The sequence below is a fragment of the Rubrivirga sp. S365 genome, from assembly GCF_032248475.1.
Classification (GTDB): domain Bacteria; phylum Bacteroidota; class Rhodothermia; order Rhodothermales; family Rubricoccaceae; genus Rubrivirga; species Rubrivirga litoralis.
The window spans coordinates 2725971-2838660 of the sequence record NZ_JAVTTN010000001.1 but is presented as its reverse complement, the minus strand read 5'-3'; the positions used below and the strand labels follow the sequence as shown (position 1 = coordinate 2838660).

Genomic DNA, 112690 nt, shown 5'->3' with positions numbered 1-112690 from the left:
GGGGCCGGGCGGGGCGGCCGGGCTTCGGGGTCCGGCGACCACGCGACGATGTCGGCAAAGGGGATCGTGACGCGGCCGTTCTGGATCGACCACCACACGCCCTGGGGCCAGTCCGCCGTGAAGGCCACGACGAACTGGGCCTGGTGGTCGGCCCCGTACCGGGTCAGGACGCGGACCGTCTGGTCTCGTCGGGGGACGGCGGCGGCCGTGTCGTGCCAGCCGGGCGGGACGGTCGGGCGGGGCGGTAGGCCAGTGGGGCGGGGCGGGGCGGCGGTCATGGGGAGTGGTGGCGGGGAGGCGCTCGGGCGAGTCTGTCCCGACCTTTCGGCCACCCCGCCCCCCACGTTAAATGAGCCCCCGCCCGCCCGCGCTTCCCTCCCACCTCGGCTACGTCGCCGTCGAGGGCGTCATCGGCGCGGGCAAGACGACGCTCGCGCGGATGCTCGCCGAGCGGGCCGGCGGGCGCCTCGTCCTAGAGGAGTTCGAGGACAACCCGTTCCTCGGCACGTTCTACGAGGACCGCGACCGCTGGGCGTTCCAGACGCAGCTCGCGTTCCTGGCCAGCCGGTTCCGCCAGCAGAAGGCGCTCGCCGCCCGCGACCTGTTCGCCCCGCACGTCGTCGCGGACTACACGTTCGACAAGGACCGGATCTTCGCCCACGTCACGCTCTCCGGCGACGAGCTCCGGCTCTACGAGTCGCTCTATGGGCTCATGGAGCCGGCCGCGCCGGTCCCCGACCTCGTCGTCTACCTCCGCTCGTCGGTCGACCGGCTCCTCCACAACGTAGCCCTCCGGGGCCGGGTGTACGAGGCGGGCATGGACCGCGACTACCTCGCCGAGCTGTCCGAGGCCTACGACCGCTACTTTTTCCACTACACGAAGAGCCCGCTCCTCATCGTCGACGCGAGCCGGATCGACTTCGTCGGGGAGCCGGCCACGTTCGAGGAGCTCGTCCGCCAGGTGGCGTCGGTGCGCGGGGGCACGTCGTACTTCAACCCGCCCCGCACGATGCAGCTGGCGTTCTAGGCTCGGGGAAAGGGGAAAGGGGAAAGGGGAAAGGGGAAAGGGGAAAGGGGAAAGGGGAAAGGGGAAAGGGGAAAGGGGAGCGCGTGGGCGGGGTGGCGCCGGTTTTGTTCCGCCCCGCCTGTTCACACCTGGGCGGGGCGGTGACAGGCGAGGCCGACGTCAATTGGAGGCAGCGGCAGTCCCCCTCCTGGCCAGGAGGGGCTAGGGGTGGTGGACGACGCGAGCAGCGCCGCACGACCAGGCGCCGCCCCGCCCGCGGCCGTGCCGCCGTCGCGTTCTGCGGGCGGCGTGCCGTCCTCCAATGCGGACACCACGCGTGGTGTCCCTACGAATCCGCCGTGCCCACCCCGCCCACGGGCGAACGGCCGTCGCCCTACGGTACCCGCCGCCCGCGGCATGGGCGGGGCGGTCGTCTTCCCCCCACTGCCCGCCCCTCCCGGAACGCGGCGTGAATCCGGGCGGGGCGGGGTGGCACGGTGTGTGTTGCCCGTAGCTTTGCCCGAGACGCTGGCCCCATGCCCTCCCCCTGGACGCACCCGCTCTCCGCCTTCGCGGACCTGCCGCCCCGGCCCGCCGGCCGCTGAGCCTCTCGTTTCCGGGAGGCTTTTTTTGTGTCTCCCCGTTCTACCGACCGCCCCCGCCTTTACCGCCTGCCCATGCCTGAGACCCCCGACCGCCCCGCCGGCGCGCCGCCCGCGCCGGCCAAGCTGGCCCTCGAAGACGGCACCGTCGTCACCGGCACCGCCGTCGGCGCGCGCGGCGAGACGACCGGCGAGCTGTGCTTCAACACGTCGATGAGCGGGTACCAGGAGATCCTGACCGACCCGAGCTACGCTGGGCAGCTCATGATGATGACCTACCCGCACATCGGCAACTACGGCGCCTTCGAGGCGGCGACCGAGGCCGACCGCCCGCACGTGGCGGGCCTCGTCGTGCGGGAGTTCTCGCGCCACCCGTCGAACAGCCGGATGGAGGAGACGCTCGACGCCTACATGGCGCGCCACGGGCTCGTCGGGATCTCGGGCGTCGACACGCGGCGGCTCGTCCGCCACATCCGCGAGCGCGGCGTGATGAACGCGGTCGTCTCGTCGGTCGACCTCGACGACGACTCGCTCGTCGCCAAGGCCAAGGCGGCGCCGAGCATGGAGGGGCTGGAGCTGGCCAGCGGCGTCTCGACGGACGCGCCCTACGACGTGCCCGCCGAGAGTGGACCGCACGCCGGCCAGACGCACGCCGGCGCGGCGTCGAACGGGCGGGGCGGGGCGGGGCGGCCGCACCGCGTGGCCGTCTACGACTACGGCGTCAAGCGCCACATCCTGCGGTCGTTCGCCGGGCTGGGCTGCGACGTCCGCGTGTTCCCGGCCGGCACGCCGCTCGCCGACGTGATGGCGTGGGAGCCCGACGGCGTGTTCCTCTCGAACGGGCCGGGCGACCCCCGCGCCATGCCCGAGGCCGTCGAGACGGCCCGCGGCGTGATCGCGACGGGCACGCCGACCTTCGGGATCTGCCTCGGCCACCAGCTCCTGGCCCTCGCCGAAGGGCTGGAGGTGTTCAAGATGAAGGTGGGCCACCGCGGCGCCAACCACCCGGTCCTCAACCTGGAAACGGGCCGCGTCGAGATCTCGACGCAGAACCACGGGTTCGCCGTGCGCGACGCGGGCCTGGACGGCGTGGCTGAGGTCGACCACCGGAACCTCAACGACGACACGGTCGAGGGGCTGCGCTTTCTCCGCTTCCCCGGCTTCTCGGTCCAGTACCACCCCGAGGCGTGCCCCGGCCCGCACGACAGCCGCTACCTGTTCGAGCAGTTCGTGCGGCTCATGGACGGGAAGCCGCTCGACGAGCCGGCCGTGCCCGCGCCGTCCGCCGCGCCGACCGAGGCGCCCTCTAGTGTCGGATAGCCGCCCCGCCCCGCCCGACCCGCGCGGGCGCATCCGCAAGACGGTCGGCCGCCGCCCCGCCCAGGACCCGCTCGCCGTTGTGTGGCGGCTCCGGCAGGACGTCCGCGCGCTCGGCCTCGCCACCCCGAACCCCGATGCTCACGTTCGAAAGCGCGTTGGCCGCCCTCGCCCGTGCTGAGGTCCGGTTCCTCGTCGTGGGCGGGTTGGACGTCGCCCGCGCCGGCTACGTCCGCGTCACGGACGACGTGGATCTGCTCGTCGAGGGCGGGGCGGCCAACCTCCGCCGTCTTATCGACACGCTCGCCACGTTCGGGAGCGGGGCGGCGGCCGAGCTCGACATGAGCGACTTCCCCCTCGAAGAAGGCGCCGTCCGCGTCGCTGAAGACTTCGACATCGACCTGTTCACTGTCATGTCCGGCCACACCTACGCCGACCTCCTCCCGTTCTCCGCCCCGCACGACGTGGGCGGGGCGGCCGTCCGCTTCCTCGGCGCCGAGGGCCTGATCCGCCTCAAGGCCGACTCGCTCCGCCCGCGTGACCAGACCGACGTGGCCGCCCTCCGCGCCCTCCTCGCCGGCCGCGACCTGGACGCGTAGCTCGGGCGGCCCGCCGACCGCCCCGCCCGCTCACCGCCCGCCCACCACCCCGCCCCTAGAACCATGGCCAAAGAGAGAAAAGCCCTCGTCGTCCACTACGCGCCCGGCGAGGAGAGCGAGACCGTCGCCGCGCTCACCGACCACCTCAACGACGACTGGCGCCTCCTGTCCACGTCGGCGATGGGCGGGGCGGGCGGCGCCGACGGCGCGGCCCAGTTCGCCGCCCTCGTCGTCATCGAGCGCGAGGAGACCAAGACCGTCGGCGGCTTCTCCGCCGGCTAACGCCGGCCGGTACTGGGTACAGGGTACCCGGTACACCGCCACCCCGCCCGTACCCCGTACCTGGTACCCCGTACCGCCGTATGCCCAAACGCACCGACATCTCCTCGATCCTCCTCATCGGCTCCGGCCCCATCGTGATCGGGCAGGCGTGCGAGTTCGACTACTCCGGCACGCAGGCCGCCAAGGCGCTCCGCGCCGAGGGCTACCGCGTGGTCCTCGTCAACTCGAACCCGGCGACCATCATGACCGACCCCATGATGGCGGACGCGGTCTACCTCCAGGAGCTCACGCCGGCGTCCATCAAAGAGATCGTGACCAAGGAGCGGCCCGACGCCGTGCTCCCGACGATGGGCGGCCAGACGGCCCTCAACCTCGCCGACACGCTCCACCAGCAGGGCTACTGGGAGCGCGAGGGGATCGACGTGATCGGCGTCGACATCGACGCCATCCACATCACCGAGGACCGCCAGGCGTTCCGCGACCTCATGGAGACCGTCGGGATCGACCAGGCCCGCAGCCGCGTGGCCAAGTCGCTGCTCGAAGCCAAGGAGATCGCCCAGGAGCTGGCCGGGAGCCAACTCGGGTTCCAGCCCGTCGTCATCCGCCCGTCGTTCACGATGGGCGGGGCGGGGGGCGGCATCGTGTGGACGGCCGACCAGTTCGACGCCAAGGTCACGCGCGGGCTCGAGCTCTCGCCCGTCCACGAGGTCCTCATCGAGGAGTGCCTCGTCGGGTGGAAAGAGTACGAGCTGGAGCTGCTGCGCGACCGGAACGACAACGTCGTCATCGTGTGCTCGATCGAGAACGTGGACCCGATGGGCGTCCACACCGGCGACTCGGTGACCGTCGCCCCGCAGCAGACGCTGACCGACCCGCAGTACCAGGCCATGCGCGACGCGGCCATCCGCGCCATGCGCTCGATCGGGACGTTCGCCGGCGGCTGCAACATCCAGTTCGCGGTCGACCCCGAGACCGGGCGCATGATCGTGATCGAGATCAACCCGCGCGTGTCGCGGTCGTCGGCGCTCGCGTCCAAGGCGACGGGCTACCCGATCGCCAAAGTCGCCGCGCGGCTCGCCGTCGGCTACACGCTGGACGAGCTGCCCAACGAGATCACCGGGACGAGCGCGTGCTTCGAGCCCGCCCTCGACTACGTGGTGACGAAGGTGCCGCGCTGGAATTTCGACAAGTTCGAGGGCGTCGACGAGGAGCTCACGACCCAGATGAAGGCGGTCGGCGAGGCGATGGCGATCGGCCGCACGTTCACCGAGTCGCTCCAGAAGGCGTTCCAGAGCCTGGAGCAAGGGTTCGCCGGGCTGGGTGCCGACCGCGACGACGCCGACCGCCAGGTCGTCCGCGACCGGCTCGCCAAGTCGTACTGGGACCGGCTCCTGCACGTCCGCCACGCTTTCCGGCTGGGGGCGTCCGTCGCCGAGGTCCACGACGTGACGCGCGTCGACCCGTGGTTCCTCCACCAGATCCGCGACCTCGTGGCGCTGGAGCGGAGCATCGAGGGCCGTGCCCTGGAGAGCATCGACCGCCCCGCCCTCCTGGAGCTCAAGCAGAACGGGTTCGCCGACGTCCAGATCGCGTACCTCACCGAGACGACCGAGGCCGAGGTGCGGGCGCGGCGCGAGGCGCTCGACCTGCGGCCGACGTACCGCGTGGTCGACACGTGCGCCGGCGAGTTCGAGGCGCAGACGCCGTACTTCTACTCGACGTACGACCAGGGCGAGACCGAATCCGTGCGGTCAGACCGCGAGAAGGTGCTGATCCTGGGCTCCGGTCCGAACCGGATCGGGCAGGGCATCGAGTTCGACTACTCGTGCGTCCACGGCGTGCTCGCGGCGCGCGAGATGGGTTATGAGGCCATCATGATCAACTGCAACCCGGAGACGGTCTCGACCGACTTCGACGTGGCGGACAAGCTGTACTTCGAGCCCGTCTTCTGGGAGCGCGTCAAGGACGTGATCGACCTGGAGCAGCCGGCGGGCGTCATGGTCCAGCTCGGCGGGCAGACGGCGCTGAAGCTGGCCGAGAACCTGCTGGAGGCCGGCATCCCCTTGTTCGGGACGCCGTTCGAGAAGATGGACCTGGCCGAGGACCGCGGGAAGTTCTCGGCGGTGCTGGAGGAGCTCGACATCCCGTTCCCGCCCTACGGCATCGCGCGGACGGTCGAGGAGGCCGTCGAGGTGTCGGAGCAGATCGGCTACCCCACGCTCGTCCGCCCGAGCTACGTGCTGGGCGGGCAGGGCATGCGGATCGCGATCAACAAGGACGAGGTGGCCGAGTACGTGGCCCGCGTGCTCGAGATGTTCCCCGGCAACGAGGTGCTCCTCGACCGCTTCCTCGAGAACGCCATCGAAGTCGACGTCGACTGCCTCGCCGACGGCGACGAGGTGTGGATCGCCGGGATCATGCAGCACATCGAGCCGGCCGGCGTCCACTCGGGCGACTCGACGGCGGTCATCCCGCCGTACTCGCTCTCCGACGAGACGCAGGACGTGATCCGCGAGACAGTCACGCGGATCGCGAAGCGGCTGGGCGTGGTCGGCCTGATGAACACGCAACTCGCTGTGCAGACGGAGGGCGGGGTGGACCACGTCTACGTCATCGAGGCCAACCCGCGCGCCAGCCGCACGGTCCCGTTCGTGGCCAAGGCGACGGGCGTGCCCATCGCGGCCATCGGGGCCAAGCTCATGCTGGGCGCTAAGCTCAAGGAGTTCCGCGAGAGCGGGGCGCTGGAGAGCCAGCTCACAGGCTTCGCTGTCAAGGAGCCGGTGTTCTCGTGGGACAAGTTCCCCGAGGTGGCCAAGGAGCTCGGGCCGGAGATGAAGTCGACCGGCGAGGCCATCGCCTTCGTGGACGACATCACGGACGCCCACATTTCGAAGCCGTTCGAGATGCGGAACCTGTACCTCAGCCGCTGACGCCACCCCGCCCTTTGGGTCCGCCCTTTGGGTCCGCCCTTTGGGTCCGCCCTTTGGGTCCGCGCCTGGACGGTGCGGGACCTATCGCGGTAGCCGCCCCGCCCGCGCGCCGAGGCAGGGCGGTCGGCAACGGCCCGTCACCGCGCGACGCAGACCGCTCGCCACCCCGCCCTGTCTGTTCGCGCGGTGGCGAGGGCGGGGCGGTCGAGGAACGGGCGACCTTCACGGCCCGCTCGCCGCCGCCCCGCCCGATCCGATGGAAGAGCCTGTTCGCACCGAATGCCCGGCCGTCCGCCTGACGGTCGAGCCGCACGGCAACGCCGACGCCCTCGAACTGGCCGCCGTCGGCGGCTACCGCGCCGTCGTAGTAAAGGGGCGGTACCGGACGGGCGACCTCGCAGTCTACGTGCCCGAGGGGTCCATCGTCCCCGAGTACCTGCAAGAGCGGCTGGGACTCGTGGGGCGCCTCGCGGGCAGCCAGAAGAACCGGGTCAAGGCGATCCGGCTGCGCGGCGTGCTCTCGCAAGGGCTCGTCGTGCCGCTGGGGGCGGATGGCACGCTCACGAATGGGGCGGGCGGGGCGGTAGAGGTCCGAGAGGGCGAGGACTACGCGGCGTTCCTCGGCGTCGAGAAGTACGTGCCGCCCGTGCCGGCGTCGATGGCCGGCGCCGTGTGGGCGGCGGGCCAGGAGCGGACGCTGGCCTACGACGTCGAGAACGTGAAGCGGTGGCCGGACGTCCTCGTCGACGGCGAGGAGGTGGTGATGACCGAGAAGGTTCACGGCACGCTCCTCGGCGTCGGCGTGCTGCCGGAGGCGCTCGCCCACCCCGCCCACGGCCGCGTCGTCGTGTTCTCGAAGGGGCTCGGCGCCAAGGGCCTCGCATTCGACACCAGCGAGGGCGACGCCACCCTCTACACGCGCACGGCCACCGACTACGGCGTCGCCGACGCCGTCCTCCGCGCGTTCGGGGACGACGCGGGCGCGCTCGACGAGCCCGTGTTCGTCGTCGGCGAGGTGTTCGGGGCCGGCGTCCAGGACCTCCACTACGGCGCGGACGCCGGGGCGGGGCGGCTCGGGTTCCGCGTGTTCGACGTCTACGTCGGCCGGCGCGGACACGGCGCCTACCTCGACGACGCGGCGCTCGACCGCGCGTGCGCGGCGATGGGGCTCGACCGGGTGCCCGCCCTCTACCGCGGGCCGTACTCGGACGCCGCGCTGGCCCGCTTCACGGGCGGGGCGGAGGCCGTGAGCGGGGCGGGCGCGCACCTCCGCGAGGGCGTCGTCGTGCGCCCGACGACGGAGCGCGACGACCCCCACGTCGGCCGCGTCCAGCTCAAGTCCGTCAGCGACGACTACCTCACGCGGAAGGGGGGGACGGAGTACACCTGACCGCCCCGCCCGCGCGCCCGCTCCCACGATGCGGCTACTGGACCGTCGTGGCTTGGCCGTAGGACCACCACAGCCACATGGCGTCCTCGCTCGCGCCGAGCGGCCGGCCGGCCTCGGCGTAGGCGTCCCACATCATCGTGCGGAGGGCGTCGGCGTAGACCTCATCGCCGTCGGCGACCTGGAGGACGCGGAGACGGACGTCGGGGAGCGGCGAGGTCTGGGACATAGCGGCCAGGCGAGCGATTTCGGACAAGGAGGGAGGGTCGGAGGAAGAGAGAGGGACGCCGATGGGGGCAGCAGAGTATGGGGAGGGTACGGTTTGATCCTACAAGAGGAAGAAAAGAAGCTGGTTGGGCGTCACCAGTTGCTCGATTCCCCTAGTCTCCGCTAGGGCATAGGACTTGCCGAAGCCCACCCTCCCCGTTGCTCCCCACCACTCCTATGAGCATTCCCCACTCCCCCTCCAACGCCGAGTTTCCCGACGACATGGACCTCCGGGCCATCTTGCTCCAGAGCCGCCGCCTCGGCGTCCGCGACCGGACGCGGGCCTACTCCCAGTGGATCCGCCGCGTCCAGGGGCGCGGCGAGTCGCTGTACCACCGCGTCGTGACGTCGGCCGTCGACCGCACCGTCAACGTCCTCGACACGCGGACGGGCGAGGAGAAGGAGATGCTCATGTTCGGGTCCAACAGCTACCTCGGGCTCACGAACCACCCCTACGTGGAGGAGAAGATGACCGCGGCGATCCGCGAGTGGGGGGCCGGCGTGGGTGGGCCGCCGATCCTCAGCGGGTACTCGGGGCTCCACCGCGAGCTCGAGGAGCGGCTCGCGGCCTTTAAGGGGACCGAGGAGGCCGTGATTTACCAGAGCGGGTACGGCGCCAACGTCGGCCTGCTGTCGGCGCTCGTCGGCAAGCGCGACGTGGTCTACTACGACGACCGGAGCCACGCCTCGACGCTGGACGGGCTGGGGCTGGCGGGCGGGGCGTCGGTCAAGTTCCGCCACAACGACGTGGCCGACCTCGGCCGCCACCTCGACGCGCACGGCGACGGCGACGCCTTCGTGTGCGTCGAGGGCGTGTACTCGATGGACGGCGACATCGCCCCGCTCGATGAGATCGTCCCGCTCGCGAAGCGCCACAACGCCGTCGTGGTCGTCGACGACGCCCACGGCGTCGGCGTCGTGGGCCGGCAGGGGCGCGGCGCGGCCGACCACTTCGGCGTGGCCGACGACTGCGACGTGCTCATGGGCACGTTCAGCAAGGTGTTCGGGGTCACGGGCGGGGTGGTCTGCACGAGCCGAGACATCGCCGACTACCTCCGCCACTTTTCGCGGGCCAACGTGTTCTCGTCAGCGCTCCCGCCGTCGACGGTCGCGGCCGTCCTGGCCGGGCTCGACCTCCTGGAGCGCGGCGACGACCTCGTGGCCCGGCTCCACGACAACGTGGCGTACTTCGCCGCCGGACTCCGGAGCCTGGGCTTCGACGTCGACCCCGAGACCGCGATCGTGCCGCTCCCGGTGCCCGAGGGGATGGCGCTCCGCCAGGCCGCCCGGTTTATCCACGACCAGGGCGTGTTCGCGAACGCCGTCGAGTACCCGGCCGTAGCCGTCCACCGTCAGCGGCTCCGGTTTAGCGTCATGGCCTCGCACACGCGCGCCGACATCGACCGCGTTGTCGAGGTGGTGGGCGAGGCGTGGGCGCGGTTCGCCCCTGAAGGCGCCTCCTGCCAAGAGGCCTAGCCTGTCCGCCCCGCCCGGCGCTCGGGCGGGGCGGCGAACGCCGCGAGGGGAGGGGCGTACGACCCGGCGCCACCCCGCCCCGACCCATGAGCGACAAGCCCGATCAGCGCCCCGACGGCCCCAACGTGTCCGAGGACGAAGACCCCCAAGCGATGGGGCTCTTTACCGAGCCGACCGAGCCGGACGTCCACCTCGACCCCGACCACCCCGCCTTCGACCGCGTCCAGGACGGGCGCAAGGCGGACGAGGAGTAGGGCGGGCACAGCGGCCGCGGCGTCGAGAGGCGCGGCGACTACGACGAGGGCGAGTGGATGACGACTGGAGCCGCCCCGCTCCGTCGCTCGCGTAACCAAACCTTCCCGCTCAGGCAGCGACCTGCTGGGCGGGGTGGTCTGGATAGCTGGGTAAGGCGCCACGCTCTCCGAGCCGGTAGAAGCCCAAGGGCGCAGCGGGCGGGGTGGCGGATCGCCCATGGCTTTGCAGGCACTCGCTCTCCTCAGCCGTTCGCGGAGAGGGCGCCTAGTGCTGCGTCAGAGTTGATCTGATGAGGTGAGATGGTGCTGCGTGTTCCGTATTACGTCCCCGAGGGCACGCAGCACGAGACACGCAACAGCTCTCAGCGGACCCATCGGAAGACGGTTGACGCACCACTAGCGCGCGTCTGTCAATCGTCGTTGCGCTCGTGGAGCTCGAGGTCGATCTCGAACGGGTCGAGGTTGAGCCACAGCGACCGGCTCCGAAGGACACCGTTCCACAGCAAGGCGCCCACGGCGACGGGGAGGGAGGCGATTGTCAAGGCCGCGAGGGTGAACGAGCGGGAGGGCTTCATGGCATCGTATGGTGCGGTGCGGCATAAATGACGCGGTGCGTCATAAGGTTCCGCATCGCGCTCAGGGGTTGCCGGTTCCACTCGTGAGACGACTCCGCGAGGCCTCGCCGGGCCTGCCCTGCTTTCAGCCTCATCAGGCTAGAAAAGGGCTTTCGGACGGATCTGAGAAGGTCAAAGCGCGGTGAGAAACCTGCGCCCGACTTCCGGGCTGGGCGCTCCCTCTCTTCCCTTCATAACTCTATTCCTCATTATGGCACGCTACGACGACGACCGCAACCGCCGGTCCTACAGCGGGCGCTACGACGACGACCGGAGCTTTGGCGACCGGGCCTCTGACGAAGTCCGCTCCTGGTTCGGCGACGACGACGCTGACCGCCGACGCCGGCGCGACGACATGCGCTCCGACCGCGACCGCTTCTACGGCGACAGCGACCGCAACCGCCGGTCCTACGGCAGCTCCTACAGCGACCGCTCGGACAACGACCGGACGTACCGGCGCTCCTACGACGACGACCGCTCCGACCGCAACCGCTACCGCTCGGACCGCGACTCGTACTCGTACGGGCGGGGCAACGACCGCGACTACGGGCGGGACAACGACCGCAACTACGGGCGGGGTGGCGACCGTGACCGCGATTCGTACGGGCGGGGCGACGACCGCGACCGCGAGCGCTACCTCCAGGACCGCTACGACCGGGACTACAACCGGAACTACGTCCGCGATTTCGGCGACGACAACGGCTTCCGCGGCCGGTACGAGCGGGACGACTCCGGCCGGTCCTACTCGCGAGACTCCGACCGCGACTCGTACGACCGCTCCGGCAACCGCTCCGGTTCCTACGGCCGAGGCTCCAGCGACTACGACCGCTCGTCCCGGTACGACAGCGGCCGGATGTACGGGCGACCGTACGACGACGACCGCGGCTACTACTAGACCACCCCGCCCTTTCTCTGGCGGGGACCCACCCCGCCCCCTCTTTACCTCTCCATTCTATCATGGCACGCTATTCAGACCGCGACGACGATCGCAACGACTTCCGCGGGTACGACTGCGACAACGACAACAACGACCGCTACACGTCTTCCCGAGGCCGCTACGGCCAGGGGACGTACAGCGACCGGGACTACAACGACGGCGGCGGCAACCGCGGCGGTGGCTACTCCGGCGGCCGCTACGGCAGCCGCGACTACGGCGACAGTTACTCCGGCGGCCGCAGCGGCCGCGACTACGAAACGTCCGGCCGAGGCTACGACCGCTCTGACTACGACCGCTCCGACATGGGCGGACGCCGGTACGACTCGGACCGCAGCTACGGTAGCGGCCGCGACGGCGACTACGACCGCGACCGTGGAGGCCGGATGTACGGCGACTACGACGACCGCAGCTACGGCAACCGCAGCGGCGGCTCTTACGGAAACCGCGACTACGGTAGCGGCGACTACGGCCGTAGCGACTACGGCGGCCGTGGCGGTGGCTACGGCAACCGCGGCTACGACCGAGACGGCGGCTCGTATGGGTCGGGCATGTACGACCGTGACTCGGGCATGATGAACCGGAGCTACGGCCGGTCAGGTCAGTCCGGCGACTACGGCCGCTCGGGCTACGGCCGCGGGCAGGACCAGGGCTACGACACGTACTACACCTACACGGAGTACGTCCTCGTCCCGGGTCCGATGAGTGGGATGGGGCCGGAGGACTACTCCCGGTCGAGCGAGCGGATCACCGAGCAGGTCAACGAGCGCCTGACCGACGACGGCCGCATCGACGCCTCCAGCGTCAGCGTGTCGGCCGAGGACGGGCACGTCACGCTCTCAGGGACGGTCCAGAGCCGCGACCAGAAGCGCCGGGCCGAAGACCTCGCCGAGTCCGTCCGCGGCGTCGACGACGTCCACAACCGGCTGACGATTGAGGACGACGACTCGGACGACAGCGGCTCGGGCTCCTCGTCGGGGAGCACGTCCAAGACTTCCGGGTCCAAGTCGAGCAGCAAGTCGTCGAAGTCGGGCTCGTCCTCGGACTCGTCGAGCAGCGGGTCGTAGCCGCTCGACCACGTCCACCCCGCTCAGCGGGGGCGGGGCGGGGCCTTCGGGCTCCGCCCCTTTTTTCGTTGTCAGGACCGTCCGCGCGGCTCGTGGAGCGGGGGGAGGCTTTCGTGAAGGGGCCAACCCGCCCGGCGCCTGCGCGTACCCAGTCCACGCAGCCCCACCGACCCATGCCGCCCCGCCCCGCCCCGCCCGGAACGCGCCCCCGCGTCGTCGTCGTCGGCGCCGGCCACGGCGGGATCGAGTGCGTGAAGGCGCTCGGGGACGCCGCCGTCGAGGTCCTCGTCGTCGACCGGAACAACTACAACAAGTTTCAGCCGCTCCTGTACCAGGTGGCGACGGCCGGGCTCGACGTCGACGACATCACGCAGCCCATCCGCCACATCGTCCGCCGGCAGGCCAACACGGACGTCCTCCTGGGCCTCGTCGTGGACGTCGACTTCGAGGCGAAGCGGGTGCTGCTGGACGGGGGCGGGGCGGTCGACTACGACGTGCTCGTGCTCGCGCCGGGGGCGTCGACGACGTACTACGGCGTCGAGGGCGCCGAGGAGCACGCGTTCCCGCTCAAGAACATCGACGACGCCGTGTCCCTGCGGAGCCACATGCTCCGCCAGTTCGAGGCCGCCTCCGCCGACCCGTCGCTCGTCGGCAACGGCGTGCTCACGACGGTCGTCGTCGGCGGCGGGCCGACCGGCGTCGAGATGACCGGGGCCATCCGCGAGCTCACGCACGTGCTGGCGAAGGACTTCCCGCACCTCGACGTGAGCCGGGCGCGCGTCGTGCTCGTCGACGGCGACCGCGCCCCGCTCTCGGGCTACGCCCCCGAGCTCCGCGAGTACACGGTCGAGGCGCTGGAGAAGAAGGGCGCCGAGTTCCGGTTCGGGACGCACGTCGAGCGCGTCGACGTGGACGGCGTGGACCTCCAGGACGGCGGGCGGATCGACGCCACCACGGTGATCTGGGCGGCCGGCGTGCAGGCCAACCCGCTCGTCGACGCGCTCGGCCTGGAGCAGACGAAGGGCGGCCGCGTCGTCGTCGACGCCACGCTCCGCGTGCCGGGCCGGCCGGACGTGTTCGTCATCGGCGACTCGGCGGGCGCGTCGGACGCCGAGGGCAACTTGTACCCCGGCGTGGCGCAGGTGGCGATCCAGCAGGGGAAGCACGTGGCGCGGCTCGTCGAGGCGGCCGCGAGCGGGGCGGCGTCCGACGAGCCGTTCGTGTACCACGACCTGGGGCAGATGGCGACGATCGGGCGGAACGCCGCCGTGCTCCAGATGCCCAGCGGCCTCCGCATGACGGGGTTTCTGGCGTGGGTCGGGTGGCTGCTCGTCCACGTCGTCCACCTCGTCGGCTTCCGCAACCGAACGGCGGTCCTGTTCAACTGGGCCTACAACTACGTGGCGTACGACCGCGGCCCGCGCCTCATCCTCACCGCCGAGCCCGACCCCGCCCGCCCCGCCCGGCCCGTCCTCTCGACGGCCCCGACCGTGGACGTGGCGGCCCCGCCGATCGGCGGCTCGCGCGACCCGCGCCTCGGATGAGCGGCCGGATGCCCCGCCCCACCCTCGTGGCTACGCTCGCCCTCGCGCTCGCCGCCTGCGGCGACCCCGCCGCGCCGGGCGGGGCGGCGCCCTCCTCTAGCGCGGCGGGCGGGGCGGTCGGGGTCGAGGCACCGCCGGTCTTGGACGCGTCCGCGCTCGGCGCGTGGCTCCCGGCGTCCGTCGGCATGCAGCCGCGGCAGGCGGTCCGCGACACGGCCGACGCCGCGCTCGGCGCCGAGATCTCGCGGGCCTCGGCGACGTACGGCCCCGACCTGTCGCTCTCGGTGACGGACCTGGGCACGGCCGATATGGCCGAGATGATGGGCTACGGCTGGGCGCTCGGCGGCCCGCCCCCGCTCGACGTGGACGGCCACCCCGCCCAGGCGTCGGGCGGGGTGGGCCGTCCGCACACGGTCCGCGTACTCGCCGGCCGCCGGTTCCTCGTCGAGGCCGAGAGCCCGGACGCGGCGGCGGCCGAGGCGGCGGCGCGGGCGGTCGACCTGGACGGGCTCGCGCGGGCGGGGCGGTAGGAGAGCAGGTAGAGCAGGTAGAGCAGGTAGAGCAGGTAGAGCAGGTAGAGCAGGTAGAGCAGGTAGAGCAGGTAGAGCAGGTAGAGCAGGTAGAGCAGGTAGAGCAGGTAGAGCAGGTAGAGCAGGTAGAGCAGGTAGAGCAGGTAGAGCAGGTAGAGCAGGTAGAGCAGGTAGAGCAGGTAGAGCAGGTGGCGGGGCGGCCGGCGAAAAGTTCCGCTGCGACGCCGCCCCGCCCCCTTGCGCTGCGCGGGCGGGGCGGGCACCTTGCTCTCTCCGCTCTCTCCGCTCTCTCCGCTCTCTCCGCTCTCTCCGCTCTCTCCGCTCTCTCCGCTCTCTCCGCTCTTCACCCGCCCCGCCCCCCGCCCGGCTAGCTTCCCGGCCCCCACGCCCCCGCCCGATGCCGCTCGTCCACGACTCGCCCGACCTCGCCGCCGTCCGCGAGCGGCTCCTCGCCGCCGACCGGGTCGTCATGACCACGCACACCCGGCCGGACGGCGACGCGCTGGGCACCGAGATCGCGGTCGCGCGGGCGCTCCTCGCGCTCGGCAAGACGGTCACGGTCCTCAACGCGGACCCCGCCCCGCGCACGCTCGACTGGCTCGTCGAGGAGCAGCCTGAGGGCCTCGTACAGACCTACGAGTCCGGCAACCTCGCCCAAGCCACGGCCGTCGCCGAGGCCGACGTGCTCCTCGTCTGCGACACGAACGCGGGGCACCGCATGGGCGACACCGAGGCCCCGTTCCGTCAGGCCGGCAAGCCCGTCCTCCTGCTCGACCACCACCCCGACCCCGAGGGCTGGTTCGACACGGCCTGCGTGCGGACCGACGCGGCGGCGGCGGCCGAGATCGCCTACGACCTCATCGTCGGCATCGACCCGGAGCTCGTGGACCGGGCCGTCGCGACGGCCCTCTACGTCGGCATCATGACCGACACGGGCTCGTTCCGCTACGGGGCGACCACGCCGCGCACGCACGCCATCGTGGCCGACGTGCTGGAGCGGGGCGACCTCCGGCCCGAGCCCATCCACGTCGCCATCTTCGACGGGCGCAGCCGGGGCGGGTTGGCGCTCCTGGGGACGGCGCTCGGCACCATCCAGACGCACTACGGCGGGCGCCTCGCGACCATGTTCGTGACCGGCGACATGATTCGCCAGACGGGCGCGCTCTTCGACGAGACTGAGGGGCTCATCAACTACGCGCTCGGGCTCGACGGCGTGGTCGCCGCGGCCATCTTCCTCGACATCCCGAGCGGGGTCAAGATCTCGTTCCGCTCCAAGGGCGACGTCCCCATCAACGGCTGGGCGAACCAGTTCGGCGGCGGCGGCCACGCCAACGCCTCGGGCGCGTTCGTCAAGAACGGTCAGCTTAGGCGGACCATGAAGGAGGTCGTCGACGCCGCCCCGCCCCACGTGACGGCCCACCCCGAGGCCGCCGAGACGGACGAGATGTCGGCGGACGACCTCGCGCTGCTCGCCCAGTTCAAGGGGTCGTTGGGGTGAAGAGCCCCCGCGCCGTCCTGATCGCCGGGCCGAACGGGGCCGGAAAGACCACGTTTGCCCGGGACTACCTGCCCGGAGAGGCGGAGGACCTGCGGTACCTCAACGCCGACCTTATCGCGGCGGGGCTCTCGCCGTTCGACCCCGACCGCGCCGCGCTCCGGGCGGGGCGGCTCCTGCTCGCGCTCGTCGACGAGGCGGTAGCGCGGCGCGAGAGCTTCGCGGTCGAGACGACGCTGAGCGGGCACGGGTACGCCCAGGCCGTCCCGGCGTGGCAGGACGCCGGCTACCGCGTCACCCTGATCTTCCTCGCCCTCCGCAGCGTAGACACCGCCATCGCCCGCGTCGCCGAGCGCGTCCGCCAGGGCGGCCACGACATCCCGGTCCCAACGATCCGCCGCCGGTTCGACGCGGGGCGGCGGAACTTCGACACGGTGTTCAAACCGCTCGTCGACGACTGGGCGCTGTTCGATACCTCCGGCTCCGCCCCCATTCTCCTCGATCAATCAGCGTAATGACCTCTAACGACGTGCCTCCCGCCAGCTCTCCACCCTCAGAGGACGTCCAGCGGATGCTCGCCGCCCTCCAGCGGTCGGCCGCGCGAGCCCGCCGCGTCGCGGCGCAGACGGGCACGCGGCTCATCGTCGTCCGCGACGGCGAGCTCGTCGCCGAGCCTGTCTCGCCCGCCGACCTTCCCACCCCGCCCGGGCCGCCGCCCGACCACCCCGCCCCCTCACCCAACCGTTCCTCATGACCGACCTCGTCTCCGGCCCGCTCGCCGACCTTTCCTGCGACCTCCTCGTGCTGCCCGTCGACGAGGGCGGGGCGGCGGCGTGGGCCGACGCGTTCGGCGGCGCCTTCGAGACGGCGCTCGCCGACGCCCGCACCGCGAAGGGCGCGGCCGTGCTGATCCCCGGCGGCAGCGGCCCGCGCCGGGTCGCCGTGGTCGACGCGCGCACGCCGGACGGCCTGGAGCGCTGGCGGTGGGCGGCCGCCGAGGGCGCGCGCGCGTCGGCGCGCGTCGAGGCCGAGCGCGTCGTCGTGGCCACCCCGCCCGGCGCGGGCGCCGACGTGTCGGCCGCGCTCGTCGAGGGGTTCCGCCTGGGCGCCTATCGCTTCGACCATTACCGGACGGCGACCGCCCCGCCCGCCGCGTCGCTCGCGCTGTGGTCCGAGGGCGGGGTGGACGACCTGGGCGGGGCGGTCGAGCGCGCCGACGTCCGCGCCGACGTCACGAACCGGGCGCGCGACTACGTCAACCTGGCGCCGGACGAGAAGATGCCGGCCGACCTGGCGGACCTGGTCGCGGCGGACGCCGAGGCCGTCGGGCTCCGCGTCGAGGTGTGGGACAAGGCCCGGATCGAGGAGGAACAGATGGGCGGCCTGCTCGGCGTCAACCGCGGCAGCCTCGACCCGCCCCGGTTCGTGGTCCTGGAGTGGGCGCCGGAGGGGCACGCGGACGACGACCCCGTCGTCTTCGTCGGCAAGACGGTCACGTACGACACGGGCGGCCTCTCGCTGAAGCCGACCAAGAACTCGATGGACAAGATGAAGGCGGACATGGCGGGCGGGGCGGCCGTCGCGGGCGCGCTCCTCGGCGCCGCCCGCCTGAAGCTGCCCCTCCGCGTCATCGGCCTCCTGCCCATGTCGGACAACCGGCCCGGCGGCCGCGCCTACGTCCCGGGCGACGTGCTCACGATGCACTCGGGCGCGACGGTCGAGGTGATGAACACGGACGCCGAGGGCCGCCTGCTCCTGGCCGACGCCCTCAGCTACGCGCGCACGTACGCGCCCCGCTGGGTCCTCGACGCGGCCACGCTGACGGGCGCGCAGGGCGTGGCGCTGGGCGAGCGCGTGGCGGCCGTCGTCACGCGCGTGGGGGAGGAGGCGCTCGCCGAGCGCGTCCGCGCCGCCGGCGACGCGACGGGCGACCTCGCGTGGCCGCTCCCGCTCTACCCGCACTACCGCGACCAGCTCAAGAGCGACGTGGCTGACCTCTCGAACGTGGGCGGGGCGATGGCCGGCACGATCACCGCCGCCGCCTTCCTCGAACACTTTACGCACGCCGACGACGAGGGCGGGGCGGCCAACGAGAACGGCGCGGGCGGGGCGGACGACGCTCCGGCCTTCCCGTGGGTCCACCTCGACCTCGCGCGCCCGGCCTTCCTGGACTCGGCCTACGGCTACCGCCCGAAGGGCGGCACCGGCTTCGGCGTCCGCCTCCTCCTCGACCTCCTGACCGATGACGCCGAGCCGACCGCGTAGCGCGCGCCGCGAGGGGCAGGGGAGACCGCCCCGCCCCGCCTTATTTGGTGCTCTAGCTGAAAGGAGCAATGGGTTGCGCGCCTTGATGATAGTCGCGTTCGGCTTGGGCATCGCTGGATGCGAACAGGCCGAAGAGGCGCCCTCGCCCGGCGGGTTCTCGAACCCTGAGGTGGTGACGCCAGCCGAAGTCCCGCCCTCGGCGGGCGAGGCCGACACGGCGGCCGCCCCGCTCGTCCTTCCACCCGCCGCCCCGCCCGACGAGCAGCCGTGACGCGCCCGCTCCTCGCGCTCACGCTGGGCGATCCCAACGGGATCGGCCCCGAGGTCGTCCTGAAAGCGACTCGTGACGACCGCGTCCGCGAGGCGGCGCGCGTGGTGGCGGTGGGGAGCGCGGCCGTGCTGGCGGATCAGGCCGAGCGGCTGAGGCTGGGGCCGGTCCACGCGGTGCAGGACCCCGCCGACGCCGCCCCGCCCGGCGCCCTCGCCGTCCTCGACACGGGCGGGGCGGACACGGGCGGGGCGGACACGGGCGGACCCGGCGCGGGCGGGGCGGCTTACGCCTGGGGCGAGACGACGGCCGCGGGCGGGGCGCAGGCGATGGCGGCCGTCGCCCGCGCCTGCGACCTCTGCCTGGGCGGACTCGGCGCGGGCGGACCCGAAGCGGGCGGGGTGGTCGACGGCATGGTGACGGCCCCGCTCTCCAAAGAGGCCATCCACCTCGCGGGCTACGACTTCCCGGGCCACACCGAGTTTCTCCAGGCGCGGACCGGCGCCGAGACGGTCGTCATGGTGCTGGCGTCGGAGACCGAGCGGGGGCCGCTGCGCGTGGCGCTCGTCACGATCCACGTCCCGATCTCGGCCGTCCCCAGGCTCGTCACGCGCGGGCGCATCGCGGACGTGTGCCGGACGCTCGCCGCCGCGCTCCGCCGCGACCTGGGCGTCGAGGTCCCGCGCCTCGCCGTCCTTGGCCTGAACCCACACGCGGGCGACGGTGGCGTGATCGGGGGCGAGGAGGCGGCCACGATCCGCCCCGCCCTCGGCGCCCTCCGCGCGGACGGCCTCGACGTGGCTGGCCCGTTCCCGGCCGACGCCTTCTTCGGCCGCGCCGCGTGGTCCCGCTTCGACGCGGTCGTGGCCATGTACCACGACCAGGGCCTCGCCCCGTTCAAGGCGATCGCGCAGGGCGCCGGCGTCAACGTGACGCTCGGGCTCCCCATCGTCCGCACGAGCCCCGACCACGGGACAGCCTTCGATCTGGCGGGGCGGGGCGGACCCCAAGGGGGCGGGGCGGACCCGGGCTCAATGGTGGAGGCCGTGCTGCTGGCAGCGCAGATGGCGCGGCGGAGGATGGGGGGATGAGGGATGAGGCGCGCGGGCGGGGTGGTGCCGGTTTCGTTCCGCCCCGCCCGACCACGGGCACCCGCAGGGACACGGCTTGCCGTGTCCGACGCGGGCAGAGCGGTCCTGAACGGCGCCGCCCCGCCTGCCGACGGCCGCCTGGGCGGGGCGGTGCGTCGTGCCCCGATGCGGACACCACGCGTGGTGTCCCTACGAATCCGCCCCGCCCGCCCCGCCCACGCGCACCGTCGGTCGCCCCTGCAGCCCCGTCCGGCCGCTGCGGCTGACGGCGTTGCATGCAACGCCGCTACGACGACCGACCCGCCCTCGCGCGGTGCGGGCGGGGTGGGGCATCTTCTGCCCGCTGCCCGCTGCCCGCTGCCCGCTGCCCGCTGCCCGCTGCCCGCTGCCCGCTGCAATTCCGGCCGTCTTCCGCCCCGCGCGGTGGCGCCGCCCCGCCCCGCCCCGCATCTTCCCGTACCCCGTACCCCGTACCCCGTACCCCGTACCCCGTACCCCGTGACCGCCCCGCCCTACTCCGACCTCGCCGCCGGCTACGACGCCGTGATGGCCCATGTGGACTACCCGATGTGGGCCGGCTACGTGCGCGGACTGCTCCGGCGACACGCGCCCGAGGCCCGGTCGGTAACCGAGCTGGGGTGCGGGACGGGCGCGCTGGCGCGGGCGCTCCAGCCTATGGGGCCGGCGCCGGACGGGTTCGACTACCGCGCGTTCGACGGATCGGCCGACATGGTCGACGTGGCTCAGGCCGCCACCGAGCGGGCGGACCGCAACCCGGCGGGGCGGCCCGTGACGTTCGGCGTCGCCGACTTCCGGGAGCCGGTGCCCGCCCCGCCCGCCGACGCCGTCGTGCTCGTGTACGACGGGCTGAACTACCTGCTCGACGAGGCCGACGTCGCGGCGCTCCTCGGCCACATCGCGGGCGCGCTCGTGCCGGGCGGGGTGGCGATCGTCGACCAGTCGACGCCGGCCAACTCGCTGGCGCACCCCGACGGGTTCGACGACGCCGGCGAGACCGACGCCTTCCGCTACCTCCGCACGAGCCGCTACGACGCCGAGGCCGGCCTCCACACGACGACGTTCACGCTCACGCGGCCCAACGGCAGCCGGACGACCGAGACGCACGTCCAGCGGGCGTACTCGGTCGAGGCGGTCCGCGCGCTCGTGGCGGCGAGCCCGCTCGACGAGGTGGCCGCCTACGACGGCTTCTCGACCGATCCCGCGACGGCCGAGACGGAGCGCGTGCACTGGGTCCTCCGCCGCCCCGCCCAGGCCCGCCGCGCCTAGAACCGCCCCGCCCGGCGCTCAGCCGTAGCGCCCGCGCGTAGCTTCGGGCCTCGCCGGTTCCCCCCGCCCCGCCCGTATGGACTCCGTCCTCGACCGCGCCGCCGCGCCCGCCGCCGGGCCTCCGCGCGAGCGCCCGCTCGTGGAGATCAAGAACGTGGCCGTGGGCTACACCGACCCCACGGGCCACCGCGTCGAGGTGGCGTCGGACCTCAACCTGACGCTCGCGCGCGGCGAGATGGCCTACCTCATCGGGCCGACCGGGAGCGGGAAGTCGACCATCCTCAAGCTCCTGTACATGGACGTCCGCCCGGCCGGCGGGCTCGTCCGCGTCGGGCCGTACGCGTCGGACACGACGAAGGAGAAGGACGTCCCGCACCTCCGGCGGATGCTGGGCGTCGTGTTCCAGGACTTCCAGCTGCTCCCCGACCGGAGCGCGTACGAGAACGTCGCCTTCGCGCTCTACGCGACGGGCGTCCGCCGGCGCGAGGTGAAGGAGCGGGCGCTGCGGGCGCTCGCGTCGGTCGGCCTGAGCCACCGCGCGAAGGCGCGCCCGAGCGAGATGTCGGGCGGCGAGCAGCAGCGGGCGTGCGTCGCGCGCGCGCTCGTCAACGACCCGCTCCTGATGCTGGCTGACGAGCCGACGGGCAACCTGGACCCGCGCGTGGCCGATGAGGTCCAGCGCCTGCTCGTCCGCCTCCACCGCCAGGGCATGGCGCTCCTGATGGCCACCCACGACTACCGCCTCGTCAAGACCTTCCCCGCGCGGACGCTCGCGCTCGTCCGGGGGCGCCTCGTCGAGGTCGACCCGGAGTCGCTGTAGTGGCCGGCCGGGGCGGCCGGGCGGGGCGGGGGAGGGGGCGGCTGGCCGCCCCGCCCGCGTTCGTCGCCGCGCTGGCATTGGCGCTGGCGGCGTGCGGCGCGGAGCCGGCGGCCGAGGGCGGATCGGGCGGGCCGGTCGCCGCCGCGACCGTGGCCGCCGCGCTCGACACCTGCCGCGCGGGCGCCGCCGACGCCGGGATCGCCGCGCTCGACACGGCGATTGCCCGCGTGCCCGGCTCGGTCGACGCGCTCGCCACGCGCGGGCTGTGCTACTGGACACGCTCGGCGGAGGGCACCGACCCGGACGCCGACGCCGAGCGCGCCTACGCCGACCTCACGGCGGCCATCGACGCCGCCGAGGGCGGGGCGGCCCACGCGACGCCGCTCGACCGGCTCTACGGCCACCGCGCCTTCGTGGCCCAGGCCCGCGACGGGGCGGGGTGGGCCGAGACGCTGGCCGACCTCGACGCGGCGGTCCGCCTGGCGCCCCGCGACCCGCGGCACACGCTCGACCGCGGCGTGGTGCGGCTCTCCGCCGGCGACACGGCGGCGGCGCGCGTCGACCTCGCCCGGTTCCTCGTCCTCGCCGACTCGGCCGACGCGGCGCGACGCGAGTTCGTGGAGGCGATGCTGGACGACCTCACGGAGTAACCCGCCCCGCCCTCGGCGTCTGGCTGGACGCGCCGCGGCGGGGCGGGGCGGGCCGACTTTCCTCGCCGGCCCCGACTCCGTATCGGGCCGTCCCCGAGCCCGTCGCTATCTTCGCCGCCGTCGTTCGCGGCTGCTTCACCCCGCGCCCTGTTCCCCCCGCCCCGCCCGTCCGCATGGAGGTTCTCTCCCAGATCATCGACGCCGTCAACAACGTGCTCCGGTGGCCCCTCGTCATCGGCCTCTTGGGGACGGGCCTGTTCCTGACGGTCCGGCTCGGGTTCATCCAGTTCCGGCGGCTCGGGCACGGGTTCGCCGTCGCGACCGGGCGCTACGACGACCCCGACGAGCCCGGCGACGTGAGCCACTTCCAGGCGCTCACGACCGCGCTCTCGGCCACGGTCGGCGTGGGCAACATCGCCGGCGTCGCGCTCGCGATCCACATCGGGGGGCCCGGCGCGCTGTTCTGGATGTGGATCACGGCCCTGCTCGGGATGGCCACGAAGTACTCCGAGGTCACGCTCGCCCAGCAGTACCGCGACGTCCACCACGACGAGGACGGGAAGGCGTGGGAGGGCTCCGTCTCCGGCGGCCCGATGTACTACATCGAGCGCGGGCTCGGGCGCAAGTGGAAGCCGGTCGCGGTGTTCTTCGCGTTCGCCCTCATGGTCACCTCGTTCATGACCGGCAACGCCGTCCAGGCCAACACGGTCGCGACCCAGGTGTTCGACACGTTCGGCGTCGACCCCTGGATCACCGGGCTCGTGACCGCGACGATCGTCGGCATCGTGATCCTGGGCGGCATCAGCCGGATCGGCAAGGTGACCTCGATCGTGGCCCCGGTGATGGCCGCGATCTACGTCGCCGGCGCCCTCCTCATCTTGGTCCTCAACATCGGCGAGATCCCGGCGGCCTTCGGCCGGATCTTCTCCGAGGCGTTCAACCCCACGTCCGGCGTCGCCGGGACGGGCGCCGGCGTGTTCCTGCTGACGATGCTCTACGGCGTCCAGCGCGGGCTCTTCTCGAACGAGGCCGGTCAAGGCTCGGCGCCGATTGCCCACTCGGCGGCCAAGACCGACGAGCCGGTCTCCGAGGGCGCGGTCGCGCTCCTGGAGCCCTTTATCGACACGATCCTGATCTGCACCATGACCGGCCTCGTCCTGGTCACGACGGGCGCGTTCGAGGCGACGGCGCCCGCTCCGCTCGACCTGGGCGCGAGCAACGTGTCGTTCGTCGAGGGCGACCGCGAGACGGGGTACACGCCCTACCTCGGCCAGGACGCGATCTCGTACGAGGAGGGGATGGCCCAGACGCTCGACGGGCCGCGGCTCGGCCGGTTCAGCGTCGGCGTCGATACGCTCTACGTCGACGAGGCGCAGACGCGGCCGTTCACGGGCACCATCGACCCCGACCTCCGCGTCGCCCGCGACGCCGACGGCACCGTCCGGGAGACGCTCTACGGCAACACCGTCCGGACGTCGGCGCCGCTCACGACGCTGGCCTTCGAGCGCGGCCTGGCCCCGATCGGGCTGGGCGGGCTGGGCGGCTCGATCGTCCTGTTCTCGGTCATCCTGTTCGCGATCTCGACCTCGATCTCGTGGAGCTACTACGGCGACCGGTGCGCGAACTACCTGTTCGGGACCAAGGCCATCCTACCGTTCAAGGCCGTGTTCGTCGTGATGCACTTTATCGGCGCGGTCCTGGCCGTGACGACGATCTGGGACCTCGGCGACGTCGCGCTCTCGCTGGTCACGCTCCCCAACGTGCTCGCGCTGATCCTGCTTTCGGGCACGCTCAAAAAGCTGACCGACAGCTACTTCGAGCGCAAGCCGTGGCGCGAGAACGCCGAGGTCCACAAGCGGGTCGTGGCCGAGAAGCAGGCGAACAAGCGGCGCCCGAAGTAGCCGCCCGCCACCCCGCCCGCCGAGGGCGGGGTGGACCTCCCGCCGCCCCGCCCTCGCTGCCCCGCCCGATGCTCACCGTCGTCGACCACCCGCTCCTGAAGCGCGCGCTGACCACGCTCCGCGACCGGACCACGCCCTACGGCGCGTTCCGCCGCACACTCGCCGACGTGTCGTCGATCCTGGCCTATGAGGCGCTGCGGACGCTGCCCGTCGAGCCGGTCCGCGTAGCCACGCCGCTCGAAGAGACCGAGGGCGACCGGCTGGCCCGCGAGGTCGTCGTGGTGCCGGTCCTGCGGGCCGGGCTCGGGCTCGTCGACGGGTTCGTGCGCTACGTGCCCGAGGCCCGCGTCGGCCACCTCGGCATGTACCGCGACGAGGCCTCGCACGAGCCGGTCGACTACTACTCGAACGTGCCGCCGCAGGTGGCCGACGCCCGCGTGTTCGTCGTCGACCCCATGCTGGCGACGGGCGGGTCGGCGTCGGGCGCGCTCGGCCACCTCAAGCAGCGCGGGGCGACGGACCTCTCGTTCGTCTGCCTCGTGGCCGCCCCCGAGGGCGTCGCCCGCCTCGACGCCGAGCACCCGGACGTCGACGTGGTCACGGCCGCGCTCGACCGCGAGCTCGACGCCGACAAGTTCATCCGGCCCGGCCTCGGCGACGCCGGCGACCGCATCTTTGGAACGGCATGAGGAAGAGGAATACAGGGATGGGGGATGAGGGATGGGGGGAGTACGCTCCCGCGTCCGGCGCCCCGCCCGCGCTTGCCGCCCCGCCCTCGGCGGCGTTCTCCTCTCGTGGGCGGGGCGGGGTGGTCCGGGCCTTGCTGGCCGTGCTTCTCCTCGCGCTGGCCGCCCCGCCCGCGCTCGCCCAGGACGCGGCGGTGCCCGACCCCGCGCCCCCGCCGGAGGCGCCGGTCACGCTCCAGGCGCCGCCGCCGCCCGACGCCGCGCCCGTCGTGCCCGCCCCGCCCGCCGACGCGGTGGTCCACGACCTGGACGCGGCGGATGCGGAGGCGTCCGCCGCGGTCGCCGAGGCCGACGGCCGCAACGTCGGGTGGCTCGCCATCCTCCCCGCCCTCATCGCGATCGCGGCGGCGCTCCTGTTCCGCCAGGTCATCGCGGCCCTGTTCCTCGGCGTCTGGCTGGGCGCCTGGATCGTCACCGGCGACCTCGCGACGGGATGGTTTACGGGCCTCTTCGCGACGGTCCAGGTCTACGTGCTCGCCGCGCTCGCCGACGCCGACCACGCGGCCATCATCATCTTTACGCTGATGATCGGGGGGACGGTCGGGCTCATCCAGAAGAACGGCGGGACGGCCGCCATCGTCGACGTCGCCACCAAGTGGGCGCGGTCGGCGGGGCGGGGGCAGATGGCGACGGCGCTCCTGGGGACGGCCGTCTTCTTCGACGACTACGCCAACACGCTCATCGTCGGCGGGACGATGCGGCCGATCACGGACCGGCTCCGCGTGAGCCGCGAAAAGCTGGCCTACATCGTCGACTCGACGGCGGCGCCGATCGCGTGCCTCGCGCTCACGACGACCTGGATCGGGTACGAGGTGGGCCTCATAGGGACGGCCATCGCCGATCTCCCGGACTACGACGAGGGCGCCTACTCGGTCTTCCTCAACTCGATCCCGTACTCGTTCTACCCCATCCTCGCGCTGTTCTTCGTCTACCTCGTCGCGGGGACGCGCCGCGACTTTGGGCCGATGCTGGCCGCCGAGCGCCGGGCGCGCGAGACGGGACAGCTCTACCGGCCGGGCTCGAACGCCGAGGCGGCCGAGGCCGAGGCCGAGGCCATGACGCCGCCCCCGGACGCCCCGAAGCGGCTCGTCAACGCCGTGCTCCCCATCGCCGTCCTGGTCGTGGGCGTCCTCGCGGGCCTCTTTATCACCGGCCGCGCGGCCGTGATCGAGGGCGGGGCGGAGATGACGATCACCAACGTCGTCGGCGAGGCCAACAGCTACACGGCCATGATGTGGGCGTCGCTCGCCTCGGTCCTGACGGCGGTCGCGCTGACGGTCGGGCAGCGGATCCTGACGCTGGGCGACACCATCGACGCGTGGTACGCCGGGATGCGGACGATGCTGCTCGCCATCGTCATTCTGGTCCTGGCGTGGTCGCTCGCGAACGTGAACGACGCGCTCGGCACGGCCGACGTCCTAGTCGACGCGCTCTCGGGGGCCGTCCTGCCCGGGTTCGTCCCGGCCATCGTGTTCCTGCTGGCGGCCGCGACGGCGTTCTCGACGGGGTCGTCATGGGGGACGATGGGGATCCTCATGCCGCTCGTGATCCCGCTCGCCTGGGGCGTGCTGGCCGCCGACGGGCTCCACACGTCGGGCGAGTACCACCACATCATCTACTCGACGGTGAGCGCGGTCCTGGCCGGCGCCGTCTGGGGCGACCACTGCTCGCCGATCTCGGACACGACGATCCTGTCGTCGCTCGCGTCGAGCTGCGACCACATCGACCACGTCCGCACGCAGCTCCCGTACGCGCTCACGACGGGCGGGGTGGCGCTCCTGCTGGGGACGATCCCGACCGGGTTCAACGTGCCGTGGTGGGTCATGATGCCGATCTGCGCGCTCGTCCTCGTCGGCGTCATCCGGTTCGTCGGCGAGCCGGTGGAGCCGGAGCCGGAGCCGGAGCCGGTGGCGTGAAGGGGTACGGGGTACTCGGTACGGGGTGCGGAGGGGCAGGGCCGGTCGGCCGCGCCCCGTCCGCTGCGCTCCATCCGTCGTGAGCGCCGCCCCGCCCGACGACGGGCCTCCCCGCCCCGCCCCGCCCGACGACGGGCCTCCCCGCCCCGCCCCGCCCGACGACGGGCCTCCCCGCCCCGCCCCGCCCGACGGCCTCGATCCGGGTGAGGCGCCGTTTCCGGTTGTCTATCTGGACAACCACCTGCTCGTCGTCTCGAAGCCGCCCGGCCTCCTCGCGCAAGGCGACGCGACGGGCGATGCGGACCTCGTGACGCTCGCGAAGGCGTATCTCAAAGAGCGGTTCGACAAGCCAGGCAACGTGTTCGTCGGCCTGGTCCACCGCCTCGACCGGCCGACGAGCGGCGTCGTAGCCCTCGCGCGGACGTCGAAGGCGGCGTCGCGCCTGAGCGACCAGTTCCGTCGCCGCGCTGTCCAGAAGCGCTACCTCGCCGTCGTTGACGGACGCCTCAATGGGGCGGGGCGGCGCGAGGACTGGCTCTCGTCCGCGGGCGGGGAGGTCGCCGTCGTCGCTGAGGGCGCGCCGGGTGCCAGGCGGGCGGCGCTCTCCTGGCGCGTCCTCGCATCGCGGGCGGACCGAACGCTCGTGGACGTCGACCTGGAGACGGGCCGCAAGCACCAGATCCGCGTCCAGCTCGCGGCGCTCGGCGCGCCCGTCCTCGGCGACTTCCGGTACGGCAACCAGACCCCGTTCGCCGGCGGCCGCGGCATCGCGCTCCACGCCTACCGCCTGACGCTGGAGCACCCGACGCGCCGCGAGCCCCTGACGTTCACCGCCCCGCCCCCGCTTGCGTGGGGCGGCCTGTTCGACGCTGAGGTGGCGGAGGCCGTCGGGCGGGGCGGGGCGGGGTGACGGGGCGCGCCGGGCTCGTCTCCACCCCGCCCGCGCGCCGTCGGGCGGGGCGGCGGTCTGCCCGAACGGGCTTGCGCCGCGCGGGCGGGGCGGGCACCTTCCCGTACCCCGTACCCCGTACCCCGTACCCCGTACCCCGTACCCCGTACCCCGTACCCCGTACCCCGTACCCCGTACCCCGTACCCACCCCGCCCATGCCCCGCCCCACGCTCGACGCCATCGAAGTCCGCGTCGTCGGCGCCCTCGTCGAGAAGGCGCTCGCGACGCCCGACAGCTACCCGCTCTCGCTCAACGCGCTCGTCGGCGCGTGCAACCAGAAGACGGCGCGCGACCCCGTCGTCGACTACTCGGAGCGCGAGGTGACGGCGGCGCTCGACCGGCTGGGCCGGCGCGGGCTCGTCGGGACCACGAGCGGGGCGGGGCACCGGGTCGCCAAGTTCCGCCAGAACCTCGACCGCGCGCTCGGCCTGTCGCGGCGCGAGCTGGCCGCGCTCGCCGTGCTCCTGCTCCGTGGGCCGCAGACGGCCGGCGAGGTCCGCACGCGGGCGGGGCGGATGGCCGACTTCGAGAGCACCGAGGCGGCCGAGGAGGCGCTGTGGATGCTCGGCGACCGCAACGAGCCGCTCGCCGTCCGCCTGGACCGAGCGCCGGGGCAGTCGGCCGACCGCTACGCCCACGCGCTCTCAGGCGAGCCGCAGGCCGACGAGCCGCAGGCCGACGAGCCCGGCGCCGCCCCGCCTTCAGCGTCCACCACCCCGCCCGCGGGCGGGGCGGGGGATCTGGAGGAGCGAGTCGCCGCGCTGGAGGCCGAGCTCGCCCGGCTGCGCGAGGCGTTCGCCGCGTTCCGGTCGCAGTTCGAGTAGGGCGGGGCGGGGGCACGGTCGCCCCGAGGTGGCCGCCCCGCCCGTGGTCTGTGGGCACGAGAGAGCCCGTCCGCACATGCCCACCGCGCTTCGCCCAAACCGGCCCCGGCAGGGGCGGGCGGGGTGGTTCCGTACGCCGTGCGGGTGTGACGGACACATGTCACCCAAGCTCCCGATCTTGGACCACATTGACTCCGCGACCCATGACGTCCATCGGACCGACGAACGTAGAACTCGCCGAGGCCCTCGAGCAGATGGCCGAGGTCCTCGTCCGGCGCGGCGAAACGAACCCGTACCGTGTCCAGGCCTATCTCCAGGCGTCTGCGATGCTCCGGGAGCTCGACGAGCCCGTGGCCCGGCTCTACGGCGAGGGCGGCCGCGACGCGCTCACGGCGCTCCCCGGCGTCGGCGTGAGCCTGGCGCACCACATCGCGCAGTACGTTGAGACCGGGCGGATCGGGCTGCGCGACCGGCTCCTTCGCGCCGAGGACCCGGTCGCGCTCCTCGCCACGCTCCCCGGCGTGAGCCGCGCGCTCGCGCAGCGGTTCGTGACGGAGCTGGGCATCGAGTCGCTGGCCGAGCTGGAGCGGGCGTCCCACGACGGGCGGCTCCAGGACCTCGACGGCGTCGGCCCGCGCACGACCGAGGCCATCCGGCTCCAGCTCAACTCGGTCCTCAACCGCTCCGCCCGGCGCCGCGCACGCCGCGTCCGCCGGCAGGTCCAGCAGATCGCCGCCGGCCAGCGCCGCGCGGCCGACGCCGTCGCCGAGCGGGCCGAGGAGCCCGCCGCCCCGCCCGTCGCCACGATCTACACGCTGTTCCCCCCGGCCGCGGCCTGACCGCCCCGCCCACGCGGACGGCTCAAAGAGGACGGGGTGGGGGCGGGGCGGTCTCAGGCAACGTGAGCACCCGCTCTCCCGGCGGCGCAGGCCGCCCCGCCCACCGCGGGCGGGGTGGGCACGGTCGCGTCTGCTCATCCCTCCATCCCGCGTCCCGCCGATCCCTCCGTTCTACGCCCCCTTCCGCTCGGCGAAATCTAAAAAGCGGTTCGCGAGCGTCCGCGCGAGGTCCGGCGCGTTGCCCCACGCCCGGTTGTTGCAGACCACGTCCAGCGTCACCCCGGCCTCGACCGCCTGGTACATGAGCGCCGTCGCCTCGTCGACCATGCGGCGCGCGTCGCGCGTGTCGCTCAGGCCCGGCGCCGGCATCTCGAACGGGTAGGCCAGCCGGAACGAGTCGTCGAAGCTCATGTCGCGCGGCTGGATCAGGCGGAGGACCGCCCCGCCCGACGCCGACGTGAACCGCTCGCCCACCAGCCGCCACTGGTCGATGATCGGCGGGAGCCATTGCCAATGGCTAAAGCAGAACCCCAGATCGCGGTTCGCGAGCCACTCGAGGTAGACCGGCGTAAGCTGGTGCGACGAACGAATTTCGAAGTGGAGCGGCGTGTCGTTGGGGACGTCCGCGACGAAGCGGTCCCACTCGGCCACGAACGTGTCCGGGTCGGGGCTGTCGCGGGCGCGCTCGTACGGCTGCTCCAGGATCACGCCGGCCAGCTTCACGCCGAGCGCCTTCTGGGCGGGGTGGAGAAAGCGGTCGGTAAAGAGGGCCGGGTCGAGGTAGTCCGGGTTCTCGACGTAGGCCCATCGGCCGTCGACCTTCCGGCGGAGCCGGCGTGCTACGACCTGCTGCGGCACCTTGAGGAGGAACCGGGCCGTCGCCGGCGCGGCGTCGTTGTAGTGCTGGAGCTGGAACAGCCCGGGCGCGGGCTTCCCCGTCTCCTCGACGAGCGGGCGGTAGTACGTCGAGTCGATCTCGAGCACGCCGAAGTGGAGGAAGTAGTCCTCGACGGACGCCACCGGCAGCAGGCGCTCCTCGACGCTCTCGCCGCCCACGCGCTTTTTCCGCGTCGTCACCTCCCCGCCCCACACGTCGCGCGGGTACACCTGCCCGATCCACGCCGCGTAGCGGTCCGACGCCGACCCGAACCGGAGCGACGGGTGGACGCGCCGGACGTCGTAGGCGTCGGCCTCGGCGCGGCGCGCCTCGACCGGGCGGGGCGCGGACTGCGGCGTGGAATCCGGGGGCGGGGCGGCGCTCACCGGGCGGGGGGGACGCCGGCCGACGGCTCGGTCAGCGGCGTCACGAGCGGGACCGCCTCGGGCTGCCCGTCGCCGCTCGGCGGCTCGGTCGGCGGCCGCTCGCCGGCCAGGAGCGACCGGACGGCGCTCCCGGCCACGAAGAAGCCCAGCACGAGGATGAGGTAGTACGTCAGAAGCCGCCACGTGAGCAGCGCCGGGCCGCCGTACCCGGGCGGGAGGAGCGGGGCGAGGTAGAAGACGTAGAGTGCCTCGATGCCGCCCGACCCGCCCGGCGTGGGCATGGCCAGCCCCGCCAGCCACATGCCGGCCGTCCTGAGCACGAACAGGACGTGGCGGAAGTCGCGCCAGAAGCTGAGGGCGACGAGGAACACGATCCCGTACCGCCCCGCCCAGTAGAACGCGGTGTAGGCGGCGCCCTTCAGGTAGAAGGCGGCCGGCTTGCTGCGGAGCACACGGGCCTGCCGCCGCAGCCGCCGCGCCTCGCGCTGGACCGTCGGCTCGAACCGCCGGAGCCACCGGAAGTGGACGACCCAGTTCGCGAGCCGCTCGATGAGCTCGGGACGGAACAGCGTGGCGTAGGCGAAGAACGCGATGTAGATCAGCATCCCGCCCAGGTACGCCGCGACGGTCCCGATGCCGGCCGCGCCAAGCCCGGTCGGAAACACGGGCACCCAGATCGCCGAGAGGTACAGGACCACGATCAGCAGGGCGAACCAGATCTGGTCCATCAGCATGGCGAACAGCATGACCGCCGTGATCTCGCCGTAGGGGACCTTGTTTTCCCGGGCGATAAAGAAGGCCGCGAACGGCGCCCCGCCCAGCGCCGACGGCGTGACGGCCGACATAAAGTCCCACGTCACCTGCGACCGGAGCCCCCCCGGCACCGAGAGGGCGCCGCCCGAGACGTGGCGGAGCCTCAGCCCGCCCGCCGTGATCTGCACGCCCAGCGCGCCGACGGCGCCGAGGAGGATCCACGGGTTGAACGTGTCGCGGACGTCGCTGAACGTGCCCGGCTCGTACGTCAGCCACAGGACGACGGCGAGGGCGCTGAGGCTCAGCGCGACGGGCAGCACGAGGTCCCGCTTGCGGACGCGGCGTGCGGGGGCGGGTAGGGGGGAGGCGGCGTCCATGCGGTCCGGCAGACGGGGGAAAAGATAGGCCGGTTGCACACGCGGAGCCGACGCGCCGCACCGCGAGCCCGGGCGGGGCGGCGTCCGTCCCCACCCCGCCCCGTCCGCCAAGCGCCGCGCGTCCTGGCGGCGGCGCCGTCCGCATGGGACGGGGTGGTCGGGCGGGGTGGTCGCACCCGCCCGTCGACCGCCCCGCCCCGCCCACGCGCGAGCGGGGCGGGCCTCGTGCGCCGCCCGGTGGGCGGGGCGGCGGCTCTTCACCCATTCATCCCGCTCGCGGGGCACGTTGGTTGTCCGCGCCCCGGGCGGGCCGGTATCTTCGGCCCGCCGGCCGCTCTGTTGCCGCCCGGTGCCCCTCGCCCTCCGGGTCCGCCCCTCATGCTGGAGCTGTTCCTCTTCTTCGTCTTCGCCGTCTTCGCCGTCGCCGGCGCCGTCGGCATGCTGGTCTCGCGGAGCCCAGTCGCGAGCGCGCTCTGGATGGTCCAGACCATGCTGGCGCTCGCGTGCCTGTACCTGACGCTGAACGCGACGTTCATCGGCGTCGTGCAGGTCCTGGTCTACGCCGGGGCCATCATGGTCCTGTTCCTGTTCGTGATCATGCTCCTCAACCTCGAGGAGGCGCCGACGCTCAGCGGGTTCTCGTGGGCGCGCGCGGCCGCGTTCGTGGCCGGCGTCGGCGTGCTGGCCCTGCTCCTAGCCGTCGTCTCGGTCCGCCTCGTCGGCCTCCCCGATGCGCCCGTCGCAGCGGAGCCCGTGGTCGAGACGTCGGTCGTGGCGCTCGGCGTCGCGCTCCTGACCCGGCACGCGTTCTCTCTCGAGATCATCGCTGCCCTGCTCCTGGCGGCCACGATCGGCGCCGTGCTCCTCGCCAAGAAACGCTTCGTGTGACGTCGGTACCGCGGCACAGGGTACAGGGTACCCTCTGCGCCCACCGTCTAGCCGTACCCCGTACCTAGTACCCCGTACCGAACGCATGGACCTCACCTGGTACCTCTCGCTGAGCGCCGTGCTCTTCACGATCGGCGTGCTCGGCGTCCTCCTCCGCCGGAACGTGATCGTCGTGTTCCTCTCGGTCGAGCTCATGCTGAACTCGGTGAACCTCTCGCTGGTCGCCTTCAGCCAGGCCTTCGGCGACGTGGAGGGGCAGATCCTGGTCTTTTTCGTCATCTCCGTCGCCGCCGCCGAGGCCGCGGTCGGGCTCGCCATCGTCATCGCGCTCTTCCGCAACAAGCTGACGATCAACGTCGACGAAATCCGCCTGTTTAGGGGCTGACGCCCCGGGACTGGCGAATGGGGACTAGGGACTCCATTCGCCGCGTGCCCAGTCCCTAGTCCCCCCGTCCCTACGTCCCCTCCCCGATGGAACTCCTCGTCCGGCTCATCCTGCTCCCCCCGCTGCTCATGGCGGCGTTCAACGGGATGATGGGCCTGTTCGCCCCCGGTTACCGGAAGCAGGAGTGGGTCGTGGGCGGGCTGGCGCTCGTCGCCGTGGCCGTCCCGTTCGCCGTCACGTGCGCGCTGTTCTTCGGGTTCGAAGCCCCGTACGTCGTCCGCTACTTCACGTGGCTCACGGCCGGCGACCTCCAGGTGGACTTCGCCTACCGGATCGACCAGCTCTCGCTGCTCATGACCCTCGTCGTCACCGGCGTGGGCTCGCTCATCCACCTGTACTCGATCGGGTACATGAAGGGGGACCCCGGGTTCTGGCGCTTTTTCGCCTACCTGAACCTGTTCATCTTCGCGATGCTCAACCTGGTGCTCGCGGAGAACCTGCCCGTGCTGTTCCTCGGGTGGGAGGGCGTCGGGCTGTGCTCGTACCTCCTCATCGGGTTCTGGTACACCGACCTCAAGAACTCGGCGGCGGCCAACAAGGCGTTCATCGTCAACCGCATCGGCGACTTCGCCTTCCTGCTGGCCATGTTCATCGTCTTCCAGACGGTGACGGCGGCGCGGCCGGGCGCGTTCGGGCTCGACTTTACGACGCTGCTCGCGCCCGAGACGCTCGCGCTCTTCGACGGACCGGTCGGGTTCTGGGTGTGCCTCCTCTTCTTTATCGGGGCGACGGGCAAGAGCGCGCAGATCCCGCTCTTCGTGTGGCTCCCCGACGCCATGGCCGGGCCGACCCCGGTCAGTGCCCTGATCCACGCGGCGACCATGGTGACGTCGGGGCTGTACCTGCTCGCCCGGCTCAGCGCGCTCGTGCTCCTCGCGCCGGGCGCCATGCAGATCATCGCCGTCGTCGGCGCGCTCACGGCGATTATGGCGGCGACGGTCGCCATGACGCAGAACGACATCAAGAAGGTGCTGGCCTACTCGACGGTCAGCCAGCTGGGCTACATGTTCCTGGCGGCCGGCGTCGGCGCCTACTTCGTGGCCATCTTCCACGTCATGACGCACGCTTTCTTTAAAGCGTGCCTGTTCCTGGGCTCGGGGAGCGTCATCCACTCGATGCACCACGTCGAGCACGAGTTGGAGCACAAGGGGCTCATCCCGGGGCCGCACGGCCCGGGCACGCACGACACCCCGCTCGACTCCGAGGCCGCCAACGACCCGTTCAAGGAGGGCGGGGCGGGCGCTTTCGAGGAGGACGCCAAGGCCCGTCAGGCCCGCCCCGCCCGTGGCTACGCGACGCTCCCCTACGACGGCCCGTTCGACGCCCAGGACATGCGCACGATGGGCGGCCTCAAACGCTACATGCCATCGACGCGGTGGACCTTCCTGATCGCGACGCTCGCGATCGCCGGCATCCCCGGGCTCGCCGGGTTCTTCTCGAAGGACGAGATCCTGTTCAAGGCGTTCGAGTACGGCTACGACGGGCACCTCGTGGGCTGGATCGTCTGGATCGTCGGGCTCGTGACGGCGCTCCTGACCGCCATCTACATGACGCGGGCCTACCTGCTGACCTTCGAGGGCGACCCGCGCTGGCCCGACGCGCTCGACACGCACCCGCACGAGAGCCCGTGGACGATGACCGTCCCCCTGTGGGTGCTCGCCGGGCTCTCCGTCGTCGGCGGCTTCCTGGGCCTCCCGCCCGTCATCACCGAGACGTTCGGGCTGCCGGACTCGTGGATCCACCACTGGCTCGGGCAGGCTTACGGCGGACCCGTCGCCGAGTTGATCCACGAGGATCTCCCGACGGCCTTTACCACGTGGATGCTCCTCGGCGTCGGCGCCCTCATCGCGATCGCCGGCGTGGCCTTCGCCTGGGTCGGGCTCCGGTTCGGCCCGCGCGGCCCCGAGGCCGACCGCGGCATCCGCCGGCTCATGGGCTTCCTGTACCGCCCGGCCTCGCGCAAGTGGTACTGGGACGAGGCCTACGACGCGGCCGTCGTCGACCCCATCGTCGAGGGCTCGCGCAAGGGGCTCGCCCCGTTCGACAAGAAGGGCGTCGACGGCGCTGTGATGGGCATGGCCGGCTCCATCCGCGAGTCCGCCTCGCGCCTCCGCCGCCTGCAGACGGGCGTGGTTCAGACGTACGCCTTCGCCGTCGTGCTCGGCGTGCTCGGCGTCGTCGCGCTGCTCCTGTTCACGTGATCGCCGCCCCGCCCTCTCGCTGTGGCGCGACCGCCCCGCCCGCCGAGGGCGGGGTGGGGGAGGGCCGCCCCGCCCACGCCGCGACCGGCCGCGCGCTGCGCCCGGGCGGGGCGGTGAGCCCGCCCCGCCCCACCCCTTTGGTCCCCGGCGGAGACGCCGTACCGCGACGCCTCTACGTCCCCCCGTTTAATGGCTGACTGGCTCCTCTCGCTCATCCTGTTCCTCCCCGCCCTGGGCGCGCTGGCCGTGCTCGTGGTGCCGGGTGTGAGCGCGGTCCGGTGGACGGCCCTGGCCTTTACCACGGCCACGTTCGTGCTGTCGCTCGGGCTGTGGGCGGCGTTTGACCCGGCGGCCTCGACGGCGCTCGCGCCGCAGCTCGCGACGCGCGCGCCGTGGTTCGGCGGCATCGACATCAGCTACTACATCGGGATCGACGGGCTGAACCTGCTGCTGGTCCTGCTCACGACGCTCCTGGGGCCGGTCATCGTGCTCTCGTCGTGGACCTACATCGGCAAGCTGCACAAGGGGTACTACGCGCTCATGCTGCTGCTGGAGACCGGCGTGCTCGGCGTGTTCCTCTCGTTCGACGTCTTCCTGTTCTACGTCTTCTTCGAGCTCACGCTGATCCCGATGGTGTTCATCATCGGCATCTGGGGCGGGGAGGACCGCATCTACGCGGCCGTCAAGTTCGTGCTGTACACGCTCGTCGGGTCGCTCCTGATGCTGGTCGGCGTGATCTGGCTGGGCTTCGAGGCCGGCGACGCCGTCAACGGCGGCGTGTTCACGACCGACTGGTACAAGCTGGTCTCGTTCGGCGTCCCGGTCGGCGCGCAGTACGCGCTCTTCGTCCTGTTCGGGCTGGCGTTCGCGATCAAGGTCCCGCTGTTCCCGCTCCACACGTGGCTCCCCGACGCCCACACGCAGGCGCCGACGGGCGGGTCGGTGGTGCTCGCGGGCGTGCTGCTCAAGATGGGGACGTACGGGCTCTTGAGGTTCGTCATCCCGTTCTTCCCCAACGCGTCCGAGGCGCTGGCCCTCCCGGTCGGCATCCTGGCCGTCATCGGGATCGTCTACGGCGCGCTCGTGGCGTTCGCGCAGACGGACATGAAGAAGCTCGTGGCGTACTCGTCGGTGAGCCACCTCGGGTTCGTGGTCCTCGGCGTGTTCGCGTTCCAGACGATCGCCGTCCAGGGCGCCCTCATCCAGATGGTGAACCACGGGCTCTCGACGGGCGCGCTGTTCCTCATCATCGGGATGCTCTACGAGCGGCGCCACACGCGCGCGATGGCCGACTACGGCGGCATCGCCAAGACCGTCCCCGTCTTGACGTTCTTCATGCTGTTCAGCGTGTTCGCGTCGGCTGGCCTGCCCGGGCTGAACGGGTTCGTGGGCGAGTTCATGATCCTCATCGGGTCGTGGCAGTCGCCGACGCTGGGCCACCCCGCCCTCATCGCCGTCGCCACGACGGGCGTGATCTTCGCCGCCGTCTACCTCTTGTGGATGGTCTACCGGACGTTCTTCGGCGAGGTCACGAGCGAGGCGAACGCGACGATGAAGGACCTGAACGGCCGCGAGCTGGGCATCCTCGTCCCGCTGGCCGCGCTCATGCTGGTGCTCGGGTTCTGGCCCGCCCCGTTCCTCGAGCGCTCCGAGCTCGCCGTCCGGTCCGTCGTCGCCACGTCGATCGCCAAGGCCGAGGCCGTCGAGGCGGCCGAGGCCATCGTCGGGGGCGGGGTGGCCGTCGTGGTCCCCGTCCTGTGGCCCGAGCCCATCGCCGACGAGGCGCCGCGGCCGTCCGGCCCGGTCCCCGTCCCCGGCGCGCCCGTCCCCGCCGTCGCGCACTAGCCCCCGTGGCCCCTCCGCCACCGCCCCGCCCACGCCCGCTCATGGTCCGCCCCGCCGCGCTTCTCGCGCTCCTCCTCCTCCTGTTCGCCCCGCCCGCGCTCGCGCAGACGGACGCGGACGTCGACGCCCCGCCCAGCGTCGAGGCCCTCGACATCGACGACGACGCGGCGGCCATCGAGCGCCGCGGCGAGATCGCCGACGAGCGGCTGGGCGACGGCGAAGGCCTGGGCGCCGACCACGGCGGCGACGACGAGCACGCCGACAACGGCCACGGCGCCGCCCCGCCCGTGTGGCTCGTGATCCCGTTCGTGGTGCTCCTGCTCATGATCGCGACGGGGCCGCTGTTCTACGCCCACTTCTGGCACCACAACTACCCGAAGATCGCGATCGCGCTCGGCCTCATCACGGCGGCGTATTACCTCCTCGTCATGGGCGACGGGATCCCAATTTTGCACGCGGCCGAGGAGTACTTCGCCTTTATCGCGCTCCTGGGCTCGCTCTACGTCGCGAGCGGGTGCATCCTCATCAAGACCGACTTTGCCGGCACCCCGAAGGCCAACACGATCCTGCTCCTGGTCGGCGGGGTCCTGGCCAACTTTATCGGGACGACGGGCGCCTCGATGCTCCTCATCCGCCCCTACATGCGGCTCAACGCGGGGCGGCTGAAGGCGTACCACATCATCTTCTTCATCTTTATCGTCTCGAACGTGGGCGGGGCGCTCACGCCGATCGGCGACCCGCCGCTGTTCCTGGGCTTCCTCCGCGGCGTCCCGTTCTTCTGGACCGTCGCCCACGTCTGGTACATCTGGCTCCCGACGATCCTCGCCATCGCGGCCGTCTTCTACGTCATCGACGGCCGGAACAAGGAGGGGAGCCTCCGCGAGGGCGCCGAGCAGGTCGGGATCGACGTCGACCCCGGCGAGGTCCCGGGCGGGGCGGCGGTCCCCGAGGCCCGCGGCGTCCAGGACGTCGCCGACGTCCGCACGCCGGGCGAGGCGGTCCTGCCCGTCGACCGGAAGCGGCCGTTCTACCACGACATCGCCATCGAGGGCAAGGTCGGGTTCGCGTGGCTCGCGGTCGTCATCGCGGCCGTCTTTATCGACCCCAAGGTGATCCCGGCCATCGAGGGGACGATCATCGACCTCCACCACTTTGGCCTCCCGTTCGGGATCCGCGAGGTGATCATGGGGGCCGTGGCGTTCCTCGCCTACCGGACGGCGAACAAGGACATCCTCAAGGGCAACGACTTCAACTTCGAGCCCATCAAGGAGGTCGGCTTCCTGTTTATCGGCATCTTCCTGACGATGCAGCCGGCGCTCACGCTGATCGGCGCGTTCGCGAGCGAGAACGCGAGCGCGCTCGGCGTCTCGTCGTTCTACTTCGGGACCGGCGTGCTGTCCGGCGTGCTCGACAACGCGCCGACCTACGTGAGCTTCCTCTCGGCGGCGATGGGCAAGTTCGGGATGGACGTGAACATCCCCGAGATGGTCCGCGACTTCGCCGTCCACCCGGGCGACCCGACCGGCTTCTACCTCCAGGCGATCTCGGTCGCGTCCGTGTTCTGGGGCGCGCTGACCTACATCGGCAACGGGCCGAACTTCATGGTCAAGGCGATCGCCGAGTCGAGCGGCGTCGACACGCCCTCGTTCGTGGCTTACATGGTCAAGTACTCGATCCCGATCCTCGTCCCGATCTACATCGTGGTCTGGCTCGTGTTCTTCAGCGGCTGGGTGCTCCCGCACCCCGACGACGTCCAGCACACGGTCGAGGCCGTGTTCCGGTCGTCCGGCCTGCTCCTCCACTTCTAGGACCGGCTCGGGCGGGGCGGGCGACCACCCCGCCCCGGACGCCCCGCCGCCGCCCCTCCCGAACCGCTTCCCGCTCTCCATGCCCGCCCGCCGCACCCCGCTCTCCGACGACCAGATTGCCGACGCGCTCCCCGAGGGGTGGCGTCACGAGACGGACGGTGAGGAGAGCCGGCTCGAGCAGACGTTCTCGTTCGACGACTTCCGCACGGCGTTCGCGTTCCTGACGCGCGTGGCGTTCGAGGCCGAGGCCGTCGACCACCACCCCGAGATCGCCAACGTCTACGACACGGTCCACCTCTCGCTCTCGACGCACGACGCCGGCAACCGGGTGACGGAGAAGGACCTCGACCTCGCCCGCCGCGTGTCGGCCATCTAGCGCCGCGCGCCCTGGGCGGGGCGGGCCTTTCGCGCCCGGCCGCCCCGCCCGTGACACGAAGCGCCCGACGCGCTCCGCCACCGAGCCACTTTCCTACGGATTGAATCGTCGGCGAGGGAATCCTTCGCTACGCTCAGGACGACGAGTGGAGACCGACGCGGGCCGCCCCGCCCCCGCGCCACCCCGCCCCGGCGGACTGACAGCCCCCCATGTACGACTTCTTCCTCGAAGACCTCGCAGCGACCGCCCCGATCCTCCTCGTGGCGGCGCTCGGCGTCCTCGTCGTCCTTCTGGACTCGTTCCGCAACGACAGCCCGGCGATCCCGTGGATCGCGGGCGTAGGGATGACCGCCGCCGCCGTCTGGGAGGCGTTCCTCATCGGCCGCCCCGGCGTCGCCTTTGGCGGCGAGGTGTACGTGGGCGGGGCGGCGGCGCTCGCGTGCATCGTGGTCCTCGTGGGCGCCGTCGGCAGCCTCGCGCTGACCGTGCCGTACCTGTCGCGGCTGGGCCGCAACTACGGCGAGGTCCACGCGCTCATCCTGTTCTCGACGGCCGGCATGCTCACGCTGGCCTCGGCCGGCAGCCTGGTCACGCTGTTCGTCGGGCTGGAGACGATGTCGGTGTGCCTCTACGTGCTCACCGGGCTCGTCCGCGAGGAGTCGACGGCGAACGAGAGCGCGCTCAAGTACTTCCTGCTGGGGGCGTTCTCGACCGGGTTCTTCCTCTACGGCGTCGCCCTCCTCTACGGCGCGACCGGCACGATGCAGCTGTCGCTGCTCGCCGAGGGGGTCCTGCTCACCGGGCGAACCGGGCTGTTCCTGGCCGGCGTGGGCCTGCTGCTCGTCGGGTTCTTTTTCAAGGTCTCCGCCGTCCCATTCCATATGTGGACGCCCGACGTGTACCAGGGGGCGCCGACGTCGCTGACGGCGTTCATGTCGACGGCGTCGAAGGCGGCCACGTTCGCGGCGCTGGCAGTCGTCCTCGCGCGGGCGCTCCCGGCCGGGCTCGTTGAGGGCTCGGTGCAGACGGTCCTCGTCGCGGTCTCGGCGATCACGATGGTGGTCGGCAACGTGATCGCGGTCGTGCAGACGAACGTGAAGCGGATGCTGGCCTACTCGTCGGTCGCCCACGCCGGCTACATCCTCGCCGGTCTCGCGGCCGGGACGGCGGCGGGCTACGGGGCGGCCCTGTTCTACCTCCTCGCGTACACGCTCATGAACGTGGGCGCCTTCGGGGCGATCGGCGCGCTCGAGTGGGACGACGAGCAGGGGGCGGACCAGGACCTCGACAGCCTGGCCGGGGCCGGCTACCGGCGGCCGTTCCTGGGCGTGGCGCTCGGCGTGTTCATGTTCGCGCTGACGGGCTTCCCGCCGCTCGCCGGCTTCATGGGCAAGTTCCTCGTGTTCTCGGCCGTCGTCGACGCCGGGCTCGTGTGGCTGGCCGTGCTCGGCGTGCTGGCGAGCGTGGTCTCGGGGGCGTACTACCTCCGCGTGCTCGTCGTGCTCTGGATGCGGTCGCCCGACGAGGCGCCGGCGAACGCGCAGCGGCCGTTCCCGGTCGCCACGGCGACGGCGGTCGTGGTCGGCGCGTGCGCGATCGCGCTCCTCGTGTTCGGGATCGCCCCGGGCGTCCTCTCGGACGCGGCGACGGCGGCGTACACGCCGGACCCGGTCGTGCTGATCGTGCCGGTGCCCTAAGCGAGCGACGGGTCACGGGTGATGAGTGACGGGCGCCGAGTGCCCGCCCCGCCCGGCTTTGCTGGACCTGCCGCCCCGCCCGTGCATGATCGAGAGGGCGGGGCGGGGGAGAGCGTGCGGGTGAGCGGGGCGGGTGATTTGGGGACAACTTGCCGCCCCGCCTCGGGTACGAGCGGGGCGGGTCGGTGATCTTCCCGTACCCCGTACCCCGTACCCCGTACCCCGTACCCCGTACCCCGCCCTGTGGAACGCCTCCTCCGCGAGTACCTCCCGACGGCCCCCGACCTCGGCCTCTACGTCCGCCCCGACATCCCGGACGCGAAGCTCCGCGCGGCGGTCCAGGACTACGCGCCCGACGTAGCGCCGGGCGACGTGGTCGCGCTCTACGACGCGACGCGGCTGGGGTCGGCGAAGGACGGCGCGCTGTTCCTGGCCGACCGGCTCGTGTTCCAGAACAACGACCTCCAAGCGGCCCGCGTGGTTCGCTACGAAGACGTCGTGGGCGTGCGCGTCAAGCGGAAGCTGCTCGGTGGGCGCGAGGTCCAGATCGATCTCAACCGGGGGCGGGCGACGGTGACGGAGACGCTCGACTTTTCGGGCCAGCCCGGGGCGGCCGAGTACGTCGAGCGGGCGCTGACGCAGGTCCTGGCGCAGGGCGTCCGCCCCGCCCCGGCAGCGCCGGGCGGAACGGACCGAGCGGCCGTCGCCGACGCGCTCGACCGGCTCGTCGAGCGGGGCGACCTCACGGACGCCGACCGCGACCGGATGCTCGCGGCGCTGCGGTAGGGCGGGGCGGGACCTTGGGGGCCGCCGGCCGGTTCGCGTCGCCCCTCCTGGACCCTTTGTGCTCCGCCGCCTCTGCGCCCCGCTCGTCGTCGGCCTCGCCGGCTTGATGGCCCTCGCGGGCTGCCAGTCTGGAGGCGCCGCCCCGCCCGTTCTGCCCTCCCCGCCCCCGGTCGAGGACGACTCGGAGGGCGGGGAGGCGGCCTCGCCGAGCGCGGCGGGCGCGTTCGAGGTCGCGCTCGACCTGGGCGGGCTGCGCCTCGTGGACCCGCAGACGGGGTCGACCCGGCCGGTGGCGTTTGGAGACGCCGAGGGTGCCGTCGTGCGGGCGGTGGCGCGGTCTGCGGGCGAGCCGGCCGAGCGGGGCGTGAACGACGAGTGCGGCGCCGGCCCGCTCAGCTACGCCTCCTGGTCCGACGGGCTGACGCTCTGGTTCTCCGACGGTGCGTTCGCCGGGTGGGCCGTCGACGGCCGGTCCAGCGGCTCGGAGCGGCTCACGACTATGACAGGGCTGGGCATCGGCGCCACTCGGGCCGACCTGGACCGGGCGTACGCCGCCGACGTCGGGCCGTCGTCGCTGGGGACGGAGTTCGCGGCCGGCGATCTGGGCGGGGTCCTCGACGGGAGCGGCCCCGGCGCCCGCGTTACCGACCTGTGGGGCGGCACCACCTGCGCCTTTCGGTAGGGCACAGACCGCCCCGCCCGAGGCCGGGGGCGGGGCGGTCGCGGAAACGCTGCGGGGCGGGGCGGGGTAGAACGATCCCTCTTTCCCCACCCCTCTCCCCATCATGGCCTTCGACGCTGCCCCCCTCCCATACGACTACGACGCGCTCCAGCCCTCGATCGACGAGGAGACGATGCGCATCCATCACGACAAGCACTACCAGGGCTACACCGACAAGCTCAACGCGGCCCTCAACGGGACGAAGTGGGCGGATCAGCCCATCGAGGAGACGCTCGCCAACCTCGACGCGCTCCCCGAGGACAAGCAGACGGCCGTCCGCAACAACGGGGGCGGATTCCTCAACCACGGCATCTTCTGGACCATCATGAGCCCCGACGGCGGCGGCCAGCCGACGGGCGAGCTGGCGAGCGCCATCGAACAGTCGTTCGGGTCGTTCGACGCGTTCAAGGAAAAGTTCGAGGCCGCCGCGACGGGCCAGTTCGGGTCCGGCTGGGCGTGGCTCGAGCTGAAGAGCGACGGCGGGCTCCGGGTCCACGGCCACGCCAACCAGGACAACCCGGTCATGCACGGGGCCAAGCCGATCATTGGCCTCGACGTGTGGGAGCACGCCTACTACCTCAAGTACCAGAACAAGCGGCCCGCCTACGTGAGCGCGTGGTGGGACGTCGTGAACTGGGACGAGGCCGACCGCCGCTACCGGAGCTACAAGGCGCAGTAGGCCGCCCCGCCCGGCTCAACCGCGTGCCGCCCCGCCCGGGACTCCTGGGCGGGGCGGCGTGTGTGATAGCGGTCCCGAACGGTTGTGCGTCACCCCGCCCCCGTGTCCGGACGATCCCCTTACACCGTCTCTCTCCTCGAAGGAGAGGGGACTCCGTAAGCATATCTCGGGCGGGGTGGAACGCGGCGCACGGACTCAGCGATCGGGCGCAAAACGGAGCTCGTGGGCGGGGCGGCTAGAGCCGGGCGTGGACCCCGGCGCTCACCGTCCGTGTCCCCAGCGTCGACCCGCTAAAGAGCGGCAGGAAGGAGGGGCCGCCCCCGAACGAGGTGGCCTCGGCACGGACGGCGAGCCAGACCGACGTCCGCGGCACGGCAACTCCAGCCTCGACGTACTGGCCGCCGCTGGAGCGGACCGCGGCCGACGGCACAAACCGGACCGCGTCCTCGGCTGAGACAGACGCCACCGTGCGGTCGAGGACGGTCCCGATCATGAGTCCGGTCCCGACGTGGACGCCGAGGCCGCCGACCCTGCCCGCGAGGCGGGCGCCGAGCACGCCGTGGAGCGTGTTGAGCTGCTGAGCCTTGAAGTCGCTCCGGTACATCCGCGCCACGTCGTGCGCGTACTCGGTTCCGACAACGATCCGAGCAAAGTGGGGGAGAAGCGTCGGGGCGATCTCGGCGCCCGCCCGGACTTGGAACGACGACACGCCAGGATCGACGATCGTCGCCGGCCGCACGCCCCGGCGCCGGAACGAACCGACCGCCACGTCGGCGCCGACCTCGAACGTCACGGTCGTCGCTCGGCGGACGGCCGCCCCACCCGGCTGGGCGGTGTAGCTGGCGTCCTGGCACACGTTGTAGGCGTCGACCACGCGCGCGATAGCGGGTTCGGTATAGCCGAGCCCGGCGTACACCGCCTCCGGCACGCCGCACGTGCCGAGCACGGCCAGGAGCGTCTGACGGTACAGCGGCCGCGAGCGGTGGAGCCTGCCCCCGACCTCTTTCTCAACGAACCAAAGCCCGATAGGGGCGCCGTCGGTCTGGACGTAGAAGGTGGGCCGGCCTTCGGTGGTCTCCAGCGCGAGCAGGTCGGCGTCCCCGTCGCGGACGACGCGGGCGAACGCGAGCCGGTCGTTCGGCCTCGAAGGAGTAACCTCGCGAGCAGCCCGGACCTGGAACAGCCCGCGCCGGTACCGCCGCCCGTCGCCGACCACGAAGGCGACGGCATCGGCCGGTCCGAACCGCATGGCCTCGGCGCCGGGGGCGGGGCGGAACGCGACACCTCGGGCGTACTCAGCCTCGGTGGCCGACAGGACCTCGCCGCGGAGCGTGTCACCAGCGGCGGTGACGACGAACCCGGTGGGGCCGTCGGGAGCGGACTGAGCGAGCGCGGCGGGGGCTGCCAGGAGAAGCGCGAGCGCAGCAAGACGCATGGGCGGGGCGGCAGGGCCGCACGGGTGAATGGGCGCCGACGATACGGTCCACCCCGCCCGCGTCAAGGCGCTGGTCGTGCGAAGTTCGCGAGCGGCCGCTATCGGCTGGGCCGGCGCGCGGCGCGCGGCATACCGCCCCGCCCTCAGACGTTCACCTGCTTCAAGGCCTCCAGCGCCCGCTCGCGGGCCTCCTTGTGATCCACAATGGGGTGGGGGTACGTCTCGCCCAACGTCACACCGGCCTCTTCGAGAACCTCGGGCGGGGCGGTCCACGGCGCGTGGAGGTGCTTCGTGGGGAGGGCGGACAGCTCCGGCACCCAGCGGCGGATGTAGTCGCCTTCGGGGTCGTACCGCGTGCTCTGGCTGAGCGGGTTGAAGATGCGGAAGAACGGCTGCGCGTCGGCGCCCGAGCCGGCCGCCCACTGCCAGCCCATCGCGTTGTTGGCGAGGTCGCCGCCGCAGAGCGTGTCCCAAAACCACCGCTCGCCGTCCTGCCACCGGACGAGGAGGTCCTTGGTCAAGAACGAGGCCGTCACCATCCGCATCCGGTTGTGCATCCACCCGACGTGCCAGAGCTGGCGCATGGCGGCGTCGACGAGCGGGTAGCCGGTCCGCCCGCGCTGCCACGCGCGGAGCGCGTCGTCGTCGTGCGCCCACGGCATCCGCTCGTACTTCTCCTTGAGCGGGGCGTCGGGCATGTGCGGGAAGTGGTGGAGCACGTGGTACGAGAACTCGCGCCACCCGATCTCGAACAGGAAGGCGTCCGCCGCCTCGCGCGTGACGCCGTTCGAGACCCACCCGTTCGCGGCCGCCCACACCTGTCGCGGGCTGACCTCGCCCCAGTGGAGGTGCGGCGAGAGCATGGACGTACCGCGGGCGGCTGGGAAATCCCGCTCCTCGTCGTAGTGGAGGAGCTGCTGGCTCACGAACGTGTCCAGGCGCTCGGCCGCCCCGCCCTCGCCGGGCGTCCACGTCTCGCGCATGCCGCCCGCCCAGTCGACGCCGTCCTGAGCCTCGGGCGTGAGCCCGAGCGCGTCCAGGTCCGCCGACTCCGGCCACGTCGCCGGCGCCGCCCCGCCCAGGTCGGGGGCGGGGAGGGGATCGCCCGGGTCGAGCTGCGCGCGCACCTTCTTCCAGAACGGCGTGAACACGCGGTACGGCCCGCCCGAGCCCGTCCTGATCTGCTCCGGGTCGTGGAGGACGCGCCCGGCGAAGGTGCGGACCTCGACGCCGGCCGCCTCCAGGCCCTCCCGAACGGCCTCGTCGCGGCGCCGGAGCGCCGGCGCGAGGCGCGTCTGCCAGACCACCCGGTCCGCCCCGCTCGCCTCGCACACGGCTTTGAGCTCGTCCAGCGAGGTGCCCTGGCGGAGCACGAGGCGGCTGCCCTCTTCCTGGAGCGAGCGGCCCAGCGCGTCGAGCGACTCGTGGAGCCACCAGCGGTGCGCCCCGCCCGGCGCCCACGGCGCCTCCTCGTCGGGCGCCCACACGAAGACGGGCACCACCCCGCCCCGCTCGGCCGCGTGCGTGAGGGCGGGGTGGTCGTGGAGGCGGAGGCTGTTGCGGAGCCAGACGACGGTCGTGGGCACGGGCGGGCGCAGAGGGCGGGGTGGCCGGGGCTACCAGGCGGGACGGGGGGCGTTCCACGGCCGCCCCGCCCGCTTGTCACCCCGCCCGCCGCGGGGGACGCGGCGCCATCCACCGATGGGCGGGGCGGCGTGTGGACTGTGGGCGGGGCGGCTGCCCACTGTGCTTGCCGCGGGCCGGGTGGTTTCCCATCATGAGCGGTGTCGGCGCCCAGTGGCGCGGGCGGCGTTTTGTTGTGGACAGGTCATGAAGATGCTGATAGCTTGTCAGTCTGACCCGCAGGTGGCGCGCTCTGTCTCGTGCGGGTTTTTCCAGGAAGGACACCGGCACGTTCCGCTCTCACCCACTCGTGTACACCATGAAGAAGGCTCTCATGATTGCGTCGTTGCTCATCGGCGCTGCCGCGCCGGTCGCGGCACAAAGCGGGACGGTCGAGGGGGTCGTGGTCGACGCGCGCACGGGCGACACAATTCCCGGGGCCAACGTTGTCCTCGAAGGCACCACCACGGGGGCGTCCACGGGCGTCGATGGGACGTTCTCGCTCAGCGCTCCCGCGGGCACTTACCGGCTCCTCGCGAGCTTCGTCGGCTACCTTCCGGCCTCGCAGCCGGTCTCCATAGAGGAGGGGCAGACGCGGCGCGTCGAGGTCGAGCTCGACGAAGACCTGCTCGGGCTCGACGAGGTGTTCGTCGTCGGCTTCGGGACGACGAGCGAGTTGGCGCTCACCGGCAGCGTCGCGCGCGTCGGCGAGCGGGAGCTCGAGGACGCCGTCGTGAACTCGTTCGAGCAGGTGCTCCAGGGCCGCGCGGCCGGCGTGACGGTCCAGGCCAACAACGGGAAGCTGGGCCAGGGCCTCCAGATCCGTGTCCGCGGCTCGGCGTCGGTGTCGGCCGGCAACGGCCCGCTCTACGTCGTCGACGGCATCCCGGTGACGACCGAGAACCTCTCGACGAACGACGCGGCGACCAACCCGCTCGCTCAGCTCAGCCCGAGCGACATCTCGTCGATCGAGGTGCTCAAGGACGCTTCGGCGTCGGCCATCTACGGCTCGCGCGGCTCGAACGGCGTCGTCCTCATTACCACCAAGAGCGGGTTCGACGGGCGGACCCAGTTCACCGTCGACGTCCGCGGCAGCGCCAGCCAAGCGACGCGGCAGGTGGAGCTCCTGAACGCCCAGGAGTACACGGCGCTCCTCCTGGAGGCGGCCGAGAACTCGGCCCGCCTCGACCCCAGCTACGACTACGTCGGCGATGTTGAGGGGCAGTTCGACTTCCTCTCCCAAGGGACCGACTGGCGCACCGCCGAGGTCAACTCCGATTGGCAGGACCAGGCGTTCCAGACCGGCGGCGGCTACCAGGTCGACGTCAGCGCGCGCGGCGGCAGCCAGAACACGCAGTTCTTCCTGTCCGGGAGCTACAGCCAGGAGGACGGCATCCTCATCCGCGACGAGTACGACCGAATCACGGGGCGGCTCAACCTCAACCACGAGGTGAGCGACGCGCTCTCGCTCGGGGCCAACCTCGGCCTCTCGCGCGTCCTCAACAACCGGATCTCGACCGACAACAGCTTCGCCACGCCGGTCCAGATTATCGCGCAGCCGCCGATCTCGCCCATCACGATGTCGGAGGGCGACCTGAACGAGAACACGCTCTACTTCAACACGCTCCTCTACAACGACAACACGCGGTTCGCCGTCACGGGCTACCGCAACCTCGGCAACGTGTTCGGCGACCTCCAGATCGTCCCCAGCCTCCGCTTCCGCTCCGAGTTCGGCGTCGACGTCCTCGACCAGAACTCGGACGAGTACTACAACAGCCGCGTGGCCGAGAACACGGGCGCCCCGCAGGGCCTGGCCGTCGATACGTGGGACCGCGTCGTCAACTACACGACGAACAACTACCTCACGTTCGAGCGCGAGGTCGGGGCCGACCACGGCATCGAGGCCACGACCGGGATCACGTACCAGGACGTGAGCCTCCGGAACACGTCGGTCACGGGCGAGCGCTTCCCCAACGACGACTTCCAGCAGGTCGACGGGGCCGCCCAGATCACGGCCGGCACCGCCACCGAGACGGGGTACCGCTTCCTCGGCTACTTCGGCCGGGCCAATTACAACTTCAAGGACCGGTACTTCCTCTCGGCCTCAGGCCGCGTCGACGGCTCGTCGCGGTTCGGGAGCGAGAACCGATACGGGTTCTTCCCGGCCGTCTCCGGCGCGTGGGTGCTCAGCGACGAGCCGTTCTTCTCGGGCGTTCCGGGTGTCTCGTTCCTCAAGCTCCGCGCGAGCTACGGGATCACCGGCAACGCCGACATCGCCAACTTTGCCTCGCTCGGGCTGTGGAGCGAGGCCAGCTACGGCGGCACGCCGGGCATCATCCCGATCCAGGTCGAGAACCCGGACCTCAAGTGGGAGCGGACTTCGCAGATCGACGCCGGGCTCGACTTCGCGTTCTTCAACAACCGCGTGAGTGGCGAGCTCGACGTGTACGCGAAGAACACCGACGACCTCCTCCTCGGCGTCAACGTCCCCGCACTCACCGGCTACTCGGCCGTGCTCCGCAACGTGGGCACGCTCCAGAACCGGGGCGTCGAGCTGGCCTTCAACGCCCGGCTCGTCAACACCCGGCGGTTCTCGTGGACGAGCACGTTCAACATCTCGGCCAACCGGAACGAGATCACCGACCTCGACGGGCAGGTGATCGAGGGCGGGTTCATCAACCGGGCCGTCGAGGGCGAGCCCATCGGGGTCTTTTTTGGGTACGAGTACGCCGGCGTCGACCCCGACAACGGCGACGCCCTCTACTTCGTCAACGAAGGGGCCGACCCGCGGGCGACGACGAACGACCCCAACGAGGCCACGCGCGTCGTGCTCGGGAGCCCGCACCCCGACTTTACCGGCGGCCTGGGCAACACCGTCACGGCGGGCGGGGTGGAGCTCCAGATGTTCTGGCAGTTCGTCTCGGGCAACCAGATCTACGACGGCGGCGGCCGCTTCAAGACGGCCAACGGCGACTACTACGACAACCAGCTCCGCGACCAGCTCGACCGCTGGCAGCAGCCGGGCGACGTGACCGACGTGCCCGAGGCCCGGCTCTACTTCGGGAATGGGACGGCAGAGTCGAGCCGGTACCTCTACGACGGGTCGTACGTCCGCCTGAAGACGCTGTCGGTCGCCTACAACGTCCCGGTGCGGCTCCTCCGCAACTTCAGCGTGCAGGGCGCCCGCGTCTACCTGGTCGGGACGAATCTGCTCACGCTCACCGAGTACCCGTGGTGGGACCCCGAGGTCAACGCCGACTACGTGGCCGGCAACATCGGCCTGGGCAACGAATTCTACTCGGCGCCGCAGGCGCGGAGCGTCTCGCTCGGCCTCCAGTTCACGTTCTAGAGCACCCGCCGGGTGGGTACAAGGCACGACTGCCGGGTACGACTCAGCCCGAAACTGTACCTCGTACCCGGGAGCCCGTACCCCTCCACATTCCGCTCTGGCACCGCCCGTCCCCGGTCTCTCCACCCCGCCCTTATGCTGCCCGCCCGGTTCCGCCCCGCCCTCCTCCTGTCGCTCGCCCTGGCGCTCGGCGCCTGCGACGGCCTGCTCGACCTGGAGCCCCAGCAGTCGATCAGCAACGAGCGCGCGCTCGCTACGCCGCAGAACGTCGAGAGCGCCATCGTCGGCGCTTACGACCGGATGAGCGACGGCGACCTCTACGGGGGCCAGCTCATGATGGGGCCGGACCTCCTCGCGGCGAGCAACGCCGAGGTCGTCTGGACCGGGACGTTCGCGCAGCCGCGCGAGTTCTGGAACAAGAGCCTCCTCGTGAACAACTCGTTCGTCGAGGACACGTGGGAGGACGCCTACGACGTCATCAACGTCGCCAACAACGTCCTGAGCGCGCTCGACGTGTTCGGGGACGAGGGCGCCCGCGACCGGGCCGAGGGCCACGCCCGCTTCCTGCGGGGCCTCATGTACTTCGAGCTCGTCCGCCTTTGGGGGCCGGCCTGGACCGGGGGCGACCCGGGCTCGGACCTGGGCGTCCCGCTCGTGCTCGAGCCCACGCGGACCGTCACCGAGGCGGACGACCGCGCTCGGAGCACGGTTGGCGAGGTATACGCCCAGATCATCACGGACCTTGAGGCCGCCCGCGACCGGCTCCCGCAGAACGACGGCGACCTTGCCGACACTTACGCCGCCAGCGCCGTCCTGTCGCGGGTGTACCTCTCGCAGGGCGCCTACCCCGCGGCGGCGGCCGAGGCGAGCCGGGTGATCGAGGGGAGCGGGCACGCGCTGGCCCCGACGTTCGGCGACGCGTTCAACCAGGCCGCTGGGTCGTCCGAGTACGTGTTCGGCATCCCGATCACCGAGCAAGACGGGGTCAACGAGCTCAACACGTTCTACGGCGCCCGCGAAAACAGCGGGCGGGGCGACATCCAGTTGACCGCCGACTACGCCGGGCTGTTCGCCGACGACGACGCCCGCGCCTTCTTCTACGTCGACGACCGCGGCCGGCGCCGGACGGCCAAGTGGCAGGGGACGATGGCCGAGGGCGTGGACATCCCCGTCATCCGCCTCGCAGAGATGCTCCTGACGCGGGCCGAGGCCAACCTTCGGGCGGGGACGACGGTCGGCGCCGCCCCGCTCGCCGACGTGAACGCGGTCCGCGAGCGGGCCGGGCTCGACGCGCTCGACGCCGTGTCGGTCGACGACGTGCTCCGCGAGCGCCGGCTCGAGCTGGACTTCGAGGGCGAGCTCCTCCACGACCTCAAGCGGACCCAGCGGGCGATCCCGACGATCGACGGGGAGCTTCCGGCAACGGCCCCGCGGTTCCTCTACCCGATCCCGCAGCGCGAGATCGACGCAAACCCGAACCTGGAGCAGAACGCCTACTACTAGTAGGCGCCGCCCGCCCCGCCCCCGCGATGAAACGGACGCTCCCGCTGCTCTCCCTCTGGGTCCTGGTGCTCTCGCCGGGCGTCGCGCGGGCGCAGGTCGCGGGGGGGGAGTCCGGCTACGACGCCGGCATCGAGGCCGTCGAGCCCACGGACGAACAGGTCGCGGTCGGCCTCGCCGGCGCGGACCCCGCCGACATCGGGCGGTACCTGATCGCGGAGAGCGGGGCGGCCCGCGGCGCTCAGCTCTCGCCCGACGGGAGCACGCTGGCGTTCCTGTGGGCCGTGACCGGAGAGCCCCAGCTCTGGATCCAGCCGGCGACGGGTGGGCAGCCCCAGCGGCTCACCTACGGGAGCGGCGTCACGTTTTTCCGGTGGGCGCCCGGCGGCCAGGCCCTCCTGTACGGGGCCGACGACGACGGCGACGAGCAGGAGGCGTACTTCGTCGTCCGGGCGTCGGGGGCCGACGAGCGCCGGGCGCTCCCGGCCGTGTCGGGGGGCTTCCGCGCGTTCGGCGACTTCGTATCGGCCGACCGCGTCGCCTACGCCTCGACCGAGCGGAACGGCCTCGACTTCGACCTCTACGTCGCCGACCTCTCGGACGGTGAGGCGCGGCTCGTCCGGGAGGGCCGGTTCGGGATGTTCGTCCGCAGCGTGTCGCCCGACGGGCAGTACGCGGTCGTGGCCGAGACGGTCGGCGAGGACTCGGACAACCTGTACCTCCTCGACCTCGCGACGGGCGGGCTCGACACGCTCTCGGCCCCGGACCGCCGCGCGAGCCACGCGGGCGGGGGCATCGCCTGGGACCCCGACGGCTCCGGGTTCTACCTGGCGACGAACCGGGACCGTGATGTCGCCGCGCTCACGTTCTACCGGCTGGGCGAGGGGTTCGAGACGGTCGAGGCACCGGCCGGCGACGTCGAGGGCGTCCACCTCTGCGGGCGGGGCGGCCGTTACCTCGCGTGGACCGTCAACGACGGCGGGTACAGCCGGCTCCAGGTCCGCGACCGGGAGGGCGGGGCGGCGCTGGACATGCCAGACCTCCCGGAGGGCGTCTACGGGCTTGACTGTGGGACCGGCTCGCCGCGTCTGGCTGTCACGGTCTCGGGGTGGCGGACGCCGGGGGACGTCGTCGTGTGGGACCTCGGCACCGGCGACGTCCACCGGCCGTTCCGGTCCGACCTCGCAGGCCTCGACCCCAGCCGGCTCGTCCGGCCAGAGAGCGTGACGATGCCGGCCCGCGACGGAGTCCAACTCCAAGGCCTGCTCTACCTACCCGACGCGACCTCGCGGGCCGCCGCCGGGACGGACGATGGCCCGCCGCCGGTCGTCTTCTTCGTCCACGGCGGCCCGACAAGCCAGTCGCGGCCCGGCTTCGACCCGGTCGTCCAGTACCACGTCGACCGCGGGCTGGCCGTGTTCGAGCCGAACGTGCGCGGCTCGAGCGGGTTCGGCCACACCTACGTCACGCTCGACGACCAGGAGCGGCGGCTCGACAGCGTCCGCGACCTGGTCGACATGCTCGAATGGCTCGGCGACGCCGGCCTCGTCGACGCGGACCGCGCGGCCGTCGTCGGGGGCTCCTACGGCGGCTACGCCGTCAACGCCGTGCTCGCGGCGTACCCCGGCCACTTCGTCGCCGGCGCGTCGCTCTACGGCGTGGCCGACTGGGTGACGGCCCTCGACGTCGCGTCGCCCGCGCTCAAGGCCTCGGACCGGATCGAGTACGGGGACATCAGCGAGCCGCGGTGGCGGGCCTTCTACGGCGAGAACTCGCCGGTCCGCCAGGCCGATGGGATCGACGTGCCGGTCCTCTACTCCCACGGCGCCCGGGACCCGCGGATCGACATCGCCGAGACCGAGACGATGGTCCGCTCGCTCCGGTCGCGGGGCGTCGAGGCCCCGTTCGTTCGCTTCCTAGACGAGGGGCACGGGTGGCGGAAGCTGTCCAATCGGCTGTTCTACTACCGTTACCAGGCGGCCTTCCTCGAGGGCGTCCTCGTCGGAGCGGAGTAGCCACACGGCCCACCCCGCCCGCTCGCAGGGCGGGGCGGTTCGGTCTCCACCCCGCTCGCCACGGGCGGGGCGGTTACCGCCGCCGCTTTTTCGACCCCGCCTCCTTCCGCGACCGCCCCGCCCCGCGCGAGCGCTTCTTGCCCTGGCGGGCCTTGGCGCGGCTCGGCGGCCGCCCCTCCCGGCCTGGCGTGCCGCCCGGCATGGTCACAAAGGCGAGGTCCACGCGGCGCGTCTCGGGGTCGGCCGCGTCGATCCGCACGCGGCACGTGTCGCCGACCTGGATGCGGTGGTTCGAGCGGCCGTCGACGAGCGCGTACCGCTTGTCGTCGTACTCCCAGTAGCCGTCCATGTCGCGGACGTGGACGAGCCCCTCGACGAGCAGCTTCGTCATCTGCACGAACACGCCGAACTTGGTCACGCCCACGGCCACGCCGTCGAACTCGTCGCCCACGTGCTGCGCCGCGTACTCGACCTGCTTCAGCTTGACCGACTCGCGCTCGGCCTCCGTCGCCTCGCGCTCGCGCTCCGAGCAGTGCTCGGCCTCCTCCTCCAGCCGGTCGACCGAGTACCGCGGCCCCTCCTGCTGGTCCTGCATCCGCTTGAGGATCCGGTGCGTGATGAGGTCGGGGTAGCGGCGGATGGGGCTCGTAAAGTGGGCGTAGTTCTCGAACCCCAGCCCGTAGTGGCCGATGTTGTGGGGCGAGTAGACGGCCTTCGACATCGACCGGATCGCGGCCTGCTCGATGATCGGGGCGACGGGCTTCCCCTTCACCTCCTTGAGCAGGTCGTTGAGGTCGGAGCGGACGACGGCGCCCTCGGTGTGCGGGAGCGTGTACCCGAACGGGCGCACAAAGTCGGCGAGCGCCTCGATCCGGTCGCGGTCGGGCCGGTCGTGGATGCGGTAGGGGAGGGGCACGTCGCGCATCGACGCCGCCGTCGCGACGGCCCGGTTGGCGAGCAGCATGAGCTCCTCGACCAGCCGGTTCGACGCCTGCCGCTCCTTCTCGACCACGTCGACCGGCCGGCCGTCCTCGTCCAGCCGCACCTTCACCTCGGGCACGTCGAAGTCGATGGCCCCCTCGGCCATCCGCTTGGCCGTCAGCGTCTCGGCCAGCCGCCCCGCCCGCCGGACCTCGCCGGCCAGCTCGTGGTCGGCGCCGTCGAGGATGGCCTGGGCGCCGGCGTAGGTGAACCGCTCGTGGGAGTGGATGACCGTCTCGCGGACCTCCCACGCGTGGACGTTGCCGCCGCCGTCGACGGTCATGATGCACGAGTAGGCCAGCTTGTCCTCGCGCGGGCGGAGCGAGCAGACCCCGTTCGAGAGCGCCTCGGGGAGCATCGGGATCACGCGGTCGACGAGGTAGGTGCTCGTCGCGCGGTCGTAGGCCTCCTCGTCGATGACGCCGCCCTCGGGGACATAGTGGCTCACGTCGGCGATGTGCACGCCGACCTCCATCATGCCGCCGCCGAGGTCGCGGACGTGGACGGCGTCGTCGAAGTCCTTGGCGTCCTCGGGGTCGATCGTGAAGACCAGCTCGTCGCGGAGGTCGAGCCGCCGGGCGACCTCCTTTTTCGTGACCCCGATCGTGATGTCCTCGGCCTCCGCCTCGACCTCGGGCGGGAAGTCCGACGGCGCCCCGTGCGCCAGCGCCAGCGCCAGCACGTCGACGCCCGGCGCCCCGGCCGGCCCGAGCACGCTGACGACCGTGCCCTCGGGCGACGCCTTGGGGTCGTCGTAGCGGTCGATCGTGACCACCACCTTGTCCCCGGGCTCCGCCCCGCCCCAGCCGTCGCGCGCGACGTAGACGTCCTTCGAGATCCGCTTGTCGTCGGGCGAGACCCAGCCCGTCTTGCCCGTCGTCGAGAACGTGCCGACGGTCTGGGCGCGGCCGCGCTCGACGACGGCCTCGACCTCGGCCTCGCGCTTCCGGTCCGGGTCGCGGTCCTTTTTCTCGGCCGCCAGCGCCACGCGGACGCGGTCGCCGTGGAGGGCCGTGCCCATGCGGCGCGGTTGGACGAACACCTCGGTGCCGGCCAGGTCCTCGGGCGTGTCGAGCGCGACGAACCCGAACCCCTGCGGCGAGACCGAGAGCGTGCCCTCGGCCGTCTTCTCCGACGGCGGCTTGTGGCGGATGCGCCCGCCCCGCTCGCCCAGGGCCGCGCCCGTGTCGCGGAGGTCGTCGACGACTTTGAGGAGCGTCTGGTACCGCCCCTGGTTCGTGACGTTCAGCACCTTCGACAGCTCCTTGGCGCGGTAGGACTGGTCCTTGTGGCGGGCGAGGTAGGAGAGGATCTGGGAGCGGAGGGCGTCGGCGTCCTTGTCGGCCATGCGGAGGGGCGGGGTGGGGGAAGGCCCGTCGTACCGCCCCGCCCCGGCGCGGGGTCCGTAAGGGCCGGAGAAGACGGGGCGCGGGGGGCAACGCGCGGGGCGGGGCGGCGTTCGAGGGGCGAGCCGCCGCCGAGCGGCCCGTCCGCAGGCTGCCGCCCCGCCCTCTATGTGCAACCCGTCTCAGAAGCTGCGTGGTACGGGAGGAGTCCCCCTCCTGGACACCCGCCCGGTCGGCGCAGCCAGGAGGGGACAGGGGTGGGGGACGGGCGAGCGCGGCGCTCCGGCCGGGCGGGGCGGGGCGGCCCTGTCGCTGGCGGCGGCGCTCGTCCTCCTCCTCGCCGCCCCGCCCGCCTGGGCGCAGGGCGGAGTGGATCTGGGCGCCGACGACGGCAGCCCGCACTCGGCCGTCACGCTCGTGGCCGAGGTGTCGGCGGCGGCGCCCGGAGCGGCGTTCGACGCCGCGCTCCGCATCGAGCAGGAGCCCGGGTGGCACGTCTACTGGACGAATCCCGGCGACGCCGGGCTGCCGCCGGACGTCACATGGCGGCTGCCGGAGGGCGTCCGCGTGGGGCCGCTGCGCCACCCCGCCCCCCACGTCGTCGAGCTGGCCGGGGTCGCGTCGTACGCCCACGAGGGGACGCCCTTTTTCCTGTCGCGCGTGGCCGTCCCGCCCGATTTCGAGGGCGACTCGCTGCGCCTGGCCGGCACCGTCGACTACCTGATCTGCGCCGACGTGTGCCTGCCCGCGACCGAGGAGGTGTCGCTCGCGGTCCCCATCGCCGGGGCGACCGTGCGGACCGGGGCGCTCGACGCGGCGCGCGCGGCGCTCCCCACGAAGGGGGCGGGGTGGACGGCCGCCGCCGCCGCGACCGACGGCGGCTACGCGCTCACGCTGGCCCCGCCGGACGCGTGGGCGGGTTCGCTCGACGGCGCCTATTTCTTCCCCGCTGAAAAGGCCGTCCTCGACCACGCCGCCGCGCAGGACTTCGTGCGCGAGGGCCGCGCGTGGGCCGTGGCGCTCACGGGCTCGCCCTACGCCGAGGCGCCGGCCGAGCGGCTGCCCGGCGTGCTCGTGGCGCCCCCAGGCGAGACGTTCCCCGACGGCGCCCGCGCCATCGAGGTCGACGCCATCGTGGCGGGCGGGGCGGTTGCCAGCAGCGCCGCGGGCGGGGCGGCGGGCCTGGGGCTGGGCGCGGCGCTCGGGCTCGCGCTGCTGGGCGGGCTGCTCCTCAACCTCATGCCCTGCGTGTTCCCCATCCTGAGCATCAAGGTGCTCGGGTTCGTGCAGGGGCGGGACGCCTCGCCGGCGGCGCTCCGGGCGCACGGGCTCGCGTTCGGGGCTGGCGTCGTCGTCTCGTTCCTCGCCCTCGCCGGGGCGCTCCTCGCGCTCCGCGCGGCCGGGGCCGGCCTGGGGTGGGGGTTCCAGCTCCAGAGCCCGCCCGTCGTCGCGGCGCTCGCCGTGCTCATGACGGGGCTCGCGCTGTCGCTCCTGGGCGTGGTCGAGGTGGGGCAGGGGCTGGCGGCGGCCGGCGGCCGGCTCGACCGGCGCCAGGGGCTGGGCGGGGCGTTCCTCTCGGGCGTCCTCGCGACCGTCGTGGCGACGCCGTGCACGGCGCCGTTTATGGGCGCGGCGCTGGGGTTCGCGCTCGCGCAGCCCGCGCTCGCCGCGCTGGCCGTGTTCGTGACTCTGGGCGTGGGCATGGCGCTCCCGTACGTGGCGCTCTCGTTCCGCCCCGCCCTCGTGCGGCGGCTGCCGCGGCCGGGGCCGTGGATGGAGACGCTGAAGCAGGCGCTGGCCTTCCCGCTGTTCGCGACGGCCGCGTGGCTGGTCTGGGTGTTCGCCCGCCAGGTGGGCGCCGACGGGGCCGGGCTCCTGCTCCTCGCCCTCGTGCTCGTCGGGCTGGGGGCGTGGGCGTGGGGGCGGTGGCCGCGCGTGCAGACGCGGGCGGGGCGGCGCGCGGCGCGCGGGCTGGGCGTCCTGGCCGCGGGCGGGGCGGTCGCGCTCGTGGTCCTGGCCTCGGGCCTCAGCCCGGCCCCGACCGCCCCGCCCGACGACGGCGCGTGGCGGCCGTTCGACGCCGAGGCCGTCGCGGCGCTCGTAGACGAGGGCCGGCCGGTGTTCGTCGACGTGACGGCCGCGTGGTGCCTCACGTGCCAGGTCAACAAAAAGACGGCGCTGGGCACCGACGCCGTCCGCGACGCCTTCGAGCGCGCGGGCGTGACGACGGTCCGGGCGGACTGGACGAACCGGGACGCCGAGATCACGGCCTTCCTGGACCGCTTCGGGCGCTCGGGCGTCCCGCTCTACGTGTACTTCCCGGGCGGGGCGGCCGAGCCCGTCCTGCTCCCCGAGCTGCTCACGCCGGGCCTCGTCGTCGACGCCGTCGAGGCGTCGGAGGTCGCGGCGGCGCTGTAGGCGGCCCGGGTCCGTGCCCGCCGAGCCTAAACCGAGCCGTACCCTGTACCGAGTACCCCGTACCCCTCGTCCCATGCGCGCCCTCCCCGCCCTCGCTGTTCTCCTGCTCCTCGCCGGCTGCGCCGACCCCGAGGCCCCGGCCGAGGTCGCCCCGGCCGACCGCCCCGCCCCGGCCGTCGCCGCCGAGTCCGGGGGCGGGGCGGAGGCCGCCGTGCCGGGCCGCCCCGCCCCGGCGTTCACGCTCGTCGGCACCGACGGCGCCGAGCGCTCGCTGGCCGACTACCGCGGGCAGACGGTCGTGCTGGAGTGGCTGAACTACGACTGCCCGTTCGTCGGCAAGCACTACGGGGGCGGGGCGATGCAGGCGCTCCAGGCGCAGGCGGCGGCCGACGGCGTCGTCTGGCTGTCGGTCGTGTCGTCGGCGCCCGGCGAGCAGGGCCACTTCGAGCCGGCCGCGATGGACGCGCGCACGGAGTCCGAGGGCGGACGGCAGGCGGCCGTGCTCCTCGACGCCGACGGCGCCGTCGGCCGCCGCTACGGGGCCGTCACCACGCCCCACATGTTCGTCGTCGACGCCGACGGCACGCTCGTCTACAACGGGGCCATCGACGACACGCCGACCACGGACCCGGCCGACCTCGCGACGGCGACGGGCTACGTGACGCCGGCGATCGCCGCGGCCCGGGCGGGGCGGCCGGCCGACCCGGCGCGGACGCAGCCCTACGGGTGCTCGGTGAAGTACGGCGACGGCGCGTAGCCGCCCGCCCCGCCTGCCCGAGCGCTCGGGCGGGGTGGGATCAGCGGCGGCCGGGCGCGGGTTGAGCGCCGCATGGCCACGCCCTTCTCGCGCGCCCGCCGCGCGCTCCTCGACCCGCCCGCCCCGCCCGCCGAAGGCCTCGACGCCGACGGCGTGCGCTCGACGCTGGACCGGGCCGAGAGCGGGGCGCCGGCGGCCGGCCACGCCGTCCGCGACCTGTTCTCGACCGACGAGATCTTCCAGCGCGTGCTGGCGACGGCCGACGAGGAGTTCGTCCGCTCGACGCGGCTCCTGTTCTTCTCGGGCCTCGCGGCCGGGCTCTCGATCGGGCTCTCGTTCGTGGCCCGGTCGTCGATGTCGGCCGCCGTCGGCGACGCCGACTCGCTGGTCGGCAGCGTGCTCTACCCGGTCGGGTTCCTGCTCATCGTGCTCGGGCGGTACCAGCTGTTTACCGAGAACACGCTGACGCCGGTCACGCTCGTGCTCACCAAGATCGCGTCGGTCCCCCAGCTGCTCCGCGTGTGGGGCGTTGTCCTCGTAGCCAACGTGCTCGGCGCGGCGCTCGTCGGCCTCGTCCTCGCGCGGTCGGGCGTGCTCGACGCGGACACGATGGTCGTCGCGCGCGAGATCGCGTCGCACGGCCTCCACGTGCCGACGGTCGCCCTGTTCTGGAAGGGGCTCTTCGCCGGGTGGCTTGTGGCCTCGATGGTGTGGCTGAACCACGCGGCGCGCGACTCGATCACGCGGTTCTTCATCGTGTTCGTCATCATGTTCCTGGTCCCGGCGGCCGACCTGTTCCACTGCATCATCGGCGCGTGCGAGGCCTTGTTCCTCGTGTTCCAGGGCGAGGCCGGGCTCCTGGAGGCCGGCCGCTTTTTCGGGGCCGTTGTCGTCGGCAACACGGCGGGCGGGGTGCTCCTGGTGGCCCTCCTCAACTACTCGCAGACGCGCCAGCAGCGGTTCCCGTACCACGACCCCGACGCCCTCGAGCTGACGTGGCGCGAGTGGATGTTCGGGGTCGGGCGGGGCAAGGAGGCGAAGGAGGCGGCGAGCCAGAACGCCCCGCTCACGCGCGACGAATCGGTCGCCGAGACGGGCAGCATGCTCGACCGGCCCGTCTCCGCCGAGGCCGACGACGAGGCGGCCGAAGACGGGCGGGGTTCGGCGTGACCCCCAGGCGCACGGGAGGCGCGGTAGATTGCGGGCGCTGGCCAGCCTCTGTGGGCGGGGCGGCTTCCCCCCGACTCCCAGCATGCCGACCTACGCCCTTCTCTACCGTTCGCGATCCGTCTCGACCCTCTCCGACGCCGACGTGGCCCAGATCGCGTGGACGTCGGTCCACCGCAACGCCCGAGTCGACGTGACGGGCCTGCTCCTCCACGCGGACGTCGCGGGCGGGGCGGAAATCCTGTTCGTGCAGTGGCTGGAGGGTCCGAAAGACGACGTCCTCGCCCTCTACGCGCGCATCCGCCGGGACCCGCGCCACACCGACTGCGAGACGATTGCAGAAGGAGCGGCGGCGGACCTCGTCGGCCGCGACGGCCGCCTGTTTCCCGAGTGGGGGATGCGGTTTGAGCCGGTGGGGGCGCTCCCCATGACGCTGGAGGCGTTCCTGGCCGATTGGCTCGGCCGAGGGGGCGCTATGCCTCCGCCCGCTCCGTTCGCGGGCTACCGGCGCCGCACGACCTGGAAGTAGGACCCGTAGCGGCGGACGTACGCCGCCCGCGGCGAGCGGTACAGCGGAGCCGCTGGCACCACGCGAGCGGCGGGCGGGGTGGCTACCGGAGCCGTCCGGTTGGCGCGGAGCCCCTTGTAGCGCCGCGCAAGCCGCCCCCGCTCAGCCGGGCGCCGCGCGTACGTCGTCACGCGGACGGCTTCGCCCGGCCCCGACGGCACGACGTAGGTCGAGCCCTCGGCGGGCGTTCCGGCGGGCGTTCCGGCGGGCGTCTCCTGGGCCGTCGCGGGTGCGGCGACAAGGGCAGCGAACGCGGCAGCGAGCGGGAGGACGCGCGTCGCGAACCGGCGGGCGGGCAGAGTCGGGACCATGAGCAGGAGGGAGAGGAGAGGGGCCGGCGGTACCCAACCGCCCCGCCCGCGGAACGCGGCCGCGTCACACCCGGCGCCGATGGAACGCCCCCGTTCCCGCGCCGCAGAGTAAAGGCGGCACCTCCGCGCCCCGCCCGAGCCGAGCGGGGCGGCGGAGGGCGAGGGCGGGGCGGTCCCTGGAACAGCGGCCTGTGTGGGGAACCGCCCCACAAAAGAGCCGAGGTGCCGGGTGCGGGCCGTCACCGGACGCCGTCTCTCCCCGCTCGCGGGGCGGGGCATGCCGGAGGACCTTGGCAGGGTTCTCTCCTCCGCGCCATGCTCCCCCCGCGCCCCGTCGTCGTCGCCGTCGACTTTTCTCCTGGGTCCGAGGCCGCGCTCGTGCGGGCGGCGGCGCTCGCTGCGCAGTCCGGCGCCGCGCTCCACCTCCTCCACGCCGACGCGGCACCGCCCTCCCTGGGCGGGGCGGCGCACGCTGGGCGGGGCGGCCCGCTCTGGGACCGCCTCGGGCGGTTCGCAGCCGCGGCGCTCGACCGCCCCGCCCCCGGCGCCACGTTCGCGGTTCTGCGCGGCCCGTCGGTGTCAGCGGCCATCCTGGACTATGCCGGCCGCGTTGAGGCCGGCCTGCTCGTGGTCGGCGCGCGCGGCGGGTCGGGCGCGGACCGCCTCCTCGTCGGCGGCGTCGCGGCGGCGTGCGTGGCCGGCGCCGCGTGCCCCGTGCTCGTCGTTCCCCAGGCGGCACACGTGGGGGAGCCGTCCCCGGTGGTGCCCGTCCTCGTCGCCGTCGACTTTACCGAGCGCAGCCGGGAGGCGGTCCGGCAGGGGCAGAAGTTGGCGCACTTGTACGACGCCGCCCTGGAGCTCGTCCACGTCGTCCGCGACGCCGGCCCGTACACCGGGCTCGCGCCGAGCGCGCTCTCGCTCCGCGGCCTCGACGACGACCGGGACCGGGCTGTCCGCCGCCGCCTCGCTCAGTTTGTCGGGGCCGTCGCTCCGGCCGCGCTTCACGTGGCGCTCGGGGCGCCGTCCCGCCAGATCGCCGCCGTCGCCGCCGCGCGCGGGGCGGGCGTCGTCGTGGTCGGCACGCACGGGCGGGGCGGGGCGGCCCCGGCGCCCGTGGGAAGCACCGCCCGCGCCACGCTCCAGCGGGCGGGGTGCGCCGTGCTCACGGTCGGGGGCGCGGTCGGCACGCGCGCTGCGCCAGTCGCCACCCCGCCCGCGCTCTGCTCGACGGCCGCTGCTTGAGGGCGGGGCGGGCGCTGGGGAACGGTCGGGGTCTTGGCCGCCCCGCCCGCTCGGCGTCCGGTGGCCCTCTGGCGGGCGGGGCGGGCGAGGGAGCGATGGGCCTAGCTTGCCGCCCCTCACAGGTCCCCCGAGTGTTCCGGCCGATCCACCCCGACTACGCGTTTCCCCTCGCCGAACTGGCCCTGTGCGAGCTCTCAAAGGCTGGGGCGGGCGAGGTCCCCGCGTCGGGCCGCTCCGAGGTCGCGATCGTGGCCGACGCCGTGGGCGCGGCCGCCGCGCTCCTGCAGCTCGACGGCGACGGGGCGCTCTCTGTCGTGGCGGCCTCGGGGTGGGCGCCGCCGTCGTGCCGGGTCCCGCTCGCGGGCGCCCTCGCCGAGGCGTGGGTGCGCGAGTCGTGCGTCGACCTCCGGCCGGTCCCCGAGGCGCTCGCCGCCGACGGCGTGGCCGGCGGGCTGGCCGTCCGGGTGGGGACCGCGGAGCACCCGCGGGCGCTGCTCGTCGCCCTCGCGTTCGGGCCGCACGCGTTCGACGCCGATGCGCGCGCGTTCCTCCAGGGCGCCGCGGCGGCGCTCCACGCCCGGTTCGTCATCGAGTCCACGCGCCACGCGCTCGAAGAGTCGCAGGCGCGCGCGCGCGCGATCGTGCAGACGACGGTCGACGGCGTCATCACGATCAACGACCACGGCCGGATCGACGGGTTCAACGCCGGCGCCGAGCGGATCTTCGGGTACACCGCCGACGAGGTCGTCGGCCGCAACGTCTCGGTCCTCATGCCCGAGCCGTACCACTCGGAGCACGACGGCTACCTCGCCGCCTACCGCGAGACGGGCCGGCGCCGGATCGTCGGGATCGGGCGCGAAGTCGTGGGCCGGCGGAAATCGGGGGCCACGTTCCCGATGGACCTCGCGGTGAGCGAGGTGACGCTCCCCGACGGTGAGACGCTGTTCACGGGCGTCGTCCGCGACATCACCGACCACCGCGTGCTCGAACGCGAGGTGCTCCGCGTGGCCGAGGAGGAGCGCCGGCGGATCGGGCAGGACCTCCACGACGGGCTGGGCCAGGAGCTGACGGCGGTGGGCCTGTTCCTGCGCGGGCTCGCGCGCGGGCTCGACGCCGACGGCTCGGCCCGGGCCGACGAAGCCCGCCGCCTCGTCTCGCTCGTCGACGACGCCGACACGCAAGCCCGGACGCTCGCGCGCTCGCTCGTGCCGGTCGAGCTGGAGCAGAACGGGCTCGGGGCCGCGCTCTCCCGGCTCGTCGAGCGGGCCACGGCCCTCTACGGTCTCGACGTGCGCACCGAAACGACGGGGTCCGGCCCGGCCGAGGCGTCGGCGCTCACGGCCGACGCGGCCACGAACCTCTACCGGATCGCCCAGGAGGCGGTCTCGAACGCGGCCCAGCACGGCCACGCCCGCCGCGTGACGGTCGCGCTCGTCCGCGGCGCCCACCACCTCCGCCTCCGCGTCGAGGACGACGGCGTGGGGCTCGACGGGGCGCTCCGGCGGGGCGGCGTGCTCGAACCGCTGGACACGACGCCCGCGGCGCCGGACCGCGTCGTGAGCGCGCCCGCGCGGCCGGCCGACCAGCGCGGGATGGGCCTCCGCATCATGCACTACCGCGCCCACCTCGCCGGCGGCTCGCTCGAAGTCCGCCCCGGCGCCGGGGGCGGGACGGTCGTGACATGCACGGTCCCGCTCCGCGGCCCCGGCTTCTCGTCCCCCTGACCGCCCCGCCCCGTCGAGAGGAGGGAGGAGAAGACGCGTAGAGGCGAGAGGATGCCGCCCCGCCCCGCCTCTTCTCGTCCCCTCCTCGTCCCCGCCCCGCCCTCACGCCCCGCCCCATGACCCGCATCCTGCTCGTCGACGACCACCCGCTCCTCCGCCAGGGGATCGCCCTGACGATCGAAGCCGAGCCCGACCTCGCCGTGGTCGGGCAGGCCGGCGACGCCGAGGAGGCCACGGCCATGTTCGAGGACGTCGACCCCGACCTCGTCATCACCGACATCTCGCTGCCGGGCGTGAACGGGCTGGAGCTGCTGAAGAACCTGCTCACGCTCCGCCCCGACCTCCCCGTCCTGGTCGTCTCGCGGCACGACGAGGAGCTCTACGCCGAGCGCGCCGTCCGCGCCGGCGCGCGGGGGTACGTCTCGAAGGTGGCCGCCGGCGACCAGATCGTGACGGCCGTCCGCCGCGTGCTCCGCGGCGGCATCCACCTGTCGGAGGACCTCAAGGACCGGATGCTGTTCGGGGCCGCGAGCGGGACGAAGGACCCGACGCAGACGCCGCTCGAGGTGCTCTCGGACCGCGAGCTCGAGGTGTTCGAGATGACCGGGCGCGGCCTCCCGACGCGCGAGATCGCGGAGCGCCTGCACCTGTCGGTCAAGACCGTCGAGAGCTACCGCTCGCGGATCAAGGCGAAGCTGGGGCTCGCGAACGGGACCGAGCTCATGAAGCACGCCGTGACCTGGGTCGAGGGCGAGGGCGCTGGGCGCCCGGGCGGGGCGGCGTAGGGACGGGCGACCGCCCCGCTCGCGTGGGCGGGGCGGCCCCCACGCGCCAGGCGCTGTCGGCCCCGCGTCGGCCCGCTCCCCGCCCCGCTCCCGCCGCGGGCGGGGCGGCGGGTTCTTGGAGCGTGCCCCCACGTTCCACGCGCGCCGCCCCCTATGCTCCCGTTCCAGACCGTCCTCTGCGCGCTTGACTTCGAGCCGGGCTTTGAGCGCGCGCTCGTCCAGGCCGCCGACCTCGCCGAGCGCGCCCACGCCGCGCTCCACCTCGTCCACGTGAACCCGCTGTTCCGCGCGCGCCTCGCCCCAACGCCGGGCGACCCCGGCGCCGCGTTCCAGGAGCGCGTCGAGCGGTTCGTGAACGGCGCCCTCGGGGCCGACGACGCGTTCGGCGTGCTGGCGCCGGCGCTCCACGAGACGCGCGGGCAGGCGCCGGCCGACGGGATCGTGGGCCGCGCGGCCGACGTCGGCGCCGACCTCGTCGTGGTGGGGACGCACGGGCGGGGCGGGCTTGGGCACCTCCTGCTGGGGAGCGTGGCGGCCGAGACGCTCCGCCGCTCGCCGGTCCCCGTCCTCGTCGTGCCGGACCGGGCGGAGCCGCCTGGGGCGGGGCGGCCCGTCCTCGTGGCCGTCGACGACCCCGAGCCGGCGGTGGCGGCACTGGGGTTCGCGCTCGCGACCGCGTACGGCTCGCCGGTCGTGCTCGGCCACGTCTGCGCGGCGGACGACCCCGCCGAGCGGGCCGAGCGGCGGCAGGCCCTCGACCGGCTGGCCGCCGAGGCCGCCGGCCCGACCGCCTCGCCCCACGAGGTGCGCGTGACCCAGGGCGAGCCGGCGGCCGAGGTCGCCGCGATGGCCGAGCGCGTCGGCGCCGGGGCCGTCGTGATGGGGACGCACGGGCGGACCGGGTGGGACCGTCTCCGTCTGGGGAGCGTCGCCGAGCGGACGGTCCGCCACGTGCCGTGCCCAGTCCTGGCCGTGCCCGTGTAGGGCGGGGCGGTCGCCACCCCGCCCGTCGCGCTCCTGGGCGGGGCGGTCTCGCTGCGCGGCCGCTAGCCGTCCGCCGCCCCGCCCGCGCGCTCGGTCACGTCGGCGGCGCGGCGGCGCGACGACGCCGGCTCGGGCGTGGGGTAGCCGACCCGGAAGAGCGCCTGGGGCACGCCGTCGTCGATGAGGGCGGCCACCCGGGGCCGGAGCGAGGCGACCTCGATGGGTTCGTTGGCGTACGACGCGGCCAGGCCGCGGTCGGCCGCGACGACGAGGGCGCGGGCGAGCGCCTGCCCCGCGGCCAGCCAGTCGGCCGGGCCGTCGGCCGCCGTGGCGAGGACGAGGACGGCCGGCGAGTCGCGGACCAGGCCGCCCTTGTACGTGGCGACCGCCGAGGTCGTCGTCCGCGTCGCGGCGTGGCGGTCCCAGGTCCCCTGCTCCGAGTCGCGGACGCCGTCGGGGCGCGCGTCGCGCGCCGGGCGCAGCCACCGCTCGATCTCGGCGACCACCTCGCGGTCCCGGCCCTGCTCCGCCACGCCCTCTTCCACGAGGCGCGCGAGGGCGTCTTTTCCGTCCTCGTCGTCGAACACGTAGAGCGCCGCGCCCTCGGTCGCCACGGCCCCGGCCAGCTCAGACGGGACACCGAACGGGACGGGCTCGTCCTGGAACGGGAGCCGATTCGTGTGGCGGAGCGCCAGCGCCCGGAACGGCCGGTCGTCGCCCGAGGGCGAGGGGGCGGGGCGGAACGTGACCGTGGCGAGCAGGTCCGCGTCCGCGTCGTCGGGGAGCGCGTCCACGAGCGGCTCCCACCCGAGGTGCCAGGCCGCGACGCGCAGGTAGAGGAGGGCGGCCCCGCAGCTCATGGTCAGCTCGCGGCCGTCGGGGTCGAGCGCCGAAAGCTGGCGGGCGCGGTCGGCGTAGACCCGGACCGTCCCGTCGCCGACGACGAACCGCCAGGGCTGGGAGTTCAGCAGGCTCGGCGCGCGGACGGTGTGCTCGAGGATCTCCTCGAGGTCGGTGTCGGTCGGGCGGCGGTCAGATGTGTCGGGCATGGCGGGGAGGGAGGGGCACCTCCGAGGGTACCGCCCGCCCACCCCGCCCCCTGCGCTCGTCTGGCCGAGCCGGGCGCGCGGCGGACCCCGCCGGCCGTGCCGGGGCTCGCCCCACACTCCCGAACCGCCCCGCCCGCGTCAGCGCCGGGCGGCGTACCAGGTGCCCTCGGCGGTGTGGCCGCCGTGCTCGGCCTCGGACGCGAACGTGCCGTTGATGACGTCGCCGTCGACCTCGCCCCGGAACGTCGTTTGCAGCGTGCACCCGCAGTCGGGGTCGGGGTACGGGTCGAGCTCGCCGACGATCTCGTTCCCTCCGCCTCCGCCAGGCGAGCCGTCGTCGGGGAGGCGGACAAACCGGATCGTCAGCACCTGGGGCCGCTCGACGCCCTGCCACTGCCAGCCGCCCGCGCCCTCGCGGCGGACGTCGACCGTCGCTCCGCGGGGGACCATCGCGACCTCGCCGGCGGCCTGGGCGCCGTCGTCGGAGAGCGCGAAGTAGACGTCGCCCACGCGGCCGGTGTCGTAGCTCTCGTACGTCCCCTCCCAGACGCCGGCGAGCACGGCCGCCGCGCCGCCGTCGACGTGGACCGGGGGCGCCGCGGCCTCGGGCGGGCTGGCTTCGGGCGGGGCGGCCTCGGGTGGAGCCGGCGCGGGCGGGGCGGCGTCCGGGGCGGGGCGGGGGCCGCACGCGGCGAGGGCCACGAGCAGGGCGGGGAGGAGGCGCCTCACGACCGGGCCTCGCGGGCGTCCGCGGGCGTCCGGCCGGCGTCCGCGAGCGCGTCGCGGGCGACGAGGACCGGGCACGGGGCCGTCCGCACGAGCGTCTCGGCCACGCTCCCCAAGAGCGCCCGCCCCGCCCCGCCCCGCCCGTGCGTGCCCACGACGAGCAGGTGCGCCCGCGTCTCTTCGGCGGCGGCGCGGATGGCGGCGGCCGGGTCGCCGGAGCGGACGGAGACGCCGACGGGAAGCTCGGCCTCGGCCTCGGCCCGGAGCGCCTCGGCCAGCGTGAGGAGCGCCTCGCGCTCGCGCGCCTGGACGCGGGCCAGCTCGTCGGGGAGGCCGAGCGAGAGCCGGGACGGGGTCGTCACGTGGACGACCTCGAGCGGGGCGTGGTAGGCCACGGCTAGGCGCGCGGCCCACCGGGCGGCGAGCGGGATGGGGGCGGCGTGGTCGCCGCGGGCGGGGAGCTCGTCGGCGGCCAGGAGCACGCGGCTCGGCGGCCACTCGCCCTGGCCGGGCGCGTCGAGCGGGCGGACGGTGAGGACGGGGCACGGGGCGCGCCGGGCGACGGCCTCGGCCGCGCTCCCGAGCACGCCGCGCCGCCAGCCGCGGCGCCCGTGCGTGCCCATTACCACGAGGTCGACCTCCTCGTCGCGGGCGTAGTCGAGGACGGCCTCGGGCACGGCCCGGCCGACGACCTCGGCCTCGACGACCTCGATCTCGTCGTACGGGGCCTGGTCCTCGGCGGCCGGCGCCGGGAGCCCGAGGTCTTCGCTCACGTCGGCCAGCGAGACACGGACGTGGCCCGTGCCGGCCACGTCGGGCCAGTCGCGGGGCGGGGCGGACTCGTCCTCGACGACGTGGAGCACGTGGAGCTCGGCCCCGAACCGGTCGGCGAGCCAGGCCGCGTGGCGGTAGGCGCCCTCGGCGGCGGCCGAGAAGTCGGTCGGGAACAGGATGCGCTGGACGGCGAGCGGCGGCATGGCGGCGGGGGCGGGGTGGCCCGCAGCGTACGACGGTTCCGCCCCGCCCGGTGTAGGGGAGGGCGGGCGGCGGCGGGCGTTCGTCTCCGGGGTGGCCTGTGGGGCGCGGCCTCGCCACGAGCCGGCCGCGTGGGGCGCCGCCCGGCGCGCGGGGGCGGGGCGGCCCGGCGGCCGCGCCCGGCTCGCGGTCGCACGTTGGCTGGAACGCTGCCACCCCGCCCCGTGCCCACCCCGCCCCTCGTCGTCCCCACCGACCTGTCCGCTGCCGCCGCCGAGGCGCTGCGCTACGCGCTGCGCATGTCGCGGGCGACCGGCGCACCCGTCCACCTCCTCCACGTCGTCGCGTGGCCGGACGCCGGGCGGTTCGAGGCGGACAGCGAGGCGCTGACGGCGGGCGAGGAGGAGGCCGACGAGGCAGCCCGCGCGCAGGCGGCGCTGCGAGCCGTCGTCGCGGAGGCCGGCGCCGAGGGCGAGGTCGTGCTGGCGGTCCGCCACGGCAACGTGCCGGCCGCCGACGTCCTGGGCTACGTCCGGGACGTCGAGGCGGGGCTGGTGGTGATGGGCACGTGCGGCCGGCGGCCCCGGCGCCACGTCCTGGGCTCCGTCGCCGGCGAGGTCGTCCAGACGGCCCCGTGCGACGTGCTCCTCGTGCCCCACCGCGACGAGGCGCCGTTTTCGGCCGCCCCGCCCCGCCGCGTCCTCGCGCCCGTCGACTTTTCGTCGGCGTCGCGGCCGCTGGCCCTCGTCGCCCTCCGCCTCGCCCGCGACCTGGGCGCCGAGGGCGTCGACCTCGTCCACGTCCTGGAGCCGCTCCCGCACCCGCTCCGCTGGCTCGACGAGACCCTCGTCGACGTGGCCCCCACGATCCGCGAGCGGGCCGAGGTCGCCCTCCACGAGCTGGCAGACGACGTCGCCGCCGAGGTGCCGGGCGTGCCCGTGGCCCGCTACATCGAGCGCGGCAAGGCGGCCCGGACGGTCGCGCGCGTGGCCGAGGCGCTGGGCGACGACCTCATCCTGGTCGGCCCCCACGCCGAGCGGCCCGTGTTCGACCGGCTGCTCGGGAGCGTCGCCGAGGGCGTCGCGCGGCGGGCGCGGTGCCCCGTGCTCGTCGCCCGGCGGTCGGCCGCGCCCGGCCCGCTCGACGCGGCCGACGTCGACGGCCGGAGCTACGAGGCCGCCGCCCCGCCCTACGCGTAGAGCCCGCACGTATAGAGCCCGCGTGTGGAGCCCGTCTGTAGGGGCGGCCCCCGCACTCTGGGGCGGGGCGGGCCGCCCCGACCGGCCGCCGCCGTCCGGCAGGGCGGACGGCGACGCGCACCGATCCTCGCTCCAGGCCGATCCGCCTGTGGACCGCCGCCCCGCCTATGCTCCACCTCCGCACTGTCGTCGTCGCCCTCGACCTCTCGCCCGGTTCGGAGGCCGCCCTCGTGCGAGCGTCCGACCTCGCCGAGCGGTCGGGCGCTACGCTCCACCTGCTCCACGCCGACGTCCTGTTCCGGTCGTCGGGCGACGGCGCCCCCGACGCCTCGCCGTCGAGCGCGCTCCGCGTCCGCGTCGAGCGGTTCGCCGCCGACGCCCTGGGGCTGGACGGCCCCGAGGCGCTGGACCGGCTCGGCCCGACGGTCGCCGTGGTCCGCGACGTGACGGCGCCGGCGGCCGTCCTGCGCTACGCGGCCGAGGCCGGCGCCGACCTCCTCGTGGTCGGCACGCACGGGCGGGGCGGGGTGGCTCGGCTCCTGCTGGGGAGCGTGGCCGAGGCCGTCGTGGCGGCGGCGCCGTGCCCGGTCCTGACGGTCCCGTCGCGGGGCGCCGCCCCGCCCCCGTCGCCCGAGGCGCCGGTCGTGGTCGCCGTCGACTTTTCGGAGCGGAGCCGGACGGCGCTCGCCGCCGGCTACGCGCTGGCCGAGCTCTACGGGGCGGCCGTCGAGCTCGTCCACGCGCGCCGCCCCGCCCGCGGCGCCGGGGCGGACTCGGACGCCGAGGTCCGCGAGCGGCTGGCCGACTTTGCCCGCTCGGTCCCCGGCCCGGCCCCGGCGGCGGCCCACGTCGTTCGCGGGGCGCCGTCGCGGGCGGTCCCGGCGCTGGCGGACGAGCGCGGCGCCGGCGCCCTCGTCCTGGGCACGCACGGGCGCACGGGAATCGCCCACGCCGTCATCGGGAGCGTGGCCGAGGCCGCGCTCCGCCGCGCGCGCTGCCCGGTCCTCACGCTCAAGCAGACCGAGCGGCTGGGCGCCGCCCCGCCCCGCCCGACGCTCGCCTCGGACTAGCCCGCCCCGCCCGCCCGCTCCGAGGGCGGGGCGGGCGCTCTTTTCCTCTCTCTCCTCTCCGACCCATGTCGTCCTTCCGGTTCCACGTCCAGACCGTCCTGTTCCCGACCGACGACTCGCCGGCCGCCGAGGCGGCCCGCCCGCTCGCCGAGCGCCTGGCCGAGCGCCACGGGGCCGCGCTCCACGTGCTCCGCGTCCAGATCATCCCGCCGGCCCTCGCGGACCCGTCGGGCACCGACTCCACGGCCGAGGCCGACGGCGTCGTCGAGGCCACGCGCCGCGCGCCCACGGCCGCCGACGCCATCGTCCGCTACGCGGGCGAGGTCGACGCCGACGTCGTGGTGATGGGCTCGCACGGCCGGTCGGGCTGGAACCGGCTGACGCTGGGCTCGACGGCCGAGGACGTGCTCCGCCAGGCCGACTGCCCCGTGCTCACGGTCGGGCCGGAGGCCGACGCCGAGCGGGGCGGCCCGGTCCTGGCCCCGCTCGCCTTCGAGTCGGCCTCGGACCTCGCGCTGGAGACGGCGGTCGCGCTGGCCGAGGAGCGCGGGACGCGCGTCGTGGCGCTCCACGTGGTCGAGCCGGTCCAGGTGCCGGCCCCCTACGGCATGACGTTCGGGGCCGTCGACCTGGCGGCGCTCAACGACCGCGTCACGGGCACGCTCCGCCGCTGGGTCGCGCCCTACGCCGACGGCCCGGTGCCGGTCGACGTCGAGGTCCGCCACGGGATCGCCGCGCACGCCGTCCTCGACGCGGCCGCCGAACTGGGCGCCGGGCTCGTGGTCCAGGCCAGCCACGGCCGCCGCGGGCTGAGCCGGTGGCTGTTGGGGAGCGTGGCCGAGGAGGTCGCCCGCCGCGCGCCGTGCCCGGTCCTCACGCTCCGCATCGGGGGCGCGGGGGGCGCCCGCGCCGAGGCCGCCCCGCCCCTGGCCGTCCCGCGCGCCGACTGGCCCGACCTGTTCGACGCCTTGTCGCGGCGGGCGGCCGGGTCGCCCCACGAGGTCTCGGTCGACGTCGTCTCGCCGGACGCGGCCGGCCCGGTCTTGCAGGCCGTCCCGCTCGTCGGCATCACGTACGACCCGCGCGAGGACGCGATCGACGTGATGGCGGAGGGCGCCGAGCACCGCGTCGCGCGGCCGTTCGCCGTCCGCTCCGAGGCCGGCGCGTGGACGCTCGACGCCGCGCTCGACCCGGAGGCGCCGGGGCCGTGGGCGCTCGACGTGGTCGGCCCCGACGGCACGCGCGAGCGGATCGTGGTCCGGCCCACCGACGCGGCCTGACGGGGCGGGGGAGACCCCGCCTCGGTTCGAGGGCCGCCCCGCCCGGCGCCCGCACGCCCGGGCGGGGCGGTTGGCGTTGAGGGCGGGGCGGACGCCCGGGCGGGGCGGCCGGCGTAGGGGCCGCCCCGCCACGCGAGTTGGGGCGCGGACCACGCGAGGCCGCGGGCGCGGCGCGCGGCGGCGCGGGCCGGTGGCGCCGACGTTGCCGCCCCGCCCGCCGCCGCCCTATGCCCGACCTTGCGCCCGTCGTCCTCGCCTTCGACCTCGCCCCCGAGTCCGAACCCGCCCTCGTCGCCGCCGTCGACCTGGCCGCTCGGGCGGGGGGGACGCTCCACCTCGTCACCGCGCGGCCGCCCGACGCCCCCGACGTGTACCGGGCGCCGAGCGACCCCGAGGCCGCCGTCCGCGCCGTCGTCGAGGTGACGGTCGACCGCGCCCTCGGGGCCGGCGCCTGCGCCGAGATCGCGCCTCACATCGCCGTCGCCCGCGGCTCGGACCCGGCCGCCGAGGTCGTGCGCTACGCGGACGACGTAGGCGCGGGCACGGTCGTCCTGGGGACGAGCGGCCGGCAGGGCGTCCAGCGGTTCCGGCTGGGGAGCGTGGCCGAGACCGTCGTGCGCCGCTCGGCGTGCCCCGCCCTCGTCGTCCCCAACCGGAGCCCCGACCGGACGCCCGGTGCCGAGCGCCCGGTCCTGGTCCCCGTCGACTTTTCCGACCACAGCGCCCGGGCGCTCGCCGTGGCGCGGTCGCTCGCCGACCTCTACGGCGCCGCGATCGAGGTGCTCCACGTCGCTGACGGCTTGGCGCACGCGGACGCCGAGGGCGACCCGCCTTCGTCCGAGGCGCTCCGGGCGTTCGCGCGCGACGCGGGCGCCGGCGACGTGGCCGCGCACCTGGCCGAGGGCGACCCGGCCGCCGAGATCGCCCGCCACGCCGAGGACGCCGGCGCCGTGGTCATGGGCACGCACGGGCGGGGCGGGTTGGCGCGTGCCGTGTTCGGGAGCGTCGCCGAGGCCACGCTCCGCCAGGTCCGGTGCCCCGTCCTCGTCGTCCGCCCCGCCCGCTGACCCGGCTTTGGCCGCCCCGCCCGGTTGGGGAGGAAGAGAGGAGAAGAGGAAGTGCCCTCAGCGGGTGAGCGCCCAAGCCCCGCCCCGCCTCCCGCCGCCCCGCCCAACGCTCGCGCGCCCGGGCGGGGCGGTCGGCGTAGGGGCCGCCCCCACACGACGCGCCGGGCGTGGACGGCGAGCGGGGACGGGAGCCGCCGCCGCCCCGCCACCCCGCCCGCGGTCACCTTGGGCCGTCACCCGTCCCCGCCCCCGATGTCTCAGATCCCGCCCGCGGGACCCGCGTCCTCCGCCGCGCCGGCGGCCCCCTCGACCGCCGAAGCCGACCGTTCGGCCCGGTTCGAGGTGTTCACCTACGACGACCAGATCGTCCGGTGGTTCGTCATCGCGACGTCCATCTGGGGGCTCGTCGGGATGCTCGTCGGCGCGCTCATCGCGCTCCAGCTCCCGTTCCCCGAGGCCAACCTGGGCGAGTACCTCTCGTTCGGGCGGTTGCGGCCGCTGCACACGAACGCGGTCATCTTCGCCTTCGCCGGCAACTCGATCTTCGCGGCCATCTACTACAGCACGCAGCGGCTGTGCAAGGCGCGGATGTTCTCGGACGCCATGAGCCGCATCCACTTCTGGGGGTGGCAGGCCATCATCGTGTCGGCGGCCATCACGCTGCCGATGGGGTTCAACACCTCGAAGGAGTACGCCGAGCTCGAGTGGCCCATCGACATCGCGATCACCGTGATCTGGGTCGTGTTCGCCGTCAACTTTTTCGGGACGCTCTGGCGGCGGCGCGTAAAGCACATGTACGTCGCGCTGTGGTTCTACATCGCGACGATCGTGACGATCGCCGTGCTCCACATCGGGAACTCGCTGGCGCTCCCCGTGGGGATGTTCAAGAGCTACCCCATCTACATGGGGATCCAGGACGCGCTCGTGCAGTGGTGGTACGGCCACAACGCGGTCGCCTTCTTCCTCACGACGCCCTTCCTGGGGCTCATGTACTACTTCCTGCCGAAGGCAGCGGAGCGGCCCGTGTTCTCGTACCGGCTCTCGATCGTCCACTTCTGGTCGCTCGTGTTCATCTACATCTGGGCCGGCCCGCACCACCTCCAGTACACGTCGGTGCCCGAGTGGGCGGCGACGCTGGGGATGGTCTTTAGCGTCATGCTGTGGATGCCGTCGTGGGGCGGCATGATCAACGGCCTGTTCACGCTCCGCGGCGCGTGGTACAAGCTCCGCGACTCGGTCGTGCTCAAGATGTTCGTGGTCGGGATCACGTTCTACGGCATGGCCACGTTCGAGGGGCCGGCGCTGAGCGTGAAGACGGTCAACGCGCTCAGCCACTACACCGACTGGAACATCGCGCACGTCCACTCGGGCGCCCTCGGGTGGAACGGGTTCATGACCTTCGGGATGATCTACTGGCTCGTCCCGCGCCTGTGGCGGACGCCGCTGTGGAGCCAGAAGCTGGCCAACTGGCACTTCTGGATCGGGACCGTCGGCATCCTCCTCTACATCCTGGCCATGTACACGTCGGGGATCACGCAGGGCCTCATGTGGCGGGCCTACGACGACGCCGGCCGCCTGCTCTACCCCGACTTCGTCGAGTCCGTGGTCCAGGTGATCCCGATGTACTGGGTGCGCCTTATCGGTGGGCTGATGTACCTGGGCGGGGTGGTGCTCATGCTGTTCAACCTGTTCATGACCACGCGGCGGGCGCCGGACCAGCTGCCCGACCCGGCCGTGGCCGTCCCGCGCCGCGTGGGCGCCGGCGGCGACGGGCAGGCCGGCGGCACGCCCGCCCTCGCCTAGCCCACCCGCCCGCCCCGCCCTCGTGGGCGGGGTGGAGCCTGTGGCCCGCCGCCCCGCCCCGCCCCCTCCGACATGAAACGCTTTTTCCGGGCCAACGGCGCCCACCGCCGCCTCGAAGGGTGGCCCCTCGTCTTTACCGTGCTCACGACCGTCGCCATCCTCGTGGGGACCGTCGTCGAGTTTGCCCCGCTGTTCCTCGTGGGCGGGGCGGTCGAGCCGCTCGCCACGCTCGAGCCGTACACGCCGCTCGAGCTGGTCGGCCGCGACGTCTACATCGCCGAGGGCTGCAACAACTGCCACAGCCAGCAAATCCGGCCGTTCCAGGACGAGGTCATCCGCTACGGGCCGTACTCGGTCCCCGAGGAGGGCGCCTACGAGACGCCGCACCTGTGGGGCTCGAAGCGGACCGGCCCCGACCTCGCCCGCGTCGGCGGCAAGTACCCCCACCTGTGGCACGTCCGGCACATGGACAACCCGCGGAACACGAGCCCGCGCTCGATCATGCCGCCCTACCCGCACATGCTCACGAAGCGGCTCGACCTCGACGACGTCGCGGGCAACATGCGCGGGCTCCGGCGGCTGGGCGTGCCCTACACCGACGCCGAGATCGAGAACGCCGCGGCCCTCGCCCACGCCCAGGCCGAGGCCATCGCGGCCGAGGTCGAGAGCCAGGGCGGGCCGGAGGGGCTGTCGGACCGCGAGATCATGGCGGTCGTGGCCTACCTCCAGCGCCTGGGCGTCGACCGCGCCCGCGCGCTCGACCCCGACCTCGACCGGGGCGAGACGGAGCTCGAGGCCCACGAGGTCCGCGAGATCGAGCAGACCGTGCTGCCGCCCGAGCGCCGGCCGCCCGTGCTCGAGGACCCCGACCCCATCCCCGACCCCGCCCCCTAGCCGCGCCATGTGGAAAGAGACCGTCCGCGCCTTGCAGACCGGCGCCCTCGCCGAGGTCGCCGTCGTGGCCTTCGTCGTGGCCTTCCTGCTCGTCGTCGTGTACGCGTTCACGCTCTCGAAGCGGACGCGCGAGGAGATCAAGCGCCAGCCGCTCGACGACGCCGCCGAGTTCTACCCCGAGCCCCCGCGCAACGGCACCGCCGAGGAGACCGACCATGCCTGAGCCCACCCCGCCCCCGTCCGACGCCGTCCCCGAGGGGGCCGTCGGAGACAACGCGCTGTCCGAGACCGCGCCCGACCCCGACTCCCCGCTCCGCAAGCCGGGCGCCCCCGAGCTCCCCGAGGGCGTCATCGGCGAGGACGCCGTCGACCGCGTGATCCAGGGCCACACCTACGACGGCATCCGCGAGTACGACAACCCGATGCCCGGGTGGTGGGTCGCGCTGTTCTGGGCCGGCATCGTGTTCGCGCCGATCTACATGCTCGGCGTCCACGTGTTCGACTGGATCAACGACTACGGCGACGACTACGCCCAGGCCGGGGCGCGCCTCGAGGAAGTCCGCGCGGTCTACGCCGCGACTGGCCCCTCGTTCAAGACCGACGCGGGCGCGCTCCGCGAGTACGCCGGCGACGCCCAGATGGCCGAGGCCGGCGCCGCCGACTTTGCCGCCATCTGCGCCGCGTGCCACGGCGACGCGGGCCAGGGCGTCATCGGCCCCAACCTCACCGACGACTACTGGATCCACGGGGCCGACGTCGAGCAGATCTGGACGTCGATCGCCGAGGGCTTCCCGGCCCAGGGGATGCCGCCCATGAAGGACCAACTCGACGAGGAGGCCCGCGCGCAGGTGCTGGCCTACGTGTACGCGCTCCAGGGCACCGACCCGCCCGGCGCGAAGGCGCCGGAGGGCGAGCCGGCAACGGCGACCCTCTAGTGGAGCGCCGCGCGATTGTTGACGGGTTCGCTCGGGTGCCGCGTATCGCGTGTTGCGTGTCCCGGTCATCAGGGCACGCAACACGCGATACGGAATGCGGGCCGCCACCCGTCAGAGACGCCGCGATGCAGCATTAGGAGTGCCACGGGCGGGCCTTCGGGGCGGCGTGCCCGGTGCTGCCTCCGAACCGCCCCGCCCCCGCGCCTCCTCCCGGGCGGGGTGGTCGGCGGCGCGTAGGGGCGCGCCCCACACGGCCGGCCGCGTCCTGCCCACCCCGCCCCGCTCGGTCCGCCGGCGCCCGCGGGGTGGGGCGGGAGAGACCTTTGGGGTCCCCTTTCCACCGCCCGTGTCCTCGTTCATCCCCACCGCCGACGTCGGCATCCTCGACAGCCCGGAGGAGGTCCTCTCCACGCTCCGCAACGACGGCTCGCGGCGCTGGCTCTACCCGGTCCCGTCGAGGGGCCGGTTCTGGCAGCGGCGGCTCGTCGTCGGGTGGGCGCTCATCGTGTTTTTCGTCTCGCTCCCGATCGTTCGGATCGCGGGCAAGCCGGCCGTGCTCCTCGACGTGGCCGCGCGCGAGTTCACGTTCTTCGGGTTCACGTTCTACCCGACCGACACCTTCCTCCTGCTCCTCGTGGGGATCGCGATCCTGGTGTCGGTCGCGCTCGTCACGGCCCTCCTGGGCCGCGTGTGGTGCGGGTGGGCCTGCCCGCAGACCGTCTACCTCGAGTTTTTCTACCGGCCCGTCGAGCGCTTTTTCGAGGGCGCCGAGCACGTCCGCGCGCGGCGCGACGCCGGGCCGTGGACGTTGGACAAGGCGTGGCGGAAGGGGGGCAAGTGGGCCGTCTACGTCGCCGCCTCGGCGCTCCTGGCCCACACCTTCACGGCCTACTTCGTGGGTTGGGACCGGCTGGTCACCTGGATGACCGGCCCGCCGACCGAGCACTGGGGCTACTTCGTGCTCGCCGCGGCCACGACCGGGCTCGTGCTCTTCGACTTCGGGTACTTCCGCGAGCAGATGTGCACGATCACGTGCCCCTACGGCCGGTTCCAGTCGATCCTGCTCGACCCCGACTCGATGATCGTCTCGTACGACCCGAGCCGGGGCGAGCCCCGCGCCAAGCGCGGCAAAAAGGCCATCGCGCAGGAGAAGGCGGGCGAGAAGCCGCCGCTGGGCGACTGCATCGACTGCGGGTCCTGCGTGCGGACGTGCCCGACGGGCATCGACATCCGCGAGGGGCTCCAGATGGAGTGCATCGCGTGCACGCAGTGCATCGACGCGTGCGACTCGATCATGGACGCCGTCGACCTCCCGCGCGGGCTCATCCGGTACACGTCCGAAAACGCCATCGAGGGCAAGCCGACGCGCGTGTTCCGCGCGCGGACGGCGGCCTACGGGCTCCTGCTCGTCGCCGTGGCGACGGTCTTTACGGTCGCCCTCACCACGCGCCGCGCCTACGACGTGGGCGTCGGGCGGGGCGTGGGGCAGCCGTTTATCGAGCTGGCCGACGGCACGGTCGGCAACCAGATCCGCGTCCGCGTCCGCAACCAGACGGCGACGGCGTCGGCGTTCCGCGTCGACCTCCTGACGCCTGAGGGCGGGGCGGTCCGGCTGGGCGCGGCGCAGCCGGTCCCGGTCGAGCCCCAGCAGCAGGTCCGCGCCGAGGGCTTCGTCGTCGTCCCGGGCGCGGCGTTCGAGGGCGCCGCCGAGGTCGCCGCCGTCGTCCGCGTGACGTTCGACGACGGGACCGTCGAGGTCGTCCCGTTCACGCTGCTCGGCCCCAGCCGATGAAGCCCGAGAACCAACACGTCCGCACGCACGGCGCGGCGCGGCCGCGGAACCTGGCCGTCGGGTGCCTGGCCGTCCTCGTGGTCCTGCTCGCGTGCGGGCTGCTCGCGCGGTTCGTCCGCGACGAGGACGCCGACACGACCACCCCGCCCGACCCGCCCGCCGCCGTCGAATCCGTGAGCCGGTCGGTCAGCGAGCCGGTGGATCCGTAGCACGAACGTGCAGACCGACCCTCTCGCCCCGGACCCCTGACGGACCGCCCCGCCCGCCCCGCCATGACTGACCCTGACCGCCGGCCGCCGCTCGTGCCCTCGCACATCGCGTGGCCCGCCTTTATCGTGTTCCTGCTCGCCATCAGCATCACGATGGCCGCCGCGACCTTCGTCGCCGCGCGGTCCGACGGCGGCGTGCGACTGGCCGAACCTCCCGCCGCGACCGCCCCGCCCCGGTGACCGTGCCCGCCCCGCCCCCGTCGGTTCCGGCCGCCCCGCCCGAGGGCGCCGTGTCGCCCGAGGCGCCGTGCGCGCACTGCGGGCTGCCCGTCGGGCGCCGCCCCGCCCGGACGGCCGCGGGCGAGGCGTGCTGCTGCACCGGGTGCGCCACGGTGCGCGACGTGCTCGCGGCGTCGGGCCTGGGCGAGACGTACGACCGGCTCCGCACCGTGGCGCCGTCGGCGCGGCCGGCGGGGCGGCCGCAGGCGCCCGAGGCCCTCGCGCTCGCCGAGCTCGACCGGCCCGAGTTCCTCGACGGCTCGACGCGGCCCGCCGAGGGCGGCCGGGCGGTCGACCTGTTCGTCGACGGCGTCCACTGCGCGGCGTGCGTGTGGCTCGTCGAGCGGCTCCCGTACGAGGTCGACGGCGTGTCGGCGGCGCGGCTGGACCTCCCGCGCGCGCGGCTCTCGCTCACGTTCGACCCCGAGAGCGTGCGCCTGGGCGACGTGGCGCGGTGGCTGGCGCGGTTCGGCTACGCCGTGCGCCCGTCGCGGCCCGAGGCCGGGGAGGCGAGCGCGGCCGAGCGGTCGCTGCTCGTGCGCATGGGCGTGGCGTGGGCGCTGGCCGGCAACATCATGCTCGTCGCGTTCGCGCTCTACAGCGGGCTGGGCGCCGAGCGGGGCGGGCTGGCGACGGCCGCGCGGTGGTTCAGCCTCGCGCTGATGGTCCCCGCAGTCGGCTACGGCGCCGCGCCGTTTTTCCGCCGCGCGTGGGCGTCGGCGCGGGCCGCGTGGCGGGCGCGGTCGGTCCGCCACCTCCACCTCGACACGCCGATCGCGCTCGGGATCGCCGTCGGCGCCGGGCAGAGCGCGTGGGCGACGGTGACGGGGCGGGGCGAGGTCTGGTTCGACTCGGTCGCCGTCCTCATCGCCGCGCTCCTGACGGCGCGGTGGCTCCAGCTCCGCAGCCGGCGCCTGGCCGGCGAGGCGTCCGACCGGCTCCTGGCCCTCGTCCCGCGCGTGGCCCGCCGCGTCGGGCCGGGCGGGGCGGTGGCCGTCGTGGACCTGGACGACGTGCGCCCGGGCGACACGGTCGAGGTCCCGGCCGGCGAGGTCGTCCCGGTCGACGGCGTGGTCGCGGCGGGCGCGAGCCGGCTCGACCGGGCGGCGCTGACGGGCGAGGCCCGGCCGGAGCCGGTGGACGAGGGCGCGCCGGTCGAGGCCGGCACGACGAACCTGACCGCCCCGCTCCGCGTGCGCGCGACGGCCGTCGGCGAGGCGACGCGCGTGGGGCGGCTCCTGGCGTGGGTCGAGCGGGGCGAGGTGCGGCGCGCGCCGGTCGTGCTCTGGGCCGACCGGATCGGGGGCTTTTTCGTGCTGACGGTCCTGGGGCTGGCGGCGCTCACGGCCGGCCTGTGGCTGTGGCTGGAGCCGGCGCAGATGCCGGCGCACCTCGCCGCGCTCCTCGTCGTGACGTGCCCGTGCGCGCTCGGCATGGCGACGCCGCTCGCGCTCGCCGTGGCGTCGGGTCGCGCCGCCCGCGCCGGCATCTTCGTCAAGTCCGACGCCGCCGTGCAGCGGCTGACCGAGGTCGACACGGTCGTCCTCGACAAGACGGGCACGCTCACCGAGGGGCGCATGGAGCTGGCCGAGTGGGAGGGGAGCGGGGCGGCGCTCGACCTCGCGGCGGCGCTCGACGCGCACGCGACGCACCCGGTCGCCGAGGCGATCGTGCGGGCGCGCGGCGTGGGGCCGGAGCCCGTGACGGACATCGAAGCCGTGGCCGGGCAGGGCGTGCGCGGCCGCGTGGGCGGGGCGGCCGTCGCCGTCGGGCGGCCCGACTGGGTCGAGGCGCTCTCCGCCCCGCTCCCGGCGCGGTGGCGCAGGGCGCTCGCGGCGTGGGCCGAGGCCGGCCACACGCCGGTCGCCGTGGCCGTCGACGGCGCGCCGGCCGCCGTGCTCGCCGTGGGCGACCGGCTCCGGGCCGAGGCCGCCGACCTCGTGGCCGGGCTCCAGGCCGAGGGCAAGGCCGTCCACATCCTGTCCGGCGACGACGCGCGGACGGTCGCCGCCGTGGCCGGCCGGCTGGGCGTCGAGAGCGCGCGGGGCGGCGTCTCGCCCGAGGCCAAGCGCGAGGCCGTCGCCGCGCTCCAGGACGCGGGCGGCGTGGTCCTCATGGTGGGCGACGGCGTCAACGACGCCGCCGCGCTCCGCCAGGCCGACGTCGGCGCGGCCGTGGGCGGGGGCACGACGGCCGCGCTCGTGGCCGCCGACCTGTTCCTCACGCGCCGCGGCGTGGCCCCGCTCGTCGACGCGCTGGGCGGGGCGGAGCAGGCCATGCGGACCGTCCGCCGCCTGCTCGCGCTCTCGCTGGGCTACAACGCGGTCGGGGCGGCGGCGGCCGTCGCCGGGCTCGTGACGCCGCTCGTGGCTGCGGCCGCCATGCCGATTTCGTCGCTGGCCGTCGTCGGGCTCGCGCTCCTCCAGCCCTCGTTCGCCGCCCGCCCCGCCCCGGCTGGTGACCGCCCCGCCCCGCCCCGGCCGGACGGCCCATCCCGATTGGCCGCTCCGCCCCGCCCGGCCGCCCTGGCCGACGCCTCACCCCGCCCGTCGTGAACGTCCTCTACGTCCTGGTCCCGCTCGCGCTCGCGCTGGCGCTGGGCGGCGTCGCCGCCTTCCGGTGGGCCGTCCGCGACGGCCAGTTCGACGACGTCGAGACGCCGGCCCTCCGTGTCCTCCTCGACGACGAAGAGGCTCCCACCGACGGAGCCCCATCCCCCCCGACCGATGCCTAAGCCCTCTGCCGCCGCCGCCCCGCCCACGCCCACGGCCCCCGTCGACGGCGACGTCGTCCCGCTCGACGCCGCCGTCCTCCGCTGGACCGCCCCGCCCGGGGCGGCCCCGTTCGACGTGCGCGTGGCGGCGGCCGATGCGCCCGACGACCCGATCGTCGAGCTCGACGAGCTGCCCACGACCGAGATCGAGCTGGCCGACGCGCTCCCGCCCGGCGACGGCGTGTGGTGGGTCCGCCGGACGGGCGGGGCGTGGAGCACGGCGGCTCGGTTCCGCGCCGGCACGGCGGCCGACGTCGAGGCCACGGCTGAGGCCGGGGCCGCCGCCGCCGACAACGAGCGCGATGCGCGCGGGGCGGGGCGGGGCGGCGGGGAGGGCGGGGCTACCGAGGCGCCGCCGGACCCGGTCTGGCCCCACGCGACCGGCGAGGCGCTCGACGGCGCTGCCGACCTGGACTGGGCGACGGTGCCCGGCTTCGGGGCGCCGACGCGGGACGACCTCCCCCCGGCCGACGCCCCGCCCCCGAAGCTGCTCGGCCCGCTCGGCGGGGAGATCGTTGACGCCGTCGTCGTCGCGCTCCGCTGGCGCGACGTGCCCGGCGCCGACTCGTACGAGGTCGAGCTCTCGCCGCACCCCGCGTTCGACCGCGACGTGCTGTCGCTCGACGCCGGCCGCGCGACCGAGATCGCGCTCCCCGGCCTCGTCCCGGCCGCCGGCCGCAAGCTCCTGTGGCGCGTGCGGGCGCGCGTGGGCGGGGCGGCGACGCCGTGGAGCCCGTACGGCCGCTTCTACCCGGCCGGCGAGGACGATGTCGACCAGTTCCAGACCGGCCTCGCGGCCGCGCTCGCCGCGCAGCAGAGGCAGCAGGATCACGCCCGCCAGGTCCGCCAGCGCGAGCTCGACCTCGTCCCGCTCCACGAGCGCCCCGACGCCGTGACCACGACGGCCATGGCCGGGGTGATCACCTGGATGCTCGTCACCGGCCTAGTCATCGGCGTCGTCGCCTTCGTGTTCGTGATGTCGCTGCGGGGCGGGTGATGCGGACCGCCCCGCCCCGCACGGTCTGGGCGGGGTGGAGGGCTTCGGGACGAGATCACGTGCCCTCTCCTGGGACCGTTATTGCAAACCAGTCACTGCGGGGCGATGCCCTACGGCTGGTCGACGCCCTCGACCATGTGGGCGTGGGCGGGGTGGGCGTCTGGCGAGAGCGCGCCCGCGCCGCGCACGATCGTCAGCGCGCCCATCGCGACGACGAGGACGCCGGCCAGCCGTTGCAGCCGGAGCCGACTGGACGGCCGCAGGCGGCGGCTGAGGACGCCCGTCAGAGCGAGCGCCGGCACGGTCGCCAGGCCGAACACCGCCATCGTGGCCGCCCCGCCCCCGGCACTTCCTGCCGAGGCCGCCACGCCCAGCATGCCGTAGACGAGCCCGCAGGGGAGGAGCCCGTTGAGCGCGCCCAGCGCCACGAGCGCGGGCATCGACCCCGACCCCGCGAGCCGGCCGATCGCGGGCGCCAGCCGCGTCGCCACCCCTCGCCCCGGCGCCCGCGCCCCGCCCCACGCGACGCCGCACAGGGCCAGCCCGACGAGCACCATCGCCACGCCGAGCCCGACCGAGAGCACGCCGGAGACGGCGCCCAGCGCGCCCGTCACGATCGCGCCTACGCCGCCCGCGAGGGCGCCGAAGGCGGCGTAGGTCGCCGTCTTGCCCGCGAAGTACGCCGCCTGCCGCACGCCGACCGACGGCCCGCCGCCCACGCTGAGCAGGGCCACGAACCCCCCGCACATGCCGACGCAGTGGGCGCTGCCGAGGAGGCCGGCGAGAAAGGCGGCCGTAAGGTTGAGCATAGTGCTCCGAGGCTACGGCCCGCCGGCCCGCTCGGCTGCGAGGCCGGCGGCGGCCGCGGTGTGGGGGAATCCCGGGCGGGGGGGTCTGGGGGCGGAGCCGGAGACCGCTTTAGCATGCGTTCGCCATGGGGCGGGGTGGGGCCTGCGACCGCCCCGCCCGGGGCGGCGCTAGCTTTGGGCATGGACAGACTCTCCGCCGGCGGGCGCGCCCCGCTCCCCGCCCCGCCCGGACGCCTGTGAACGAGTGGGTCCTCGCCGCGGGCGTCGCCCTCGTCGCCGTCATTTGGGCCGACGCCCTCATAACAGCCCTGTCGCAGCGGGGCGGCGGGCCGATTACCTCGCGCGTGGCCCACGGGCTGTGGCGGCTCTCGCTCGCCGCCATGCCCCCGGGCACGCGCTCGCGCGCCGTCGAGCTCATCGGGCCGACCGTCGTCGCCGCCATCGTGCTGGCGTGGCTCCTCGGGCTGTGGGCGGGGTGGCTCCTCGTGTTCAGCGCCGACCCTAGCGTCGTCGTCGACGCGAACTCGCGGGCGCCCGTCGATCTGGGGACGCGGATCTACTTTGTCGGCTTCGTGCTGTGGACGCTCGGGACCGGCACCTACGTCCCCGTCGGCGACGGGTGGGAAATCTTGACGGCGGCCGCGTCGCTCCAGGGGTTCGCGCTGATCACGCTCGGCGTGACGTACCTGCTCCAGGTGCTCCAGGCCGTCACCGCCGAGCGCCAGCTGGCCGGGGTCGTCGACGACCTCGGCGGGACGCCCGACGGCATCGTCCGCCAAAACTGGTCGGGGAGCGGGTTCGACGCGCTGAGCTCCTACGTCCCCTCGCTCGTCCAGATGATCGAGCACCACGGGCGGCGGCACCAGGCGTACCCCGGGCTCCGCTACTTCCGCAGCGCCGAGCGGCGCGTGGCGCTGGCGCCGTCGCTGGCCGCGCTGAGCGACGCGCTCCTGCTGCTGGAGTCCGGCGTGGCCCCCAACGCCGCGCCGCCGCCGCCGACGCTCCGGCCGCTCCGCCGCGCGCTCGACGGGTTCGTCGCCAGCCTCGACCACACGGCCGTCGAGCCCAGCGCGGCCGACCCGCCGCTCCCGGACCTCGCCGCGCTCGCCCAGTCCGGCGTCCCGACCGCCCCGCCCGCCGCGTTCGCCGCCGGGGCGGGGTGGGCCAGCCACCGTCGGCGCGCGCTCTGGGGGCTCGTCGACGCCTCGGGCTGGCGGTGGGACGACGTGGTGGGCGAGGCCTCCACCCCGCCCTGACCGCCCCGCCCGCAGGGCGGGGGCGGGGCGGAACCCGTCCGCGGGCGGGGTGGGGGAGGTGGAGGCCGCCGACCGCCCCGCCCGCTACAGCACCTCGCGCAGGATCCGCCCCAGCCAGCGCTCGAGCGCCGTGTAGGGCGGGATGAGCTCGTCGATCTGGCTCTGCTCTTCGAGCCACGTCGTTCGCCCGAGCAGGAGGGCGAAGTCGGGGTAGTGGACCATCGCCCACGGGCCGCCCACGACGTGCAGCGTCTCGCCGTCGAGCATCATGCTCCGCGAGTCCTTGTTCATCGACCCCACGAGCGAGAAGAAGACGGCGCTGTCGCGGAGGGCGGGGCGGAGTCGGGCCACGCGCTCGACCATCGGGTACTGCGCCTGCGCCCGTGTCGCCATTGTGCCCCGGACGCTGTCGGCGAGCATCGTGCCCAGCGTGGTCGCCCGGAGCCCCTCGCGGACCGTCTCGACGTCCATCTCGCGGGCGATCTGGCGCGTCACCGCGCCGATGCCCAGGAGCTGCGTCTTCCGGTGGAGCTTGGGGAGCCGCTCGACGACGTCGGTGACGAGCGGCTGGACCGTGACGCCGGCCTCGTCGAGCTCGTCGGGCACGGTCTGCAACAGGTCGTAGACGTCCTGGGGGAACGGGAACTCCTCGCGCAGGAACGCGCCCCGCTCGAACTGCGAGGACGCCTCGCGGAGCAGGCCGGCCAGGTCGTCCACCTCGGACGTCCGCGTGTAGAGGCCGACGCGGAAGTCGCCGCCGGCCGCGGCGAACACGTCCTCCATCTCGTTCTGGATCAGGAGCATCCGCGCGATCAGCGCCCGGCTCCGGGCCATGACCGGGGCCGAGGCCGAGGGCGCGTTCGCGAAGGCCGGCGCGATCACGCGCACGGCGCACCCGCGGAAGGCGGCGCCGACAAGCTGGCCCGACCAGAACGCGCTGAGCCAGAGCGAGTCCGGCACGTAGATCACGCACCCCGCCGGCATGAGGTTGTAGAGCGTGGCCTGCGCGACCGTGGCCTCTTTGGGTGCGTAGCCCACCTCGTTGTGGACGTTGATCGCGCGGGCGTCCGCCCCGCCCGCGTCCAGCTCGGCCACGAGCGCGTCGTAGGTCGGCGGGAAGGGCTCGGCGCGGAGCGGGGGCGGGATCTCGTCGGCGTCGAAGCCCTGCGAGAGCAGCAGCTCGCGCGCCGCCGTCTTGAGCGCGACGAGCGCCGGCCCGGTCGCCACCACGCCGCGGTCCTCCCACGTCGGCGACGCGTACTGCTCGCCCACGCCGGTCCCCACGAACACGCCCCGCCCGCGGCGGGGGTCCCGCTCGGTCACGTCGTAGAAGGCCACCTTCCGGTGGTCGCGCATGAGCTCGTCGGGGAGGAAGTTGGTCCAGTCCGGCCACCACGAGATGAGCTCCGACGAGCGGAAGGAGAAGTCAGCCGGGAACGTGATGTTGAGGTGGACCTTCACCACGTCGCGGATCCAGCCGTCGCCGCCCCGCTCGGCCGCCTCGCGCTGGAGCCTCGCGCTCCCGGCGACCGCCGCGCGGAGCGCGTCCTGCGCCCGCCGCACGCCGTCCTCCATCTCGGGGTGGTCGCCGGGCAGCGAGAACCGCCGGCGGAGCGGGTCCTGGAGCACCTTCAGCCACACCCCGCCCCCCGTCGTCGCGTAGCTCTTGACGTCGAGGAAGAGGAGGAACGTCGGCAGCCGCCCCGTCTCGTCGTAGCGCCGGACGGACTCGGTGAGGGCGTCGAGGTAGCCGGCCGTCGTCACCCGGTAGGCGACGGTGTCGGGCTGGCCGATGGCGTCGTAGCCGGCAAAGTCGTGGACCCAGAGGACGTGGTAGTCCTCGGCGTCGTGGAGCGAGGCCACGAGGTCGCGGTAGAACCACGTGTTGTTGATGGGGAGGGCCAGGTTGCCCGTCGTGAGCGGGCGCCCGACCGTCCGCCCGACGATCTCGTTCAGCTCGTCCTGCGAGTCGTGCGCCTCGGGGCGCATCCCGAGCTGGAGCGGGAGCCACACCTTGCGCCCGTCGTCGTGCCAGCGGTCGAGGAGCCAGGCCCGCGTGGACTCGGCGATGTCGAGGAGGTGGGAGAAGGCGTCCTGCGCCCGCGCCTGGGCGCCGGCGTCGGCCCCCGACGAGTCGGCGAGCCACCGGCCGAAGCGGTCCTGGGCAGCGGGGAAGAGGCCGCGGAGCGAGTCGTTCTCCCTGGGCTGCCCGATCAGGCGGTCGTAGGGGATGAGCACCTCGTCGAGCAGGGCTGCCCGCGCCGCGTCGGCCGCGGCCGCCCCGCCCCGCCCGCCGAGCGCGAGCGCGAAGGCCCGCTCGACGCCAGCGTGGTAGCCGTCCTCGGCCTCGGCGAACGTGGGGAAGGCGCTCTTGGCCGCCCCGCCCCGCTGCGCGAGCGAGTCGCGCCAGTCGACGAGCTGGCGGCGGAAGTCCTCCAGCCCGACGGCCTCGTCGCGGCCGCTGTTGTCGAGAAAGGCCGTGTTGAAGGCCGTGAGCCAGAACGCGCCCTCGGCCGCCTCGCGCAGCGCGGCCTCGACGGCCGGCGCGGGCGGGGTGGGCGGGGCGGCCTCCCGGTCGGCGCGCGGCGCGCGCGGGAGCACGGCCTCCACGTGCCGCGGGCGCGCCTCGCCCAGCCACCGCTGGCCCAGGGGGAGCTTCAGGCCCAGCCGGAAGGAGTGGTCCCGCGTCGGGATCCAGTCGATGCGGAGCGCGCCGCCCTGCCCGAGCGGACCGCTCCGCCGGAGCGGCGGAAGAACCGAAACCACGAGGTCCAACTCCGGGTCGTCGAGCCGGACCTCCCCGCCCACCTGGAGCGCCAGCGACGGCGCCGACCCGAACAGCCGGACGGCCCCGCGCGCCCCGCCCTCGCCGCCGCCCGTCCACCCGACGGACCCTTCGAGGGCGACGCCGACGCCGACGATGGGGTTGATGAGGTCGCGGTAGACGCCGGCTGTGAGCGCGCCGCCGGCGGCGCCGGCCTCGCGGTCCCAGATCGCCCCGCCCACGGCGTAGGGCTTGAACGTGGGCGGGATGCCCATCGACGTGATGGGCTCGGGGGGCGCCGCGGGCTCGGGCAGCGGCGGAGCCTCCAGCGCCGCGGCCAGCACCCCGGCAGGGCGGGGCGGGGCGGCGGCCGAGTCGGGGCCGGCGGCCGGCCCGCCCACGCTCTGGGCGAGGGCGGCGGCGGGGAGCAGGGCGAGAAGGACGAGGGCGCGCATGAGCAGGGAGTCCGGCAAGCCCTGTAGGTACGGCCTCGGCGGGGGCGGCGTCTCCTGGTTTTCTCCACGCGGCTCCACCCCGCCCGGCGGCCCCGCCTGACGTCCCCGCCCCAGCGCCGAAGCCGGCGAAACCGGGACGCCCGCCCCGCCCATGCCCACGCCGCCCGTGGGCGGGGCGGCGATCGGCCGGGGCGATCGGCGTGGTGGAAACAATTCATCGGCGCCCGCCAGCGCGGGCGGCTAGAGGGGCGGGGCGGGGGAGACGACGGCGTCGAGGAACCGGGCCAGCAGCGGCGAGCCGTCGCCGCGCCGCCACACGGCGCCGGTCTGGATCGTGAGCGCGGGCTCGACGAGCCGCGCGAACGCCACGCCGGGGTACCCCGGCTGGACCCGGGCCGCGTGCATCGTCCCCACGCCCACGCCGGCGGCGACGAGCCCGAGCAGGCTCTCGACGTGGCGGACCTCCTGGACGACGCGCGGGACGAAGCCGGCCGCCCCGCACGCTCGGAGGTACTGGTCGTACACCTCGGGGGCCGGGTCCCGCGCCCACGCCACCTGCGGCTCGTCGGACAGCTCGGCCAGCGCGACCGTCTCGCGGCCCGCCAGCCGGTGCCCCTCGGGGAGCACCACGAAGATGGGGGATTCGGCGAGCGCCCGGACCTCGACGCCCCGCTCGTCGACGGGCAGGAGCACGAGGCCGGCGTCGGCCCGGCCCTCGCGGACGGCCTCGACCTGCTCGCGGCTCCCGGCCTCCCAAAAGTGGAGGCCGGCGTCGGGCACGTCGGCCCGGAAGGCGCGGATCGACTCGGCCAGGCCGTCGCGCATGATCGGCGCCTCATAGCCCACGCGGAGCGCGCCGGCCCGCCCCTCGGCCGCCGCGCGGACGGCGGCCTCGGCGCGCGCGGCCTCGTCCAGCACGCGCCGCGCGTGGGGCAGGAGGACGGCGCCGACGGGCGTGAGCGAGACGCGGGGCGACCGCTCGAACAGGCGCGCGCCGACCTCGCCCTCGAACGTCTTGATCTGCTGGCTCAGCGTCGGCTGGGCGACGAACGACCGCGCGGCGGCCCGGCCAAAGTGGAGCTCCTCGGCGACGGCGACGAAGTAGCGGAGGTGGCGGAGCTCCATGCTTCGGGTTGGTTGGGTGCGGTCCTGGGCGGGCTCGGGGATCCGATGCCTGCGCGACGAGCGCCCGTGCCGGCACGAAGAGCGAGGGCGGGGCGGCTCGGGCGGGGCGGAGGCCGGAGCCTGGGGCCGGGGCGAGTCGGCAGGAAGGGTAGGAGGTCGGATGATAGAGGCCGCCTACCCGTCTGATCCAAAGGATCGATACAACCTCTTGGGTAGGCCCGCGTTCGTAGAGGGGCCGCCTGCTCCTCTATCACGTTGTTTCTATGGCTTCGTATTTTGCAAAAGCGTTCCTCCTCGCTCTCCTCGCGCTCGCGCTCGGCGGGTGCGCGACGACGGGTCCGGTGGGCGGGGCGGCGACGGCTGAGCTGACCGGGACCGTCACCTACCTCCCCCGCATCGCGCTGCCGCCCGACGCCGCCGTCGTCGTCCGGCTCCTCGACGTGAGCCGCGCCGACGCGCCGTCGGAGACGCTGGCCGAGGAGACGATCTCCACCGAGGGCGTGTCGGTCCCCGTCCCGTTCACGCTGCGCTACGACGCGGACCGGGTCGACGCCCGCCACCGCTACGTCGTCCGCGCTGAGATCCGCGACGCCCTGGGCGACCTCGCCTGGACGACCGACACCGCGGTCCCCGTGCTCACAAATGGGGCGCCGTCGTTGGGCGTCGAGGTCCGCGTCGTCCAGGTCGCGGGCGAGCCCGGCGGCGACCCTGCGGGCGGGGCGGACGGGCTCCGCGGCCCCGAGTGGCGGCTCGTCGAGCTGCGCGCGTCCGGGGGCGCCACCACCCCGCCCGAGGGCGACGGGTCGTTTACGGTCTCGTTCCTGGAGGACGGCCGCTTCCTCGGCCAGGCCGACTGCAACCAGTACGGCGGCACCTACCGGACCGAGCCCGGCGGCGACCTCGTGCTGTCGGACGCGGCCACGACGCTCGCGGCGTGCGCCCCGCCCTCGTCGTCGCGCGAGTTTTTCGGCGTGCTGGGCGGGGTGGTCGGGTACGACGTAGCGGGCGACCGGCTCACGCTCCGCGCCGCCGACGGCCGCGCGCTCGTGTTCAGGGCGGGCGCCGCGCCGGACCTCGGCGAGATGCCGCCGCAGGAGACCGGCCGCGAAACCGCTTACACGTGCGACAGCGACGACGGCCCGTTCACGTTCCGCATCCGCACCGGCCCGGGCGAGGTCGCGCTCTGGCTGCCCCCGCGCTTCGAGGGCCGCGACGGCGGGACGTACCGCGTGCTCGGGCAGGTCGTCTCCGCCAGCGGCGCCAAGTACCAGGACGGGCCGGTGACGGTCTGGACGAAGGGCGAGGACTACGCGCTGCTCGACGTCGACGGCCAGGAGTTCCTCGACTGCCCGGCCGACCCGGAGCGGGCGGGGCGGCTCCTGCTCCGGGGCACCGGCGACGGCTGGTACTTCGAAGTCGTGGAGGCCGGCGACGGCGCCCGCCTCCGCCTCGTCGGCGCCTTCGAGGATCGGGACGCGACGGCGACGGTCACGCGGTCTGGCGTCCAAACGGTCTACCGCGCCGACGGCCTCGTCGTGACGGCCACCGACGAACCGTGCACCGATGCCGACAGCGGCGACACGACCGGCACCCGCGTCACCGTCGAGCTGGACGGCCGGGCGCACGAGGGCTGCGGGCAGCGGACCGGGTAGCGCCGGGTCCCGCCCCGCCCGTCTCCACCCCGCCCGTGTCCCCACCCCGCCCCGCTTGCACTTCTCCTGCGCCCCCTCCGCGATGACCCCGCCTCTCCGCTGGCCGAGCGCGCTGCTCGCCGCCCTGCTCCTCACCGCTATGAGCCCGCCCGCCGCCGCCCAAGACGCGCCGCTCTCCGCCCGCGAGAGCGACCCCATCGACATGGGGTGGATGCAGGGCTCGCCGCCGCCGCCCGACAAGGTCCTGAGCGCGGCCGACCGGTCGTTCTTCGAGTTCCCGGCGCTCCGGTACAGCGTGGTCCACATGCGCCAGTTCCTGCCGACCGTCAACGTAGGTCGCGGGCTGGGGGACCCGGTCCCGTTCGAGGTCGAGCTCGACGCCGGCATCGACTCGGTCACGTTCGTGCCGTGGGACGCCAGCGAGCCGATGACGTGGGAGGAGTCGCTGTGGGCGAACTACACCGATGGCATCCTGGTCCTGCACCGCGGCCGGATCGTCTACGAGCGCTACTTCGGCGCCCTCACGCCCGACGGCAAGCACGCGGCCATGTCGGTCACCAAGTCGCTCACCGGCCTGCTGGCGGCGGCGCTGGCCGCCGAGGGGACGCTGGACCCCGACAAGCCCGTAACCGACTATGTCCCCGAGCTCGCCGGCTCGGCCTTCGGCGACGTCACCGTCCGCCAGGTCATGGACATGACGACGAACCTGGACTACAGCGAGGACTACGCGGACCCCGACGCCGAGATCTGGGAGTACGCCGAGGCCACGGACCCGTCCGCCGCGCCGAGCGACGGCCCGGTCGGCACGCTGGCGTACCTCCAAACGATCCAGGCCGCCGGCCCGCCCGGCGAGGCGTTCACCTACCAGACGCCCAACGCCGACGCGCTGGGGTGGATCGTGGCGCGCGCCTCGGGCCAGCCGCTGAACGAGCTGCTCTCGGACCGGATCTGGAGCCGGATCGGCATGGAGCAGTCGGGCTACTACCAGGTCGACGCCGTGGGCACGCCGGCGGCGGGCGGCGGGTTTAGCGGCGGGCTCCGCGACATGGGCCGGTTGGGCGAGCTCGTCCGCAACGAGGGCGTGTGGCGGGGCGAGCAGGTCCTGCCGCGCCTGGCGATCTCCGACATCCAGCGGGGCGGGAGCGTCGAGGACTTTGCCCGGTCCGACCACCCCGCCCTCGACGGGTGGTCGTACCGCGACTTGTGGTGGATCACGAACAACGCGAACGGCGCGTTCGCCGCCCGCGGCGTGCACGGGCAGACGATCTACATCGACCCGACGGCCGAGATGGTCATCGTCCGGTTCGCGTCGCACCCCGTCGCCGCGAACGCCGCCAACGACCCCACGTCGCTCCCGGCCTACCAGGCCGTCGCCGACTACCTCATGGCCCACGATTCCCGCTAGACATGACTCCGACTCCACTCTTCGACCTCTCCGGCAAGACCGCCATCGTCACCGGCGGCGCCAACGGCATCGGCCTCGCCTCTGCCCAGATGCTCGCCCACTACGGCGCCGCCGTCGTCGTCGCCGACCTCGACCTGGCGGACGCCCGAGCCGCCTCCGACGAGATCCGGTCCGCCGGGGGCCGCGCGCTGGCCGTCGACTGCGACGTGACCGACGACGCCGACCGCCAGCGCCTCGTCGAGCGGGCCGTCGCCGAGTTCGGCGGCGTCCACGTCCTCGTCAACAACGCCGGCGGGGGCGGGGCGGGGCGGGAGAGCCCGGACGACATCACGGTCGAGCAGTTCGCGTCGGTCTTCAGGCTCAACGTGTTCAGCGCGTGGCGGCTCTCGCAGCTGTGCGCGCCCCACATGCGGGAGGCCGGCTATGGCTCGATCGTCAACATCACGTCGATGGCCTCGGTCAACCGGAGCCCGGCGATCAGCGCCTACGCCTCGTCGAAGGCGGCCCTCAACCACATGACGGCCAACCTCGCGTTCGACTACGGCCCCGAGATTCGGGTCAACGCCGTCGGCCCGGGCGCGGTGCGGACGGGTGCGCTGGAATCCGTCCTCACGCCCGAGGTCGAGGCCAAGATGCTGGAGCACACGCCGCTGGAGCGGCTGGGCGAGCCGGACGACATCGCGGCGGCCGTCCTCTACTTTGCCGCCCCGGCCTCGTCGTGGACGAGCGGGCAGACGCTGTTCGTCAACGGCGGCGGCGTGCAGACGCTGGACTGAGCCCCTTCGGGGGGTACGGGGTACACGGTACCGGGTACGGCTGTGGGTGGGCGTGCTCCGCGCCCTCCTGAACTGTGCTCCGATGGCCGGGCCGCCCGCGGAGATCGACGTCAGATGCCCACCCCGCCCACGCAGAGGGGTGTGGGCGGGGTGGGGAAGGGAGCCGCCCCGCCCGCGTCCGCCCCGCCCTCGTGGTGCGGCCTCGGACCAAACGCCGGGGCGGGGTGGGGGAGGGGCGGGACGATCCGCCCCGCCCTTTGCGCGGCCTTCCGCGTCTCTCCTCCGGTTCTGGGCCGGGCGCGCCGTACCTCGGGGCGGGGTGGCGCGTTGAGTCGCCGCCCTGCCCTGTCTCCTCCGCCGTTCTCGATGCCCTTTCGCCTCTCTCTCCTCGTCGCCCTGTTCGCCCTCGCCCCCGTGGTGTCGGCCCAAACGGCTGTTCAGGACCTCGGCATCTCGTCGCACGTGCTCGACATCGCCCGCGGCGTCGGCGGCGGCGGGGTCCCCGTCACGCTCGACGTTCAGACCGACGACGGCTGGGCGCTCCTCGGCCGCGCCGTCTCCCAGGACAACGGCCGCGTCGAGTCGTTCACGGCCGACGACTCGGCGCCGCGCGTGAGCGGGACCGAGACGTACCGGCTCACGTTCGACCTGAGCGACTACTGGGACGACGAGATGGCCGACGACGACGGCCCGAGCCTGCCGTTCTTCCCCGAGGTCGTCGTCGTCTTCCGCACCGACGACCCGACGGCGCACACGCACGTGCCCGTCCTCGTGAGCCCGTTCGGCTACAGCACGTACCGCGGGAACTGACCCCGCCCCGCCCGGACGTGACCATGACCCCCACCGCCGCCTGGGCGACGCTTGTCGTCGCGGGCCTGTTCGAGACCGGCTGGGCCGTCGGGCTCGCGTACACCGAGGGCTTTACGCGCCTGTGGCCGAGTCTGGCGACCGCGGCCTCGATGGCGGTCAGCGTGTTCCTGCTGTCGCGGGCGCTCCAGGTGCTCCCCGTGGGGACCGGCTACGCCGTGTGGACCGGGATCGGGACCGTCGGGACGGCGCTGCTCGGCCTCGTCCTGTTCGACGAGCCGCGCACGGCGGCCCGGTTCGCCTGCATCGGCCTCATCGTGGCCGGCATCGTCGGGCTCAAGCTCGTGACGCCCTCGTAACCCACCCTGACTCGTGACGCTGTTTTCCGCCGCGCTCCTGCTGTTCCTGGTGATGGACCCGTTCGGGAACGTCCCCGTGTTCCTCGCGGTCGTCGCGCCGGTGGCGCCCGAGCGGCGGCGGCGCGTGATCGCGCGCGAGCTGCTGATCGCGCTCGCGTTCCTCCTCGTGTTCCTGTTCGCCGGGGGGAGCCTGCTCGCGGCCGTCGGCATCTCCGAGGCCACGCTGACCGTCGCGGGCGGGGTGATCCTGTTCCTCATCGCGCTGCGGATGCTGTTCCCCCCGCCCGGCGGCATCTTCCCGGCCGACACCGAAGAGGGCGGCGACGAGCCGTTCCTCGTGCCGCTCGCCGTCCCGCTCGTGGCCGGGCCGTCGGCGCTGGCGGCCGTCCTGTTCATCATGAACAGCGACCCGGAGCGGTGGCCCGAGTGGCTGGCGGCCGTCGTGCTGGCGTGGGCGGCGTCGGGGGCCGTGCTCCTGCTCTCGACCGACCTCGTGCGCGTCCTCAAGCGGCGCGGGCTGATCGCCATCGAGCGGCTCATGGGGATGGTGCTCACGGCGGTCGCGACCAAGCTCATCCTGACCGGCCTCGCCGACTTTTTCGGCCTCTAGACATGCGTACGCTCCTCCTCCTCGCCCTCGTCGCGTTCGCGGCCCCGGCCTCCGCCCAAGAGTCCTACGACCAGGACGTGCTGGGCACGCTCCTCGGTCGCGAGGCTCCGCTCCCGGCCGCCCCGCCCGCGTACGCCGTGTGGCACGTCGAGCACCCGTCGGGCAACTCGATCCTCGCGCGGCACGCGCTCTACGAGCGGGTCGGCGAGGGCGACGTGGCCCTGGGCCGCGAGCGGCTCGCGCTGGCCCAGCTCCTCGGCGAGACCGAGGCCGGCCTGCTCCGCACCGGCGACACGCTCGTCCTCCCCGCCCGGCCGGCCGACTTCGACCTGTCGCCGCTCGCCTACGCGCCGTACCCGCGCGAGTGGCCCGGCGCGGCCGAGATCGACAAGGTCGTCGTGATCGACAAGACGACGCAGACGTGGGCCGGCTACGAGCGCGGCCGGCTCGTGCGCTGGGGGCCGGCCTCGACCGGCGCCGCCGAGACGCCGACGCCGAGCGGCCGGTTCACGATGAACTGGCGCGCGCTCGAGCGCGAGTCGTCCGAGGCCCCGCCCGGTGAGCGGTGGCTCATGCGCTACGTCATGAACATCCACGCCGCGCGCGGCATCCACCTCCACCAGTACGACGTGGTCCCGACCGGCCCGCCGCAGGGCCACGGCTGCATCCGCATGGTGACGTCCGACGCCGAGTGGCTCTACGGCTGGTCCGACGGCTGGCAGACGACGGCGGGGCCGGGCGCGCTCGGCGGCCGGCCGACGGCGCCGGGCACGCTCGTGATCGTGCAAGGCGAGGAGCCCCGTGGCGCCCCGCTCCGGTTCGTCGATGGCCCGAACGGGCCGGAGCGCGTGGCCGTGACGCTCCCGCCCGACCCAATGGCTGTCCCCCGCGGCGACCGCTAGCCCGCCCCGCCCTCGGCGGACGACCCGGCGCTGGGCTACCCGCGGGCGGGGCGGTGGCTCGCGCGCCGCCCCGCCCGATTCTCCCACGGCCCTGCACGCGCCGTCCTCTCTATGTCCGCCCCCTCCGTTCCGGCCGCCGAGCCGTTCGACGCCGTCCTGCCGCCCGAGCCGGCGCCCGCCCCGCCCGCGTGGCACCGGGCGCTGTTCCTCGCGCTCGCCGCTGCGGCGCTGCTCCCCGTCGTGTCGCCGGCCGTCGCGCTGGGCGCTGGCGCCATTCTCGGGCTGACGCTGGGGAACCCGTTCGAGGCCGTGAGCGCGCGCGTCTCGAAGCTGCTGCTCAAAGCGTGCGTGGTCGGGCTCGGGTTCGGGATGTCGCTGCCGGCCGTGCTGGCGGTGGGGAAGGACGGGGTCGGGGTGACGGCGCTGGGGATCGCGTTCGCGCTCTCGGTGGGGCTCTTACTCGGGCGGCTCCTGCACGTCGAGCAGACCACGGGCGCGCTCATCTCGGGCGGCACGGCCATCTGCGGCGGCTCAGCGATCGCGGCGCTGGGGCCGGCGCTCGGAGCGGGCGCCGAGGCGATGGGCGTGTCGCTGGCGACCGTGTTCCTGCTGAACGGCGTGGCGCTGTACGTCTTCCCGGCCGTGGGGCACCTGCTGGACATGAGCCAGCACCAGTTCGCGCTGTGGGCCGCCATCGCCATCCACGACACGTCGTCGGTCGTCGGGGCGGCGGCGTCGTACGGGGCCGAGGCGCTGGCCGAGGCGACCGTCCTCAAGCTCACGCGGGCGCTCTGGATCGTCCCGCTCGCGCTGGGCGCGGCGCTGTGGCACCGGAAGACGGCGGGCGGGGCGGTCAAGGTGTCGATCCCGTGGTTTATCGGCCTCTTCGCGCTGGCCTCGGCCGTCGTCGCCGTGTTTCCGGCCGGCGCGCCGCTCTACAGCGTGCTCGTGGCGCTCGCGAAGCAGGGGCTCGTGCTCACGCTGTTCCTCATCGGCGCCGGGCTGAGCCGGGCCACGCTCCGGGCGGTCGGCGTGCGGCCGCTCGTGCAGGGCGTCCTCCTGTGGGTCGCCGTCGGCGGCGCCTCGCTCGCGGCGATCCTCGCGTGGGTGCCGTGAGCGGGGCGGCATTCATAGTGCGTGATGCGTGATGCGTGATGCGTGAGGGTGCCCTGTGAAGAGTCACGCATCACTCGTCACGTATCCGCCTCGTCACGCGTCCGCCGCCCGCCCGTGCTCACCGCCCCGCCCATGCTCACCGTCCTCGACTTTGTCGGCACGTTCGTGTTCGCCGCCTCCGGCGCGCTCCGCGGCGTCCAGCACCGGCTCGACCTGCTCGGCGTGGCCGTGGTCGCCGTGGCGACGGGCGTCGGGGGCGGCCTCGTCCGCGACGTGCTCCTGGGCGCCACCCCGCCCGCGGCGCTCGTCGACGAGCGGTACCTCGTGGTGTGTCTGGCCGGCGCGGCGCTCGCGGCGGCGGCGGCGGCCACGCTCGTCCGGCTCCGCCCGGCCGTCCAGCTTGCCGACGCCGTCGGCCTGGGCGTGTTCGCTGCGATGGGGGCGGCCAAGGGCGCGGCGTTCGGGCTCGGCCCGCTCGGCGTGATCTTGATGGGCGGGCTCACGGCGACGGGCGGGGGCGTCATCCGCGACGTGCTGGTCCTCGAAGTGCCGTCCGTCCTGCGGCACGACCTCTACGCGACGGCCGCGCTCGCGGGCGGGGCGGTGTACGCGGGCGGGGCGGCGCTGGGCATCGCGTCCGAGGTCGGGCTCGGGGCCGCCGCCGCCGTCGCGACCGGGCTCCGCCTGCTGGCGATGTGGCGGGGGCTGAGACTTCCGCGCCCGGCGGGCGTCTCGTAGCGCCCGCTCCCCGACCTCCGCCGCCTGTGACCCCTGACCCGCCGCCCGTGCCCGCCCCGCTCGCCACCGCCCCGCCCGCCGCCACGCCGTCCGCCGCCGCCACGCCCGCGTCGATTCCCCCGTCGGGCCGGGCGCTGCTCGTCGTGGGCATCGTCCTCGTCGCCCTCAACCTCCGGCCGGCGCTGGCGGGCGTCGGGCCGCTGGTCGCCGACATCCGGCTGGCGACCGGGCTGTCGAACACGGCGCTCGGGCTGCTCACGACGCTCCCGCTGCTCGCCTTCGGCGTCGTCTCGGCGTTCACGCCCGTCGTGACGCGGCGGCTGGGGATGGAGGGCGCGATCGGGCTCGCGCTCGTGCTCATCGGGGGCGGGGTGGCGGTCCGCGCGGTGCCGTCGGTGGCGCTCCTGTTCGCGGGGACCGTGGTCCTGGGCGTGGGCATCGCGCTGGGCAACGTGCTCCTCCCCGCCCTCGTCAAGCGCGACTTTTCCGACCGCTCCGGGCCGATGACGAGCCTGTATTCGAGCGCGATGGGGCTGGGCGCGACCGTCGCCGCGGGCGTGAGCGTGCCCCTCGCGGCCGCCGTCGGGTGGCGCGGGGCGTTGGGGGCGTGGGCGCTCCTGGCCGCCGCCGCGCTCGCCGTGTGGGCGCCCCAGCTCCGCCGCCGGACGCGGACGGCCCGGCGTGGGACGGTCCTCGACTCGCTCCGCGACCTGGGACGCTCGCGGCTCGCGTGGGCCGTGGCCCTGTTCATGGGCCTTCAGTCGCTGGCCTTCTACGTGATCCTCGCGTGGCTCCCGGACCTCCTCCAGAGCCGCGGGCTGAACGCGGAGGAGGCGGGGTGGATGCTCGCGCTCTCGCAGGCGGCCGGCATCGCGGGCTCGGCCGTCGCGCCGCTGTGGGCGGGGCGGATGCGCGACCAGCGCCCGATCATCTGGACGCTCGCCGTGCTGGAGGCCGTCGCGCTCGCCGGGCTGCTGTTCGCGGGGACGACGCTCGTGGGCGTGTGGGTCGGGCTCCTGGGGTTCGTGCTGGGCGGCTCGTTCGGGCTCTCGCTCCTGTTCCTCGCGATCCGCGCCGACACGCCCGAGACGGCGGCCGAGCTGTCGGGCATGGCGCAGTCGGTCGGCTACCTCGTGGCGGCCGTCGGGCCGGCGCTTTTCGGCGGGCTCCACGACCTGACCGGCGGGTGGACGGTCCCGCTCCTCTCGCTCGTCGTCGTGCTCGTCGTCAAGGTGGCCGTCGGGCTGCCGGCGGCGCGCGACGAGCAGGTCCGCCGCGCGGACGCGCCCGGCCCGTGAGGCGCCGCCCCGCCCGAGTGCGCGGGCGGGGTGGCGAGCGGGGCGGGGTGGAGGCGGCGTGCGCGCGGGGCTCCGCTGTCCGTAGGATGCGGCCGCGGGCCGGGGCCTCGGCCCGCTCTCCCTTTCCCGCCCCGCCCGCGTGCCGCTCCCCGACGCCACCCCGCCCATGACCCTCGGCCGTTTCGTCCAGCGCGTGCTCATCGGCTTCGTCGCCGTCGTCGTCGTCGTCGGGTTGTGGACGGCGCGCGACACGCTGCTCTACGGGTTCGCCGCGGCCGTGCTCGCCGTCGGCATCAGCATCCCGGCGGGGTGGCTCCGGCGGGTGGGGCTCCCGCGCGGCTGGGCGATCGCCATCTCGGCCCTGGGGATGGGCGTCGTGGCCGTCGCGCTCCTGCTGCTCGTGCTGCCGCGCCTGCTCAGCGGGCTGGGCGACCTCGTCGGCGGTCTTCCGGCGGCCATCGGCGGGCTGTCGGACGTGTACGCGGACCTTCGGACTCAGGGCGAGTTCTGGTACGAGGCGCTCCCGCCGCTCGACGGCACCGCGGAGCTGTCGACCGAGCGGGCGCAGGCGCTCCTCCGCCGCGTCGTCGAGGGCAGCCTGGCCGTGGCCCCGGTCGTGCTCGGCGGCGTGAGCACGCTCGTGGCCGCGCTCGTGCACCTGGGCATCGTCATCTTCGTCTCGCTCTTTTTCATCACCGACCCCCGGACGTACGTCCGGGGCAGCCTCTACCTGTTCCCCGAGCGCGCCCACGCCCGCGTCGTGTTCCTCTGGAACGAGCTCTACAGCACGGTGCGGACGTGGATCACGGCGCTCTCGCTCTCGATCGCGATCACGACGACGCTCGTCTGGGTGGTGCTGGGGCTGATCCTGGGGATGCCGGGCGCGCTCGTCGTCGCCGTCTTCGCCGGCATCGCCACGTTCATCCCCAACATCGGGTCGATTCTGCCGGTCGTGCCCATCGTGGTGTTCGCGCTGGCCAGCGGCGACCCGTCGCGGGTGTTCCTGTACGTCGCGGCCTACCTCGCCATCCAGCTTCTCGAGAGCAACGTGCTCACGCCGTCCATCGTAAAGTCGCAGCTGGCGATCCCGGCGGGCGTGGTGCTCCTGTTCCAGCTTGTCGTGACGCTGGCGTTCGGGGCGCTGGGGCTGCTCCTGGCCGTCCCGCTGCTGGCGTGCCTGATCGTCTTGGTCCGCGAGCTGTACAGCTACGACCTGCTCGGGCTGCGCACGCTCCAGATCGAGCTGTCGAAGACCGACGACGGGCGCCTCGTGCTCCACGAGACGGACGCGCTGCCCGACGACCCGCCGCCCGTGGAGGCGCGGCCGGCGGCGGCCGTGCCTGAGGCCGCGTCCTGACGCCCGCGTTCCACCCCGCCCCCCCGCCCGTGCTCCGCTCCCGCCCCGCCCGCTTTGCCGTGGCCCTCGCCGTCGCCGTCGCCGCCGGGTGCGCCCCCGACGGGCCGCCGCCTGCGGGCGGGGCGGCCGTGGGCGGGGTGGAGGAGGGCCGTGCGGCCGAGGGCGGGGCGGCCGCGCCTGACGTCCCGGGCGGGGCGGCCGAGGCGGGCAGGGTGGTCGGGGGCGAGGCGGTCGTCGGGCAGACGGTCTACGTCCCGGCCTACTCCCACATCTTCCACCAGGACGGCACGCGCGAGCTCGACCTCACGACCACGCTCAGCGTCCGCAACACGGACCCCGAGCGCGCGATCACCGTGGCGTCGGTGGGGTACTACGACTCCGGCGGCCGGCGCGTTCGGGGCTACGCCGAGCGGCCGTTCCAGCTCGGCCCGCTGTCGTCGGAGGCGTTCGTGGTCGAGGCCCGCGACCGGACGGGCGGCGTGGGCGCCACCTTCCTGGTGGAGTGGGAGGCGGCGGCCGAGGTGAGCCCGCCGATCGTCGAGGCCGTCATGGTGTCGACGGCGCAGAACCAGGGCATCTCGCTCCTCACCCGGGGCCGGGTGGTCCGCTCGCTGGGCGGGGCGGCCGCCCCGCCCGACCTCCCCTAGCCACCCCGCCCATGCCCTCCCGCTTCCAGACCGGCTTCGTCGCCGGCGCGCTCGGCGCGCTCGTCCTCGCCGCCCTGGTCTACGCCCAGTGGGCGGCCGGGTGGGGCGGCGCGCCCGGGTTCGTGGGGACCTACCGCACGGCGTTCGGGACGCACGGCGCGCTCGACCACGTGCTCGGAGCCGTCCTGTTCGCGCTCAGCGGCGGGGTCTGGGGGCTGATCTACGCGTGGCTCGTCCCGCGCTCGGCCGTCTGGAAGGGCATGGCGTTCGCGGTGCTCCCGACGCTGTGGTTCTGGGTCGTCGTGGCGCCGGCGACGGGCACGCCGATCTTTCTCGGCGGCGACGTGCGGGGGCTCGGGCTCTCCCTGTTCTTCAACGTGGTGATCTGGGGGGCCTTTCTCGGGTGGTACTGCACGCGGCGACCGGCGACGGCCTGAGCCGCTGGGGCGGGGCGGGGGCTAGCTTGGGCGCTCGCCGCCCCGCCCCGCCGCCCGTCTGGACGTGCCCCCGTTGACTCCGCCTGCCGCCGAGCCCCGGCCCGCCGCGCCGCGCGCGCTCCCGCCGAGCCCAGGGGCCGCGTCGTGATCGGCCTCGCCTTGGTCGCCGCCCTCGTGCTGGCCGGCGTCCACCTCGTGGCGGCCCGGCTCCGGTTCCTCGACGGCACGCCGCGGAGCCGGTGGCTGAGCGGGGCGGGCGGGGTGTCGGTCGCCTACGTGTTCGTGCACCTCATGCCCGAGCTGGCCGAGGGGCAGTCGGCGGCCTCGGCCCGGAGCGGCGGGCTGTTCGGGATGTTCGAGCAGGAGGTGTACCTGCTCGCGCTGGCAGGCCTGCTCGTGTTTTACGGCGCCGAGCGGCTGGCGAAAAAGTCGGGCGGCCTCCACCGCGGCGAGGGCGAGGCGGCCGGAGACGAGGACGCGCCGAGCCGAGCGGCGTCGGCGTCGGGGAACGGGACGGCGGGCGGGGCGGGGTTCTGGGTGCACCTGGGCTCGTTCGCGCTCTACAACGCCATCATCGGCTACCTCCTCGTCCACCGCGAGGAGCCGGGGGCGCTCGGGCTGGCGGTCTTCGCGGTCGCGATGGCGCTCCACTTTGTCGTGACCGACTACGGCCTCCGCACCGACTACCAGCGGTCGTGGGAGCGCGTGGGGCGGTGGGTGCTGGTCGCGTCCGTGCTGGCGGGGTGGGCGCTGGGGGCGGCGTTCGAGGTGTCCGAACTGGCGATCGCCGGCATCACGGCCTTCCTCGGGGGCGGGGTGATCCTCAACGTGCTCAAGGAGGAGCTCCCGGAAGAGCGGAAAAGCCGGTTCAGCGCGCTCCTCCTGGGCGCGGTCGCTTACGCCGGCCTCTTGCTCCTGCTCTGACACCGCGTGGCGATCCCGCCCCGCCCACATCCCACTCCGCCCGTGCTCCGCTCCTTTCTCGTCGCGCTCTGCCTCGCCGCCCCGCCCGCGCTCGCGCAGTCGGGCGGGGTGGGGTTCGCCTCGTCCGACGGGCGCGTCGTGGTCACCGTCGAGCCCAAGATCCACGCCGACGTCCGCGCGTTCCCCGGCGGACCCACGGGCGGGTCGCCGGGCTTCCTCCTCCGCCGCGCGCGGTTCGAGCTCGCCGCCGAGATCGACGGGCGGTACCGGGTGGTCCTGGAGCCGGGCTTCGGCGAGGGCGAAGTCGAGATCCTCGATGGCTACGTGGGGGCGGCGCTGGGGGGCGGGGTGGAGGCCCAGGTCGGCCGGTTCAAGACGCCGGTCGGGTACGAGTCGCTCTTGTCGTCGTCCGACCTCCGGTTCGCCGAGCGCGCGCTCCCGACGGCGCTCTCGCCGCGCCGCGACCTGGGCGCGATGCTGACGTGGGAGGCGGAGCACGTCGAGGCGCAGGCCGGCCTGTTCAACGGGGTCCCCGACGGGTCAAGCGCGAACCGCGCGTGGGGCGCCGGCCCGGACGCGGCGGCCCGCGTGTTCGCGCGGCCGGGCGGCCCGCTCGACGGCCTGGGCGTGGGCGTCGCCGTGGCGGCCGGGACCGAGCGGGGCACGGACGACGAGGACGACCTCGCCGACTACGAGACGTCGGGCGACCGGACCTTTTTCGACTACGCCCCGGGCGTCCGCGCTGACGGCGCGCGCCTCCGCCTCGCGCCGCAGGCGACGCTCGACGTGGGGCCGCTCTACGTGCTCGGCGAGTGGACGCTCGCGCGGCACCGGCTGGCCGGGCCGGGCGGCGGCGACGTGACGGTCGCGCACCGGGCGTGGCAGGCGGCGGCCTCGGTCGTGCTCGTGGGCGAGCCGCAGGGCGCCGAGCGGCCCGTGCCGCGGCGGTCCCTCACGGCGGGCGGGGCGGGCGCCGTCGAGGTGTCGGCCCGCGTCCACGGCCTGCACGTCGACCCCGACGCCGCCCCGCTCGCGGCGGCCGAGCGCGCGCAGCGGGCGCTGGCCTGGGCGCTGGCCGCCCACTGGTCGCCGGTCGCCGCCGTGCGGCTCGGCGTGACGGTCGAGCGGACGGCGCTCGACGGGTTCGGCGACGCCGCCGGCCCGCCCGACGAGACGCTCGTCGTGGGCCGCGTCCAGATCGACCTGTAGGGCGGGGAGGTACGGGGTACGGGGTACGGTTTTCCTCGGTAGGCTTCCCGGGCTGCGTACCCGGTGCCCCAGTGGGCGGGGCGGGGCGGCAAACCCCGCCCGGCCGCCGGCGTTGGACCGCCCCGCCCTTGCTCCGTTTTCGCCGCCCCGCCCCGTGCGCGGGGCAGGTCAACGCCCACGTCCGGTCGCTCGACGTCGACCTCCCCGCCCCCGGCTAGACGGGCGGGGCGGCCGCGTCCCGGTCGCCTGCCCCGCCCCGCCCACACCGGGCCGGTCCGCCGCCCCACACCCCGACGTTCCATGCGCGTGCTCGTGGTCGAGGACGACCCCGCCATCGCCGACTTTGTCTGCACCGGGCTCCAGGAGGCCGGCTACGCCGTCGACCACGCGGCGGACGGCGAGGAAGCGTACGCGCTCACGGTCAACGAGCCGTACGACGCGGCCGTCGTCGACCTCATGCTCCCGCGCCTCGACGGGCTCGGCCTCATCGAGCGGATGCGCGGCTCCGGCGTCGCCACGCCGGTCCTCATCCTGAGCGCGAAGCGGACGGTGGACGACCGCGTGCGGGGGCTCCAGGCCGGCGGCGACGACTACCTCACGAAGCCGTTCGCGTTCGCCGAGCTGCTGGCCCGCGTGCAGGCGCTCGTCCGGCGGAGCACGGGCGCGCCCGAGACCACGCGGCTCGTGGCCGGGCCGGTGTCGCTCGACCTCCTCGCGCGCGAGGCCACGCGCGCCGGAGAGGCGCTCGACCTCCAGCCCCGCGAGTTCTCGCTCCTCGAAGTCCTCGTCCGCAACGCTGACCGCGTGGTCTCGAAGACGGCCATCCACCAGGCCGTGTGGGACTTCGACTTCAACCCGCGCACGAACGTCGTCGAGGTGCTCGTGCACCGGCTCCGGCAGAAGGTGGACGAGCCGTTCGAGCCGGCCCTCATCCACACCGTCCGCGGCGCCGGCTATGTCCTCCGCACGCCCTGACGCCGGTCTCCCCGCCCCGCCCCGCCCGGCGGCGCGGGCGGGCGGGGCGGGGTGGCGGAGCCCGTTCGGGGTCCGCCTCGCGCTGAGCTACGCGGCGCTCTTCGCCGTCAGCGCGGCGGTGTTGCTGGGGCTGGCTTATGCCGCCTACGGGTTCGTCCTCGCGCGCCAGGACGCGGCCTACCTCCGCGACCAGCTGGGCGCCGTCGAGCGGGTGTACGCGGCCGGCGGGGTCGACGGCGTCCGCCGCTACGCGGCCCGGCTCCAGGCCGACGACCGCGGCGAGGAGGTCCTGATCCGGATCGCCGGGCGGGGCGGGGCGGTCCGCCTGCTCGTGCTCCCGGACGCCTGGCGGCCCGGCGACGTCGGCGCGCTCGACGGGCCGCTCGGCCAGACGCCGGCGGTGATCGTGAACGCGCGTGAGCGGCAGACGCTCGACGTGCTCGCGCGGCGGCTGGCGTCGGGCGACGGGCTCCAGGTCGGGTTCAGCTCCGACGAGCGCGACGACGCGCTCGAAGCGCTGCCGCGCGTGTTCCCCGTCGTCGCCGTGCCGCTCGTGCTCCTGGCCCTCCTTGGGGGCGGCGTGATGGCCGCGCGCGCGCTCCGTCCGGTCCGCCGGATCGTCGCTACGCTGGAGGCGATCACGGACACGGGCGACGTCCGCCGCCGGGCGCCGGTCGAGCCCGAGCGGGGCGAGCTGGCCGACCTGCTCCGCCTGTTCAACCGGACGCTCGACCGCGTCGAGGCGCTCGTGGACCGGCTCGGGCACACGCTCGACGACGTGGCCCACGACCTCCGCACGCCGCTCACGGCCGTCCGCGGGACGGCCGAGCTGGCGCTCCGCCGCGACCGCGAGCCCGAAGCGTACCGCGCCGCGCTCGCGCGCGTGGTCGAGGCGGCGGAGGCGGCCCAGGACACGCTCGACACGGTCCTCGACGTGGCCGAGGCCGAGAGCGGCGCCCTCCACCTCGACCTCGCGCCCGTCGACCTCGACGGCTTGGCCCGCGACGTGGCCGACCTCTACGAGCTCGCGGCGTCGGAAAAGAACGTCACGCTATCTGCCGACCTCGGGCGGGGCGGTGCGGTGCGGGCCGACGCCGCGCGGCTCCGCCGGGCGCTCGCCAACCTCGTCGACAACGCGGTCAAGTACACGCCGCCGGGCGGCCGCGTGACGGTGACGACCGGGCGGGACGCGGGCCGTCCGGGCGGGGCGGAGGCCTGGGTGGCGGTCCGCGACACGGGCGCCGGCATCGCCCCCGACGAGCTGGAACGCGTCTGGGACCGGCTCTACCGCTCCGAACGGACGCGCCACGAGCGGGGGCTCGGGCTGGGGCTGGGCCTCGCCCGCGCGATCGCCGAGGCGCACGGGGGACGCGTTACGGCCGAGAGCGGGGTGGGAGAGGGCTCCACGTTCACGCTGGCGCTCCCGGTCGATGGGCCGGGCGGGGCGGCCTCGGGCGGGGCGGCGAACCTGTCGGTTTTGTAAGCGGCCCGCAAGGGACGGGCAAGGGCGGGGCGGTACGAGGGGCACAACCACCCCGCCCCGACCCATGAAGACTCTCATTTCCGCCGCCGCCCTCGCCTTCGCCCTCGCGCCGGCCGCCAGCGCCCAGACCACCCCGCTCGACGAGTGCGGCCCGCTCCAGGGCACGATCCGCGTCGCCGACGGCGACCTCATTCAGCCCGACATGGCCCGCGTGTCCCCGGAGGACGCCAGCGACGCCGCCCTCCGCGCCGTACCGGACGCGACCGTGACCGAAATCGAGCTGGAGGAGGAGGACGGCTTCCTCGTCTACGAGGTCGACCTCTGGCGCGACGGCGTCGAGTTCGAGGTCGAGGTCGATGCCGGCACCGCCGAGGTCCTGTGCGCCGAGCGCGACTAGTCCACGCTGCGGCCCGGCGGGGTTCTCTGCCGGGCCGCCCAGACGTTTGACCGTCTCCGACCTATGCTTTCCCGCCTCCTCCTCGGCGCCCTCGCCGTCCTCGCCGTCGCCTTTGGCGTCTCGCAGCTGGCGGACCGCCCCGCCCCCGAGTGCGGCCCCGTCACCGGGACGCTCCCGGCCGACGCCCGCCCGACGGTGTCGGTCGAGGACGCCCGCGCCGCCGCGGTCGTCGCCGTCCCCGGCGCCGTCGTCGCCGACGTCGATCTGGACGACGAAGACGGCTTCCTCGTCTACGAGGTCGAGCTGACGCAGGACCGGGCCGAGTTCGACGTCGTCGTCGACGCGGGCTCGGGCGAGGTCCTGTGCTTCGAGCGCGACTGATCCCATCCCCCCGACCCATGACCGCTCTCCACGCTGCCTGCCTCGCCCTGGCTCTCTCCGCCTGCGGCTCTGAAGTCTCCGCCGACTCCGCCCCGCCCGCGACGCGTCCCGCCCCGGCGGAGGCCGCCCCGCCCGGCGCGCCGTCCGCGAGCCCGTACCGCTTCGACCGGCCCGTCGCCCGCTTCGAGTTGCCCGACGAGCTGGTCGAGATCTCGGCCCTCACCGTCCTCGACGACGGCTCGCTCGGCGCCGTCCAAGACGAGGACGGCGACCTCTACGTGCTCTCCCCCGAGACCGGCCGCGTGACGGCCGTCGTCCCGTTCGGGCCGCCCGGCGACTACGAGGGGATCGAGCTCGTGGGCGACCGCCTGTTCGTGCTCCGCGCCGACGGCGCCGTCCTGGAGCTCGACGGGTGGGACGGCGACGAGGCCCGGGCGACGACGTATGAGACCGGCCTGGGCGCCAAGGCGTGCGACGCCGAGGGCCTGGGAACGGACGGGGAGCGCCTCCTGATCGCGTGCAAAAAGGAGGACGACGACGGCTTCAACCGCGTCTACGCCTTCGACCTGGACGCGAACGCGCTCCTCTCCGAGCCCGTCCTCGTGCTCGACCGCGACGCCGTGCCGGGCGAGAAAAAGCTCCGCCCGTCGGCTCTGGCCGTCCACCCCCTCACCGGGCACACGGTCGTGCTGTCGTCGAAGCGCGAGGCGCTCGTGTCGCTCGACGCCGACGGCGCCGTGGTCGACGCGTGGGACCTCGGCCCGGCCGCCTTCGAGCAGCCCGAGGGCCTCGCGTTCCTCCCCAACGGCGACGCGTTCGTGTCGAGCGAGGGCGGCGACGGCCCGGCCGTCCTCGTCCGGTTCGCCTACGAGCCGGCGCCGTAAAGGCGGCCACCCCGCCCGCGGATCGGCCGCCTGAGCTCCGCCCCGCCCGTGCCCGAAAGGCGGGGCGGGGCGGCGCTATGTTGCCCGCCCCCCGAGCCCGCCCCGCCCATGCCGACGACCCTGTCCGACGAGGAGGCGCAGTTCGTCGACGACATCGGCCACATCCTGGAGGACCACGGGCGGCCCCGGATCGCCGGCCGCATCCTCGGGTGGCTCCTCGTCTGCGAGCCGCCCCACCAGTCGTTCGACGAGCTCGTCGAGGCGCTCGGCGTGAGCAAGGGGTCGGTGTCGAGCATGACGCGGCTCCTCGTCGACGGCGGCCTCGTCGAGCGCGTCGCGCTCCCGGGCGACCGCCGGACCCACTTCCGCATGGCGCCCGACGCGTGGGCGCGCGTGCTCTCCTGGACCACCGACCGCGTCCGCCGGATGCACGGGGCGGCCGAGCGCGGCCTCGCCCTCGTCCAGGAGCGGTCGCCCGAGGCCGACCCGTGGCGGCTCCGCGAGATGCGCGACCTCTACGGGATCGCGGCCCGCCAGCTCCCCGAGGTGGCCGAGGCCTTCGAGAACGCCCGCCGCCGCTGACGCGGGCGGGGCGGGGCGGCTGAGGCGACGGCGGGCGGGGCGGCCACCGGGCTCCCGACGCGGACGGGCGGCCTTTCCCCTAGAAAACAATGGGGCACGCCACCCCGCCCGGTGCCCCACCTTGCGTGCGGACCTCGTCAAGCTGCTGGGCGGGGCGGTAAGCGTGGAGGGGCGCCGACTTGGCGCCCACTTCATGCAACATCGGTCGGGCGGTGGACGTGTAGTCACGCAGGTTCAGTGAGTGCTGAACCAAACGATCAAGCCGCCCCCCATGCGTCGTCTCGTCTCCCTCGGCCTGTTCGCCGTGCTCGCCTCCGGCGCCGCCGCGCAGGACGTCCCCCGGGTCCCGCGCCCCGACTCCACGGCCGCCGTCCTGCCCGACTCGGGCGTCGTCCCGATCAACCCGCCCGAGCCCACCGGCCCGGCCGCCCCGCTCAGCCTGGAGGCCGCCGTCGCGCGCGCGCTCTCCGAGAGCGAGGAGGTCGAGCTCGCGCGCTCCCAGGTCGACCTCGCCGAGACCCAGGTCGACGCCGCCTACGCCCAGCTTTTCCCCCAGGTCAGCGCCAACCTGGGCTACCAGCGGACGCTGGCGTCCCAGTTCGACTCGGGCAACGGACTCGAGATTCCCGACTCGCTCCAGTTCCGGCCCGACCCGACCGCCCCGCTCGAAGAGCGCGTGTCGTACCTCGAGCAGAACGCGTCGAGCGCCGCGTTCGCCGCGCTCGGCGGCCTGTTCGAGGGGCTCCCGTTCGGTCAGGAAAACGCGTACTCCGCCTCGCTCAGCGGCTCGCAGGTCCTGTTCGCCCCGCAGGCCTTCGTCGGCACGCGGATCGCGAAGGGCGTCCGCGAGGCCGTGACGTACAACGAGGTCGAGGAGGTCGCCGACGTCCGGCTCCAGGTGGAGCAGGCGTACATCCAGGCGCTCGTGGCGCAGGAGCTCGTCGGCATCTCGCAGGCCGCCATCGAGCAGGCGCAGGCGTTCCTCGACGAGGAGCGGCTCCGGCTGCGGGCGGGGCGGGCGTCCGAGCTCGAGGTGCTCCGGGCCGAGGTCGACCTCGAAAACCTCCGCCCGCAGCAGGTCCAGGCCCAGAACGCAGCCGACCTCGCCGTGCTCAACCTGAAACGGCTCGCGAACGTCCCCTACGACCAGCCGGTCGTGCTCACGACCGACCTCACGCTCCCGCCGCCCGCCGCCCTCGCCGACGTCGACATCGACCCGGCCGCGTCGACGGCGCAGCGGGCGGCGATCCTCGCGGCCCAGGCCCAGGTGGGCGTCCGCGAGCAGCAGGTCCGGCTCCAGAAGGCCGCCTACCTCCCGTCGGTCGCGCTGACGACGAACTACGGGCAGACCCTTTTCCCCTCGTCGATCTTCGCCTTCGACGGCGACCCCCGGACCGACTGGACCGTTTCGCTCGGCGTCCAGATCCCCATCTTCGACGGGTTCCGCCGGCGCGCCCAGGTGGCCGAGGCGCGCGTCGAGCTGTTGCAGGCCGAGCTCCAACGCGACCAGCTCGTCGAGGCCGTCCAACTCCAGGTCGAGCAGGCCCTCCGCGAAAAGCGCCGGGCCGCCGCCCTCATCGCCGCCCGCCAGACGACGGTCGACCAGGCCGCGCGCGTCTACCGGCTCACCGACCTCCAGTACCGCGAGGGGCTCGCGACCCAGCTCGAGGTCTCGAACGCGCGGCTCGGGCTGCTCCAGGCCCGGAGCAACCTCGTGCAGGCCCTCGCCAACTTCTACACGGCCGACACCGACCTCGCCCGGTCGATCACCGACGCCACCGGCACCCCGTCCCCGTTCTCGATGGGGACCGGCCAGCCGCTCGCCGACCCCGCCGACGCCGCCCCGCCCGCTCCGTCGGACACCGTGCCCGGCACCCTCACGCCCACCGACGGCGGCACGCCGCTTCCGTCCGACGGCTAGCGCGCGGGCGGGGTGGCCCCTTGCCCCCCCGCTCCGGCAGCCCTCTTCCCACCCCGCCCCTTTGTCTCCGACCGTGATGACCGCGACCCCCCGCCGGGCGCTCCTCGCCCTCCCGCTCCTCCTCGCCCTCGCCGCGTGCGGCGGCGACGAGGCCCCCGACCCCGCCGAGGCCGAGGCCGCCCCGCTCGTGCTGGCCTCGACCGACGTGGCCGCCGTCGAGCGGGGTGAGATCCAGTCCGGCATCCAGATCACCGGCACCCTCGAACCCGCCCAGCAGGTCGACGTCAAGGCCCAGGTCGGCGGCACCCTCGGGAGCCTCCGCTACCAGGAGGGCGACCGCGTCTCGCGCGGGGCCGTCATGGCGACGGTCATCGCCGAGGGCGTCCGCAGCCAGGCCGCCGCCACGCGCGCCGGCGTCGGGAGCGCCGAGGCCGGCGTGACGAGCGCCGAGGCCGGCGTCTCGAGCGCCCAGGCCGGCGTCGAGGCCGCCCAGGCCCAGCTGGCGCTCGCGCGCGAGCAGGCCGCGAGCGCCCAGCTCCTCTACAACGAGGGGGCCATGTCGCGGCTGGACTACCAGGCCGCCCAGGCGCAGGTCGAGGCGGCCCAGGCCCAGGTCGCCTCGGCCCGCGCCAACCTCACGGCCGCCCGCGGGCAGGTCGCGGCCGCCCGCGGCCAGGTGGCCAACGCGCAGTCGCAGGCCACGGCCGCCGGCGAGCAGGCGGCCCGGACGACCGTCCGGTCCCCGCTCTCGGGGTCCGTCAGTGCCCGCCCCGCCGAGCCCGGCGAGGCCGTGGCTCCCGGCCAGACGCTCTACACCGTCGTCAGCACGAGCGCCCTCGAACTGCGCGGGCAGGTCGGCGTCGGGGAGGCCGGCCGCGTCCGCGTCGGCGACCCCGTCGTGTTCCAGATCGACGGGTACCCGGGCCAGACCTTCCGCGGGTCCGTCTCGCGCGTCGTCGCCACCGCCGACCCCGCCTCGCGCCAGGTCTCCGTGTTCCTCCGCCTCCCGAACCCGAGCGGCCTGGTCGGCGGCCTCTTCGCGACCGGCACCGTCGTCTCGGAGACGCTCGACGACGCGCTCCTCGTCCCCGAGAGCGCCGTCCGCACGCGCCAGACCGAAGACGGCGAGGCGGCGTCCGTGCTCGTCGTCCGCAACGACGTGATCCGGCAGCAGCCCGTCGGCATCGTCCAGCGCGACCCGTCGCGCGGCGTGATCGCCGTGCAGGGCGAGATCCAGGCCGGCGACCGCGTGGTCGTCGCGCCTACGACCGACACCGTCGACGGCGCCCGCGTGCGCCTCGCCGGCGCCTCGTCCAGCGCCGCCCCGCCCCGCCCGGCCGCCGCGTCCGCGGTCGCCCCTCAGTAAAGCCGGTGAGCCGGCGGGTCCACCCAGACGCCCAGGGCGCCGGACCCCCGACGAACCGCCTCCGTGAATCGCCCCGAGCCCGCACTCCGATGACTGACCAACCAAACGACGGCCGCCCCCACGGCGACGGCTTCTCGGACGACCCCGGCTACCACGCGGCCGAGGTGCCCGCCCCGGCCGCCGAGCCCGACCTCGATGAGGACCGCTACTCCGGCCTGAGCGGCGTCGCCATCCGGCGCCCCGTGTTCACGTCGATGATCATGCTCGGGCTCATCGTGCTCGGGCTGTTCTCGCTCAGGAACCTGCCCATCGACCAGTTCCCCGACGTCGAGATCCCGGTCGTCACCGTGACGACCGTGTACCCGGGCGCGAGCCCCGAGACGATCGAGCGCGAGGTGTCCGAGCGGCTCGAGCAGGCGTTCAACCCGGTCGAGGGCGTCGACGGCATCACGTCGATCTCGCTCGAGGGCGTCTCCCAGATCATCGTCGAGTTCGACCTCGACCGGAGCTCCGACGACGCCGCCAACGACATCCGCTCGAAGATCGCGACGGTCCGCGCCGACCTCCCGGCCGACATCGAGGAGCCGCTCGTGCAGACGTTCGACCCGTCGGCCCAGCCCATCGTGTCGCTGGCCGTCTCGTCGACCGCGCTCCCCATCCAGGACCTCACGTCGCTCGCCGACGAGGACATCCGGCGCCAGCTCGAAGCCGTCCCCGGCGTCGGCGAGGTGCAGGTGGCGGGCGGGTTGGCCCGCGAGATCCGCGTCAACGTCGATCCCGCCCGGCTCCAGGCTCAGGGCGTGAGCGTGAACGAGGTGATCGGGGCGCTCCAGGCTCAGAACCTCGAGGTCCCCGCCGGCCGCGTCGAGCGCGGCACGGCCGAGCAGCTCGTCCGCGTCGTCGGCCGCATCGAGGAGCCCGACGAGTTCAACGACATCGTCGTCGCCAACCGCGGCGGCACGCCGATCCGGCTGGGCGACGTGGCGACCGTCCGGGACGCGACCGAGGAGGAGCGGTCGGTCGCGCTCGTGAACGGCGAGCGGGCCGTGGCCCTCAACATCCTCAAGGTGTCCGGCTCCAACACGGTCGACGTGGCCGAGGG

Annotated in this window: 103 protein-coding genes (2 of these 103 only partly in view); 87 read left to right on the top strand and 16 right to left on the bottom strand. The window is 74.1% G+C overall.

Annotation, left to right across the window (positions count from 1 at the left end; translation table 11 throughout):
* A protein-coding gene (locus RQM47_RS12480) for a hypothetical protein (protein WP_314009212.1) crosses the window boundary here: on the bottom strand, positions 1–278 show its 5' portion. The gene continues 532 nt to the left of window position 1, outside the view; the window shows 278 of its 810 coding nt (coding positions 1–278); the start codon lies at positions 276–278; its stop codon lies beyond the left edge, outside the window.
* A 71-nt stretch (positions 279–349) separates the two neighbouring features.
* Here RQM47_RS12480 and RQM47_RS12475 point away from each other — a divergent pair, with 71 nt between their 5' ends.
* The 6 genes from RQM47_RS12475 to RQM47_RS12450 all read left to right on the top strand — a co-directional run bounded on the left by RQM47_RS12475 (position 350) and on the right by RQM47_RS12450 (position 8126).
* Positions 350–1027: a deoxynucleoside kinase gene (locus tag RQM47_RS12475; protein ID WP_314009211.1), complete on the top strand. Its 678-nt coding sequence runs from the start codon at positions 350–352 to the stop codon at positions 1025–1027.
* Positions 1028–1683: 656 nt separating this feature from the next.
* Positions 1684–2928: a glutamine-hydrolyzing carbamoyl-phosphate synthase small subunit gene (gene carA, locus RQM47_RS12470; protein ID WP_314009210.1), complete on the top strand. Its 1245-nt coding sequence runs from the start codon at positions 1684–1686 to the stop codon at positions 2926–2928.
* 134 nt (positions 2929–3062) lie between these two features.
* Positions 3063–3524: a hypothetical protein gene (locus RQM47_RS12465; protein WP_314009209.1), complete on the top strand. Its 462-nt coding sequence runs from the start codon at positions 3063–3065 to the stop codon at positions 3522–3524.
* A 63-nt stretch (positions 3525–3587) separates the two neighbouring features.
* Positions 3588–3806, top strand: a complete 219-nt coding sequence (locus tag RQM47_RS12460) for a hypothetical protein (protein WP_314009208.1) — start codon at positions 3588–3590, stop codon at positions 3804–3806.
* Between the two features lie 80 nt (positions 3807–3886).
* Positions 3887–6736 carry a carbamoyl-phosphate synthase large subunit gene (gene carB / locus RQM47_RS12455; protein WP_314009207.1) on the top strand — a complete coding sequence of 950 codons (2850 nt, stop codon included), beginning with the start codon at positions 3887–3889 and terminating at the stop codon, positions 6734–6736.
* A 256-nt stretch (positions 6737–6992) separates the two neighbouring features.
* Complete coding sequence (locus RQM47_RS12450; RefSeq protein ID WP_314009206.1) at positions 6993–8126, top strand: RNA ligase (ATP); 1134 nt, start codon at positions 6993–6995, stop codon at positions 8124–8126.
* 34 nt (positions 8127–8160) lie between these two features.
* Here RQM47_RS12450 and RQM47_RS12445 read toward each other — a convergent pair whose 3' ends face one another.
* Positions 8161–8352, bottom strand: coding sequence for a hypothetical protein (locus tag RQM47_RS12445; RefSeq protein ID WP_311665266.1), 192 nt, complete (start codon positions 8350–8352; stop codon positions 8161–8163).
* A gap of 215 nt (positions 8353–8567) precedes the next feature.
* Here RQM47_RS12445 and RQM47_RS12440 point away from each other — a divergent pair, with 215 nt between their 5' ends.
* Together RQM47_RS12440 and RQM47_RS12435 are read left to right on the top strand one after the other, a co-directional pair.
* Positions 8568–9866, top strand: coding sequence for an aminotransferase class I/II-fold pyridoxal phosphate-dependent enzyme (locus tag RQM47_RS12440; RefSeq protein WP_311665264.1), 1299 nt, complete (start codon positions 8568–8570; stop codon positions 9864–9866).
* Between the two features lie 86 nt (positions 9867–9952).
* The gene (locus RQM47_RS12435; RefSeq protein WP_311665262.1) at positions 9953–10120 is read left to right on the top strand and encodes a hypothetical protein; all 168 of its coding nucleotides are present in this window, start codon (positions 9953–9955) and stop codon (positions 10118–10120) included.
* 410 nt (positions 10121–10530) lie between these two features.
* Here the strand turns inward: RQM47_RS12435 and RQM47_RS12430 are convergent, their stop codons facing one another.
* Positions 10531–10695, bottom strand: a complete 165-nt coding sequence (locus tag RQM47_RS12430; protein ID WP_314009205.1) for a hypothetical protein — start codon at positions 10693–10695, stop codon at positions 10531–10533.
* Positions 10696–10945: 250 nt separating this feature from the next.
* Here RQM47_RS12430 and RQM47_RS12425 point away from each other — a divergent pair, with 250 nt between their 5' ends.
* From RQM47_RS12425 to RQM47_RS12335, 19 genes are all read left to right on the top strand, one after another.
* A complete protein-coding gene (locus tag RQM47_RS12425; RefSeq protein ID WP_311665255.1) occupies positions 10946–11629 on the top strand; it encodes an SWFGD domain-containing protein in 684 nt (227 codons plus the stop codon).
* Between the two features lie 62 nt (positions 11630–11691).
* Positions 11692–12735 (top strand): BON domain-containing protein, encoded by a 1044-nt coding sequence (locus RQM47_RS12420; RefSeq protein WP_311665253.1) that lies wholly within the window; start codon positions 11692–11694, stop codon positions 12733–12735.
* 173 nt (positions 12736–12908) lie between these two features.
* Complete coding sequence (locus RQM47_RS12415) at positions 12909–14279, top strand: NAD(P)/FAD-dependent oxidoreductase (RefSeq protein WP_311665251.1); 1371 nt, start codon at positions 12909–12911, stop codon at positions 14277–14279.
* Positions 14280–14287: 8 nt separating this feature from the next.
* Entirely contained in the window at positions 14288–14809 is a 522-nt protein-coding gene (locus tag RQM47_RS12410; RefSeq protein WP_311665249.1) for a hypothetical protein, read from the top strand.
* Positions 14810–15206: 397 nt separating this feature from the next.
* On the top strand, positions 15207–16307 hold the full coding sequence (locus RQM47_RS12405) for a DHH family phosphoesterase (RefSeq protein ID WP_314009204.1): 1101 nt from the start codon (positions 15207–15209) through the stop codon (positions 16305–16307).
* A complete protein-coding gene (locus RQM47_RS12400) occupies positions 16304–16819 on the top strand; it encodes a zeta toxin family protein (protein ID WP_314009203.1) in 516 nt (171 codons plus the stop codon). Before RQM47_RS12405 ends, RQM47_RS12400 begins: the two co-directional genes overlap by 4 nt.
* Complete coding sequence (locus tag RQM47_RS12395) at positions 16819–17058, top strand: hypothetical protein (RefSeq protein WP_311665967.1); 240 nt, start codon at positions 16819–16821, stop codon at positions 17056–17058. Before RQM47_RS12400 ends, RQM47_RS12395 begins: the two co-directional genes overlap by 1 nt.
* Entirely contained in the window at positions 17055–18569 is a 1515-nt protein-coding gene (locus tag RQM47_RS12390; protein ID WP_314009202.1) for a leucyl aminopeptidase family protein, read from the top strand. Before RQM47_RS12395 ends, RQM47_RS12390 begins: the two co-directional genes overlap by 4 nt.
* A gap of 85 nt (positions 18570–18654) precedes the next feature.
* The gene (locus tag RQM47_RS12385) at positions 18655–18840 is read left to right on the top strand and encodes a hypothetical protein (RefSeq protein ID WP_314009201.1); all 186 of its coding nucleotides are present in this window, start codon (positions 18655–18657) and stop codon (positions 18838–18840) included.
* A complete protein-coding gene (gene pdxA / locus RQM47_RS12380) occupies positions 18837–19928 on the top strand; it encodes a 4-hydroxythreonine-4-phosphate dehydrogenase PdxA (RefSeq protein WP_314009200.1) in 1092 nt (363 codons plus the stop codon). The genes RQM47_RS12385 and pdxA overlap by 4 nt, the downstream gene beginning before the upstream one ends.
* 498 nt (positions 19929–20426) lie before the next feature.
* Positions 20427–21215: a class I SAM-dependent methyltransferase gene (locus RQM47_RS12375; protein ID WP_314009199.1), complete on the top strand. Its 789-nt coding sequence runs from the start codon at positions 20427–20429 to the stop codon at positions 21213–21215.
* Positions 21216–21291: 76 nt separating this feature from the next.
* Complete coding sequence (locus RQM47_RS12370) at positions 21292–22035, top strand: cell division ATP-binding protein FtsE (protein WP_314009198.1); 744 nt, start codon at positions 21292–21294, stop codon at positions 22033–22035.
* Positions 22035–22685, top strand: a complete 651-nt coding sequence (locus RQM47_RS12365; RefSeq protein WP_314009197.1) for a tetratricopeptide repeat protein — start codon at positions 22035–22037, stop codon at positions 22683–22685. The genes RQM47_RS12370 and RQM47_RS12365 overlap by 1 nt, the downstream gene beginning before the upstream one ends.
* 173 nt (positions 22686–22858) lie before the next feature.
* Positions 22859–24586, top strand: coding sequence for a sodium:alanine symporter family protein (locus tag RQM47_RS12360; protein WP_311662221.1), 1728 nt, complete (start codon positions 22859–22861; stop codon positions 24584–24586).
* A gap of 68 nt (positions 24587–24654) precedes the next feature.
* Entirely contained in the window at positions 24655–25275 is a 621-nt protein-coding gene (upp, locus tag RQM47_RS12355) for a uracil phosphoribosyltransferase (protein WP_311662220.1), read from the top strand.
* Positions 25276–25415: 140 nt separating this feature from the next.
* Complete coding sequence (locus tag RQM47_RS12350; RefSeq protein ID WP_314009437.1) at positions 25416–27248, top strand: Na+/H+ antiporter NhaC family protein; 1833 nt, start codon at positions 25416–25418, stop codon at positions 27246–27248.
* Between the two features lie 79 nt (positions 27249–27327).
* Positions 27328–28158, top strand: a complete 831-nt coding sequence (locus RQM47_RS12345) for an RluA family pseudouridine synthase (RefSeq protein WP_314009196.1) — start codon at positions 27328–27330, stop codon at positions 28156–28158.
* 195 nt (positions 28159–28353) lie between these two features.
* Entirely contained in the window at positions 28354–29022 is a 669-nt protein-coding gene (locus RQM47_RS12340) for a YceH family protein (RefSeq protein WP_314009195.1), read from the top strand.
* 203 nt (positions 29023–29225) lie between these two features.
* Complete coding sequence (locus RQM47_RS12335; RefSeq protein ID WP_311662217.1) at positions 29226–29861, top strand: helix-hairpin-helix domain-containing protein; 636 nt, start codon at positions 29226–29228, stop codon at positions 29859–29861.
* Positions 29862–30032: 171 nt separating this feature from the next.
* Here the strand turns inward: RQM47_RS12335 and RQM47_RS12330 are convergent, their stop codons facing one another.
* Both RQM47_RS12330 and RQM47_RS12325 read right to left on the bottom strand, forming a co-directional pair.
* Entirely contained in the window at positions 30033–31124 is a 1092-nt protein-coding gene (locus tag RQM47_RS12330) for a DUF72 domain-containing protein (protein WP_314009194.1), read from the bottom strand.
* A complete protein-coding gene (locus tag RQM47_RS12325; protein WP_314009193.1) occupies positions 31121–32254 on the bottom strand; it encodes a lysylphosphatidylglycerol synthase transmembrane domain-containing protein in 1134 nt (377 codons plus the stop codon). The genes RQM47_RS12330 and RQM47_RS12325 overlap by 4 nt, the downstream gene beginning before the upstream one ends.
* Positions 32255–32632: 378 nt before the next feature.
* Here RQM47_RS12325 and RQM47_RS12320 point away from each other — a divergent pair, with 378 nt between their 5' ends.
* From RQM47_RS12320 to RQM47_RS12275, 10 genes are all read left to right on the top strand, one after another.
* Entirely contained in the window at positions 32633–33142 is a 510-nt protein-coding gene (locus RQM47_RS12320) for an NADH-quinone oxidoreductase subunit J (protein WP_311662214.1), read from the top strand.
* 85 nt (positions 33143–33227) lie between these two features.
* Positions 33228–33527: an NADH-quinone oxidoreductase subunit NuoK gene (gene nuoK, locus RQM47_RS12315; RefSeq protein WP_311662213.1), complete on the top strand. Its 300-nt coding sequence runs from the start codon at positions 33228–33230 to the stop codon at positions 33525–33527.
* An 86-nt stretch (positions 33528–33613) separates the two neighbouring features.
* Positions 33614–35788, top strand: coding sequence for an NADH-quinone oxidoreductase subunit L (locus RQM47_RS12310; protein WP_314009192.1), 2175 nt, complete (start codon positions 33614–33616; stop codon positions 35786–35788).
* 189 nt (positions 35789–35977) lie between these two features.
* Positions 35978–37633, top strand: a complete 1656-nt coding sequence (locus RQM47_RS12305; RefSeq protein ID WP_314009191.1) for an NADH-quinone oxidoreductase subunit M — start codon at positions 35978–35980, stop codon at positions 37631–37633.
* A gap of 41 nt (positions 37634–37674) precedes the next feature.
* A complete protein-coding gene (locus tag RQM47_RS12300; protein WP_314009190.1) occupies positions 37675–39441 on the top strand; it encodes a sodium:proton antiporter in 1767 nt (588 codons plus the stop codon).
* Positions 39442–39520: 79 nt separating this feature from the next.
* Positions 39521–39817 (top strand): 4a-hydroxytetrahydrobiopterin dehydratase, encoded by a 297-nt coding sequence (locus tag RQM47_RS12295; protein ID WP_311662208.1) that lies wholly within the window; start codon positions 39521–39523, stop codon positions 39815–39817.
* A 209-nt stretch (positions 39818–40026) separates the two neighbouring features.
* Positions 40027–41514 (top strand): NADH-quinone oxidoreductase subunit N, encoded by a 1488-nt coding sequence (locus RQM47_RS12290; protein ID WP_311662207.1) that lies wholly within the window; start codon positions 40027–40029, stop codon positions 41512–41514.
* 243 nt (positions 41515–41757) lie between these two features.
* Positions 41758–42300 carry a hypothetical protein gene (locus RQM47_RS12285; protein WP_311662206.1) on the top strand — a complete coding sequence of 181 codons (543 nt, stop codon included), beginning with the start codon at positions 41758–41760 and terminating at the stop codon, positions 42298–42300.
* A 58-nt stretch (positions 42301–42358) separates the two neighbouring features.
* Positions 42359–42982, top strand: a complete 624-nt coding sequence (locus tag RQM47_RS12280; protein ID WP_311662205.1) for a hypothetical protein — start codon at positions 42359–42361, stop codon at positions 42980–42982.
* Between the two features lie 103 nt (positions 42983–43085).
* The gene (locus RQM47_RS12275; RefSeq protein WP_311662204.1) at positions 43086–43700 is read left to right on the top strand and encodes a superoxide dismutase; all 615 of its coding nucleotides are present in this window, start codon (positions 43086–43088) and stop codon (positions 43698–43700) included.
* Between the two features lie 235 nt (positions 43701–43935).
* On the opposite strand, the gene RQM47_RS12270 is transcribed toward RQM47_RS12275, so the two are convergent.
* The gene (locus RQM47_RS12270) at positions 43936–45135 is read right to left on the bottom strand and encodes a hypothetical protein (RefSeq protein ID WP_311662203.1); all 1200 of its coding nucleotides are present in this window, start codon (positions 45133–45135) and stop codon (positions 43936–43938) included.
* A gap of 143 nt (positions 45136–45278) precedes the next feature.
* Positions 45279–46721, bottom strand: coding sequence for a deoxyribodipyrimidine photo-lyase (locus RQM47_RS12265; RefSeq protein ID WP_311662202.1), 1443 nt, complete (start codon positions 46719–46721; stop codon positions 45279–45281).
* A gap of 356 nt (positions 46722–47077) precedes the next feature.
* Between RQM47_RS12265 and RQM47_RS12260 the strand changes: the two genes are divergently transcribed.
* From RQM47_RS12260 to RQM47_RS12250, 3 genes are all read left to right on the top strand, one after another.
* On the top strand, positions 47078–50107 hold the full coding sequence (locus tag RQM47_RS12260; protein ID WP_314009189.1) for a TonB-dependent receptor: 3030 nt from the start codon (positions 47078–47080) through the stop codon (positions 50105–50107).
* A 135-nt stretch (positions 50108–50242) separates the two neighbouring features.
* Positions 50243–51610: a RagB/SusD family nutrient uptake outer membrane protein gene (locus tag RQM47_RS12255; protein ID WP_314009188.1), complete on the top strand. Its 1368-nt coding sequence runs from the start codon at positions 50243–50245 to the stop codon at positions 51608–51610.
* Between the two features lie 26 nt (positions 51611–51636).
* Positions 51637–53622 carry a S9 family peptidase gene (locus RQM47_RS12250; protein ID WP_311662199.1) on the top strand — a complete coding sequence of 662 codons (1986 nt, stop codon included), beginning with the start codon at positions 51637–51639 and terminating at the stop codon, positions 53620–53622.
* A 73-nt stretch (positions 53623–53695) separates the two neighbouring features.
* Here RQM47_RS12250 and rnr read toward each other — a convergent pair whose 3' ends face one another.
* Positions 53696–55951 carry a ribonuclease R gene (rnr, locus tag RQM47_RS12245; protein ID WP_314009187.1) on the bottom strand — a complete coding sequence of 752 codons (2256 nt, stop codon included), beginning with the start codon at positions 55949–55951 and terminating at the stop codon, positions 53696–53698.
* 166 nt (positions 55952–56117) lie between these two features.
* Between rnr and RQM47_RS12240 the strand changes: the two genes are divergently transcribed.
* The 4 genes from RQM47_RS12240 (at position 56118) to RQM47_RS12225 (ending at position 60820) form a co-directional block, all read left to right on the top strand.
* A complete protein-coding gene (locus tag RQM47_RS12240; protein ID WP_314009186.1) occupies positions 56118–58367 on the top strand; it encodes a protein-disulfide reductase DsbD family protein in 2250 nt (749 codons plus the stop codon).
* A gap of 73 nt (positions 58368–58440) precedes the next feature.
* Positions 58441–59124 carry a redoxin family protein gene (locus RQM47_RS12235; protein WP_314009185.1) on the top strand — a complete coding sequence of 228 codons (684 nt, stop codon included), beginning with the start codon at positions 58441–58443 and terminating at the stop codon, positions 59122–59124.
* Positions 59125–59196: 72 nt separating this feature from the next.
* Complete coding sequence (locus RQM47_RS12230) at positions 59197–60294, top strand: formate/nitrite transporter family protein (protein WP_311662195.1); 1098 nt, start codon at positions 59197–59199, stop codon at positions 60292–60294.
* An 82-nt stretch (positions 60295–60376) separates the two neighbouring features.
* Positions 60377–60820: a BLUF domain-containing protein gene (locus RQM47_RS12225; protein WP_311662194.1), complete on the top strand. Its 444-nt coding sequence runs from the start codon at positions 60377–60379 to the stop codon at positions 60818–60820.
* Here RQM47_RS12225 and RQM47_RS12220 read toward each other — a convergent pair.
* Complete coding sequence (locus RQM47_RS12220; RefSeq protein WP_311662193.1) at positions 60793–61170, bottom strand: hypothetical protein; 378 nt, start codon at positions 61168–61170, stop codon at positions 60793–60795. The two genes, RQM47_RS12225 and RQM47_RS12220, sit on opposite strands and share 28 nt — an antisense overlap.
* 315 nt (positions 61171–61485) lie before the next feature.
* On the opposite strand from RQM47_RS12220, the gene RQM47_RS12215 reads away from it, so the two are divergent.
* From RQM47_RS12215 to RQM47_RS12200, 4 genes are all read left to right on the top strand, one after another.
* Positions 61486–62412 (top strand): universal stress protein, encoded by a 927-nt coding sequence (locus tag RQM47_RS12215; protein WP_311662192.1) that lies wholly within the window; start codon positions 61486–61488, stop codon positions 62410–62412.
* Between the two features lie 131 nt (positions 62413–62543).
* Positions 62544–64136: a PAS domain S-box protein gene (locus tag RQM47_RS12210; RefSeq protein ID WP_311662191.1), complete on the top strand. Its 1593-nt coding sequence runs from the start codon at positions 62544–62546 to the stop codon at positions 64134–64136.
* A 116-nt stretch (positions 64137–64252) separates the two neighbouring features.
* Positions 64253–64921, top strand: coding sequence for a response regulator transcription factor (locus tag RQM47_RS12205; protein WP_311662190.1), 669 nt, complete (start codon positions 64253–64255; stop codon positions 64919–64921).
* A gap of 153 nt (positions 64922–65074) precedes the next feature.
* On the top strand, positions 65075–65905 hold the full coding sequence (locus tag RQM47_RS12200; RefSeq protein ID WP_314009184.1) for a universal stress protein: 831 nt from the start codon (positions 65075–65077) through the stop codon (positions 65903–65905).
* A 62-nt stretch (positions 65906–65967) separates the two neighbouring features.
* Here RQM47_RS12200 and RQM47_RS12195 read toward each other — a convergent pair whose 3' ends face one another.
* The 3 genes from RQM47_RS12195 to RQM47_RS12185 form a co-directional block, all read right to left on the bottom strand.
* Positions 65968–66954, bottom strand: a complete 987-nt coding sequence (locus tag RQM47_RS12195) for an Acg family FMN-binding oxidoreductase (protein ID WP_314009183.1) — start codon at positions 66952–66954, stop codon at positions 65968–65970.
* 138 nt (positions 66955–67092) lie between these two features.
* Positions 67093–67683 (bottom strand): hypothetical protein, encoded by a 591-nt coding sequence (locus tag RQM47_RS12190; protein WP_314009182.1) that lies wholly within the window; start codon positions 67681–67683, stop codon positions 67093–67095.
* Entirely contained in the window at positions 67680–68657 is a 978-nt protein-coding gene (locus RQM47_RS12185; protein ID WP_314009181.1) for a universal stress protein, read from the bottom strand. The genes RQM47_RS12190 and RQM47_RS12185 overlap by 4 nt, the downstream gene beginning before the upstream one ends.
* A 222-nt stretch (positions 68658–68879) precedes the next feature.
* Here RQM47_RS12185 and RQM47_RS12180 point away from each other — a divergent pair, with 222 nt between their 5' ends.
* The 14 genes from RQM47_RS12180 (at position 68880) to RQM47_RS12115 (ending at position 82953) form a co-directional block, all read left to right on the top strand.
* On the top strand, positions 68880–69854 hold the full coding sequence (locus tag RQM47_RS12180; RefSeq protein ID WP_311662185.1) for a universal stress protein: 975 nt from the start codon (positions 68880–68882) through the stop codon (positions 69852–69854).
* A 167-nt stretch (positions 69855–70021) separates the two neighbouring features.
* A complete protein-coding gene (locus RQM47_RS12175) occupies positions 70022–70924 on the top strand; it encodes a universal stress protein (protein ID WP_314009180.1) in 903 nt (300 codons plus the stop codon).
* Between the two features lie 65 nt (positions 70925–70989).
* The gene (locus RQM47_RS12170) at positions 70990–72204 is read left to right on the top strand and encodes a universal stress protein (protein ID WP_314009179.1); all 1215 of its coding nucleotides are present in this window, start codon (positions 70990–70992) and stop codon (positions 72202–72204) included.
* 227 nt (positions 72205–72431) lie between these two features.
* On the top strand, positions 72432–73271 hold the full coding sequence (locus tag RQM47_RS12165) for a universal stress protein (RefSeq protein ID WP_311662182.1): 840 nt from the start codon (positions 72432–72434) through the stop codon (positions 73269–73271).
* Between the two features lie 252 nt (positions 73272–73523).
* The gene (gene ccoN, locus RQM47_RS12160; protein WP_311662181.1) at positions 73524–75074 is read left to right on the top strand and encodes a cytochrome-c oxidase, cbb3-type subunit I; all 1551 of its coding nucleotides are present in this window, start codon (positions 73524–73526) and stop codon (positions 75072–75074) included.
* A gap of 72 nt (positions 75075–75146) precedes the next feature.
* Positions 75147–75968 carry a cytochrome-c oxidase, cbb3-type subunit II gene (gene ccoO / locus RQM47_RS12155; protein ID WP_311662180.1) on the top strand — a complete coding sequence of 274 codons (822 nt, stop codon included), beginning with the start codon at positions 75147–75149 and terminating at the stop codon, positions 75966–75968.
* A gap of 7 nt (positions 75969–75975) precedes the next feature.
* The gene (locus tag RQM47_RS12150; RefSeq protein ID WP_311662179.1) at positions 75976–76191 is read left to right on the top strand and encodes a hypothetical protein; all 216 of its coding nucleotides are present in this window, start codon (positions 75976–75978) and stop codon (positions 76189–76191) included.
* Complete coding sequence (locus tag RQM47_RS12145) at positions 76184–76903, top strand: cbb3-type cytochrome c oxidase N-terminal domain-containing protein (RefSeq protein ID WP_314009178.1); 720 nt, start codon at positions 76184–76186, stop codon at positions 76901–76903. Before RQM47_RS12150 ends, RQM47_RS12145 begins: the two co-directional genes overlap by 8 nt.
* Before the next feature lie 346 nt (positions 76904–77249).
* Positions 77250–78695 carry a cytochrome c oxidase accessory protein CcoG gene (gene ccoG / locus RQM47_RS12140; protein ID WP_314009177.1) on the top strand — a complete coding sequence of 482 codons (1446 nt, stop codon included), beginning with the start codon at positions 77250–77252 and terminating at the stop codon, positions 78693–78695.
* Positions 78692–78904 (top strand): hypothetical protein, encoded by a 213-nt coding sequence (locus RQM47_RS12135; RefSeq protein WP_314009176.1) that lies wholly within the window; start codon positions 78692–78694, stop codon positions 78902–78904. Before ccoG ends, RQM47_RS12135 begins: the two co-directional genes overlap by 4 nt.
* A 63-nt stretch (positions 78905–78967) precedes the next feature.
* On the top strand, positions 78968–79144 hold the full coding sequence (locus tag RQM47_RS12130; RefSeq protein WP_311662175.1) for a hypothetical protein: 177 nt from the start codon (positions 78968–78970) through the stop codon (positions 79142–79144).
* Between the two features lie 2 nt (positions 79145–79146).
* The gene (locus tag RQM47_RS12125) at positions 79147–81738 is read left to right on the top strand and encodes a heavy metal translocating P-type ATPase (protein WP_314009175.1); all 2592 of its coding nucleotides are present in this window, start codon (positions 79147–79149) and stop codon (positions 81736–81738) included.
* On the top strand, positions 81735–81917 hold the full coding sequence (ccoS, locus tag RQM47_RS12120) for a cbb3-type cytochrome oxidase assembly protein CcoS (RefSeq protein ID WP_314009174.1): 183 nt from the start codon (positions 81735–81737) through the stop codon (positions 81915–81917). The genes RQM47_RS12125 and ccoS overlap by 4 nt, the downstream gene beginning before the upstream one ends.
* Positions 81910–82953, top strand: a complete 1044-nt coding sequence (locus RQM47_RS12115; RefSeq protein WP_314009173.1) for a hypothetical protein — start codon at positions 81910–81912, stop codon at positions 82951–82953. The genes ccoS and RQM47_RS12115 overlap by 8 nt, the downstream gene beginning before the upstream one ends.
* A gap of 110 nt (positions 82954–83063) precedes the next feature.
* Here the strand turns inward: RQM47_RS12115 and RQM47_RS12110 are convergent, their stop codons facing one another.
* Positions 83064–83762, bottom strand: a complete 699-nt coding sequence (locus RQM47_RS12110) for a sulfite exporter TauE/SafE family protein (RefSeq protein ID WP_314009172.1) — start codon at positions 83760–83762, stop codon at positions 83064–83066.
* A 236-nt stretch (positions 83763–83998) separates the two neighbouring features.
* On the opposite strand from RQM47_RS12110, the gene RQM47_RS12105 reads away from it, so the two are divergent.
* On the top strand, positions 83999–85018 hold the full coding sequence (locus RQM47_RS12105) for a hypothetical protein (protein WP_314009171.1): 1020 nt from the start codon (positions 83999–84001) through the stop codon (positions 85016–85018).
* A gap of 84 nt (positions 85019–85102) precedes the next feature.
* On the opposite strand, the gene RQM47_RS12100 is transcribed toward RQM47_RS12105, so the two are convergent.
* Positions 85103–88237, bottom strand: coding sequence for a hypothetical protein (locus RQM47_RS12100; protein WP_314009170.1), 3135 nt, complete (start codon positions 88235–88237; stop codon positions 85103–85105).
* A 240-nt stretch (positions 88238–88477) separates the two neighbouring features.
* Positions 88478–89362, bottom strand: a complete 885-nt coding sequence (locus RQM47_RS12095) for a LysR family transcriptional regulator (RefSeq protein WP_314009169.1) — start codon at positions 89360–89362, stop codon at positions 88478–88480.
* A 263-nt stretch (positions 89363–89625) separates the two neighbouring features.
* Here RQM47_RS12095 and RQM47_RS12090 point away from each other — a divergent pair, with 263 nt between their 5' ends.
* The 21 genes from RQM47_RS12090 (at position 89626) to RQM47_RS11990 (ending at position 108301) form a co-directional block, all read left to right on the top strand.
* The gene (locus RQM47_RS12090; RefSeq protein ID WP_314009167.1) at positions 89626–91014 is read left to right on the top strand and encodes a YbaY family lipoprotein; all 1389 of its coding nucleotides are present in this window, start codon (positions 89626–89628) and stop codon (positions 91012–91014) included.
* An 82-nt stretch (positions 91015–91096) separates the two neighbouring features.
* Positions 91097–92419 carry a serine hydrolase gene (locus RQM47_RS12085; RefSeq protein ID WP_314009165.1) on the top strand — a complete coding sequence of 441 codons (1323 nt, stop codon included), beginning with the start codon at positions 91097–91099 and terminating at the stop codon, positions 92417–92419.
* 2 nt (positions 92420–92421) lie between these two features.
* On the top strand, positions 92422–93195 hold the full coding sequence (locus RQM47_RS12080) for a glucose 1-dehydrogenase (protein ID WP_314009163.1): 774 nt from the start codon (positions 92422–92424) through the stop codon (positions 93193–93195).
* 366 nt (positions 93196–93561) lie between these two features.
* On the top strand, positions 93562–94005 hold the full coding sequence (uraH, locus tag RQM47_RS12075) for a hydroxyisourate hydrolase (protein WP_314009161.1): 444 nt from the start codon (positions 93562–93564) through the stop codon (positions 94003–94005).
* Positions 94006–94028: 23 nt separating this feature from the next.
* On the top strand, positions 94029–94361 hold the full coding sequence (locus tag RQM47_RS12070) for a multidrug efflux SMR transporter (RefSeq protein WP_311662163.1): 333 nt from the start codon (positions 94029–94031) through the stop codon (positions 94359–94361).
* A gap of 13 nt (positions 94362–94374) precedes the next feature.
* On the top strand, positions 94375–94971 hold the full coding sequence (locus RQM47_RS12065; RefSeq protein ID WP_314009160.1) for a MarC family protein: 597 nt from the start codon (positions 94375–94377) through the stop codon (positions 94969–94971).
* Between the two features lie 2 nt (positions 94972–94973).
* Complete coding sequence (locus tag RQM47_RS12060) at positions 94974–95873, top strand: L,D-transpeptidase (RefSeq protein WP_314009159.1); 900 nt, start codon at positions 94974–94976, stop codon at positions 95871–95873.
* A gap of 111 nt (positions 95874–95984) precedes the next feature.
* Positions 95985–96989: a YeiH family protein gene (locus RQM47_RS12055; RefSeq protein WP_314009158.1), complete on the top strand. Its 1005-nt coding sequence runs from the start codon at positions 95985–95987 to the stop codon at positions 96987–96989.
* A gap of 132 nt (positions 96990–97121) precedes the next feature.
* Positions 97122–97727, top strand: a complete 606-nt coding sequence (locus RQM47_RS12050; RefSeq protein ID WP_311662159.1) for a trimeric intracellular cation channel family protein — start codon at positions 97122–97124, stop codon at positions 97725–97727.
* Between the two features lie 47 nt (positions 97728–97774).
* The gene (locus tag RQM47_RS12045; RefSeq protein ID WP_314009156.1) at positions 97775–99025 is read left to right on the top strand and encodes an MFS transporter; all 1251 of its coding nucleotides are present in this window, start codon (positions 97775–97777) and stop codon (positions 99023–99025) included.
* 166 nt (positions 99026–99191) lie between these two features.
* Positions 99192–100382, top strand: coding sequence for an AI-2E family transporter (locus tag RQM47_RS12040; protein WP_311662157.1), 1191 nt, complete (start codon positions 99192–99194; stop codon positions 100380–100382).
* Positions 100383–100411: 29 nt separating this feature from the next.
* Positions 100412–101029: a DUF3124 domain-containing protein gene (locus tag RQM47_RS12035; protein ID WP_311662156.1), complete on the top strand. Its 618-nt coding sequence runs from the start codon at positions 100412–100414 to the stop codon at positions 101027–101029.
* An 11-nt stretch (positions 101030–101040) separates the two neighbouring features.
* On the top strand, positions 101041–101466 hold the full coding sequence (locus RQM47_RS12030; RefSeq protein WP_311662155.1) for a hypothetical protein: 426 nt from the start codon (positions 101041–101043) through the stop codon (positions 101464–101466).
* Between the two features lie 144 nt (positions 101467–101610).
* Positions 101611–102390: a hypothetical protein gene (locus RQM47_RS12025; protein ID WP_311662154.1), complete on the top strand. Its 780-nt coding sequence runs from the start codon at positions 101611–101613 to the stop codon at positions 102388–102390.
* A 42-nt stretch (positions 102391–102432) separates the two neighbouring features.
* Entirely contained in the window at positions 102433–103599 is a 1167-nt protein-coding gene (locus tag RQM47_RS12020) for a porin (protein WP_311662153.1), read from the top strand.
* 300 nt (positions 103600–103899) lie between these two features.
* On the top strand, positions 103900–104574 hold the full coding sequence (locus RQM47_RS12015) for a response regulator transcription factor (protein ID WP_314009155.1): 675 nt from the start codon (positions 103900–103902) through the stop codon (positions 104572–104574).
* A complete protein-coding gene (locus RQM47_RS12010; RefSeq protein ID WP_311662151.1) occupies positions 104555–106057 on the top strand; it encodes a sensor histidine kinase in 1503 nt (500 codons plus the stop codon). The genes RQM47_RS12015 and RQM47_RS12010 overlap by 20 nt, the downstream gene beginning before the upstream one ends.
* A gap of 64 nt (positions 106058–106121) precedes the next feature.
* Positions 106122–106454, top strand: coding sequence for a PepSY domain-containing protein (locus RQM47_RS12005; RefSeq protein WP_311662150.1), 333 nt, complete (start codon positions 106122–106124; stop codon positions 106452–106454).
* A gap of 63 nt (positions 106455–106517) precedes the next feature.
* Positions 106518–106835 carry a PepSY domain-containing protein gene (locus tag RQM47_RS12000; RefSeq protein ID WP_311662149.1) on the top strand — a complete coding sequence of 106 codons (318 nt, stop codon included), beginning with the start codon at positions 106518–106520 and terminating at the stop codon, positions 106833–106835.
* A 17-nt stretch (positions 106836–106852) separates the two neighbouring features.
* Complete coding sequence (locus RQM47_RS11995; protein WP_311662148.1) at positions 106853–107719, top strand: SdiA-regulated domain-containing protein; 867 nt, start codon at positions 106853–106855, stop codon at positions 107717–107719.
* Positions 107720–107827: 108 nt separating this feature from the next.
* Entirely contained in the window at positions 107828–108301 is a 474-nt protein-coding gene (locus RQM47_RS11990; protein WP_314009154.1) for a GbsR/MarR family transcriptional regulator, read from the top strand.
* Between the two features lie 79 nt (positions 108302–108380).
* On the opposite strand, the gene RQM47_RS11985 is transcribed toward RQM47_RS11990, so the two are convergent.
* On the bottom strand, positions 108381–108503 hold the full coding sequence (locus RQM47_RS11985) for a hypothetical protein (RefSeq protein ID WP_314009152.1): 123 nt from the start codon (positions 108501–108503) through the stop codon (positions 108381–108383).
* Positions 108504–108572: 69 nt separating this feature from the next.
* Here RQM47_RS11985 and RQM47_RS11980 point away from each other — a divergent pair, with 69 nt between their 5' ends.
* From RQM47_RS11980 to RQM47_RS11970, 3 genes are all read left to right on the top strand, one after another.
* Positions 108573–110222, top strand: coding sequence for a TolC family protein (locus RQM47_RS11980; RefSeq protein ID WP_314009150.1), 1650 nt, complete (start codon positions 108573–108575; stop codon positions 110220–110222).
* A 76-nt stretch (positions 110223–110298) separates the two neighbouring features.
* Entirely contained in the window at positions 110299–111588 is a 1290-nt protein-coding gene (locus tag RQM47_RS11975; RefSeq protein ID WP_314009148.1) for an efflux RND transporter periplasmic adaptor subunit, read from the top strand.
* An 89-nt stretch (positions 111589–111677) separates the two neighbouring features.
* Positions 111678–112690 carry the 5' portion of an efflux RND transporter permease subunit gene (locus RQM47_RS11970; RefSeq protein ID WP_314009146.1) on the top strand. 2281 nt of this gene lie beyond the right edge of the window, so the window shows 1013 of its 3294 coding nt (coding positions 1–1013); its start codon is at positions 111678–111680; its stop codon lies off the right edge, out of view.

Coding starts and splice junctions, on each gene's coding strand:
- RQM47_RS12475 (WP_314009211.1), top strand. CDS start 350: ATGAGCCCCCGCCCGCCCGCGCTTCCCTCCCACCTCGGCTACGTCGCC.
- carA (WP_314009210.1), top strand. CDS start 1,684: ATGCCTGAGACCCCCGACCGCCCCGCCGGCGCGCCGCCCGCGCCGGCC.
- RQM47_RS12465 (WP_314009209.1), top strand. CDS start 3,063: ATGCTCACGTTCGAAAGCGCGTTGGCCGCCCTCGCCCGTGCTGAGGTC.
- RQM47_RS12460 (WP_314009208.1), top strand. CDS start 3,588: ATGGCCAAAGAGAGAAAAGCCCTCGTCGTCCACTACGCGCCCGGCGAG.
- carB (WP_314009207.1), top strand. CDS start 3,887: ATGCCCAAACGCACCGACATCTCCTCGATCCTCCTCATCGGCTCCGGC.
- RQM47_RS12450 (WP_314009206.1), top strand. CDS start 6,993: ATGGAAGAGCCTGTTCGCACCGAATGCCCGGCCGTCCGCCTGACGGTC.
- RQM47_RS12445 (WP_311665266.1), bottom strand. CDS start 8,352: ATGTCCCAGACCTCGCCGCTCCCCGACGTCCGTCTCCGCGTCCTCCAG.
- RQM47_RS12440 (WP_311665264.1), top strand. CDS start 8,568: ATGAGCATTCCCCACTCCCCCTCCAACGCCGAGTTTCCCGACGACATG.
- RQM47_RS12435 (WP_311665262.1), top strand. CDS start 9,953: ATGAGCGACAAGCCCGATCAGCGCCCCGACGGCCCCAACGTGTCCGAG.
- RQM47_RS12430 (WP_314009205.1), bottom strand. CDS start 10,695: ATGAAGCCCTCCCGCTCGTTCACCCTCGCGGCCTTGACAATCGCCTCC.
- RQM47_RS12425 (WP_311665255.1), top strand. CDS start 10,946: ATGGCACGCTACGACGACGACCGCAACCGCCGGTCCTACAGCGGGCGC.
- RQM47_RS12420 (WP_311665253.1), top strand. CDS start 11,692: ATGGCACGCTATTCAGACCGCGACGACGATCGCAACGACTTCCGCGGG.
- RQM47_RS12415 (WP_311665251.1), top strand. CDS start 12,909: ATGCCGCCCCGCCCCGCCCCGCCCGGAACGCGCCCCCGCGTCGTCGTC.
- RQM47_RS12410 (WP_311665249.1), top strand. CDS start 14,288: ATGCCCCGCCCCACCCTCGTGGCTACGCTCGCCCTCGCGCTCGCCGCC.
- RQM47_RS12405 (WP_314009204.1), top strand. CDS start 15,207: ATGCCGCTCGTCCACGACTCGCCCGACCTCGCCGCCGTCCGCGAGCGG.
- RQM47_RS12395 (WP_311665967.1), top strand. CDS start 16,819: ATGACCTCTAACGACGTGCCTCCCGCCAGCTCTCCACCCTCAGAGGAC.
- RQM47_RS12390 (WP_314009202.1), top strand. CDS start 17,055: ATGACCGACCTCGTCTCCGGCCCGCTCGCCGACCTTTCCTGCGACCTC.
- RQM47_RS12385 (WP_314009201.1), top strand. CDS start 18,655: ATGATAGTCGCGTTCGGCTTGGGCATCGCTGGATGCGAACAGGCCGAA.
- RQM47_RS12370 (WP_314009198.1), top strand. CDS start 21,292: ATGGACTCCGTCCTCGACCGCGCCGCCGCGCCCGCCGCCGGGCCTCCG.
- RQM47_RS12360 (WP_311662221.1), top strand. CDS start 22,859: ATGGAGGTTCTCTCCCAGATCATCGACGCCGTCAACAACGTGCTCCGG.
- upp (WP_311662220.1), top strand. CDS start 24,655: ATGCTCACCGTCGTCGACCACCCGCTCCTGAAGCGCGCGCTGACCACG.
- RQM47_RS12340 (WP_314009195.1), top strand. CDS start 28,354: ATGCCCCGCCCCACGCTCGACGCCATCGAAGTCCGCGTCGTCGGCGCC.
- RQM47_RS12335 (WP_311662217.1), top strand. CDS start 29,226: ATGACGTCCATCGGACCGACGAACGTAGAACTCGCCGAGGCCCTCGAG.
- RQM47_RS12325 (WP_314009193.1), bottom strand. CDS start 32,254: ATGGACGCCGCCTCCCCCCTACCCGCCCCCGCACGCCGCGTCCGCAAG.
- RQM47_RS12320 (WP_311662214.1), top strand. CDS start 32,633: ATGCTGGAGCTGTTCCTCTTCTTCGTCTTCGCCGTCTTCGCCGTCGCC.
- nuoK (WP_311662213.1), top strand. CDS start 33,228: ATGGACCTCACCTGGTACCTCTCGCTGAGCGCCGTGCTCTTCACGATC.
- RQM47_RS12310 (WP_314009192.1), top strand. CDS start 33,614: ATGGAACTCCTCGTCCGGCTCATCCTGCTCCCCCCGCTGCTCATGGCG.
- RQM47_RS12305 (WP_314009191.1), top strand. CDS start 35,978: ATGGCTGACTGGCTCCTCTCGCTCATCCTGTTCCTCCCCGCCCTGGGC.
- RQM47_RS12300 (WP_314009190.1), top strand. CDS start 37,675: ATGGTCCGCCCCGCCGCGCTTCTCGCGCTCCTCCTCCTCCTGTTCGCC.
- RQM47_RS12295 (WP_311662208.1), top strand. CDS start 39,521: ATGCCCGCCCGCCGCACCCCGCTCTCCGACGACCAGATTGCCGACGCG.
- RQM47_RS12290 (WP_311662207.1), top strand. CDS start 40,027: ATGTACGACTTCTTCCTCGAAGACCTCGCAGCGACCGCCCCGATCCTC.
- RQM47_RS12275 (WP_311662204.1), top strand. CDS start 43,086: ATGGCCTTCGACGCTGCCCCCCTCCCATACGACTACGACGCGCTCCAG.
- RQM47_RS12270 (WP_311662203.1), bottom strand. CDS start 45,135: ATGCGTCTTGCTGCGCTCGCGCTTCTCCTGGCAGCCCCCGCCGCGCTC.
- RQM47_RS12260 (WP_314009189.1), top strand. CDS start 47,078: ATGAAGAAGGCTCTCATGATTGCGTCGTTGCTCATCGGCGCTGCCGCG.
- RQM47_RS12255 (WP_314009188.1), top strand. CDS start 50,243: ATGCTGCCCGCCCGGTTCCGCCCCGCCCTCCTCCTGTCGCTCGCCCTG.
- RQM47_RS12250 (WP_311662199.1), top strand. CDS start 51,637: ATGAAACGGACGCTCCCGCTGCTCTCCCTCTGGGTCCTGGTGCTCTCG.
- rnr (WP_314009187.1), bottom strand. CDS start 55,951: ATGGCCGACAAGGACGCCGACGCCCTCCGCTCCCAGATCCTCTCCTAC.
- RQM47_RS12240 (WP_314009186.1), top strand. CDS start 56,118: ATGTGCAACCCGTCTCAGAAGCTGCGTGGTACGGGAGGAGTCCCCCTC.
- RQM47_RS12235 (WP_314009185.1), top strand. CDS start 58,441: ATGCGCGCCCTCCCCGCCCTCGCTGTTCTCCTGCTCCTCGCCGGCTGC.
- RQM47_RS12230 (WP_311662195.1), top strand. CDS start 59,197: ATGGCCACGCCCTTCTCGCGCGCCCGCCGCGCGCTCCTCGACCCGCCC.
- RQM47_RS12225 (WP_311662194.1), top strand. CDS start 60,377: ATGCCGACCTACGCCCTTCTCTACCGTTCGCGATCCGTCTCGACCCTC.
- RQM47_RS12220 (WP_311662193.1), bottom strand. CDS start 61,170: ATGGTCCCGACTCTGCCCGCCCGCCGGTTCGCGACGCGCGTCCTCCCG.
- RQM47_RS12215 (WP_311662192.1), top strand. CDS start 61,486: ATGCTCCCCCCGCGCCCCGTCGTCGTCGCCGTCGACTTTTCTCCTGGG.
- RQM47_RS12205 (WP_311662190.1), top strand. CDS start 64,253: ATGACCCGCATCCTGCTCGTCGACGACCACCCGCTCCTCCGCCAGGGG.
- RQM47_RS12200 (WP_314009184.1), top strand. CDS start 65,075: ATGCTCCCGTTCCAGACCGTCCTCTGCGCGCTTGACTTCGAGCCGGGC.
- RQM47_RS12195 (WP_314009183.1), bottom strand. CDS start 66,954: ATGCCCGACACATCTGACCGCCGCCCGACCGACACCGACCTCGAGGAG.
- RQM47_RS12185 (WP_314009181.1), bottom strand. CDS start 68,657: ATGCCGCCGCTCGCCGTCCAGCGCATCCTGTTCCCGACCGACTTCTCG.
- RQM47_RS12175 (WP_314009180.1), top strand. CDS start 70,022: ATGCTCCACCTCCGCACTGTCGTCGTCGCCCTCGACCTCTCGCCCGGT.
- RQM47_RS12170 (WP_314009179.1), top strand. CDS start 70,990: ATGTCGTCCTTCCGGTTCCACGTCCAGACCGTCCTGTTCCCGACCGAC.
- RQM47_RS12165 (WP_311662182.1), top strand. CDS start 72,432: ATGCCCGACCTTGCGCCCGTCGTCCTCGCCTTCGACCTCGCCCCCGAG.
- ccoN (WP_311662181.1), top strand. CDS start 73,524: ATGTCTCAGATCCCGCCCGCGGGACCCGCGTCCTCCGCCGCGCCGGCG.
- ccoO (WP_311662180.1), top strand. CDS start 75,147: ATGAAACGCTTTTTCCGGGCCAACGGCGCCCACCGCCGCCTCGAAGGG.
- RQM47_RS12150 (WP_311662179.1), top strand. CDS start 75,976: ATGTGGAAAGAGACCGTCCGCGCCTTGCAGACCGGCGCCCTCGCCGAG.
- RQM47_RS12145 (WP_314009178.1), top strand. CDS start 76,184: ATGCCTGAGCCCACCCCGCCCCCGTCCGACGCCGTCCCCGAGGGGGCC.
- RQM47_RS12135 (WP_314009176.1), top strand. CDS start 78,692: ATGAAGCCCGAGAACCAACACGTCCGCACGCACGGCGCGGCGCGGCCG.
- RQM47_RS12130 (WP_311662175.1), top strand. CDS start 78,968: ATGACTGACCCTGACCGCCGGCCGCCGCTCGTGCCCTCGCACATCGCG.
- RQM47_RS12115 (WP_314009173.1), top strand. CDS start 81,910: ATGCCTAAGCCCTCTGCCGCCGCCGCCCCGCCCACGCCCACGGCCCCC.
- RQM47_RS12110 (WP_314009172.1), bottom strand. CDS start 83,762: ATGCTCAACCTTACGGCCGCCTTTCTCGCCGGCCTCCTCGGCAGCGCC.
- RQM47_RS12100 (WP_314009170.1), bottom strand. CDS start 88,237: ATGCGCGCCCTCGTCCTTCTCGCCCTGCTCCCCGCCGCCGCCCTCGCC.
- RQM47_RS12095 (WP_314009169.1), bottom strand. CDS start 89,362: ATGGAGCTCCGCCACCTCCGCTACTTCGTCGCCGTCGCCGAGGAGCTC.
- RQM47_RS12090 (WP_314009167.1), top strand. CDS start 89,626: ATGGCTTCGTATTTTGCAAAAGCGTTCCTCCTCGCTCTCCTCGCGCTC.
- RQM47_RS12085 (WP_314009165.1), top strand. CDS start 91,097: ATGACCCCGCCTCTCCGCTGGCCGAGCGCGCTGCTCGCCGCCCTGCTC.
- RQM47_RS12080 (WP_314009163.1), top strand. CDS start 92,422: ATGACTCCGACTCCACTCTTCGACCTCTCCGGCAAGACCGCCATCGTC.
- uraH (WP_314009161.1), top strand. CDS start 93,562: ATGCCCTTTCGCCTCTCTCTCCTCGTCGCCCTGTTCGCCCTCGCCCCC.
- RQM47_RS12070 (WP_311662163.1), top strand. CDS start 94,029: ATGACCCCCACCGCCGCCTGGGCGACGCTTGTCGTCGCGGGCCTGTTC.
- RQM47_RS12060 (WP_314009159.1), top strand. CDS start 94,974: ATGCGTACGCTCCTCCTCCTCGCCCTCGTCGCGTTCGCGGCCCCGGCC.
- RQM47_RS12055 (WP_314009158.1), top strand. CDS start 95,985: ATGTCCGCCCCCTCCGTTCCGGCCGCCGAGCCGTTCGACGCCGTCCTG.
- RQM47_RS12050 (WP_311662159.1), top strand. CDS start 97,122: ATGCTCACCGTCCTCGACTTTGTCGGCACGTTCGTGTTCGCCGCCTCC.
- RQM47_RS12040 (WP_311662157.1), top strand. CDS start 99,192: ATGACCCTCGGCCGTTTCGTCCAGCGCGTGCTCATCGGCTTCGTCGCC.
- RQM47_RS12030 (WP_311662155.1), top strand. CDS start 101,041: ATGCCCTCCCGCTTCCAGACCGGCTTCGTCGCCGGCGCGCTCGGCGCG.
- RQM47_RS12015 (WP_314009155.1), top strand. CDS start 103,900: ATGCGCGTGCTCGTGGTCGAGGACGACCCCGCCATCGCCGACTTTGTC.
- RQM47_RS12010 (WP_311662151.1), top strand. CDS start 104,555: ATGTCCTCCGCACGCCCTGACGCCGGTCTCCCCGCCCCGCCCCGCCCG.
- RQM47_RS12005 (WP_311662150.1), top strand. CDS start 106,122: ATGAAGACTCTCATTTCCGCCGCCGCCCTCGCCTTCGCCCTCGCGCCG.
- RQM47_RS12000 (WP_311662149.1), top strand. CDS start 106,518: ATGCTTTCCCGCCTCCTCCTCGGCGCCCTCGCCGTCCTCGCCGTCGCC.
- RQM47_RS11995 (WP_311662148.1), top strand. CDS start 106,853: ATGACCGCTCTCCACGCTGCCTGCCTCGCCCTGGCTCTCTCCGCCTGC.
- RQM47_RS11990 (WP_314009154.1), top strand. CDS start 107,828: ATGCCGACGACCCTGTCCGACGAGGAGGCGCAGTTCGTCGACGACATC.
- RQM47_RS11985 (WP_314009152.1), bottom strand. CDS start 108,503: ATGTTGCATGAAGTGGGCGCCAAGTCGGCGCCCCTCCACGCTTACCGC.
- RQM47_RS11980 (WP_314009150.1), top strand. CDS start 108,573: ATGCGTCGTCTCGTCTCCCTCGGCCTGTTCGCCGTGCTCGCCTCCGGC.
- RQM47_RS11975 (WP_314009148.1), top strand. CDS start 110,299: ATGACCGCGACCCCCCGCCGGGCGCTCCTCGCCCTCCCGCTCCTCCTC.